Annotated in this window: 100 protein-coding genes, 4 tRNA genes and 1 pseudogene (2 of these 105 running past the window's edge); 47 read left to right on the forward strand and 58 right to left on the reverse strand. The window is 66.1% G+C overall.

Annotated features, from left to right (window positions below; all coding sequences use genetic code 11):
* Together PA01_02385 and PA01_02390 are read right to left on the reverse strand one after the other, a co-directional pair.
* A protein-coding gene (locus tag PA01_02385) for a hypothetical protein (protein ID KON80642.1) crosses the window boundary here: on the reverse strand, positions 1–250 show its 5' portion. 989 nt of this gene lie to the left of the window's left edge; only the first 250 of its 1,239 coding nucleotides appear in the window; it begins with the start codon at positions 248–250; the stop codon falls past the left edge of the window.
* The gene (locus PA01_02390) at positions 247–948 is read right to left on the reverse strand and encodes an SOS response-associated peptidase (GenBank protein KON80643.1); all 702 of its coding nucleotides are present in this window, start codon (positions 946–948) and stop codon (positions 247–249) included. The genes PA01_02385 and PA01_02390 overlap by 4 nt, the downstream gene beginning before the upstream one ends.
* 254 nt (positions 949–1,202) lie before the next feature.
* On the opposite strand from PA01_02390, the gene PA01_02395 reads away from it, so the two are divergent.
* Positions 1,203–1,697 (forward strand): isoprenylcysteine carboxylmethyltransferase family protein, encoded by a 495-nt coding sequence (locus tag PA01_02395; protein KON80644.1) that lies wholly within the window; start codon positions 1,203–1,205, stop codon positions 1,695–1,697.
* Here the strand turns inward: PA01_02395 and PA01_02400 are convergent.
* On the reverse strand, positions 1,691–2,221 hold the full coding sequence (locus tag PA01_02400) for an O-acetyl-ADP-ribose deacetylase (protein KON82253.1): 531 nt from the start codon (positions 2,219–2,221) through the stop codon (positions 1,691–1,693). The genes PA01_02395 and PA01_02400 overlap by 7 nt on opposite strands.
* Before the next feature lie 214 nt (positions 2,222–2,435).
* Here PA01_02400 and PA01_02405 point away from each other — a divergent pair, with 214 nt between their 5' ends.
* The 3 genes from PA01_02405 to PA01_02415 all read left to right on the forward strand — a co-directional run bounded on the left by PA01_02405 (position 2,436) and on the right by PA01_02415 (position 7,565).
* Positions 2,436–2,774, forward strand: a complete 339-nt coding sequence (locus PA01_02405) for a 4a-hydroxytetrahydrobiopterin dehydratase (protein KON80645.1) — start codon at positions 2,436–2,438, stop codon at positions 2,772–2,774.
* Positions 2,775–3,163: 389 nt separating this feature from the next.
* Positions 3,164–4,960 carry a thiamine pyrophosphate-requiring protein gene (locus PA01_02410; GenBank protein ID KON80646.1) on the forward strand — a complete coding sequence of 599 codons (1,797 nt, stop codon included), beginning with the start codon at positions 3,164–3,166 and terminating at the stop codon, positions 4,958–4,960.
* A 64-nt stretch (positions 4,961–5,024) separates the two neighbouring features.
* Positions 5,025–7,565: an NAD-dependent epimerase/dehydratase family protein gene (locus tag PA01_02415; GenBank protein ID KON80647.1), complete on the forward strand. Its 2,541-nt coding sequence runs from the start codon at positions 5,025–5,027 to the stop codon at positions 7,563–7,565.
* 38 nt (positions 7,566–7,603) lie between these two features.
* Here PA01_02415 and PA01_02420 read toward each other — a convergent pair whose 3' ends face one another.
* The 4 genes from PA01_02420 to coxB are packed head-to-tail and all read right to left on the reverse strand — an operon-like array spanning position 7,604 to position 12,022.
* On the reverse strand, positions 7,604–8,413 hold the full coding sequence (locus PA01_02420; protein KON80648.1) for a cytochrome c oxidase assembly protein: 810 nt from the start codon (positions 8,411–8,413) through the stop codon (positions 7,604–7,606).
* Positions 8,404–8,751, reverse strand: a complete 348-nt coding sequence (locus tag PA01_02425) for a hypothetical protein (protein ID KON80649.1) — start codon at positions 8,749–8,751, stop codon at positions 8,404–8,406. The genes PA01_02420 and PA01_02425 overlap by 10 nt, the downstream gene beginning before the upstream one ends.
* Complete coding sequence (gene ctaD, locus PA01_02430; protein ID KON80650.1) at positions 8,751–11,258, reverse strand: cytochrome c oxidase subunit I; 2,508 nt, start codon at positions 11,256–11,258, stop codon at positions 8,751–8,753. The genes PA01_02425 and ctaD overlap by 1 nt, the downstream gene beginning before the upstream one ends.
* Positions 11,255–12,022, reverse strand: coding sequence for a cytochrome c oxidase subunit II (gene coxB / locus PA01_02435; protein KON82254.1), 768 nt, complete (start codon positions 12,020–12,022; stop codon positions 11,255–11,257). The genes ctaD and coxB overlap by 4 nt, the downstream gene beginning before the upstream one ends.
* 75 nt (positions 12,023–12,097) lie before the next feature.
* Between coxB and PA01_02440 the strand changes: the two genes are divergently transcribed.
* Entirely contained in the window at positions 12,098–12,601 is a 504-nt protein-coding gene (locus PA01_02440; protein KON80651.1) for a DUF2231 domain-containing protein, read from the forward strand.
* On the opposite strand, the gene PA01_02445 is transcribed toward PA01_02440, so the two are convergent.
* The gene (locus PA01_02445; GenBank protein ID KON80652.1) at positions 12,596–13,009 is read right to left on the reverse strand and encodes a CopD family protein; all 414 of its coding nucleotides are present in this window, start codon (positions 13,007–13,009) and stop codon (positions 12,596–12,598) included. The genes PA01_02440 and PA01_02445 overlap by 6 nt on opposite strands.
* 458 nt (positions 13,010–13,467) lie before the next feature.
* Here PA01_02445 and PA01_18465 point away from each other — a divergent pair, with 458 nt between their 5' ends.
* Together PA01_18465 and PA01_02455 are read left to right on the forward strand one after the other, a co-directional pair.
* Positions 13,468–17,445 carry an EAL domain-containing protein gene (locus tag PA01_18465; protein KAI5913010.1) on the forward strand — a complete coding sequence of 1,326 codons (3,978 nt, stop codon included), beginning with the start codon at positions 13,468–13,470 and terminating at the stop codon, positions 17,443–17,445.
* Between the two features lie 82 nt (positions 17,446–17,527).
* Positions 17,528–18,940 (forward strand): PLP-dependent aminotransferase family protein, encoded by a 1,413-nt coding sequence (locus tag PA01_02455; protein KON80653.1) that lies wholly within the window; start codon positions 17,528–17,530, stop codon positions 18,938–18,940.
* Here the strand turns inward: PA01_02455 and PA01_02460 are convergent.
* From PA01_02460 to acs, 6 genes are all read right to left on the reverse strand, one after another.
* On the reverse strand, positions 18,931–21,012 hold the full coding sequence (locus PA01_02460) for a cation acetate symporter (protein ID KON80654.1): 2,082 nt from the start codon (positions 21,010–21,012) through the stop codon (positions 18,931–18,933). The genes PA01_02455 and PA01_02460 overlap by 10 nt on opposite strands.
* A 61-nt stretch (positions 21,013–21,073) precedes the next feature.
* Positions 21,074–23,242, reverse strand: a complete 2,169-nt coding sequence (locus PA01_02465; protein KON80655.1) for an exonuclease domain-containing protein — start codon at positions 23,240–23,242, stop codon at positions 21,074–21,076.
* A 3-nt stretch (positions 23,243–23,245) separates the two neighbouring features.
* Positions 23,246–23,617: a response regulator gene (locus PA01_02470; GenBank protein KON80656.1), complete on the reverse strand. Its 372-nt coding sequence runs from the start codon at positions 23,615–23,617 to the stop codon at positions 23,246–23,248.
* 29 nt (positions 23,618–23,646) lie between these two features.
* Positions 23,647–26,403 (reverse strand): sensor histidine kinase, encoded by a 2,757-nt coding sequence (locus PA01_02475; GenBank protein KON80657.1) that lies wholly within the window; start codon positions 26,401–26,403, stop codon positions 23,647–23,649.
* A 12-nt stretch (positions 26,404–26,415) separates the two neighbouring features.
* Complete coding sequence (locus PA01_02480) at positions 26,416–26,613, reverse strand: hypothetical protein (GenBank protein KON80658.1); 198 nt, start codon at positions 26,611–26,613, stop codon at positions 26,416–26,418.
* Between the two features lie 197 nt (positions 26,614–26,810).
* Complete coding sequence (acs, locus tag PA01_02485) at positions 26,811–28,790, reverse strand: acetate--CoA ligase (GenBank protein KON80659.1); 1,980 nt, start codon at positions 28,788–28,790, stop codon at positions 26,811–26,813.
* Between the two features lie 248 nt (positions 28,791–29,038).
* Between acs and PA01_02490 the strand changes: the two genes are divergently transcribed.
* From PA01_02490 to PA01_02565, 16 genes are all read left to right on the forward strand, one after another.
* Positions 29,039–30,571: a fumarate hydratase gene (locus PA01_02490; GenBank protein KON80660.1), complete on the forward strand. Its 1,533-nt coding sequence runs from the start codon at positions 29,039–29,041 to the stop codon at positions 30,569–30,571.
* Between the two features lie 216 nt (positions 30,572–30,787).
* On the forward strand, positions 30,788–31,873 hold the full coding sequence (locus PA01_02495) for a hypothetical protein (protein ID KON80661.1): 1,086 nt from the start codon (positions 30,788–30,790) through the stop codon (positions 31,871–31,873).
* 98 nt (positions 31,874–31,971) lie between these two features.
* The gene (locus PA01_02500) at positions 31,972–32,823 is read left to right on the forward strand and encodes a DUF6502 family protein (protein ID KON80662.1); all 852 of its coding nucleotides are present in this window, start codon (positions 31,972–31,974) and stop codon (positions 32,821–32,823) included.
* A complete protein-coding gene (locus PA01_02505; GenBank protein KON82255.2) occupies positions 32,820–34,451 on the forward strand; it encodes a DUF5666 domain-containing protein in 1,632 nt (543 codons plus the stop codon). Before PA01_02500 ends, PA01_02505 begins: the two co-directional genes overlap by 4 nt.
* Entirely contained in the window at positions 34,448–35,200 is a 753-nt protein-coding gene (locus tag PA01_02510) for a hypothetical protein (protein KON80663.1), read from the forward strand. Before PA01_02505 ends, PA01_02510 begins: the two co-directional genes overlap by 4 nt.
* Before the next feature lie 290 nt (positions 35,201–35,490).
* On the forward strand, positions 35,491–35,916 hold the full coding sequence (locus PA01_02515; protein ID KON80664.1) for a cytochrome c: 426 nt from the start codon (positions 35,491–35,493) through the stop codon (positions 35,914–35,916).
* Between the two features lie 37 nt (positions 35,917–35,953).
* Positions 35,954–37,336 (forward strand): cbb3-type cytochrome c oxidase subunit I, encoded by a 1,383-nt coding sequence (locus PA01_02520; GenBank protein KON80665.1) that lies wholly within the window; start codon positions 35,954–35,956, stop codon positions 37,334–37,336.
* Between the two features lie 189 nt (positions 37,337–37,525).
* A complete protein-coding gene (locus tag PA01_02525; GenBank protein KON80666.2) occupies positions 37,526–38,122 on the forward strand; it encodes a cytochrome c oxidase subunit 3 family protein in 597 nt (198 codons plus the stop codon).
* Between the two features lie 13 nt (positions 38,123–38,135).
* A complete protein-coding gene (locus PA01_02530) occupies positions 38,136–38,441 on the forward strand; it encodes a cytochrome C oxidase subunit IV family protein (protein KON80667.1) in 306 nt (101 codons plus the stop codon).
* Complete coding sequence (locus PA01_02535) at positions 38,438–39,238, forward strand: CbbQ/NirQ/NorQ/GpvN family protein (protein ID KON80668.1); 801 nt, start codon at positions 38,438–38,440, stop codon at positions 39,236–39,238. The genes PA01_02530 and PA01_02535 overlap by 4 nt, the downstream gene beginning before the upstream one ends.
* A gap of 41 nt (positions 39,239–39,279) precedes the next feature.
* Entirely contained in the window at positions 39,280–39,687 is a 408-nt protein-coding gene (locus PA01_02540; protein ID KON80669.1) for a hypothetical protein, read from the forward strand.
* Between the two features lie 3 nt (positions 39,688–39,690).
* The gene (locus PA01_02545; protein KON82256.2) at positions 39,691–40,761 is read left to right on the forward strand and encodes a 4Fe-4S binding protein; all 1,071 of its coding nucleotides are present in this window, start codon (positions 39,691–39,693) and stop codon (positions 40,759–40,761) included.
* A gap of 1 nt (position 40,762) precedes the next feature.
* On the forward strand, positions 40,763–42,628 hold the full coding sequence (locus PA01_02550; protein ID KON80670.1) for a VWA domain-containing protein: 1,866 nt from the start codon (positions 40,763–40,765) through the stop codon (positions 42,626–42,628).
* Positions 42,629–42,630: 2 nt separating this feature from the next.
* Positions 42,631–43,410 carry a Crp/Fnr family transcriptional regulator gene (locus PA01_02555; GenBank protein ID KON80671.1) on the forward strand — a complete coding sequence of 260 codons (780 nt, stop codon included), beginning with the start codon at positions 42,631–42,633 and terminating at the stop codon, positions 43,408–43,410.
* A gap of 72 nt (positions 43,411–43,482) precedes the next feature.
* Positions 43,483–44,640, forward strand: coding sequence for an HD domain-containing protein (locus tag PA01_02560; protein KON80672.1), 1,158 nt, complete (start codon positions 43,483–43,485; stop codon positions 44,638–44,640).
* A 94-nt stretch (positions 44,641–44,734) separates the two neighbouring features.
* Positions 44,735–44,810: transfer RNA gene (locus PA01_02565), tRNA-Thr, on the forward strand.
* Between the two features lie 294 nt (positions 44,811–45,104).
* Here PA01_02565 and PA01_02570 read toward each other — a convergent pair.
* The gene (locus PA01_02570; GenBank protein KON80673.1) at positions 45,105–45,989 is read right to left on the reverse strand and encodes a universal stress protein; all 885 of its coding nucleotides are present in this window, start codon (positions 45,987–45,989) and stop codon (positions 45,105–45,107) included.
* Positions 45,990–46,280: 291 nt separating this feature from the next.
* On the opposite strand from PA01_02570, the gene PA01_02575 reads away from it, so the two are divergent.
* Positions 46,281–46,823, forward strand: a complete 543-nt coding sequence (locus PA01_02575) for a hypothetical protein (GenBank protein KON80674.1) — start codon at positions 46,281–46,283, stop codon at positions 46,821–46,823.
* A gap of 40 nt (positions 46,824–46,863) precedes the next feature.
* On the opposite strand, the gene PA01_02580 is transcribed toward PA01_02575, so the two are convergent.
* Both PA01_02580 and PA01_02585 read right to left on the reverse strand, forming a co-directional pair.
* A complete protein-coding gene (locus PA01_02580; protein ID KON80675.2) occupies positions 46,864–47,664 on the reverse strand; it encodes an alpha/beta hydrolase in 801 nt (266 codons plus the stop codon).
* A 52-nt stretch (positions 47,665–47,716) separates the two neighbouring features.
* Positions 47,717–48,079, reverse strand: coding sequence for a YajD family HNH nuclease (locus PA01_02585; GenBank protein ID KON80676.1), 363 nt, complete (start codon positions 48,077–48,079; stop codon positions 47,717–47,719).
* A 219-nt stretch (positions 48,080–48,298) separates the two neighbouring features.
* Here PA01_02585 and PA01_02590 point away from each other — a divergent pair, with 219 nt between their 5' ends.
* A complete protein-coding gene (locus PA01_02590; GenBank protein ID KON80677.1) occupies positions 48,299–49,195 on the forward strand; it encodes a 2-dehydropantoate 2-reductase in 897 nt (298 codons plus the stop codon).
* Between the two features lie 63 nt (positions 49,196–49,258).
* Here the strand turns inward: PA01_02590 and aroD are convergent, their stop codons facing one another.
* Positions 49,259–50,041 (reverse strand): type I 3-dehydroquinate dehydratase, encoded by a 783-nt coding sequence (gene aroD, locus PA01_02595; protein KON80678.1) that lies wholly within the window; start codon positions 50,039–50,041, stop codon positions 49,259–49,261.
* Positions 50,042–50,271: 230 nt separating this feature from the next.
* Between aroD and PA01_02600 the strand changes: the two genes are divergently transcribed.
* A tRNA-Met gene (locus tag PA01_02600) sits at positions 50,272–50,348 on the forward strand.
* Between the two features lie 169 nt (positions 50,349–50,517).
* Here the strand turns inward: PA01_02600 and PA01_02605 are convergent.
* Positions 50,518–51,618, reverse strand: a complete 1,101-nt coding sequence (locus PA01_02605; GenBank protein KON80679.1) for a DUF3616 domain-containing protein — start codon at positions 51,616–51,618, stop codon at positions 50,518–50,520.
* A gap of 86 nt (positions 51,619–51,704) precedes the next feature.
* Here PA01_02605 and PA01_02610 point away from each other — a divergent pair, with 86 nt between their 5' ends.
* Positions 51,705–52,541 carry a dioxygenase gene (locus PA01_02610; protein ID KON80680.1) on the forward strand — a complete coding sequence of 279 codons (837 nt, stop codon included), beginning with the start codon at positions 51,705–51,707 and terminating at the stop codon, positions 52,539–52,541.
* A gap of 46 nt (positions 52,542–52,587) precedes the next feature.
* Here the strand turns inward: PA01_02610 and PA01_02615 are convergent, their stop codons facing one another.
* Both PA01_02615 and norV read right to left on the reverse strand, forming a co-directional pair.
* Complete coding sequence (locus PA01_02615) at positions 52,588–53,055, reverse strand: Rrf2 family transcriptional regulator (GenBank protein ID KON80681.1); 468 nt, start codon at positions 53,053–53,055, stop codon at positions 52,588–52,590.
* Between the two features lie 231 nt (positions 53,056–53,286).
* Positions 53,287–55,935, reverse strand: a complete 2,649-nt coding sequence (gene norV / locus PA01_18470) for an anaerobic nitric oxide reductase flavorubredoxin (protein ID KAI5913011.1) — start codon at positions 55,933–55,935, stop codon at positions 53,287–53,289.
* 636 nt (positions 55,936–56,571) lie between these two features.
* Here norV and PA01_02625 point away from each other — a divergent pair.
* From PA01_02625 to PA01_02640, 5 genes are all read left to right on the forward strand, one after another.
* Positions 56,572–56,901 (forward strand): hypothetical protein, encoded by a 330-nt coding sequence (locus tag PA01_02625; protein KON80682.2) that lies wholly within the window; start codon positions 56,572–56,574, stop codon positions 56,899–56,901.
* 457 nt (positions 56,902–57,358) lie between these two features.
* Positions 57,359–58,021, forward strand: a complete 663-nt coding sequence (locus PA01_02630) for a Crp/Fnr family transcriptional regulator (protein ID KON80683.2) — start codon at positions 57,359–57,361, stop codon at positions 58,019–58,021.
* A 188-nt stretch (positions 58,022–58,209) separates the two neighbouring features.
* A complete protein-coding gene (locus tag PA01_18475; GenBank protein KAI5913012.1) occupies positions 58,210–58,359 on the forward strand; it encodes a lmo0937 family membrane protein in 150 nt (49 codons plus the stop codon).
* Positions 58,360–58,483: 124 nt separating this feature from the next.
* A complete protein-coding gene (locus PA01_18480; GenBank protein KAI5913013.1) occupies positions 58,484–59,818 on the forward strand; it encodes a helix-turn-helix domain-containing protein in 1,335 nt (444 codons plus the stop codon).
* Between the two features lie 53 nt (positions 59,819–59,871).
* The gene (locus PA01_02640) at positions 59,872–60,573 is read left to right on the forward strand and encodes a VIT family protein (GenBank protein ID KON80684.1); all 702 of its coding nucleotides are present in this window, start codon (positions 59,872–59,874) and stop codon (positions 60,571–60,573) included.
* A gap of 25 nt (positions 60,574–60,598) precedes the next feature.
* On the opposite strand, the gene PA01_02645 is transcribed toward PA01_02640, so the two are convergent.
* Positions 60,599–61,327, reverse strand: a complete 729-nt coding sequence (locus PA01_02645) for an alpha/beta hydrolase (GenBank protein ID KON80685.1) — start codon at positions 61,325–61,327, stop codon at positions 60,599–60,601.
* 245 nt (positions 61,328–61,572) lie between these two features.
* On the opposite strand from PA01_02645, the gene PA01_18485 reads away from it, so the two are divergent.
* The 3 genes from PA01_18485 to PA01_02655 all read left to right on the forward strand — a co-directional run bounded on the left by PA01_18485 (position 61,573) and on the right by PA01_02655 (position 71,229).
* Entirely contained in the window at positions 61,573–61,746 is a 174-nt protein-coding gene (locus tag PA01_18485) for a CsbD family protein (GenBank protein KAI5913014.1), read from the forward strand.
* A gap of 214 nt (positions 61,747–61,960) precedes the next feature.
* Positions 61,961–62,275 carry a BON domain-containing protein gene (locus tag PA01_02650; GenBank protein KON80686.1) on the forward strand — a complete coding sequence of 105 codons (315 nt, stop codon included), beginning with the start codon at positions 61,961–61,963 and terminating at the stop codon, positions 62,273–62,275.
* Between the two features lie 80 nt (positions 62,276–62,355).
* Positions 62,356–71,229 carry a cyclic beta 1-2 glucan synthetase gene (locus PA01_02655; GenBank protein KON82257.2) on the forward strand — a complete coding sequence of 2,958 codons (8,874 nt, stop codon included), beginning with the start codon at positions 62,356–62,358 and terminating at the stop codon, positions 71,227–71,229.
* 102 nt (positions 71,230–71,331) lie between these two features.
* Here the strand turns inward: PA01_02655 and PA01_02660 are convergent, their stop codons facing one another.
* The gene (locus PA01_02660; protein KON80687.1) at positions 71,332–72,597 is read right to left on the reverse strand and encodes a cardiolipin synthase B; all 1,266 of its coding nucleotides are present in this window, start codon (positions 72,595–72,597) and stop codon (positions 71,332–71,334) included.
* Between the two features lie 396 nt (positions 72,598–72,993).
* On the opposite strand from PA01_02660, the pseudogene putA reads away from it, so the two are divergent.
* A pseudogene (gene putA, locus PA01_02665) lies at positions 72,994–76,670 on the forward strand (trifunctional transcriptional regulator/proline dehydrogenase/L-glutamate gamma-semialdehyde dehydrogenase).
* 17 nt (positions 76,671–76,687) lie between these two features.
* Here the strand turns inward: putA and PA01_02670 are convergent.
* The 11 genes from PA01_02670 to PA01_02715 all read right to left on the reverse strand — a co-directional run bounded on the left by PA01_02670 (position 76,688) and on the right by PA01_02715 (position 86,450).
* Positions 76,688–77,251 (reverse strand): DUF2889 domain-containing protein, encoded by a 564-nt coding sequence (locus PA01_02670; protein KON80688.1) that lies wholly within the window; start codon positions 77,249–77,251, stop codon positions 76,688–76,690.
* A gap of 93 nt (positions 77,252–77,344) precedes the next feature.
* Positions 77,345–77,647 carry a monovalent cation/H(+) antiporter subunit G gene (mnhG, locus tag PA01_02675; protein KON82258.1) on the reverse strand — a complete coding sequence of 101 codons (303 nt, stop codon included), beginning with the start codon at positions 77,645–77,647 and terminating at the stop codon, positions 77,345–77,347.
* 5 nt (positions 77,648–77,652) lie between these two features.
* Positions 77,653–77,934, reverse strand: coding sequence for a K+/H+ antiporter subunit F (locus tag PA01_02680; protein KON80689.1), 282 nt, complete (start codon positions 77,932–77,934; stop codon positions 77,653–77,655).
* The gene (locus tag PA01_02685; protein ID KON80690.2) at positions 77,931–78,401 is read right to left on the reverse strand and encodes a Na+/H+ antiporter subunit E; all 471 of its coding nucleotides are present in this window, start codon (positions 78,399–78,401) and stop codon (positions 77,931–77,933) included. Before PA01_02685 ends, PA01_02680 begins: the two co-directional genes overlap by 4 nt.
* A gap of 8 nt (positions 78,402–78,409) precedes the next feature.
* The gene (locus PA01_02690) at positions 78,410–80,032 is read right to left on the reverse strand and encodes a monovalent cation/H+ antiporter subunit D (GenBank protein KON80691.1); all 1,623 of its coding nucleotides are present in this window, start codon (positions 80,030–80,032) and stop codon (positions 78,410–78,412) included.
* A 64-nt stretch (positions 80,033–80,096) separates the two neighbouring features.
* Complete coding sequence (locus tag PA01_02695) at positions 80,097–80,444, reverse strand: Na+/H+ antiporter subunit C (protein KON80692.1); 348 nt, start codon at positions 80,442–80,444, stop codon at positions 80,097–80,099.
* The gene (locus tag PA01_18490; protein ID KAI5913015.1) at positions 80,444–81,610 is read right to left on the reverse strand and encodes a DUF4040 domain-containing protein; all 1,167 of its coding nucleotides are present in this window, start codon (positions 81,608–81,610) and stop codon (positions 80,444–80,446) included. The genes PA01_02695 and PA01_18490 overlap by 1 nt, the downstream gene beginning before the upstream one ends.
* A complete protein-coding gene (locus tag PA01_18495; GenBank protein ID KAI5913016.1) occupies positions 81,586–83,343 on the reverse strand; it encodes a hypothetical protein in 1,758 nt (585 codons plus the stop codon). The genes PA01_18490 and PA01_18495 overlap by 25 nt, the downstream gene beginning before the upstream one ends.
* Before the next feature lie 125 nt (positions 83,344–83,468).
* A tRNA-Arg gene (locus tag PA01_02705) sits at positions 83,469–83,545 on the reverse strand.
* 210 nt (positions 83,546–83,755) lie between these two features.
* Positions 83,756–84,643, reverse strand: coding sequence for a cache domain-containing protein (locus tag PA01_02710; protein KON82259.2), 888 nt, complete (start codon positions 84,641–84,643; stop codon positions 83,756–83,758).
* Positions 84,644–84,761: 118 nt separating this feature from the next.
* On the reverse strand, positions 84,762–86,450 hold the full coding sequence (locus PA01_02715) for an alpha-glucosidase (GenBank protein ID KON80693.1): 1,689 nt from the start codon (positions 86,448–86,450) through the stop codon (positions 84,762–84,764).
* Between the two features lie 153 nt (positions 86,451–86,603).
* Here PA01_02715 and PA01_02720 point away from each other — a divergent pair, with 153 nt between their 5' ends.
* Complete coding sequence (locus PA01_02720) at positions 86,604–87,599, forward strand: glucokinase (protein ID KON80694.1); 996 nt, start codon at positions 86,604–86,606, stop codon at positions 87,597–87,599.
* A 32-nt stretch (positions 87,600–87,631) separates the two neighbouring features.
* Here PA01_02720 and PA01_02725 read toward each other — a convergent pair whose 3' ends face one another.
* The 3 genes from PA01_02725 to PA01_02735 all read right to left on the reverse strand — a co-directional run bounded on the left by PA01_02725 (position 87,632) and on the right by PA01_02735 (position 90,120).
* Complete coding sequence (locus PA01_02725) at positions 87,632–88,486, reverse strand: metallophosphoesterase (GenBank protein KAI5913017.1); 855 nt, start codon at positions 88,484–88,486, stop codon at positions 87,632–87,634.
* The gene (locus tag PA01_02730) at positions 88,486–89,469 is read right to left on the reverse strand and encodes a diacylglycerol kinase (GenBank protein KON82260.2); all 984 of its coding nucleotides are present in this window, start codon (positions 89,467–89,469) and stop codon (positions 88,486–88,488) included. The genes PA01_02725 and PA01_02730 overlap by 1 nt, the downstream gene beginning before the upstream one ends.
* A gap of 147 nt (positions 89,470–89,616) precedes the next feature.
* Positions 89,617–90,120 (reverse strand): inorganic diphosphatase, encoded by a 504-nt coding sequence (locus PA01_02735; GenBank protein KON80695.1) that lies wholly within the window; start codon positions 90,118–90,120, stop codon positions 89,617–89,619.
* 165 nt (positions 90,121–90,285) lie between these two features.
* Here PA01_02735 and trmA point away from each other — a divergent pair, with 165 nt between their 5' ends.
* From trmA to PA01_18500, 5 genes are all read left to right on the forward strand, one after another.
* Complete coding sequence (trmA, locus tag PA01_02740; GenBank protein KON80696.1) at positions 90,286–91,386, forward strand: tRNA (uridine(54)-C5)-methyltransferase TrmA; 1,101 nt, start codon at positions 90,286–90,288, stop codon at positions 91,384–91,386.
* Between the two features lie 229 nt (positions 91,387–91,615).
* Complete coding sequence (locus tag PA01_02745) at positions 91,616–92,434, forward strand: hypothetical protein (protein KAI5913018.1); 819 nt, start codon at positions 91,616–91,618, stop codon at positions 92,432–92,434.
* Positions 92,435–92,501: 67 nt separating this feature from the next.
* Complete coding sequence (locus PA01_02750; protein ID KON80697.1) at positions 92,502–93,716, forward strand: aspartate/tyrosine/aromatic aminotransferase; 1,215 nt, start codon at positions 92,502–92,504, stop codon at positions 93,714–93,716.
* A gap of 99 nt (positions 93,717–93,815) precedes the next feature.
* Entirely contained in the window at positions 93,816–94,184 is a 369-nt protein-coding gene (locus PA01_02755; GenBank protein ID KON80698.1) for an alcohol dehydrogenase catalytic domain-containing protein, read from the forward strand.
* Positions 94,172–94,336, forward strand: a complete 165-nt coding sequence (locus PA01_18500) for a hypothetical protein (GenBank protein KAI5913019.1) — start codon at positions 94,172–94,174, stop codon at positions 94,334–94,336. The genes PA01_02755 and PA01_18500 overlap by 13 nt, the downstream gene beginning before the upstream one ends.
* 20 nt (positions 94,337–94,356) lie before the next feature.
* On the opposite strand, the gene PA01_02760 is transcribed toward PA01_18500, so the two are convergent.
* Entirely contained in the window at positions 94,357–94,554 is a 198-nt protein-coding gene (locus PA01_02760; protein ID KON80699.1) for a hypothetical protein, read from the reverse strand.
* Positions 94,555–94,828: 274 nt separating this feature from the next.
* Here PA01_02760 and PA01_02765 point away from each other — a divergent pair, with 274 nt between their 5' ends.
* Positions 94,829–96,277 (forward strand): tryptophanase, encoded by a 1,449-nt coding sequence (locus PA01_02765; GenBank protein KON80700.1) that lies wholly within the window; start codon positions 94,829–94,831, stop codon positions 96,275–96,277.
* A 220-nt stretch (positions 96,278–96,497) separates the two neighbouring features.
* On the opposite strand, the gene PA01_02770 is transcribed toward PA01_02765, so the two are convergent.
* The 11 genes from PA01_02770 to PA01_02820 form a co-directional block, all read right to left on the reverse strand.
* Positions 96,498–96,863 (reverse strand): diacylglycerol kinase, encoded by a 366-nt coding sequence (locus tag PA01_02770; GenBank protein ID KON80701.1) that lies wholly within the window; start codon positions 96,861–96,863, stop codon positions 96,498–96,500.
* Positions 96,860–97,543, reverse strand: coding sequence for a phosphatase PAP2 family protein (locus PA01_02775; protein KON80702.1), 684 nt, complete (start codon positions 97,541–97,543; stop codon positions 96,860–96,862). Before PA01_02775 ends, PA01_02770 begins: the two co-directional genes overlap by 4 nt.
* A 72-nt stretch (positions 97,544–97,615) precedes the next feature.
* Positions 97,616–99,703 (reverse strand): heavy metal translocating P-type ATPase, encoded by a 2,088-nt coding sequence (locus PA01_02780; protein ID KON80703.1) that lies wholly within the window; start codon positions 99,701–99,703, stop codon positions 97,616–97,618.
* Entirely contained in the window at positions 99,700–100,083 is a 384-nt protein-coding gene (locus PA01_18505) for a YtxH domain-containing protein (GenBank protein ID KAI5913020.1), read from the reverse strand. Before PA01_18505 ends, PA01_02780 begins: the two co-directional genes overlap by 4 nt.
* Positions 100,064–100,417: a hypothetical protein gene (locus tag PA01_02790; GenBank protein ID KON80704.2), complete on the reverse strand. Its 354-nt coding sequence runs from the start codon at positions 100,415–100,417 to the stop codon at positions 100,064–100,066. Before PA01_02790 ends, PA01_18505 begins: the two co-directional genes overlap by 20 nt.
* Positions 100,414–100,776, reverse strand: coding sequence for a hypothetical protein (locus PA01_02795; GenBank protein ID KON80705.1), 363 nt, complete (start codon positions 100,774–100,776; stop codon positions 100,414–100,416). Before PA01_02795 ends, PA01_02790 begins: the two co-directional genes overlap by 4 nt.
* Position 100,777: 1 nt before the next feature.
* Entirely contained in the window at positions 100,778–101,479 is a 702-nt protein-coding gene (locus PA01_02800; protein ID KON80706.1) for a ferritin, read from the reverse strand.
* On the reverse strand, positions 101,472–101,807 hold the full coding sequence (locus PA01_02805; GenBank protein KON80707.1) for a heavy-metal-associated domain-containing protein: 336 nt from the start codon (positions 101,805–101,807) through the stop codon (positions 101,472–101,474). Before PA01_02805 ends, PA01_02800 begins: the two co-directional genes overlap by 8 nt.
* 26 nt (positions 101,808–101,833) lie before the next feature.
* Positions 101,834–102,319 (reverse strand): hypothetical protein, encoded by a 486-nt coding sequence (locus tag PA01_02810; protein KON82261.1) that lies wholly within the window; start codon positions 102,317–102,319, stop codon positions 101,834–101,836.
* A 190-nt stretch (positions 102,320–102,509) separates the two neighbouring features.
* On the reverse strand, positions 102,510–103,436 hold the full coding sequence (locus tag PA01_02815; protein KON80708.1) for a c-type cytochrome: 927 nt from the start codon (positions 103,434–103,436) through the stop codon (positions 102,510–102,512).
* Between the two features lie 10 nt (positions 103,437–103,446).
* A complete protein-coding gene (locus PA01_02820; protein KON80709.1) occupies positions 103,447–104,073 on the reverse strand; it encodes a c-type cytochrome in 627 nt (208 codons plus the stop codon).
* Positions 104,074–104,143: 70 nt separating this feature from the next.
* On the opposite strand from PA01_02820, the gene PA01_18510 reads away from it, so the two are divergent.
* Positions 104,144–105,040 (forward strand): mechanosensitive ion channel family protein, encoded by an 897-nt coding sequence (locus PA01_18510; protein ID KON82262.2) that lies wholly within the window; start codon positions 104,144–104,146, stop codon positions 105,038–105,040.
* Between the two features lie 170 nt (positions 105,041–105,210).
* Here the strand turns inward: PA01_18510 and PA01_02830 are convergent.
* Positions 105,211–105,304 (reverse strand) — tRNA-Ser (locus PA01_02830).
* Positions 105,305–105,364: 60 nt separating this feature from the next.
* Positions 105,365–106,588, reverse strand: coding sequence for an aspartate kinase (locus PA01_02835; protein KON80710.1), 1,224 nt, complete (start codon positions 106,586–106,588; stop codon positions 105,365–105,367).
* A gap of 255 nt (positions 106,589–106,843) precedes the next feature.
* Between PA01_02835 and PA01_02840 the strand changes: the two genes are divergently transcribed.
* A complete protein-coding gene (locus PA01_02840) occupies positions 106,844–107,146 on the forward strand; it encodes a helix-turn-helix domain-containing protein (protein KON80711.1) in 303 nt (100 codons plus the stop codon).
* Between the two features lie 25 nt (positions 107,147–107,171).
* Here the strand turns inward: PA01_02840 and PA01_02845 are convergent, their stop codons facing one another.
* Positions 107,172–108,026, reverse strand: coding sequence for a radical SAM protein (locus tag PA01_02845; protein ID KON80712.1), 855 nt, complete (start codon positions 108,024–108,026; stop codon positions 107,172–107,174).
* A 96-nt stretch (positions 108,027–108,122) separates the two neighbouring features.
* Between PA01_02845 and queD the strand changes: the two genes are divergently transcribed.
* Complete coding sequence (gene queD / locus PA01_02850; GenBank protein ID KON80713.1) at positions 108,123–108,572, forward strand: 6-carboxytetrahydropterin synthase QueD; 450 nt, start codon at positions 108,123–108,125, stop codon at positions 108,570–108,572.
* Positions 108,573–108,625: 53 nt separating this feature from the next.
* Here the strand turns inward: queD and PA01_02855 are convergent, their stop codons facing one another.
* The 6 genes from PA01_02855 to purN all read right to left on the reverse strand — a co-directional run bounded on the left by PA01_02855 (position 108,626) and on the right by purN (position 114,729).
* Entirely contained in the window at positions 108,626–109,795 is a 1,170-nt protein-coding gene (locus PA01_02855) for a fatty acid desaturase (GenBank protein ID KON80714.1), read from the reverse strand.
* Between the two features lie 17 nt (positions 109,796–109,812).
* Complete coding sequence (locus PA01_02860; protein ID KON82263.2) at positions 109,813–111,225, reverse strand: mechanosensitive ion channel; 1,413 nt, start codon at positions 111,223–111,225, stop codon at positions 109,813–109,815.
* 2 nt (positions 111,226–111,227) lie between these two features.
* Positions 111,228–111,803, reverse strand: a complete 576-nt coding sequence (locus PA01_02865) for a phospholipase D family protein (protein ID KON82264.2) — start codon at positions 111,801–111,803, stop codon at positions 111,228–111,230.
* Complete coding sequence (locus PA01_02870) at positions 111,796–113,016, reverse strand: RsmB/NOP family class I SAM-dependent RNA methyltransferase (GenBank protein ID KON80715.2); 1,221 nt, start codon at positions 113,014–113,016, stop codon at positions 111,796–111,798. The genes PA01_02865 and PA01_02870 overlap by 8 nt, the downstream gene beginning before the upstream one ends.
* A gap of 76 nt (positions 113,017–113,092) precedes the next feature.
* Positions 113,093–114,064 carry a DUF3108 domain-containing protein gene (locus PA01_02875; protein KON82265.2) on the reverse strand — a complete coding sequence of 324 codons (972 nt, stop codon included), beginning with the start codon at positions 114,062–114,064 and terminating at the stop codon, positions 113,093–113,095.
* Complete coding sequence (gene purN, locus PA01_02880; protein KON80716.1) at positions 114,046–114,729, reverse strand: phosphoribosylglycinamide formyltransferase; 684 nt, start codon at positions 114,727–114,729, stop codon at positions 114,046–114,048. The genes PA01_02875 and purN overlap by 19 nt, the downstream gene beginning before the upstream one ends.
* A 241-nt stretch (positions 114,730–114,970) precedes the next feature.
* On the opposite strand from purN, the gene mutL reads away from it, so the two are divergent.
* A protein-coding gene (gene mutL / locus PA01_02885) for a DNA mismatch repair endonuclease MutL (protein ID KON80717.1) crosses the window boundary here: on the forward strand, positions 114,971–115,343 show its 5' portion. The gene runs 1,532 nt beyond the window's last position; only the first 373 of its 1,905 coding nucleotides appear in the window; the start codon lies at positions 114,971–114,973; the stop codon falls past the right edge of the window.

Consider the following 115,343-nt stretch of genomic DNA (forward strand, 5'->3'; position numbering starts at 1 on the left):
CTTTCAGCCCGAGGCGCTCGGCCTCGTCGAGCACCCACGCGTCCGCCTCGCTGTACACCCGCACGACGCGAGCACCCGCATCGGCGAGCTTCTTCAACCCCGTCCGGTCGCTGCTGAAGGCCGCCCCCTGCCACCGCGACTGCCCGGCGGGGAGCTCTGCCGACGATGCGGACAGCGCCAGCGCAGACAGGAGCGCGGCCGCCAGCGCAACCCCGAGACAACGGATGGCAGCAGTCTTTCTTATCGTCATACCGTTGAACGTCCTTCGTTGTGGGCTTCGAGCGGGGCGACGAGTTCCGGGCCTTCGTTACGCACGTTGCCAACGCGCTTCGTCACAGGGTGCATCTGCATCAGCGCCGAGTCGTACGGCACGAGCAGCCGGCGAACCAGCTCCGGATGCGTGTCTTTGCTCAGCCACAGGTCGTAATCTTCCTCGGGGACGATGACGGGCATGCGCTCGTGCACCTCGCCCATCGCGTCGTTCGCGTCCGTCGTGATGATCACGTAAGTGTCGAGCGTCTCGCCGTCGGGCTTGCGCCAGCGCTCCCATAGCCCTGCGAAAGCGAACAGTCGGTCATTCGCCGGACGAATGAAATACGGCTGTTTTCCGCCTGCGACCTTCTGCCATTCGTAAAATCCCGAGGCCGGCACGAGGCAGCGGCGGCTCTTGAACGCGTTGCGAAAGCTCGCCTTCTCGGCGAGCGTCTCGCCGCGGGCGTTTATCAGGCGCGTGCCGATCGTCTCGTCCTTCGCCCAGGACGGGATCAGGCCCCAGCGCAGCAGATGCGCCACCCGCTCACCGGATGCCAGCTGCCGGATGACGGGCAGTCTCTGCGTCGGCGCGGCGTTGTAGCGCGGAGGAAAGTCGCGAACCAGCGGGTCGATACCGCAGCCGAACTGCTCGTGCAGCCGCGAGATCGCATCATAGAGGGCGTAGCGACCGCACATGCCGCGACTCCTTTGCCGAACGGGGTGTCAGCGGCAATAGTAGTTCGTTTGCCGGCCGGCGGATAATCCCTTCCGGGCGCCAGACGGAAAGGTCGGCGTTGTGTCATCGTGCCGCAGAAGTCTGACGGGCGGTCCCGGAACGGGGCGGGGATCCTGCACTGCCCTCGAGCTCGCGGGTGCCTCCCCCGGCCTTCGAGTTCGACAAGGGCGACTTCGACACGCACTCGCCGGGTGGACGGACAGGAGAAGGAAACATGCATTCTTCGAAACAAGCTTGGTGGAGAGGCCGTCGCGGCGAATGGTTCGTCGTCGTGCAGGCAATCCTCTTCGCCCTCATCCTGTTCGGACCCAGAACCGCCCCGGGCCTGCCACGCTGGCCGGAAACCGCCGCGGCCGTCATGTCAGTCGTTGGCGTCTTGCTGATCGCGGCAGGACTGGCAATGTCAGTCGCTGCGGCATTGCACCTCGGCGCCAACCTCACGCCGCTGCCCCGCCCCAGGGAACACGCCACGCTGGTGGTGACCGGCCCGTATCGATGGGTGCGGCATCCGATCTACTGCGGATTGATACTGATGGCGGTCGGTTGGGCGTTGTTTATCCACGGATGGCTTACCGTGATCTACGCAGCCGTGCTGGGGCTGTTCTTCGACATCAAGTCGAGACGCGAGGAACGCTGGCTGGTCGAGCGCTTCCCCCACTACACCGGGTACCAGCAGCGGGTGCGCAAGCTGATTCCGTTCATTTACTGAACTCGGTCCGGATCGCTCGACAGCAACGCGTCGTAGAGCGCGAGGTCCGCAGAATTGAAGCAACAGAAAACCACTTCCTGGAGCGAGCCAGGCTGCTTCAGCGCCGTTCGCACCGTCTCCACGGCGATTTCTGCGGCAAGATCAGCCGGATAGCCATAGACGCCGGTGCTGATGCACGGAAACGCGATCCGCTCGACGCGATGCTGCCCGGCCAGCCGGAGCGACTGCGCGTAGCAGGCAGCGAGCAATCGGTCTTCGCCATCGTCGCCCCCGTGCCACACCGGTCCGACGGTGTGAATCACGTAACGCGCCGGCAAGTCGTACCCGCCCGTGATCTTCGCCTCGCCTGTCCTGCAGCCCCCGAGGGTTCTGCATTCGGCGAGCAAGCCCGGACCCGCTGCCCGGTGAATGGCCCCATCCACGCCTCCGCCGCCCAACAACGACGCGTTCGCGGCATTGACGATCGCGTCCACAGCCAACGTGGTGATATCGGCCTTGACGGCGCGAAGCATCGCTTCCGACATGTCCTCGTCCTCCAATAGGCTCAAACGCCAAGTTTCACATCTGCTCCGCGGTCATTGTAGGCCCACGCTCAAAGCCGCTTCCACCCTCGTCATTCCTGCTTTCGGCGGCTGCGGCATTTGAACCTTGCTCCGGGGCGATCTACATTGGATCGTTCGTCGGGAGCGCAGCGTCTGTGTTCGCCCGGATCGGACCCGCCTCTGGAGGAACCCCGACATGAGCGACGAGCTACAGTCCAGGACATGCACGCCGTGCCGTGGCGACGTGCCGCCGATGACGAAAGCGCAGGCGCAACGCCAGCTGGCGCAGACGCCGGCGTGGAGCCTTGCGGAGGACGGGCTCCACATCGAGCGCAGCTTCACTTTCGGCAACTTCAAGGACGCGATGAGCTTCGTCGCGAAGCTCGGCGAGCTGGCGGAAACCGAAGGCCATCATCCGGACATCTGCTTCGGCTGGGGTTGGGCACGTGTGACGTGGCAGACGAAAAAGATCAACGGCCTCCACGACAACGATTTCATCATGGCGGCCAAGACCGACGGGCTCGCCCGAGGGTGACGCGCGGAAAGCCCTTTCCATCCGCCCCTCGCGTTAGCCGTTCGTGAAAGCCTTGCCGCAAGCGCGCGCAACGCTGCCGCGGCGACCGGGAAATTGTTTCAACGCGCTGTAGTTTTTTCAGCCTTGTAACGAGTCTCGCGCATTGAAAACCTCAAGGGCGGAGTTCGCGGGAGTGTTCGACGAGACCCCGCTGGAGCATTGCGTTGTCGCGCGGCAAGCCTTTTCCGACGAAGGCCGGCAGTCGCGACGGCGCGCGGCGGCCCGACCTCGGCAGCAGTCCGTTTTCCGCTCAAGCGCGCGCCCACCGACTCGTCCCGACGGGGCGAATCTTCTTCCTGGCATCTGCCTTGCAGCGTTTGGCATTCCGAAAGCCGGGACGGAGAACGATCATGAGCGACACAGTCGGCGACTTCCTGCTCCAGCGCCTGTCGGCGTGGGGCGTGCAGCGGGTGTTCGGCTATCCGGGCGACGGCATCAACGGCATCATGGGCGCGTTCGGGCGCTACGGCGAAGGGCTGCGCTTCGTGCAGGCGCGCCACGAGGAGCTCGCCGCGTTCATGGCGTGCGCGCACGCGAAATTCACCGGCGAAGTCGGCGTGTGTCTCGCCACCTCGGGCCCCGGCGCGATCCATCTGCTGAACGGCCTGTACGACGCGAAGCTCGACCACCAGCCGGTCGTCGCGATCGTCGGCCAGCAAAGCCGCGCCGCGCTCGGCGGCGACTACCAGCAGGAAGTCGACCTGCTGTCGCTGTTCAAGGACGTCGCGCACGAGTTCGTGCACATGGTGACGGTGCCCGAGCAGGTGCGCCACGTCGTCGATCGGGCGATGCGCATCGCGCGCGACCGGCGCACCGTCACGTGCATCGTCTTCCCCAACGACGTCCAGGACCTGCCGTATCAGGCGCCGCCGCGCGAGCACGGCACGATCCATTCGGGGATCGGCTACACCGGGATTCGCATCGTGCCGCGCGAGGTGGATCTCGTGCGCGCAGCCGACATCCTCAACGCCGGGCAGAAAGTGGCGATGCTCGTCGGCGCCGGGGCGCTCGACGCGACCGACGAGATCATCGAAGTCGCCGAGCGGCTCGGCGCCGGCGTGGCCAAAGCGCTGCTCGGCAAAGCGGCCGTGCCCGACGACTTGCCGTTCGTCACCGGCGCGATCGGGCTCCTCGGCACGAAGCCGAGCTGGGACCTGATGAACGACTGCGACACGCTGCTGATGGTGGGCTCGGGTTTTCCGTATTCGGAGTTCCTGCCGAAGGAAGGCCAGGCGCGCGGCGTGCAGATCGACCTCGAGCCGCGCATGCTCAATCTGCGCTACCCGATGGAAGTGGCGCTGCTCGGCGATGCCAAGGAGACGCTGCAGGGGCTGCTGCCGCACCTGGTGGCGAAACCGGACCGCGCGTGGCGCGCGACGATCGAGCACGGCGTCGAGCGCTGGTGGCGCGTGCTCGAAGGCCGGGCGCTCAACAGCGCTCACCCGATCAACCCGCAGCGCGTGTTCTGGGAATTGTCGCCGCGCCTGCCCGAGCGCTGCATCCTCACCTGCGACTCGGGCTCGGCGGCGAACTGGTACGCGCGCGACCTGAAGATCCGCCGCGGCATGCTGGCCTCGCTCTCGGGGGGCCTGGCGACGATGGGCCCGGCCGTGCCGTACGCGATCGCGGCCAAGTACGCGCACCCCGAGCGCGCGGTGATCGCGCTCGTGGGCGACGGGGCGATGCAGATGAACGGCATCAACGGGCTCGTGACGATCGCCAAAGTGTGGCGCGAGTGGGCTGACCCGCGCCTCGTGGTGCTGGTGCTCAACAACGGCGACCTCAACCAGGTCACCTGGGAGCAGCGCGCCCTGGAAGGCGACCCGAAGTTCGTCGATGCGCAGGCGGTGCCCGATTTCCCGTATGCCGAATACGCGCGGCTGCTGGGCCTGGGCGGCATTCGCGTCGACGACCCGGAAGAGGTCGGCGCGGCGTGGGACGCCGCGCTCAGGGCCGATCGGCCGACGCTCCTCGAGATGGTCACCGACCCGGACGTGCCGCCGCTGCCCCCGCACATCAGCGCCAAGCAGGCCAAAGCCTACCTGTCGGCGCTGCTGCACGGCGACCCCGACTCGCGCGGCATCGTCATCGCGAGCTTCAAGGAAAGCTGGGACAGCCTGTTCCCGCCGGGGTCGATTCCTGGCTGAGCACGCAGCCGTTCTTTTTTCCGCAACCCGGCCGCTTGAGTATGCCGACCGCGAGGAGGGTCTGATGGCGTCAACGAAACCGCTGGTACTCATCACCGGTTCGGCAGGCCGGCTCGGCAGCGCGATCGGTGCGGCGCTCGGCGAGCGCTTCACCGTCGTCGGGTTCGAGCGCGACTGCCGGCAGGCGCCCGACTGCATCGACGTCGACATCACTTCGCCTGAGGCGCTCGCGGCGGCCTGTCGCACTCTTCGCGAACGCCATGGTGCCCATATCGCGTCGGTCATTCACCTCGCCGCCTATTACGATTTTTCCGGCGAGCCGGATCCGAAATACGACGAAGTGAATGTGCAGGGCACGCGCCGCCTGCTCGAGGCGTTGCAGGATTTCGACGTCGATCAGTTCGTCTATGCGAGCACGATGCTGGTCCACGCGCCGACCGAACCGGGTGCGCCGATCGACGAGAACAGCGAACTCGCGCCAAAGTGGCCGTACCCGCAATCGAAGCTCGAAGCCGAAGAGGCGGTGCTCGCCACGCGCGGGCGGATTCCGGCCGTGATCCTGCGCATTGCCGGCGTCTATACGGACGACTGCGAAGTCCCGTCGCTCGCCTACCAGATCGAGCGCATCTACGAGCGCCAGATGCTCGGCCACGTCTTCCCCGGCGATCCGGCCCACGGCCAGGCTTTCGTGCATCTGGACGACGTCGCGCAGGCGTTTCGGCTCGTCGTCGAGAAACGCCATGCGCTGGAGGACGAAACCACGCTGCTCATCGGCGAGCCGGTGACCGAAAGCTACGAGTCGCTGCAGAACCTGATCGGGCAGCTCATCCACGGCGAGCCGTGGGGAACGCGGCGGATACCGAAACCCGTCGCAGCGACGGGCGCGTGGGCGCAGGATGTCGTTGAAAAAGTCACTCCGGACGCGATCGACCGCGGCATCGAGCCGTTCATCCAGCCGTTCATGGTGTGGCTCGCGGACGACCACTACGAACTCGACATCTCGCGCGCGACCGCGCTCCTCGGCTGGCGACCGCAGCACAGCCTGCGCCGCGTCCTGCCGAAAATGATCGGCCGGCTCCGGCAAAGCCCGGCTGCGTGGTACAAGGCGAACCACATTCCGCTGCCGCTGTGGCTCGAGGATCTGGCCGCGCAGCCGCAGCCCGAAGCACAGCTCCTCGCCGAATACGACGCGCTCGATCGGCGCGAACACCGGCAGACGATCTGGTGCCATTTCGCGAACGCCGCGCTCGGGCTGTGGCTCGTCTCGTGCCCGTTCATCTTCGGGCTCGCCGATCGGTGGATGGAGCCCGGCGCACTCGTCGCGCCCAACGCGCGCGGCCTCGTCCTGTCCGACACCTGGATGACCGCCAGCGACATCGTCAGCGGGCTGCTGATCACCGCGTTCGCGCTCGCCTCGCTGTCGCGGCATATCGCGTGGGCGCGCTGGGCAACTGCCGCGGTCGGCACCTGGCTGCTGTTCGCGCCGCTGGTGTTCTGGAGCCCGAGCGCCGTTGCCTATGCCAACGACACGCTCGTCGGCGCGCTGGTGATCCTGTTCGCGGTCGGCGTGCCCTCGACACCGGGCGTCGGCCCGATCGCGCGCCTGGCCGGGCCGGACACGCCTCCCGGCTGGGACTACAGCCCGTCGTCGTGGAATCAGCGCATTCCGATCATCGCGCTGGCGATGGTCGGCCTGTTCATCTCGCGCTATCTGGCCGCGTTCCAGCTCGGCCATATCCCCGCAGCGTGGGATCCGTTCTTCGGCGACGGCACCGAACGCATCATCACCTCTTCGGTTTCGGAAGCCTGGCCGATTTCCGACGCAGGACTCGGCGGTGCCGTCTATGTGCTCGAGATCGTCACCGGCATCATCGGCGACAAGCGACGCTGGCGCACGCTGCCGTGGCTGGTGCTGCTGTTCGGCGTGCTGATCGTCCCGCTCGGCGCCGTGAGCATTTTCTTCATCATCATCCAGCCGGTCGTGATCGGCACGTGGTGCACGCTGTGCCTCGTCGCCGCCGCCGCGATGCTGCTGCAGATCCCGTACTCCTTCGACGAGATCCTCGCGACCCTGCAGTTTCTCAAGGAGCGCCGCCGGCAAGGGAAGTGGCTGTGGCACGTGCTGCTGCACGGCGACACCATCGAAGGCGGCAGCGCGGACTATTCGGACAATTTCGAGGAACGCGCGCCGGTCGTGCTGCGCGAAATGCTCAAGGGCGGCGTGACCGTGCCGTGGACGCTGTCGCTCAGCATCGTCCTCGGCGCGGTCCTGATGCTCAGCCGGCTGCTGTTCGACGCGACCGGTATAGCGGCCGACAACGATCACGTCGTCGGCGCCCTCGTGATCACTTTTTCGATCATGGCGCTCGCCGAAGTCGCGCGGCCGCTGCGCTTCATCAACGCCGCTTTCGGTGCATGGCTGCTGCTCGCGCCGTGGCTGCTGGACGGCTATACCGGCCTCGGGACCGCGACGGTTTCGATCATCGGTCTGTTGCTGGTCGCGCTGGCGTTGCCGCGCGGCGCCGTCGAAAGTCACTACGGCGCGTGGGACCGCTACGCGAAAGCGGGAGAGCGCTGGTCGAGGCTGGCGACGCCCGGTGGCTGACGCGGCCGGGTCGCGACAGCTGGCGACGCCCTCCCCCTTCAATCCCGCGCCGGCACTGCGGCAGGCACTGCTTCTTCGCCGAGCCGGCGCCATACGATCCAGCCGGCCGCGGCGAGATACGCGAAGCCGCCCGGCACCCACATGATGAGCCCGGCGAGCTGCTGGTCCTCGAGCGCGCGTGCGTCGCCGTAGAACGATACCCGGCCGAAAGTCAGCAACGCGCCCAGCAGCCCGGTGTGGATCAGCGTCAGCAGGATCGCGAGCAGCGCCGGCGCGAGCCGGCGGCCGCACAGCACGGACCACCAGAAGAGCCAGCCGCTTGCGACAAACGACACGTGCTCGATCAGGTGCCACCACGGATCGTCGAGCGCCAGCCGGTACATGCGCGGGGCATGCCAGATCCAGATCAGCACGCCGTGCACCATCGCCGCCGCGAGCGGATGACGGCCGCAACGCAGGATCGTCGCCCACAGCGGGCGCAACAGCGCCCCGGTCGCGGCGCTCCACTGCGGCAAAGGACTGGCCAGCGCACCGAGCGGCGCGACCACGACGATGAGGAGCATGTGCTGCACCATGTGCACCGCCGTGCTGTCCTGCGCCCAGCGGTCCAGCGGGCCGACCACCGCCAGCGCGCCGATCGCCATCGCCGCGCAAAACCACGTCGCCTGCGCCCGGCCCGGGAGCACCCGTCGCGCCCCGACGGCATAAAGCCCGCACGCCGCGCCCAGCAGCCCCGCAGTCAGGAGCAGCGCAAAGCCAGCGGGCAGCGACCCGGAAAGCGCGTGCGCCGCGGCCGGGGGCGCCGTGACGAGCAGCATCACCAGAACCGAGGCAGCGGTCAGACGCATGGCGGCAGGCCCACGATCGGCAGCGCGATGAACAGCGTCGCCAGCGCCGCGACCAGATGCACGCTCGCACCGACGCGCGCGATGAAGCGCTTCGCCCGCTCGTCCTTGCCGACCCGGCGCGACGCGCGCCAGCACAGCGCCGACAATCCGAGCAGCAGCGCCACCGTCGCGAGCGATGCGCGGCCCAACACGGCGTTGAGCCAGTTCCACGGCCCTGCTGCCGCGTCCGGCGGTGCAACGGCGCACCCGACCGACAGGCCACTGTACAGCGCGATGAACCACACGCCCCACACGATCAGGCCGAGCGGAATCTGGAGCGGGTGGTAAAGCCACAGCATCAACCGCCTCCCCACGTCGAAGGAAACAGCACCAGCGCAAAGTAGGCGCTCCACACCACGCCGAGGTTGTAATACCACAGCTGCCCGAGCACGATCGGCTCGTACGGCGCCGCACGGTCGACATGGCCGCAATGGACTCGCCATGCCTGCAGCGCGGTCACGATCCCCGCCAGGACGCAGTGGAAAAGGGCATAGCCGAGGACGATCGCAATCACCGCGTCGTGGGCCGTCGCTTTCACCGCGAGGTCCGACGCATGCATCAGCCACAGCAAGTGGGCCGACTGCAGCAGCCCGAGCGCCGCGATCGCCGCGAGTTGTCCGCGCAGCCTCCTGTCGGAGCCGCGTCGCAGCGCCGCGACAACCCGCCGCAGCCACAGCGTTGCGACGGTCAGCAGCACGCCGTTCGCGAGCAGGGCGGGACCATCGAGCGGTGACTGCGCCGGCACCTGCCACTGCGGCGCGACGGTCCACAGGTAGAACCAGCCGAAGAGAAGCGCCGCATACAGCGCGCCGTCCGCGAGCAGCGTCACGCTCATGCCCCATCGCCCGGGGCCGTCATGGGTGCGCCAGTGCAGCGGCGGGTCGCCGGCAGAACCCGGAACGGCCGTGCCCCCCGCTGCGCGGGCGCCGTTCTCCCACGACCAGCGCAGCACGAGGATCGCCGCGACGAAGCTCGCGAAGCCGGCCACGGCGTACGCCTTCACGAGCAGGCCGATACACACCGCCGACAGCACCAGCGCGATCGCGAACGGCAGCCAGGTGTTGCCGGGCAAGTGGATGATTTCCCGCACTTCGCCGGTCACGGCATCGGTGCCCCAGGTTTCGCGGCGCCCGTGCGCGATCGCCGCGAGACCCTCCTCGCCGCGCGCCATTTTTTTCGCCAGCTCCGGGCGGTCCCACAGCGGGTAGCGGCTGTCGACAGTCGGCAGGCTGATGAAATTGTAGGCGGCCGGCGGCAGCCGGGTGGCCCATTCGAGCGTATCGGCATGCCACGGATTCGGCGCGGCCCGCACGCCGAAGCGAAAGTGCAGCAGCACGTCGACGAGCACGGCCGCGATGCCGATCGCCATGACGAAGCTGCCGATCGAGGACACCAGGTTCGGAACGTCCCAGCCGAGCCCGGGCGCATACGTATAGGCGCGCCGCGGCATCCCGAGCAGCCCGGTCCAGTGCATCACGAGGAACGTGACGTTGAAGCCGACGAAGACCAGCCAGAAACCCCAGCGTCCGAGGTTCGCCGACGGCATGCGTCCGGAAAAATGCGGCAACCAGTAATAAACCGCTGCGACCAGCGGAAAGAACATGCCGCCGACCAGCACGTAGTGGAGGTGCGCGACGACGAACTGGGTGTCGTGCACCTGCCAGTTGAACGGCACCAGCGCCAGCATCACGCCGGTCAGCCCGCCGGCGACGAAGATCACGAGGAAACCGAAGAGCCACAGCATCGGCACGTGATACACGGGCCGGCCCAGCCACAGCGTGGCGAGCCACGAGAAGACCTGCACGCCGGTCGGGATCGCGACCAGCATGCTCGCGGCCGAAAAGAACGCCTGCGCGAGATGCGGGATGCCGACGGTGAACATGTGGTGCACCCACAGCGCGAAGCTGATGAAGCCGGTCGTCAGCACCGCGACGACGACCCAGCGGTAGCCGACGATCGGACGCCGGGCGAACACCGGCAGCATCGTCGAGACGAGGCCCGCCGCGGGCAGGAAGATGATGTACACCTCCGGATGGCCGAAAAGCCAGAACAGGTGCTGCCACAGGATCGGATCGCCGCCGCGGGCGACGTCGAAAAACGCCATTCCCGCGGCACGCTCGAGCTCCAGCAGGATGCTGCCGAGGATCAGCGGCGGAAAACCCAGCACGATCATCATCGCCATCGTCAGGATGTACCACGCATACAGCGGCATGCGCTGCAGCGTCATGCCGGGGGCGCGGGCGCGCAGGATCGCCACGACCAGCTCGACCGCTGCGGTGACGGCGGAAATCTCGACGAACGTGATCCCCAGCAGCCAGAAATCCGAATTCACGCCCGGGCTGTACGGCAGGCTCGACAGCGGCGTGTACATGAACCAGCCGGCATCGGGAGCGAGCTCCAGGAACAGGCTCGCGGCGAGGATCAGCCCGCCGAAGAGGTAGCACCAGTAACCCAGCGCCGAGAGCCGGGGAAACACCAGATCCCGCGCGCCGAGCATTTTCGGGATCAGGTACACCGCCAGGCCTTCCATCATCGGCACGGCGAACAGGAACATCATCACCGTGCCGTGCATCGTGAACACCTGGTTATAGATGTCCGCGTCCATGAAAGCCTGGTCCGGCAGCGCGAGCTGGGCGCGGATGAGCATCGCCAGCAGGCCGCCGAAAATGAAGAAACCGAGGCCTGTCAGCAGGAACAGCAGGCCGATGCGCGTGTGGTTCACGATCGTCGCCGCTCGCCAGCCGCGGGGGTTGCCCCACACCTCATCGAACTGCTGGTGGAGCTCGTCGGGGCGACCGTCGATCATGGCGGAAAGGCGGCGCCGGAGACGAGTCGGGGGGGCGGGGTCGGCGCACCGCGCGGAGCCGCAGCCGGCGGATCATTCCCGCCCGGGGGTGCGGCTGCAGCGCGCTCCGTGAGCCACGCCGAAAAACCCGCCTCGGTATGCACCCGCACTTTCAGCACCATGTGCGCGTGCCCCGTGCCGCAAAACTCCGAGCACTGGCCGCGCAACGCTCCCGCCTCGTCGGCCTGCAGGCGCAGAACGTTGGTACGCCCGGGCACCGCGTCGATCTTCGGTCCGAGCCGCGGCACCCAGAACGAATGGATGACGTCGGCGCTGGTGACGTGGATATGCACCGGGCGGCCCGCCGGCAAGTGCAGCTCATCGACGAGCATCGTGCTGCTGCCCGGATACGCGACGTCCCACTGCCATTGCCGGGCCGTCACGTCGATGCGCAGCGGCGCGTCGTCACGCAGCGGCAGCAGGCGGTCGCCCGCGGGAACCCCGAACCCGAGCAGCAGCACGATGCTCGCCGTCGGCAGCAGGATTCCACCGCTGACGACCCACCGCCGGCTGATCCGTTTCGCCTCCTCGGGGCTGAAGTCGCGCGGCCTGCGCAGCATCGCGACGACCCACGCGGCCGTGACCCCGACGAGCACGACGCTGGCAACGATCAACATCGGCCACCACAGCAGCGTCACGTCGCGCGCGGCCGGGCCGGCCGGGTCGAGTATCGACTGCGGACCTTCGCACGCGGCGAGCCACGGCACGGCGAGCGCCGGGAGCATCGATTGCACCGACAGGGCAGGGGCCGGCGCCGATGGCCTCGGCGCGGCTGCGTTCCGTCCACTCGCGAGGTCAAGATGCCCGTACCCGCCGACTCCGGCGCCGAATCGATCGTCAGCCGCGCCGCGCTGCGCGGCCACCCGCTTCACCCGATGCTGATCCACTTTCCGGTCGCGGCGCTCATCGGGCTCGTCGCGACCGATATCGCGTGGCTCGTCAGCGGCGACCCGTTCTGGGCGCGCGCCGGGCTGTGGCTGGCAGGCGTCGGCGCGGGCGGCGGCTGGGTCGCGAGCCTCCTTGGGGTCGCCGACTTGCTGCTGGTCGAGCGCATCCGCGAAAAGATCACCGCGTGGTGCCATGCCGTCATCGCCGTGATGATGCTTTCGCTGGCTTCGCTGAACTGGGCGATGCGCTACCGTGAAGGGGCCGAACAGCTCGCGGCATGGGAACTGTATCTGTCGCTCCTGACAGCCGGCACGATCGGCCTCGCGGCTTATCTTGGGGGGCGCTTGGTTTATGAACACGCGGTCGGCGTCGAACTCGGTCATAAGGCGGCCATCGAGGACTCGACCACGCTATAGCGGCTTGGCCAGCACCAGCCACAGCGTGACGCCGAGCAGGACAGTCAGCACGCTGCCGAGGATCGCGCAATGACGGCGAATCCTCCCCTCCGGGCGGCGCTCGATTTTCAGGATCAGGACGCCGCACAACGCATGCCCGATCACGAGCAGGCAGACAACCGAAAGCTTCAGGATCAGCCACGGTTCGAGCGCCGCGGCGCCGGGAAACAGCAAGGTGCCGGAAATGATCGCAAGGAGCGCCGCCGGCGACGAAACCAGCGTGAACATCAGCCTCATCAGATGAGTGTGGTCGCGGTAGAACATCGGCCGGGTGTGATGGGTGCCTGCGGCGATCATCGCGGGCATGTACAGCAACGTGCCGCACCAGGCCAGCAGCGCCGCGAAGTGAAGCAGCTTGAGCAAGTGCATTCCCGGCCTCCGTTCGACAGCGTCGCCACGGCTCGTGTGACTGCGTCCCGGGCACGGAAGCAAAACGGGGGCCTGTGGCGGCGCCAGTGGCAGAAGGTCTCGAGCAGCGTCCTCGGACGGCAACCGAGCGGTCGCTGTAAAAATTCCATCCGGAGCGGCGGAGAAATATCGGAGTGGACAAAAAGCCGGATTACGCGTCCCGATGCCAAATCCTGAACGTTGCCTGGGCAAAAAATACTGCACACTAGTGCCGATTCCGACTGTGGTGTTCGGCGTGGAAACGATTCAATGCACTTTATTACCGCCCTCAGGCCCTTCTGCATAATAGTTCATCGTCATGACATTGACCGCTTCTGCGGGTACCAGGCCCGACCGCCGGACCCGGTCCCTGCGCTGCCCCGCCCCGCCGCACGGGCCTGCCATCCGTCAGGCCGGATGAGCAACCGCGGAGCAAGAGCGTGAGCGAAGCGGAAAATGCCGAGGACCGGCGCATGGAGGGCATCGACGTACGGCCCTGCGCCGAAACCCAGTGGGAAGACGCCCCGCGCGACCCGTTGCTTCCGGACATGGCCGCACTGATCGACGTGCTGCGGCGGCACTGTGCGGTGGATTTTTCGGATTACAAGATCGGCACGCTTTCGCGCCGCGTTCGACGGCGCATGACGCTGACGGGTTGCGGCACGGTATCCGCATATCACGAGAAAATCGTCCGGGACGACGCCGAACGCATCGCGCTGTGCGACGATCTGCTGATCAACGTCACCGAGTTCTTCCGCGATCCGTCCGCGTTCTCGCTGCTCGCCGATGAAGTCCTCCCCGACATGTTGCGCGGGCGCAATCCGTCCGACCCGTTGCGGCTGTGGTCAGCCGGATGCGCGAGCGGCGAAGAAGCGTACACGCTGGCCGTGTTGGCGCTCGACGCGGCGGGCCGCTTCGGATTCACCGGCGACGTCAAGGTCTTCGCGACCGACATCCATTCGGGAGTGCTGAGCGACGCCTCGCAGGGAATTTTCCGCGACGACGCAGTGCACGCAATCCCCGAAGCGCTGCTGCGCCGCTATTTCCAGCGCACGCACGATGGCTGGCGCGTCGACGGCACCTTGCGGCGCCATGTCGTCTTTGCCCGCCACAACCTGCTGACCGATCCGCCTTTTACGCGCATCGACCTCGCGCTGTGCCGCAATCTGCTGATCTACTTGCAGAACGCAGCGCAGCTGAAGGCGCTGGCGCAGCTTCACTTCGCCCTCAAGCCGCAGGGCCTGCTGATGCTCGGCGCGAGCGAAACCGTTGGCGAACACGCGGCGCGCGCCTTCATGACTGTCGACCGCTCGAGCAAGCTTTACCGCAAGCAGCCAGTCGCGCTGCCACGCGCGTGCAGCGTTCGCGTTCCCCCGCTGTCGACGCTGCCCGACGCGCTTCCCGCGAACGGCGCAGCCACGCCGGAGGAGCTCGAAGCGGAGCTGCTCGCGACGCGCGAACGGCTGCACGAGATGATCGTCGAGCTCAAGAGCAGCCATGAGCACATCGATCTGGCGAACGAGGAACTGACTGCGTCGAACGAGGAGCTGCAGAGCACCAACGAGGAATTGAAGTCGGTCAACGAAGACCTCTACATCCTCAACCGCGAACTCGAAGACCGCAACGCGGCGCTGGCACACCTGAACCGCGACTACGACCACCTGCTCGCAAGCACGAAGATCGGCACCGTGTTTCTCGATGGCGGCCTGCGCGTGCGCCGCTTCAGCGCAGCGGTCGAAGACGTTCTCGCGCTGCGCGCCTCGGACGCAGGCCGTCCGCTCGCGGAAATCGCCTACCACGCCGGCGACGCATCCCGCTTCCTGGTCGATCTTCAGCACGTCGCCGCGACCGGCGAAAGCCTCGAGCGCGAGGTGGACGTCAGCGGCCGCTGGTACCTCGAACGCATGCTGCCGTTTTACGGCGAAGGTGGCATGCGCGACGGCGTCGTGCTCACCTATACGGATATCAGCCGCGTCAAGACCGCGCAGGCTGAAGTTGCCGTGCTCGCGGCCGAGCGCACGCGCCTGCAAGGCATTCTCGACGCGCTGCCTGACGGCGCGTACATCGTCGGCGCCGATCACGTCGTCGAGTATTTCAACCCGGCGCTCGAACGCCAGTTCGGCGCGCCGGCCGGACGCAAGTGCTTCGAATACCTCCACGGCCGCAGCGAAGCCTGTACGTGGTGCAACAACGACGCGGTGTTCGCGGGGGCATCGGTGCAGGCGGAATGGACGGCGCCCAGCGGGCGCAGCTACGACCTGTTCGAGATGCCGTTCCGCAATCCCGACGGCACGCTCAGCAAGTTCGAGATTTTTCATGACATCACGCCGGTCAAGGAGAGCCGCCGCCAGCTCGCCGAGGCGACGATGCTGGCGCACGTCGGGTACTGGGAATGGCAGCTTCCCGCCGGCGTCCTTCACTGGGGGGAGCAAACCGACCGCCTCCTCGGCCACGCGCCGGGCGACGTCACTCCCAGCGGCGCGACCTTCCTCGCTCACGTTCACCCCGACGACCGCAAGCGGGTCGCCGACGACCTCGCGGGCGCAGTACGCAACAATCGCTCCTACGTCAGCGAGTTCCGCCTCGTCCGCGCCGACGGCGCGCTGCGCATCGCGCGCGCCAACGGTCACCTCCAGTACGACCGGGAAGGCCGCGCGGTGCGCGTGTGCGGCGCGATCCAGGACATTACCGAGCTGCGCACCACCGAAACCGCGTTGCGAAACAGCGAAGAACGATTTTCCATCGCGATGACGGCAGCACCGTTCGCAGTCGCGATCACGCGCGTCGAGGACGGTCGATTCGTCGAGGTGAACGACAAGTACGAACTCCATTTCGGCTGGAAACGTGAAGACCTCATCGGCAAGACTTCGGTCGAGGCCAACCTGTGGCCCGATCCCGAGAGCCGCCAGCGCTGGCTCGAAATGCTCCGGCAGCACGGTTCGGTGCTCGATTTCGAGACTGTCGGGTGCGACCGCAGCGGCGCGGTGCGTCAGGTCAGCCTGTCGTCCAGATACATCGACATCGACGGCGAGAAACACGTGCTCACGTTCGTGCACGACATCACCGACCGCAAGGAAGCTCAGGCGCGCATCGAATATCTCGCCCATCACGATGCGCTCACCGGATTGCCGAACCGCGTGCTGTTCCGCGACCGCTTCGCGCTGGCGACCGCGTGGGCAGAGCGCGCACACGCGAAAGTCGCGCTGCTGTTCGTCGATCTCGATCATTTCAAGACCATCAACGACACCCTCGGCCACCCTGCCGGCGACGGGCTGCTGCAAGGAGTCGCGCTGCGGCTGCGCGAATGCCTGCGCGAGACCGACACGGTCAGCCGCCTCGGCGGCGACGAGTTCCTGATCGCGCTCACCGATGTCCGCCATCCGCAGGCGATCAACAGCGCGACGGCGAAGATTTTCGACGCGCTGACCCGCCCGTTCGAACTCGAAGGTCATGAGCTGACGAACACGATGTCGATCGGCATCGCGATCTGGCCCGACGACGGCAAGGATTTCGACACGCTGCTGAAGAACGCCGACACCGCGATGTACCAGGCCAAGCGCGCCGGCCGCAACACCTGGCGCTTCTACACCGAGCAGATGAACGCCGACGCCGTCGAACAGCTGCAGATCCGCACGGCATTGCACCGCGCGCTCGAAAACGACGAGTTCCTGCTGCATTACCAGCCGCAGATCAACCTCGCCAGCGGCCGTGTCGTCGGGGTCGAAGCCTTGCTGCGCTGGCACTGCGACAAACGCGAACTGGTCGCGCCGGGCCGCTTCATCCCGGCGGCGGAAGACAGCGGCCTGATCGTCCCGATCGGCGACTGGGTGCTGCGCGAAGCGTGCACGCAGGCCGTGCGCTGGACGCGACAGGGCCTGCCGGAGCTGACCATCGCGGTCAACCTGTCGGCGGTGCAGTTCCAGCGCGGGGACCTCGAACGCAGCGTCGTCGAGGCGCTGTCGCTGTCGGGCCTCGATCCGGCGCGGCTCGAACTCGAACTGACCGAGTCGTTGCTGCTCGTCGACACCGAATCCGTCATCGAGACGCTGCGACGGCTCAAATCGCTCGGCGTGCGCCTGTCGATCGACGACTTCGGCACCGGCTATTCGAGCCTCGCGTACCTGAAGCGCTTCGCCGTCGACAAGCTCAAGATCGACCAGTCATTCGTCCGCGACATCGCCACCGATCCGGACGATGCGGCGATCGTGCGCGCGATCGTCAGCATGGCCCGCACCCTCAAGCTGCAGGTCATCGCCGAAGGCGTCGAAAGCGAGGACATCGGTCGCTTCCTGTGCATCTTCAACTGCGACGAGGCGCAGGGCTACCACTACGCGCGGCCGATGCCGGGCGAGGCGCTGGCCGAATGGCTGGCCGAATGGCGGGCTGCCAGCAGTCGCGGCCCGGCGGGACCGCGATAAAAAAACGTTCGCGATCGCCGACCGGAAAATAGCGATTCGATGGGGAGCCGCCCGCGAAGACACCGCGAGCATGAGGAAACGGATGAATCTTTATGACCGCCTGACGCTGGACATCGAACAGCGCATCCGCGACGGCGTGCTGCGTGCCGGCGAGCGGCTGCCCTCAGTGCGCCAGGCGTGCCGGTCGCAACACCTGAGCGCTTCGACGGTGCTGAAAGCGTATTACCAGCTCGAGAGCCGCGGGCTGATCGAGGCGCGGCCGAAGTCGGGTTATTACGTGCGGCCGCGCCTGCGCCAGCCGCTGCCCGAGCCGCAGCTCACGCGCCCGCTCGGCCACTCCACCGAGCTGAACGTCAGCGACTTCATTTTCGAGATCCTCGAGTCAGTGAAGGACCCGACAGTCGTGCCGTTCGGCTCGAGCTTCGCGAGCCCTCACCTGTACCCGCTGGCGAAGCTCGGGCGCTATCTCGCCGCTGCCGCGCGCCACATGGACCCGCTGTCGACGGTCACCGACCTGCCGCCCGGCAACGAGGAACTGCTGCGCCAGATCTCGCTGCGCTACCTGACCGGCGGCGTCGCCGTGCCGCCGGGCGAGATCGTCGTCACTTCGGGCGCGATGGAGGCGCTGAACCTGTGCCTGCAGGCGGTGACGCGGCCGGGCGATCTCATCGCGGTCGAGTCGCCGACGTTCTATGCCGGCCTGCAGGCGATCGAGCGGCTCGGCCTGCGCGTCGTCGAGATCCCGACCCATCCGCGCGAAGGCGTGAGCCTCGCCGGGCTCAGCGATGCGCTGCGCCAGCACCCGGTCAAAGCCTGCCTGCTGATGCTGAACTTCCAGAATCCGCTGGGCGCGCTGGTGCCCGACGACAACCGCCGTGCGCTGGTCGAACTGCTGCGCCGGCACGACGTGCCGCTGATCGAGGACGACACGTACGCGGAACTGTACTTCGGCAAGCAGGCGCCGCTCGCGGCGAAATCGCTCGATACGAGCGGACTCGTGCTGCACGTGTCGAGTTTCTCGAAATGCCTCGCGCCCGGCTACCGCGTCGGCTGGGTCGCCGCCGGCCGGTTCGCGCAGAAGATCCAGCGACTGAAAATCTCGACGAGTCTCGCGACGACGATTCCGGTCCAGATCGCGCTCGCGGATTTCCTGCGCCACGGCGCGTTCGACACTCACCTGCGCCGGCTGCGCGCGGTGCTCGAACTGCATGAGCCGATGATGGCCGCCGCGATCGAGCGGCATTTTCCGGACGGCACACGCTTTGCGCGGCCGCATGGCGGCTATCTGGTGTGGGTCGAACTGCCACCCCGGCTCGATGCGCTCGCGCTGCACCGGACCGCGCTTGCCCACGGCATCAGCATCGCGCCTGGGCCGATCTTCTCGGCCAAGCGCGAGTATCGCAACTGCATCCGCCTGAACTTCGGCCATCCGTGGTCCGCCCGCTTCGACAGCGCGATGGCGACGCTCGGCGGAATGATCGCCGATCAGCTCTGACTCCGGCGCCGCACTGCGACCGAGTCCGGCTGCGCCTCGCTGTCCTCCGCCGGAAGCCGCGGATAGCGCACGTAATCGACGAGATCCTGGATTTCCGGGGACGGCGGTCGGGTCAGCAGGCTTACCAGCACGATCGTCGCGAAGCCGAGCGGCACACCGAACACGCCGGCGGAGATCGAGTTGATGTCGAACCACGCCTGCGCCATCGAACCGCCGAAGAACGGATGGGTGCGCACCGCGTAGTACAGCGTGACGACGAGCCCGGCGAGCATGCCGGCGACCGCTCCGGCGCGGTTCGCGCGCTTCCAGAAGATTCCCAGCACCAGCGCGGGAAAGAACGCGGCGGCGGCAATCGAGAACGCAAGGCCGACCATGAACAGGATGTTGTCGGGGCGCAACGACGCAACCCACGCCGCGATCACCGCGACGACGAGCAGCTGGGATTTCGCGATCACGAGCCGGCGCTGTGTCGAGGCACGCGGATTGACGACCTTGTAATAGAAGTCGTGCGACAACGCGTTCGAGATCGTCAGCAGCAGCCCGTCCGCAGTTGACAGCGCGGCCGCGAGTCCGCCCGCCGCGACCAACCCCGACACGACGTACGGCAGGCCGGCAATCTCCGGCGTCGCGAGCAGGATCACGTCGGTGTTGAGCCGCAGTTCGGCCAGTTGCAGGATGCCGTCGCCATTGATGTCCTCGATCGCGACCATCCCGACTTTGCCCCACGACGCGACCCAATTCGGCAGCAGCGAAAGACTCGATCCGATGATGTTGTTGTACACCTCCCACTTCGCGAACACCGCATAGGCCGGCGCCGTGACGTACAGCAGGAAGATGAAGAACAGCGACCAGAACACCGAGCGCCGCGCCTCCACGACCCCCGGCGTGGTGTAGTAGCGCACGAGCACGTGAGGGAGGGCGGCAGTGCCGATCATCAGCACGAACACCAGCGCGAGGAAGTTGTTGCGCGCGACGCGCTTTTGCTCCGGCGTGTCGCCGGGGTGGGCTTCGGCGTGGCGGGGCGGCGGCCGCGACCGCCCGGCGGCCTCGACGCGCGCCTGCTCCCACGTCGCCCGCGCCTGGTCGGGTGTTTTCGGCAGGTCGCGCAGCGCCCGTTCGGTGTGCGCGATTTCGCGCGCCGCAGCGTTGTCGATGCGCAGCCGGTTCAGGCGTTCGATCAGCGAACGCCGTTCTTCCTCGAGCGAATCCGGCAGCGCGGCGATTTTCGCCGCGTAATCGGCCGCACGCTGGCCGAAGCGCTCGCGCACCTCGATTTCGCGCGGCTCGACGAACAGCTCGGTCTCCTTCGCGGAAAGGCGGTCGAGCACGCTGCCATACGCTGCCGGGGGAACCGGCACGCCAGTGACCTTGTACGACAGGATCACCACCGGCACGAGGTAAGCGACGATGAGGATCACGTACTGGGCGACCTGCGTCCACGTCACCGCCCGCATGCCGCCGAGGAACGAACAGACGAGAATGCCCGCGAGGCCGACGAACAGGCCGATCTCGAACTCGACGCTGACGAAACGGCTCGTGATCAGACCCACGCCGTAGATCTGCGCGACGAGATAGACGAAGCTCGCCAGCACCGTTGCGACGAGCCCGACGATGCGTGCGACATTGCCTTCGTAGCGCGCGCCGAGAAAGTCGGGAATCGTGTACTGGCCGAACTTGCGCAGGTAAGGCGCGAGCAGCAGCGCGACAAGAACGAAGCCGCCCGTCCAGCCGGTGACGAAGGCGAGGCCTTCGAAGCCGGAAAAGTACAGCGTGCCGGCCAGGCCGATGTAGGAGGCCGCGCTCATCCAGTCGGCCGCGGTCGCCATGCCGTTGAAGACCGCCGGAACGCGACGGCCGGCGACGTAATATTCCGACACGTCCGAAGTGCGGCTCATCACGCCGATGCCGGCATAGATCGCGATCGTCGCGAACAGGAACACGTGTCCGATGACGCCCGGCGACATGCCGAACTGTTCGCCGATCGCGAGCAGCCCGACGAACGCGAGGAAACTGCCGGTGTACCAGCCGTAATAGCGCCGCAGGCGGCGGCCGAACGCGGACTGCGTGGTCAAGAGCGCACCGCTTCAGTCCATTGACCGCCCTGCCACCCGCACACCGTGACCCGTCCGGGGTTCAATATTTGACCCTCGCGTAATACGATTTTTCGGCCGCCCGGCGCGCCTCGCCGAGCGTGTGGATGCCTTTTTCCGCGAGCAGCGGGATCAGCTTCAGCAGCACTTCGGCCGTCACGATCGCATCGCCGAGCGCGGTATGCCGGCCGACAATCGTCAGATTGAGGCGCTCGGCGATCGCTTCGAGGCGGTGCGACTCCTGGTTCGGATGGACCACTGCCGACAGCAGCAGCGTGTCGAGCACCGGCTGGTCGAAGCGCAGGCCGGTCAGCTTCTCCTTGAGCTGCAGGAAACGCATGTCGAACGCCGCATTGTGTGCGATCAGCACCGTGTCCTGCGCGAACGCGTGGAATGCCGGCAAAACCTTGGCGATCCTCGGCTGCCCGGCGAGCATGTCGGGCGTGATGCCGTGGATCCTGACCGACTCCGGCGACAGCCCGCGCCCCGGGTCGATCAGCTGCTCGAAGGATTCCTGGCGCAGCAGCTTGCCGTTGACGATGCGCGTCGCGCCGATCTGGATGATCTCGTCGCCTTTCGACGGGTCGAGCCCGGTCGTTTCGGTGTCGAAGACGGTGTAGGTCAGTTCGCTGAGCAGGCGATCCTCGAGCGCGTGCGATTTTTCCGACCATTTGAAGAGGTCGAAATCGTAGTATTCGGGCCGCGCCTCGCCGTGCAGAAACGCCGCCGGATCGAGCTCCTCCTGCGGCAGCGCGGCCGGCAGCACAATGCGGAAGAACGCGCGGTGGCGCACTTTCTCGCGCTCCAGCCACATCTCGCCGTCATTGCGCTCGATGACGTCGCGCACAGTGAGCGGGCTGTTTTCGTCGGCGAAGCGCATCGGTTCGAGCTCCCAGCTCATCACCGTCTCGGTACTCATCGCCTGCCCCGACCAGATCAGGTCGAGGTGCACCAGGCGCTCCGCCCCGCTCAGCCGGAAACGCACTTCGCGTATCTCGAACTCGTCCGACAGCCGGCTCGCGAGGTAAGTGAGCGCCTGCAGCAGCGAGAAGCTGTCGACTTTCACCCACAGCGACTCGTCGACCTCCTCGAGCTTGGCCGGCACCTTCAGCACCTTGACGATGCGCCGCTGCGCCGCGGCGACGAGGTCCGCGCCGAGCATCTCCTCGAGCGGCCAGCGCGCCTTCAGCGCATCGGCGAACTCGTTCGCGGTCTCGTCGAGACGCCGGCTCATCGCCCGGACCTCGTCGCGAATGACTTTGCGAAACCGCTCCTGCAGCTCGTTCTGCAGATCGGGGTAGTCGAGCATTTCCGCCGCTGCGCGCACGTTCGCGAGCGCCGCCCGGTTGCCTTCGGTCAGCGTGTGCAGCATCTGGTCGCGACGCGATTCGTTCTCGAAATTGCGCGTGATGTCGTCGAGCATCAGGATGAACCCGGTCATGCTGCGCTCGGCGACGCCCTCTTGCGCGACCGACAGTACCGGCGCCATCTGCGCCCGCAGCAGGTGGCCCGCGCGCGTCGTCGTGACGAACTTCGCCACCGGCTGCACGTTGCTGCGCTGCAACCGATGCTGGATGCTCTCGAGCGCGTGGGTGATCAGGTTGCGGTCGAACACGCCGTAGATCGAACGGCCGAGCCCGATCAGCTCGCCGCCGTTCGCTACTGCCGGGGCCTGCGACAGCGAGCGGAACTGCGTGCGCGCGCGGTTGTTGTAGAGCAGGATGCGTCCATCGAGGTTGCAGACGAGCACGCTTTGCGTCAGCTCGGACATCAGCGCGGCGAGGCGGTTCTTCTCTTCCTCGAGCGACTCCTTTGCGCGCGCGATCTGCGCCTCGACGTCCTGCAGCAGCGCGTCGCGCTGTTCGGCAAGGGCGTTGACGTAGCGCGCCAGCGCCCTCACTTCCGGCGGCCCGTCCTCCTTGACGCGGAACTCGCGATTCGCGCCGAGCATCAGGTTGAGGTTCTCCCCCATCGTCAGAAGGCCCTGCACGTAGCGGCGAAAAAGGTTGCGCAGCACCGCGATGCCCATGACGAAACCCATCAGCGTCATCAGCGCCCCGAGCGGCAGGTGCGGCGCGATCACGTCGATCAGCAGTTCCCTGCTGCCTTCCCTCGTCTCCAGCCAGACCAGCAGTGCGGTGACGACGAACGGACCGGTCATCAGCAACGCCAGAACGATCACCGCCAGCAGGAAACGCCTGCGTGCCGTCATCCGTCAGCCCGCCGCGAGCATGCTGCGCACGCGTTCCACCAACTCCTTCGTCGAGAACGGCTTGGTCATGTAGGCATCGGCCCCCAGCGCCAGCCCCTTCGCGACCTCGGCGTCGCGCCCTTTTGCCGTCAGCATCAGGATCCGCACCGACTGCAGCGCGGGATCGGCCTTGATTTCCTGGCACACCTCGAACCCGCTTTTCTTCGGCATCATCACGTCGAGCAGCACCAGGTCGGGCAACTCGGCGCGAATCCGCGCGACCGCCTCCTCGCCATCGGTGGCGATCGAAACCTCATATCCTTCGCGCTTCATCAGGAATTCGAGCGAAATGACGATGTTCTGCTCATCGTCGGCGATCAGTATCTTTTTGGCCATGCTTCTCCCTCTCTCCCGGATATTCTATGTCATTGCACGAGAGCCACCGTGTCGGGATGCGGAGCGTGCAGCGGCAGCACGAACGTAAATACCGTGCCCCGCTCCGGCGACGATTCCACCCACAGCCGCCCGCCGAAATGCTCGACGATCTGACGGCTGATCGGCAGCCCGAGGCCGGTGCCCTGCGGCCGCGAACGCTCGTCTCCACCCTGCCGGAACTTCTCGAATATCACGCCGTGCAGCTCGGGCGGGATGCCCGGCCCGTTGTCCGACACCGCGACACGCACCTGCCCGGCTTCGGAGGTCAGCGCGACGCGGATGCGGCCCGCCCCCTGCGGCACGAACTTCGCGGCGTTCGACAGCAGGTTCAGCATCACCTGCACCAGCCGGTCATGGTCCGCCTTCAGGTGCGGCGCTTCGTCCGGCAGCACCAGCTCGACCGTCGCGCCGCGGTCGCGGAACAGCTGGGCCGTGGTGTCGACCGCGTGCTCGACGAGCGCGCGCATGTCGATGTCGCTGTTGTGCCACTCCGCGTGGCCGGACTCGATTTTCGCCAGATCGAGCACCTGGTTCACGAGACGTGTGAGACGCTCGGTTTCGGACACGATGATGCCGAGAAACCGCATCCGATCCGGGAGGGCGATGTCGGGATCGTCGAGCAGCATTTCGGAGAAGGCGCGGATCGACGTCAGCGGCGTGCGCAGTTCATGCGACACCGACGACATGAAGTCGTCCTTGAGCCGGTCGAGTTCCTGCAGCCGCTCGTTGGCCGCCCGCAGTTCGGCAGTCGCCGCTTCGAGCGCCCGTGACTTCTCCTCGAGTTCGTGCGAATACGCGCGCACCTGCGACGCCTCGTCGAGGATATCCATGACTTCGTCGAGCCCCAGCGGCTCCTCCTGCACGACCGACCCGACCATGACGCGCGCGGAGGCGCTGCCGATCGCCCCGGCGAGCTGCGTCTCGGCGAACTGCACGAGTCCCGCATCCGGCTCGATCTGTGCGATGCCGGCGAGCCCGCGCTGGCGGGCGTAGTCGGTGAAAGCGCGCTCCGCGCGGGCGGTGCCGAGAAAGCGCGCCACCAGCGGCAGCAAGTCCCGCACATGGGCGCTGCCGCGCCAGAACGTGGCCGGGGAGGTCCGGTCGCGCCGGAAGACATCGACGAAAAGGGTCGCCTGGCCCGCCTCCTGCCCGGTCGGCGCGCGCAGCAGCGAGACGAAAAGATAGCAGGCGATGTTCGCCGCGAGACTCCAGAACAGCGCATGGCTGATGTTGTCGAGCCCCTGCAGTCCGAACAGCTGCTCGGGCCGCAGCAGCGCGATGCCGAACAGGCCTTGCTCGAGGAATGCCGGATCGAGCCAGCCCGATTTCGCCACCGACGGCAGCATCAGCGTATAGGCCCAGACGACGAAACCGGCGAGCAGTCCGGCCAGTGCCCCTTCGCGCGTGCCGCCGCGCCAGTACATTCCGCCGAGCATCACGGGCGCGAACTGCGCAACCGCGGCGAAGCTGATCAGGCCGATGCTGACCAGCGCATAGGCTTCGCCGGCGAGGCGGAAATACAGATAACCGAGCAGCAGCACCACCAGGATCGCGCCGCGCCGGATCCCCAGCAGCAGGCCGGTGAGATCGCCGTGGGCCGCCCGCCGGTTGAAGCTGCGGCTGCGCAGCACCAGCGGCATCACGAGATCGTTGCACACCATCGTCGACACCGCGATCGTCTCGACGATGACCATTCCGGTCGCCGCCGACAGGCCGCCGACAAACGCGAGCAGCGCCAGCGCACTGTGGCCGTGGGCGAGCGGCAGCGACAGCACGAAGGTGTCCGGGTCGACCGTGCCGCGACCGAAAAACAGCAGCCCGCCGAGCGCGATCGGCAGCACGAAGATGTTGATCAGGAACAGATACGTCGGGAACAGCCAGGTCGCGCGGCGCAGGTGCTGTTCGTTCACGTTCTCGACGACCATGACCTGGAACTGCCGCGGCAGGAAGATCACCGACAGCATCGCCAGCAGTGTCAGCGTGAACCATCCGCCATAGCCGGCGCCGCTGGCGCTCTCGACGGTGAGGAGCCCGGCGAGCTCGGGGTCGGCGAACGCGCGCGTGAAGAGGTCGCCGAAACCGTCGTACATGCCGTAGGTGACGAACACGCCGATGACCAGAAACGCGAGCAGCTTGACGACCGATTCGAACGCGATCGCCGCGACCATGCCTTCGTGCCGCTCGGTCGCATCGAGGTGGCGCGCGCCGAACAGCACCGTGAACACCGCCAGCGTCAGGGCGACGTACAGCGTGCTGTCGCCGACCCAGCTGCCGCCGGCGAGCGCAAAGAACTGCCCGTCGCGCTCGCCGGTGAGCACTGCGTAGCCGCTCGAAATCGCCTTCAGCTGCAGCGCGATGTACGGGATCATCCCGACCACCGCGATGATCGTGACCAGCCCGCCGAGCAGATGGCTCTTGCCGTAGCGGCTGGCGATGAAGTCGGCGATCGACGTGATGCGATAGGTCTTGGCGATGCGGATCATCTTCAGCATCACGATCCACGACAGCGTCATCGCCAGCGTCGGGCCCAGATAGATCGGCAGGAACCACACGCCGCCCGAGGCCGCGCGACCGACGCTGCCGAAATAGGTCCACGCGGTGCAATACACGCCGAGCGACAGCGCGTAGGTCCACGGATTCGAGATCACCGAGCGCCGCTGCTCCGCGCGGCGATCGGCGAAATAGGCGACGGCGAAAAGGAGCAGCAGGTAGGCGAACGAAACAGCGACGACAGTGCCGGTGAGCATGCGGCCGATCCTTCAGCGTGCGCCACGCTCGACGATCCACGCGACTGCGACCAGCAGCAGCGCCCAGATGCCGAACAGGAAAACCCACAGCATCGGCAGGCCGAGAAAAGGCTCCGGCCGGTCGAACAGTGAAAGCACCGGATAGTTGAACAGCAGCACGCCGGTCAGGAAAACCGCCACCAGCCGCTGTCCGGCAAGACCCTTGCGCATCAGGGACTCCTCATGATGACGACGGCCCCCGGATTATAGCGACACGCGGAATTCGCCCTTCGCCGCCAGCGCCGGCAGGCTGCAAAAAAAAAGCGCGCTTTCGCGCGCCTTCTCCTCCTCCCCCCGGTCAGCCAGAGTGACTGCCTCATTGTTCTGGCCGGAGCCGGGCCTCTGCGGGCCCGTGCCCCGCAAGGGGTTCAGCTCAGCGGCTGGCCCAGCTGATCCAGGATCGCCGGATTCTCGAGGGTCGACGTGTCCTGGGTGATCTCCTCCCCCTTCGCCAGCTGACGCAGCAGCCGGCGCATGATCTTGCCCGAACGGGTCTTCGGCAGGTTCTCGCCGAAACGGATGTCCTTGGGCTTGGCGATCGGCCCGATCTCGTGGCCGACCCAGTTCTGCAGTTCCTTGATGATCGCCTTCGCCTCTTCGCCGCTCGGGCGCGCGCCCTTCAGCACGACGAACGCGACGATCGCCTCGCCGGTGACGTCGTCCGGACGGCCGACGACCGCGGCTTCCGCGACTTTCTCGTGTGCGACGAGCGCCGACTCGATCTCCATCGTGCCCATGCGGTGACCGGAGACGTTCAGCACGTCGTCGATGCGGCCGGTGATCGTGAAGTAGCCGGTGTCCTTGTCGCGGATCGCGCCGTCACCGGCGAGATACAGCTTGCCCTTGAAGTCGTCCGGGTAGTACGACTTCTTGAAGCGCTCCGGGTCACCCCAGATCGTGCGGATCATCGACGGCCAGGGACGCTTGACGACGAGGATGCCGCCCTGCCCGTTCGGCACTTCGGTGCCGGTCTCGTCGACGACCGCGCACTGGATGCCCGGGAACGGCAGCGTGCACGAACCCGGCACCAGCGGCGTCGCGCCCGGCATCGGCGTGATCATGTGCGCGCCGGTCTCGGTCTGCCAGAACGTATCGACGATCGGGCAGCGTCCGCCGCCGACGTTCTCGTAGTACCACTCCCACGCAGCCGGGTTGATCGGTTCGCCGACCGAGCCGAGGATGCGCAGGCTCGACAGGTCGTATTTCTTCGGGTGCACCGCAGGATTGTTGTCCGCGGCCTTGATCAGCGAACGGATCGCGGTCGGCGCGGTGTAGAACACCGTGACCTTGTGATCCTGGATCATCTTCCAGAAACGCCCGGCGTCCGGGTAGGTCGGCACGCCTTCGAACACGATCTCGGTCGTGCCGCACGCAAGCGGGCCGTAAGTGATGAAAGTGTGGCCGGTGACCCAGCCGATGTCGGCGGTGCACCAGAAGACGTCGTCCGGCTTGATGTCGAAGGTGTACTTCATCGACATGATCGCGTGCAGCAGGTAGCCGCCGGTCGAGTGCTGGACGCCTTTCGGCTTGCCGGTCGAGCCCGACGTGTAGAGCAGGAACAGCGGATGCTCGGCCTCGACCCATTCGGGCTCGCAGGTGTCCGGCTGGTTCGCGCAGACGTCGTCGAACCACTGATCGCGGCCGGCTTCCATCGCGGTTTGCGCGCCGGTGCGCTTGACGACGACGACGTTCCGGATCGATTCGCAGCCGCCGAGCGCGAGCGCTTCGTCGGCGATCGGCTTGAGCGGCAGCGCCTTGCCGCCGCGGTGCTGGCCGTCGGACGTGATCAGCGCGACGGCGCCGGCATCGTTGATGCGGTCACGCAGCGCCTGCGCGGAGAAGCCGCCGAACACGATCGAGTGGGTCGCGCCGATGCGCGCGCAGGCCTGCATCGCGACGACGCCTTCGATCGACATCGGCAGGTAGATGACGATGCGGTCGCCCTTCTTGACGCCCATCTCGCGCAGCGCGTTCGCGAACTTGCACACGCGCGACAGCAGATCCTTGTACGTGACGCGGGTGACGTCGCCGTTGTCGGCTTCGAAAATCAGCGCGACCTTGTCGCCGAGACCGTTATTGACGTTGCGGTCGAGGCAGTTGTAGGAGACGTTGAGCTGGCCGTCGGCGAACCACTTGAAGAACGGCGCGTTGCTCTCGTCGAGGACCTGGGTGAAAGGCTTCTTCCACTCGATCAGTTCGCGCGCGTTGCGTGCCCAGAATCCTTCGTAGTCGTTTTCCGCTTCCTTGCACAACGCAAAATAAGCTTCCATGCCGGAAACCGCGGCGTTCTTGACGATCTCTTCGGAAGGCTGGTAGATGCGGCTCTGGGTCTGCTGCTCATTCGACATATTCACCTCTCCTCAACTGTTCTGAATGGTTGAAGCTGCCCTGTTGCGGGGCGGCCGGTGGGTTCCAGCCTGTATTGTCGTTCGCGAAAGGCTCCGCGATCTGATGCGCATTTAAGAGCAGCTATCTTACACAGGACTTACACGCCGTGCGGATGCCGTAAATCGGGTCTCTTCCTGCACCGCAGCACGCAGCCGGCGCCGGGCTGATAGAATTGCGGCCCCTTGCCCCGCCACCTTGGAGACGCATCATGACCGTGATTCGCGAAGAAGACCTCATTCAGTCCGTCGCGGATGCCTTTCAGTTCATCAGCTATTACCACCCGCTCGACTTCATCGAAGCGCTCGGCGAGGCCTGGAAGCGCGAGGAGAACCCCGCGGCGAAAGACGCCATCGCGCAGATCCTGACGAACTCGCGCATGTGCGCCGAAGGCCACCGCCCGATCTGCCAGGACACGGGCATCGCGGTCGTGTTCCTCAAAGTGGGCATGAACGTGCAGTGGGACGCGACGATGAGCGTCCAGGAGATGGTCAACGAAGGGGTGCGCCGCGCGTACACCAACACCGACAACAAGCTGCGCGCCTCGGTGCTGCTCGACCCGGCCGGCGCACGGCAGAACAGCAAGGACAACACCCCGGCAGTCGTGCATTACGAGATCGTGCCGGGCGACCACGTGGAAGTCACCTGTGCGGCGAAGGGCGGCGGCTCCGAGAACAAGACCAAGTTCTACGCGCTGAACCCGTCGGACTCGATCGTCGACTGGGTGCTCAAGACCGTGCCGACGATGGGCGCGGGCTGGTGTCCGCCGGGCATCCTCGGCATCGGCATCGGCGGCACGCCCGAAAAAGCGATGCTGCTCGCGAAGGAATCGCTGATGGCCCCGATCGACATCCACGAACTGAAGGCCAAGGCGGCGTCCGGCGCGCAGCTCACGCGCGTCGAGGAGCTGCGCCTCGAGCTGATGGACAAGGTCAATGCGCTGGGCATCGGCGCGCAGGGTCTCGGCGGCCTCACGACCGTGCTCGACGTCAAGATCCTCGACTACCCGACGCACGCGGCGAGCCTGCCGGTCGCGATGATCCCGAACTGCGCGGCGACCCGTCACGTGCATTTCGAACTCGACGGCTCCGGCCCGGCGAAGCTCGAGGCGCCGAAGCTGGAAGATTGGCCGGACGTCACGTGGCAGGCCGACACGAAGGTCGCGACGCGCGTGAATCTCGACACACTGACGAAGGAAGAAGTCGCGTCGTGGCAGCCGGGTCAGGTGCTGCTCCTGAACGGCAAGATGCTGACCGGCCGCGACGCCGCGCACAAGCGCATCGCCGACATGCTCGCGAAAGGCGAGAAGCTGCCGGTCGACTTCACGAACCGCGTCATCTACTACGTCGGCCCGGTCGACCCGGTGCGCGACGAAGTCGTCGGCCCGGCCGGCCCGACGACCGCGACCCGCATGGACAAGTTCACGCGCATGATGCTCGAGCAGACCGGCCTGATCTCGATGGTCGGCAAGGCCGAGCGTGGCCCGGCGGCGATCGACGCGATCCGCGACAACAAGTCCGCCTACCTGATGGCGGTCGGCGGCGCAGCCTACCTCGTCGCCAAAGCGATCAAGACCGCCAGGGTCGTCGGCTTCGCCGATCTGGGCATGGAAGCGATCTACGAGTTCGACGTGCAGGACATGCCGGTGACCGTCGCGGTCGATTCGAACGGCACCAGCGTGCATGAGACCGGCCCGAAGACATGGCAGGCGAAAATCGGCAAGATCCCGGTCGCGACCGCCTGATCGTCTGATCGCCGCTGCGGCGCGTCGCGTCGCATCCTGAGAGGCCCGCCGGGGAAATCCGGAGGGCCTTTTTCATCATGCCTGCGGATTTCCTGGGCATTCCAACATGCTGAAACAAACCGGGAGGCCGGAGCGCTTGACCGTGTTATCGCGAAGTCATTACGCTTCGTCTGCGTGGGAATTTTTCCCACTTGTTATCTCAACCCGGAGGTCAGGATGAAATACAAATGGCTCGCCGCGCCGCTGTGTGCGACCTCGGCGCTTTTCCTCGCGCTCAACAGCCCCTCGGTCATCGCCGCCGTCACAGAAGTGACCACTGCGATCTCGGCTCCCGCCGCCGACGTCCCGTCCGGCGACGCGCCCGATGATCTCGACACCCTCGCAGGCGAGGTGGCCGGCGCCCCGGATGACGTGGCCGATGTACCCGACGGCGTGACGGATGCACCTGACGACATGACCGACGCCCCGGATGACGTGACCGACGCACCCGACGACGTGATCGACACCCCGGATGACGTTGCCGATCTGCCGGACGACGAGCTCGAGGATGTTCCAGCCGAAGACGGCACGATGAGCCGCGGCGCCGCGCCCGTGCAGACGACCGAGACCACGACGAACGCTGACGGTACGACGACGGTGACGCGGACGCGCACCCTCGACGCCACCGGCAATGCCCCGGCCCGCGTGCGCACGAGCACGATGACGTTCTCGGCAGAAGGCAAGCTCCTCGAGCAGAGCCGCAGCGACGTTCGCACCAGCGCCGACGGCGTCGCCGTGCGCGAGAAGACCTCGAGCCTGGAATTCGTAGACGGCCAACCGGTGCGCACGCGCAGCGACATCAAGCGCGATGCCGCGGGCGAGATCCTGCGCAGCCGCGAGCGCGTCGACCCGATCGAACGCCCGGCCAAGCCGGAGCGCGCCGAGAAGATCGAACGCCTCGAGAAAGTCGAGCGTCCCGAGAAAGTCGAGCGTCCCGAGAAAGTCGAACGTCCCGAGAAGGTCGAACGTCCCGAGAAGGTCGAACGTCCCGAGAAAGTCGAACGTCCCGAGAAGGTCGAACGTCCCGAGAAAGTCGAACGTCCCGAGAAAGTCAAGCGTCCCGAGAAAGTCGAGCGTCCCGAGAAAGTCGAGCGTCCCGAGAAAGTCGAGCGTCCCGAAAAGATCGAGCGCCCGGAGAAAGTCGAGCGTCCGGAGAAGGTCGAGCGTCCCGAGAAGGTCGAGCGTCCCGAAAAAGTCGAACGTCCCGAGAAAGTCGAACGTCCCGAGAAAGTCGAGCGTCCCGAGCGCAGCGGGCGAGGCTGACGCATCCCGCAACAACTTCGGCAGATCGCAGCCGCCTCGCCGTGGAACTCCACGCGGGGCGGCGATAGTATGATGGACTGCTGGAGAGAATCTGCCGAATGCATCCGCCCACCCCACCTGCGTCCCTGCTGCATGCGCTGCGTCGCGTGATGCGCCCGCTGGTGCGCCTGATGCTCAGGAAGGGCGTGACCTACACCTATTTCTCCGACATGCTCAAAGGCATCTTCGTCGAAATCGCCGCGGCCGAATTCCGGCTCGACGACAAGGCACCGAGCGACAGCCGGATCAGCCTGATCACCGGTGTGCATCGCAAGGACGTGCGGCGGCTGCGCGAGGCCGCCCCCGAATCGGACGCCCACCTGCCCGAAGCGCTGTCGCTCGGCGCGCATCTGGTCAGCATCTGGATGAGCCAGCCGCCGTTCTGCGAACACCCCGGCCGCCCGCTGCCACTGCCGCGGCTCGCGAGCGCGGGCGGCGAGTGCTCGTTCGACGCGCTGGTCGCGCACGCGAGCAAGGACATCCGCGCGCGCGTCGTGCTCGACGAGTGGCTGCGCCTGGGCATCGCGCGCATCGACGAACAGGACCGCGTCCATCTTCAGACGACCGCTTTCGTCCCGCAAAAGGGCTTCGACGAGAAAGCCGCGTATTTCAGCCACAACGTCCATGACCACGCCTGCGCCGCAGTCCATAACCTGACGACCGACGCCCGGCCGTTCTTCGAACGCAGCGTGCATTACGACGCGCTCTCGGCGGCGAGCGTCGAGACGTTGCGCGACGCGGTCTCAGCCGAAGGCATGCAGGCACTGATGCACTTCAACGCGCTCGCCGCACAACTCGAAGCCGGCGACGCGGCAGCCACGGTCGACTCCCCGCAGCGGATCACGATCGGCCTGTATTTCTATACCGAGCCGGGCACTGAACCGGCGCAAGCAGAGAGGGAACCCAAGTGAGGCGGGGCCTCCCGCGCTTGGCTGCGCTGTCCGCACTGGCCCTGCGATGCGTGCTCGGGCTCGGCCTCGGCTTATGCACACCGCTGGCGCTGGCGCTCACGGCGGCGCAGATATGCGTCGACCCCGGGGGCACGGGCGGAACCGGCGACACGCTTCGCGACCATGGCATCGGCGGCACCGGCGCCCCGACGCAACGCGATCCGGGCGGGGTCGGCGGTACGGGCGCGGTCGCGAATGAAGGCGGGGCTGGCGGGACCGGCATTGTCGGCACGATCACCGGCTTCGCGTCGGTGTGCGTCAACGGCGTCGAGGTGCATTATGACAACGACCTCGAGATCGCCGAGAACGGCACGCGGGCCGATATCGAACGCCTGGCGATCGGCCAGGTCGTCGCGATCGAGGCGGGCCTGTCGTCGCGCGGGCTCGAGGCACGCAGCCTCGCGATTCTGCACGCCTACGAGGGCCCGCTGACCGCTCTCGCCGCCGGTGCGTCGCCGCTGCGCGTCATGGACCAGGCCGTGCTGATCGCGCCCGGCGCCCAGGTCGCCGAAGGACTGCAGCCGGGCGAGCCGGTTCGCGTCAGCGGACTGCGCAACGCCCGTGGCGACGTCCTCGCGACCCGCATCGAGCGCGCCCCTGCCCTGACGACGGCAAGCGCGATCGGGACGCTCGTGCGCGGTTCTCTGCAAGGCCTGCCGCTCGTCGGCATCCACCCGGCGCTGCCAGCTTCGCCGCCAAACGTCCTCCTCGTGCGCGGCCGCTGGAGCACAGCCGGCTTCGATGTCATCAGCGTACGGGCCGATCCCGACATTCCGTTCGCCGGGCGCGTGCGCAACGCGCTCGTCGAGGGCCTCGTTCAGGCTCGCGACGGCAAACGCGTCGCGCTGGGAGGATTCTCGGTAACACTGGATGAGGATACGCAGTTCGACGGTGGCGCCCCGGCTGAAATCGGAAGCGACCGCCGCGTTCGCGTCAGCGGCACGTTCAGCGGCGCCCGCGAGGTGAAGGCGGGACGCATCGAGTTCGTGCTGGAACGTCCGGACGGCCGACGGGACGGCACTGGCGCGTCGAGCGGCGGCGGCGCGGATGATGCGTCTGGACAGGGCGGCGAAAAGCGCCAGCAGAACGAATCCGGCAGCGGGAAGACCGACAGCGGCCTCGACGCGATAGCGCAGCCGCGCAAAGCGAATGAAAGCCGTCCGCAAGAACGGAGGGTGCGTCCCGACCGCAACGAAAAGGCAGACCAACCCGAGCGCGTGGACCGCCCGGAAAAGCTGGAGCGTCCGGAGAAGCTTGAGCGACCCGAGAAAGTCGAAAAACCGGACCGCATTGAACGTATCGAGCGTCCGGAAAAAATCGAGCGCCCCGAAAAAGTCGAACGCCCCGAGAAAGTCGAACGCCCGGAAAAAGTCGAACGTCCCGAAAAAGTCGAACGCCCGGAAAAGGTCGAACGCCCCGAGAAAGTTGAACGCCCGGAAAAGGTCGAACGTCCCGAAAAAATCGAACGTCCGGAAAAAGTCGAACGTCCGGAAAAAGTCGAACGTCCCGAAAAAGTCGAGCGCCCCAAGCGCGGCGACCTCGACGACCAGAACGATTTCGCATCCAAACAGGCCCGGAGAATTTCATGAAAATTGCTCGAATGCTGCCGATGACGCTGCTGGCGGCCTTCGCCCTGCCGGTCTGTGCCGGCGAACTGACGACCTCGATAGGACTGGATTATTCGAGCGGCGACTACGGCACCGACAGTACAAGCGAAACCTGGTACGTCCCCGTGGTCGGCAAGTACGAGAGCGGACCGCTTGCGCTGAAACTGACGATCCCGTACCTGCGCATTACCGACCCCGCAGTCGGCCCGGAGGGCGAGCCGCTGCCGGGAGGTTGCCGCGAGACCGAGAGCGGGCTCGGCGACATCGTCGGCAGCGCCGGCTACGCGCTGCTCGACGGCAGCCAGGAGCACGGGGTGCTGCTCGACGTCATCGGCAAGGTGAAGCTGCCGACCGCGGATGAAGACAAATGCCTGGGCACCGGCGAGACCGACTACTCGTTCCAGCTCGACGCGGCGAAATCCTTCGGCGCCGTGACCGGCTTCGGCACGCTCGGCTGGAAGAAATTCGGCGATCCGTCGGGCACCAGCTTTCGCGACCCGATCTTCGCCTCGCTCGGCGTTGCGACGAAGCTTGCGCCCGCCACGACGATCGGCGCGGTATATGACTGGCGCGAGAAGGTCACGTCGAATGGCGACGAGATCAGCGAAGTCGCGCTGTTCGCGACCCAGAAGCTCGACGAGGCCTGGAAACTCCAGCTGTATGCGGTCAAAGGGTTCTCGGACGCGAGCCCCGACTGGGGTGGCGGCCTCTTCGTCAGCCACACCTACTGAGCGACTTTCCCCTGGCATCGATCACCGCGCCCGGAATTGCTGGAAGGGGAACTTTCAGCAATTCCGGGCGCATGGCAGTTGACAGCGGCGAAAAACTTCCTGCTGTTTCGCGGCTTTTCACCTAAAACCATTGAATCGACAAGGAAATACCCACCGGCTTCCGGCGACGCCAGTTTGTTGTAACTTGATTCAAATCATGGAGCCCCCTTCCCCCTCTGCTCAGAATGCGGCTAACCTTCGGGTTATCCATCAACCAAACGGACGCATGACAAAACAATGAGGGGAAAACCATGAGCGGCACCTTCACAAAGGCGATGGCTCGCAACATCTTCTACGGCGGGACAGTGTTCTTCTTCCTGCTTCTGGTGGCGTTGACCGTCGACACGACGACCAACCTGCACAAGTCGGACAACAGCGCGAACCTGACGCCCCAGGTGGTGGCGGGCAAACACATCTGGGAAACGCGCAACTGCATCGGCTGCCACACCCTGCTCGGTGAAGGTGCCTACTTCGCACCGGAGCTCGCGAACGTCTACCCGCGTCGCGGGCCGGAGTTCATCAAGGCATGGATCCAGTCGCAGCCGACCGGCGCGCCGGGCCGCCGGCAGATGCCGCAGTTCCATCTCACCGATCAGGAACTGGACGATCTGGTTGCCTTCCTGAAGTACACCTCCGAAATCGACGCCCAGAAATGGCCTCCCAACATCGAGGGCTGAGCGCAGCGAATCGAAAACCTCAAGGGGATAACAAACCATGAAATACACCTCGCAATCGGTCGCGCTGCCATACTTCATAGCGGCGATCGGTCTTTTCGTCGGCCAGATCGTGTTCGGCCTGGCCATGGGCCTGCAGTACGTCGTCGGGGATTTCCTGTTCCCGGAAATTCCGTTCAACGTCGCCCGGATGGTCCACACCAACCTGCTGATCGTCTGGCTGCTGTTCGGCTTCATGGGCGCGGCCTACTACCTGATCCCGGAAGAAACCGAAACCGAGCTCTATAGTCCGAAGCTCGCGCTGCTGATGTTCTGGATCTTCCTGATCGCAGGCGCCGCGACGATCCTCGGCTACCTGCTCGTCGACTACAACACCCTCGCGGAGATGACCGGCAACAACATCCTCGCGACGATGGGACGTGAGTTCCTCGAGCAGCCGCTGCTGACGAAGATCGGCATCGTCATCGTCGCGCTGGCCTTCCTGTTCAACATCAGCATGACGATGTTGAAGGGCCGCAAGACGGTGATCAGCATCGTCATGCTGCTCGGCCTGTGGGGTCTGGCGATCTTCTTCCTGTTCTCGTTCTACAACCCGGGCAACCTGGTCAAGGACAAGTTCTACTGGTGGTGGGTCGTGCACCTGTGGGTCGAAGGCGTGTGGGAACTGATCATGGCCGCGATGCTCGCGTTCGTGCTGATCAAGGTCACCGGCGTCGACCGTGAAGTCATCGAGAAGTGGCTGTACGTGATCATCACGCTGGCGCTCGTCACCGGCCTGATCGGCACCGGTCACCACTACTTCTGGATCGGCACGCCGGGTTACTGGCAGTGGTGGGGTTCGATCTTCTCGGCGCTGGAACCGATCCCGTTCTTCGCGATGACCGTCTTCGCGTTCAACATGGTCAACCGTCGCCGTCGCGAGCATCCGAACAAGGCTGCCGTGCTGTGGGCGCTGGGTACCGGCGTGATGGCCTTCCTCGGCGCAGGCGTGTGGGGCTTCCTGCATACGCTGGCTCCGGTGAACTTCTACACGCACGGTTCGCAGATCACCGCGGCCCACGGCCACATGGCGTTCTACGGCGCCTACGTGCTGGTCGTGCTGACGATGATCAGCTACGCGATGCCGTTGCTGCGCGGTCGTGCGGCGAACAGCCAGCGTGCCCAGGTGGTTGAAATGTGGAGCTTCTGGCTGATGACGATCTCGATGGTCTTCATCACGCTGTTCCTCACTGCCGCCGGCATCCTGCAGGTCTGGCTGCAGCGCGTCTCCGACACGCCGATGCCGTTCATGCAGGTGCAGGACCAGATCGCGCTGTTCTACTGGATGCGCCTGTGGGCGGGTGTGGTGTTCGCGGTCGGCCTGGTCACGTACCTCGCGAGCTTCTTCGTCAAAGGTGAAAGCAAGCCGCTGATCACTCCCTGAACAGGCTCAACAGTGGTCCTTCAACGGCGTTGAAGGACAGCATCATGGGGCGGCGCAAGCCGCCCCATTTTTTTCCTGCTCACGCAAATCGTTCTCGTTACATCTGCGGGGAATGAATTAACCAGAATCAAGGTCCGGAAGGGGTACGCTCCCTAGACTCGACCCATGAATACAAGCAGCCAAACCCTGATGACGCCCCTCTCCGCCTCCAGCTCCGCGTCGGAGACCACGGCGCGACGCCTTCCCGGTGACCTCGCGATATGGTTCTTCATCCTCGCCGAGTTGCTGGCGTTTGGCGTGTTCTTCGTCGTATACGCCTTCACGCGTGCCAATCACGTGGAACTCTTCAACGCCGAACAGCTCACGCTCGACCGCACCTCCGGTGCGATCAATACCGTGCTGCTGCTGACGTCGAGCTTCTTCGTCGTGCGCGCCGTGCAGGTCGCGGAAGCCGGATTCAGTCGCCGCGCCGCACCGTGGCTCGCCGCAGCGTTCGCGTGCGGGGCAGGTTTCGTCATCGTGAAGATCTTCGAGTACGCGGAAAAAATCGGTGCCGGTGTCAGCCTGTCGTCGAGCACGTTCTACATGTTCTACCTGTCGTTGACGTTCTTCCACTTCATGCACGTGATCCTCGGCCTGGTGATCATCGCGGCGATGTGGAACGGCGCGCGAACCGGCCGCTACGGCCCCGGCAACATGAACGGGATCGAGACCGGCGCGGCGTACTGGCATATGGTCGATCTGGTGTGGCTGATCCTGTTCCCGCTGATCTACGTGATGCGCTGAGAGGTCCAAGACAATGCAATCCTCGCTTTCCTCCCCCCCGCACGCCTCGTCCCACGGCACGCCGAATCGCGCCGCGATCATCTGGGCAGCACTGATCTTCGCCACGATGCTGACGTGGCTCGTCGGCGAACGCGGCGACGCCGGCCCTGCGATCACCGCACTCCTGATGACGATCGCGTTCGCCAAGGGCACCCTGATCATTCTCGATTACATGGCGCTGCGCCGCGCGCCGCTGATGTGGCCGCTGATCGCGCTCGGCTGGATGCTCCTGGTCTGCTCGATGATCGGTCTGGCCTACTGGAAAGGACTTGCAGCATGAAGATGGAAGCGCCCCTCATGGAAATTCCGTTTTACGAGCCGGCCGGCGATGAAATCAGCGTATTCGAGCACGCGTGGAAAAACCGCCTACCGCTGCTGATCAAGGGTCCGACCGGCTGTGGCAAGACGCGCTTCGTCGCGCACATGGCCGCCAAGCTCGGGCTGCCGCTCTACACGGTAGCCTGTCACGACGACCTGACGGCCGCCGATCTCGTCGGCCGCCACCTGATCGGCGACGGCCAGACCGTGTGGTGCGACGGCCCGCTGACGCGCGCGGTGCGCGAAGGCGGCATCTGCTACCTCGACGAAGTCGTCGAGGCGCGCAAGGACACCACGGTGGTGTTGCACCCGCTGGCCGACGACCGCCGCATCCTGCCGATCGACCGCACCGGCGAGTTGCTGTCCGCGCCGCCGTCGTTCATGCTCGTCGTCTCCTACAACCCGGGCTACCAGAACCTGCTGAAAGGCATGAAGCCGTCGACGCGGCAACGTTTCGTCAGCCTGCGTTTCGATTTCCCTGCCAGCGCCCGCGAGGAAGCCATCCTGCTCGGTGAAGCCGGCTGCGTGCCGGACCTCGCGCGGCGACTGGTGTCGATCGCGCATGCGTTGCGCACGCTGAAAGACCAGGATCTCGAGGAAGCGGCGAGCACGCGACTGCTCGTCTATGCGGCGCTGCTGGTGCGCGACGGCATGGACCCGGTCACCGCGTGCCGCGCGGCGATCGTCGAGAGCCTGACCGACGACCCGGAAGTCGCCGAAGCACTGATGGAAGTCGTGGCGGCGACCTTCGGGCGCTGAAACCGGGCCGGCAGCCGGTCCGACCGCAAGGAATCGACGCGATGCCAGAGCCGGAACACGATCTGCTGAAGGAAGACATGCCCGGTCCGCCGCTCGCGGTGGCGGCCGAGTCGCTGTTCCTCGTGAATCTGATGATCGCCCCCGGCCTCGCATTCATCATCCTCGTCGTGCTGTGGTGGCGGCATCGGCTCAGCGCACCGGCGCTCGCGCGCAATCACCTCAAGCAGACCGTCGTCGCCAGCCTGTGGGGCGGCGGCATGCTGGTGGGAGTCAGTGTGGCGGTGTTTCTGCTCGGTGGCTTCACGAACCCGTGGTCGTGGGTCGTCGGGGTGCTGTACTTCGTCTGCTTTCATGCAATGCTGATCCTGTTCGGCGTGATCGGCCTGAACCGCGCGATGCTCGCCCGCCCCTACCGTTTTCCCCTCATCGGCCCGAAGCTCGTCGAGTAGATCATGAACGCCCCGCAGTTCTCGCCCCTTTCACCGCAGACGTCGCCCGACCCGGTTCACGCCGGCAGGCCGGACGCCGCGCGCCAGCCGTCCCGCCGGGTCATCCCGATCGCCGCGGCGAAGCCGGCCGGACACAACCGCACGCAGAAGAAGCGCATCGCGTTCCAGATCGGCTTTTTCACGCTGTTCATTCTCGCGCCGGTGCTCGACCTGTTCCGCTACGACCTCGACGCCGGCCATGCGTGGCTGCTCGGCATGGAATGGCGGCTCGGACTCGACGACTTCATCGCCGGACGCATTGGCGCGCTCGAAGCCGGTTGGAACGTGATGTTCCGCCTCTTCGTGCCGATCTTCGTCGGCGCGGGCGTGTTCCTGTGGGTGTCGTGGAAGTGGGGGCGCCTCTACTGCGGCTGGCTATGCCCGCATTTCTCGGTCGTCGAGACGATCAACAAGCTGATGCAGAAGGCGTCGGGCAAGCCCAGCGTGTGGGTCAAGGAGCCGTTGCCGCCATGGAAGGCCGACGGCACGCCGTGGCGTCCGGACGCGCGGTGGTGGGCCGTCGTCGTTCCCGCCGCGGGGTTCTTCGCGTTCCTGTGGGCGGTGGTGTTCCTGAGCTACCTGCTGCCGCCCGCCGAAGTCTACGGCAACCTCTTCGGCGGCGAATTCACGCGCAACCAGACGATTTTCCTCTCCGCAGCGACCGTCGTGCTGACGATGGAATTCCTTTTCGCCCGTCACCTCTTCTGCCGTTATGCCTGCGCAGTCGGCCTGTTCCAGAGCCTCGCGTGGATGAGCAACCGCGACGCGATGGTGGTCGGTTTCCAGCGCAAGCGCGCCGTCGACTGCGCCAGCTGCCTGCCCGACCGGCAGTCCGCCTGTGACGCGGTGTGTCCGATGCGGCTGACTCCGCGCAACATCAAGCGCCTGATGTTCACCTGCACGCAGTGCGCGCAGTGCGTCGAAGCCTGCGAGCAGAGCCAGCGCGACAACCCTCAGGGGCCGCTGCTCGCGTGGGTGAGCAGCAAAGCCGCCCGCCAGAATGAAGCCGGGTTCCGCTCCGGCAAGGAACGCTAGGATGGAAGAAGTCGTTGGCAAACTCTGGCACCGCTGGGTTACCCGCACGGCGCTGGGCAATCACCCCGAAGCGGTCGTCAAGCTGAAGGAGATCGAGCGCACCGCCGGCGTGTTCTTCCGCGCGCTCGGCGGGGATCCCGGCCTGCGCGTCGCCGCCGCCACAGAGGACGAACACGGCGCGCGCCGCAGTCTGCTGAAACGCATCGCGGGCGCCGGCGAGCGGGCCGCCCGTGCGCGCATGGACGCCTCGACACTGCGGCTGCCGCCGGAGATCGACGCCTTTCCCGAACGCTCGCTGAACCGCGACCTCTACTTGTGGCTCGCCACGCTCGCCGCCGCGCACGACGGCATCGAAGGGGGCGGGCCGGACGAGGCCGACAATGACTTCCGCTGCAACCAGTTCGCGACGTGCGCAGCGCTGCACAGGTGGCCAGGAATCGAGCCGCGCTACCGGCGCCTCGTCGCCGCGTATCTGCCGACGCGTCCCCGTCCCGACAAGCTCCCTGCGGCCGAAGCCGAACGCGAGCGTGCGATTCGCCAGGCGCTCGAAGCGCCGGGCAGCGTCCGTGCGCTGCCGCCGGTCCCGCCGGGAACCCCTCCTGCTCAGCCGGTATTGCTGTGGCTCACCGGTGCCCTGTCCGGCACCGCCGCGAGCCGGCGCAACACCGGCGCCGACCCCGAGCAAACCGCCGACGGCGGACCGCCGTCGTTCGACGAAAGCGAGCGCCATGCCCACCGTGCCGAGCAGGTCGACATGCCGCAGGAAAAGAACGGCCTGCTGATCTTCTTCCGCGCCGAAAGCCTGCTTGCGGTCGCCGAGTTCCTGCGTATCAACCGCCCCACCGATGACGAGCCGGACCCGAACGCCGCCAGCGCCGCCCGCGACCTCGATCACTTGTCGCTCGCGCAGGACACCGACCGCGTCGCCTCGAAAGTGCGCTTCGACCTCGACCTCCCTTCGGCAGCCGAGGACGACATCGTGCTCGGCGCCGGCATCCCGCTGCCGGAATGGGACTACCGCAAAGGCGTGCTGCTGCAGGATCACGTACGTCTGGCCGAGCTTGCCGCGCGCGACGCCCCGCCCTGCCCGCTGCCCGAACCGCTGCGGCGCACTGCGCGGCGGCTGCACCAGCAGTTCGCTGCACTGCAGCCGGGCCGGCGCTGGCTGAAAGCGCGCCCCGACGGCACCGAGCTCGACCTCGACGCGGTGGTCCGCGCGCAGACCGACCGCTCAGTCGGACGCAATCCGTCCGACCAACTGTATCTGTCGCTTGAAAAGCGCGAACGCGATCTGGCCTGCATGGTGCTCGCCGATCTGTCGCTGTCGACCGACAGCTGGGTGTCGAGCGAAGCACGCGTCATCGACGTCATCCGCGACGCGCTGCTGCTGTTCGGCGAAGCACTCGGCGCGACGGGCGATCGCTTCGCGATGGCCGGGTTCTCGTCGGTCAAGCGCAGCCAGGTCCGTTTCCATCGGCTGAAAGACTTCAACGACCGCTTCGACGATCGCATCCGCGGGCGCATCAGCGCGATCAAGCCGGGCTACTACACGCGCCTCGGTGCGGCGATCCGGCGCGCAAGCGAGTTGCTCGCAGCCGAACAGGCCGCCCGGCGCATCCTGCTGATCCTGTCCGACGGCAAGCCGAACGATCTCGACCTGTACGAAGGACGTTACGGCATCGAAGATACACGCGTCGCCGTCGGCGAAGCGCGCAAACATGGACTCGTCCCGTTCTGTGTCACAATCGATCGCGAAGGCGCAGGCTATCTGCCGCACCTCTTCGGGCCGGCCGGTTATGCGGTGATTCGCAAGCCCGAGGAACTGCCGGCGCGACTTCCGCTGTTCTACGCTCAACTGACCCGGTAATCATGCCGCGTACTGCCTGTTCGCCCGGAACCCGAAGCGAATTCCTCTCTTCCGCGGCCTGTCCCGCGATCCACGCCGAGCACGCCGAAACCGACCGCCTGTGCAGGCTGCTGGTGCACGTGCCGCTCCTCAGCGGCTTCAGTCCCGCCGAGATCGCCCGCTTCGCCCACGGCGTGCGCGAGCAGAACGTGGACAGGGGCTGCGTGGTGTTCCACAAGGGCGATCCCTGTCACGGCTTCCACCTGGTGCTGGCCGGCCAGGTCAAGCTCGCTTTCACTTCCGCCGAAGGGCACGAGAAAGTCATCGAGATCATCCTTCCGGGCCAGACGTTCGGCGAGGCGGTGATGTTCATGGACAAGCCCTACGTCGTGATGGCGCAGGCCCTGACCGACTGCAAGCTGCTGCACATCTCGAAGAGCGTCGTGTTCGACGAGATGGACCACGATCCGGTGTTCTGCCGCAAGATCATCGCCGGCCTGTCGCACCGCCTGCACCACCTGATCGCCGACGTCGAGACCTACTCGCTGCGCTCCGGGCGCGAGCGCATCGTCGGCTACCTCCTGCGCCAGGAAGAAATCGACGGCGAGCCGAGGACGAGCGGTTACGTGTCGGTGCGGCTGCCGACCAGCAAAGGCACGATCGCGTCGCGCCTGAACCTCACCCAGGAACATTTCTCCCGCATCCTGCACGAACTCATTGAAGCCGGGTTAATCTGTGTCGAGGGACGCACGATTCACATCCCGGATATCGAAAAGCTGCGCACGACGCAGGGGCAATTCTAGCTCCTGTCGATCTCGGCACTGCGTTTGGCGCAGCCAAGCAGCTATTTCCGAAATGGGTCGCGAGGTCAAAGTATGGATAGCCCGGTAAGCTGGCAGGAATTCGCCGCCTCGGCAGCTCGCCAGGCGAGCAACCTGCATTTCTCCTCGGTAACGGCAAAAATGCGCGGCGTGCATGAGCGTATCCACGAACGGCATCCGGTCATCGAACGCCTCGCGGTCGCGCTCTACGACCCCGACCTGAAACGGCTACGCACGTTCGTCGACAGCACCGACAGCGGCACCTCGCTGCGGGCGTACGAGTGCCCGATCGCCGACGTGCCTTCGCTTCTGGCGATCGCCCGCAGCGGCAAGGCACGCGTCCTCAACGATCTGAGCGCTGCGATCAGCCCCGACTCCCCGCATTCCCGCTGGTTGCTGCACGAAGGCTACCGGTCGAGCCTGACTGTTCCGATCCTGCAGAACGAGCAGCTGCTCGGTTTTCTGTTCTTCGATTCGCGTACGCGCGATGCTTTCCCCGACGACGTGGTCGCCGATCTGCTTCTTTCCGGCCATCTCATCGGAATGATCGTCACGCAGGAACTCTCGACAGTTCAGACGCTCATCGGCGGCCTGCGGCTCGCAAGCCAGTTCGCCCATGTGCGCGATCTCGAGACCGGCGCCCACCTCGACCGCATGGCGCGCTACGCGCGCCTGATCGCGCGCGAGCTCGCGCCGACGCACGGCCTGTCCGACGATTACATCGAACATGTTTTCCTGTTCGCCGCGCTTCACGACATCGGCAAGATAGGAGTCCCGGACAGCATCCTGCTCAAGCCCGGACGGCTCGACGACGCCGAGCGGGAAACGATGCGCGAGCACGTCGCGATGGGCGTGCAAATGGCCGAACGGCTGATCAACGATTTCAGTCTCACCGGGTTCGAAAACATCGCGATGCTGCGCAACATCGTCAGCGCCCATCACGAACGCATGGACGGCAGCGGCTACCCGAGCGGACTGGCGGGCGAGGCGATCCCGCTCGAAGCCCGCATCGTTGCAACCGCCGACGTCTTCGACGCCCTCGCCTGCGCCCGCAGCTACAAGCCCGCCTGGACGCTCGACAACGCGTTCGACGAAATCGCCCGGATGGGCGGCGCCAAGCTCTACGCCCCGACCGTCGCAGCCCTGCTCGAGCGCCGCGAGGAAGTCGAAGAGATCTACCGCCGCTTCCAGGACGACAGCCGGGCTCACTAGCTCCCGCCGGGGCGTCCCGAAGACAACGAAGCGCGCGGCACCGGTACAATCGTGGGGCCGGTCTCCACCGCAGTTGCGCTATAATCTGCCCCGCGCCGGCATAGCTCAGTTGGTAGAGCAACCGCCTTGTAAGCGGTAGGTCATCTGTTCGAGTCAGATTGTCGGCACCAGTAGAATCAAATTCTTATGGCAACTCAGCAGGGTTGCCATTTTCATTTTGTGGGCCAAGACCCAACATCAATTCGGAATGGGGTAGGAACAAAATCCAAATGGCGCGCCGCGGCCCGCGCTCAGCACGCTTCGCCCCGTTTCGACTGATCGCGGCGGCCCTACCAGAATTCGGAGCGCTACGCGCCAATCAGATATTGCGCTTCGGCAAGGGCGCATGGCGCATGTGCAGCGACAAGCCAAGAGCGGCCATGTGGTTCGCATTACGCCCCAGCGCGGTCCCAGGAAGCCGCGGTTCAGACGGACACCAGCACATCGCCCTGGGACTCGGCCAGCACGTGCTTGGTGACGCTTCCGAGCAGCAGGTCCTCCAGCATGCTTTCGCCGTGCTTCCCCATCACGATCAGGTCGCAATCCTGCTCCTGCTCCTGTTCGACGATGTTCCGCGACGCGTCGCCGTGGACGACGATCAGGCGCGTACGCTCCAGCGACAACCCCGCTTCGTCGCGCAGCTCGCGCAGTTTCGCCAGCGCCTCCTGCCGGGCGGCGATGCGATAGCGGGCAAGCAGTTCATCCTCGATCCCCGCGAAGCGCAGCTTGCTCTCGAAAGGCACTTCGAACGCGTGCAGCAACACGATGTCGGCCCGGGGGGCGATGGCTTGCGCATTGCGCAGCGCCCGCAACGAAAACGGCGAAAAGTCGACCGGCACGAGCAGGGTCCGGTAAGCCTCGTGGGGCGGCTGCTTGACGATGAGCATCGGCCAGCGCGTCTTGCGCACCATTCGTTCGGCAGTGGAGCCGATCAACAGGTGTCGCATGAAACTGCTGCCGCGCGCGCCGAGCACGAGGAGATCGGCGGATATCGCGTCCGCCTGCCCGATGATTTCCGGCAGCAGCGGACCCGACGCGACCTGGACCCCCGCTGAGACACCGTGATGTTTCAGCAGATATGCCGCCAGCTCGCGCACTTCTTCCCGTGCGCTATCGAGCACCCGCTGTCCGGTTTCGGGCGGGACGTCGGCAATGAGGAGGCGGAGCTTTTCCACCGCCATGACATTCACGACATGGAACAGATCAAGGCTCGCGCCCACTTCGCCGGCGACGAGCGCGCCGCGGTCGGCGGCGTGTCGCGCCGGAGCCGAAAGATCGGTCGCGACTAGCAGGCGCTTGACGGGATTCATCGCTGCGGCCCTCCATTCGGCAAGAGATGCAGCACGGTGAGCATAACTGTCTTTGCGTTCGACATGGCCTGTGCTCGCTGCTGTGCGTCGATACCTGTCCACGATATTACCCTACGTCGGCATGAGGGAGTTCCGGCGACCAGGATTCGTGCTGCTCGTGACGGTGACGGATCGCGGAATTGGAGAAACCGATGATGCACTCGGCACCGCTGGCTGCGGCCGAAGGACCGGCGGGGGCCAGTCGGCGGCGGGAACCGCGCACGCAGGCGCCGCAGGACGTAAAATCGGCCGATGACATCGAATGCACTCAACGACGACGCCGAGGATGACTCGCCCCCTGCAGTGAAGGAAGCGCGGCTGTGGCGTGACGACGGATGGACTGCCCGCGTCATCAAGAACGAAGACGACGAAGGTTGGGCGGTCGAGATGATCCTGGACGGCGAACCGGAGCCCGCCCTGGTCGGACCGTGGACGATGGGGCGCGACAAGAAGAACCCGAAGCCGCTCGACGTCAACGCGTTCAACACGCTCGTCAAGACCGCCTCGGAGGTGCTGCGCCGCCACGAGCAGCAACGGCACGCGATGTTCCACAAAACAGTAACCGTGAACACGCCCTCCGGACGGATCAGCGTCACGCTCGACATCGTCCCGGACGAATTCGATCCACATGCGTTGCTCGCGGCGTTCGATGCCACCGGCGACGAACTGGCCGCGCTGCGCGTGGACGCCGGGTTCAAGCTGACGACGACGAGCGCGAACGCGTGGCTCGAAACGCTGTTGCCGGACTCAAGTGGCGCGGATCCGGATTCCGCTCACCGCGATAGCCGGGATTGACCCGAAGCGAGCCACGCCCGCCCGGCATCTCCGGAGGCGCTCACCGCGATTGGGGTTCATCGAGCAGGAACGAGATCGCATCGCGCCACCAGCGCTCATCGACGTGATCGACCCAGTCGTTGTGGTCCGCGCCCTCCACCACCGCGAGCCGCTTGGGTTCTCCGAGCGCTTCATAAAGGGCGGCGCCGAAGCGGGCGGGAACGATGCTGTCCCGCTCCGCGACCACCACCAGCACCGGGCGGCCGGCCGACGCCAGATGGGCGGCACTGTCGTACCGGTCGTGTAGCAGCCAGTGCACCGGCAGCCACGGATAGTGGAAGGTCGCGACGTTCTCGAGGCGATCCCAGGGCGTGATGAGCAGCAGCCCGGCAGTCCTGTCGCGCCGGCTCGCGCTCGCCGCCGCCGCGACGCCGGCGCCAAGGGAGTCGCCGATGAGCAGCAGCGGTCCGCCGTACAGGCGATGGGCGAGCGCGACGGTATGTTCGGCATCGACGACGAGGTTCTGTTCGCCTACCGCCCCGCCGCGCGGACCGTAGCCCGCATACTCCGCCAGGATCACGCGCAGTCCCAGCCTCGTGAGGCGCGCCGCGTAGAAATCCCGGTGCCCGGCATGGCCGGCGTTGCCGTGAAAGACAATTGCCGTGGCCCGCGCGGAGCCCTCCGGCTCGGCGATGAGACCGCGAAAGTCCTCGGGCCTCGGCCACGCGGCGAGCCGCTCGGACACGACCTCGTCGAGCGTGGCCGTGTCGGGGAAATAAAGCCAACGGTCCTGGAACATGGTGACCCCGGCGATCATGATCAGAGAGGCAATGGCGAGCCGCAGCATCGTTCGGGAGAGCACTTTCGCCTCGTGCGAGCGCGGCCTGCGCCAGCCGATACGCCGCGTGACTGCGTTACGTGCGCCTTTTCAGCTGCGACTTCAGCTCCGCGAACGGCTGGTGCGTGGCCGGGGAAAGCGCCTCGCCCCGGACGCTGCGCCCGGCGTTATCGAGGATTTGCGAATGCTCGGCGTCATGGCAATAAACGCAGAGCAATTCCCAGTTGCTGCCATCGGGCCGGTTATTGTCGTGGTTGTGGTCGCGGTGATGCACAGTGAGCTGGTATACGTTCTCACGCGTGAATTCGCGTGCGCAGCGGCCGCAGATCCACGGATAGATCTTCAGCGCCCGCTCCCGATACCCCTGCTCGCGCTGCTCCCGGGCGCGTCGCGCTTCGGCGACGAGCCGGTCGAGCCGCTCGTGATCCGGTTTGCTCATCTCGACTGCTCCCGCGAAAGCCTGATGCCGACACACATTGTCGCGCGGCAAGCGAGACGATTCAAATACCCCGCGCACCTCGGCGATCGACTCCGTTGTCCGAAAAGATGCTCGCCCGCCCCAATCTGCCCTTGCGCGCGATCGCGTTACCATGAGCGGCCACGACAACCATGATGAGACGCGCCTCGCGAATCGAGGCGGCACTTTGGAGCAAGCAGGATGGATATTGCAGTGATGGGTGCCGGCGCAGTCGGCTGCTACTACGGTGGCATGCTCGCCCGCGCCGGCCACGACGTGGTGCTGATCGGCCGGGCCGCGCATGTCGAGGCAGTGCAGCGCGACGGACTGTTCCTCGATACGCAGACTTTCCAGGCGCACGTGCCGATGCGCGCGAGCACCGACGCCGCGGCCGTACGGGGAGCGCAACTCGTGCTGTGCTGCGTGAAGTCGACCGATACTGCCGATGCAGCGGCGCAAATGGCGCCGCATCTAGCACCGGACGCAATCCTGCTGAGCCTGCAAAACGGCGTCGACAACGCGTCGCGGCTGCAGGCGCTGCTCGGACGCGAAGTGGCGCCGGCGGTCGTCTATGTCGCGACCGAAATGGTCGCTCCGGGCCACGTCAGGCACCATGGACGCGGCGAACTCGTGATCGGCCCGTCGGCCGCGAGCGAGGCACTAGCGAAGCTGTTCGCCGAGGCCGGCGTGCCGGTGCAGATCTCGGACAACGTCATGGGCGCGTTGTGGGCCAAGCTGATCCTCAACTGTGCGTACAACGCACTGTCCGCGATCACCCAGCTGCCCTACGGTCGCCTCGTGCACGGCGTAGGAGTCGAAGACGTGATGCGCGATGTCGTGCGGGAGTGCCTCGCCGTCGCGCACGCCGAAGGCGTGAAACCGCCCGGGGATCCCTGGGACGCCGTGCAGCAGATCGCGCGCACGATGCCGACGCAGTTCTCCTCGACTGCACAGGACCTCGCGCGCGGCAAACGCAGCGAGATCGACCATCTCAACGGTTACGTGCTGCGCAAGGGCGAAGCCTGCGGCATTGCGACGCCGGTCAATCGCGTCCTGCACAGCCTGGTCAAGCTGCTCGAAACGCGGCAGGCCGGCTGAAAATCCGGCAAGCCGTCGCCATGCCGACCGGTACGGGCGGCAAGCTGTTCCGCGCCGTCGGGCCTACTCGCCGTTGAGCGAGCGCTGCAGCACTTCGAGCACCGCCCTCAGGTCTTCGATCGGCACCTGTCCCGGCGCGGACGCCTGCTGGCCGACGGCGAAGCTCACCGACGAGCCGAACACCCAACCGAACAGGCGGCTCAGCGAACCATAGGCGCCCATCGACATGCTGATCAGCGGAAGCCGGATCATCTTCTGCGCTTCCAAAGTGGCCTGCAGCAGCGTCAGCACGTCCTCGAGCCCGTGCGGCATCACCGCGACCTTCGCAATGTCGGCGCCCGCTTCCTCCATCGCGACGAGCTTCGCGACGATCCGGGCGGCCGGGGGTGTCTTCGCAAAATCGTGGAACGACGCGATGAGCTTCGTGCCGGTCTCGCGGGCGAGCGCGACCGCCTGCTCGAAATGCGCCGGCTCGCTGCTCAACTCGTAGTCGAGGAAATCGACCGCGCCCGAACGGACAACTGCTCGGTACATCGACAGCACCTCGTCCTCCGACAGACCGATCGGCTCGCCGCCTTCACGGGTCGAGCGGCGGGTGAAGATGAGCGGAATGCCGGCTGAACGCGCGCGGATCTCCTTCGCGAGCTTGACGACACGGTCGACGTCGGAAATGCCGGAATAGAAGTCTACCCGCCACTCGAGAAGATCCGGCCGCTTCGCGACGATCACCTCCAGCTCGTGCAGCACCGCCGCCTCGTCCCGCCCGACGAGCGGCGCGCAGATCAACGGCTCCTTGCCACCGGCGACCAGTTGGCCTTTCACTTCGAGCGATCGCGTCATTGCCATCAATTGATTCCTTGAAATCTCGAACACGTCCGGGTGCGGGCAGCCGCCGAGCCTGGGACCGAGGAATGCCGGGATTGCCGAAAACACTGTTCCCGCACGCCAAACCCGTCCGGCCGACAGCATAGCGTCGCCCGCCCGTTCCTTGTAGCCGGCGCATCGCCTGCCTCGGCATTTTTCGGCAATATTTCTTGACGGCATACACGAGGTCGACTATAGTTCTGTTTCTCCGACGCGGGGTGGAGCAGTCTGGCAGCTCGTCGGGCTCATAACCCGAAGGTCGCAGGTTCAAATCCTGCCCCCGCAACCAATAAAGTACAGAAAACCCAATCACTTCACGGTGGCTGGGTTTTTTGCTTTTGGGGGGTGCCGGACGCGCCGCCCAGACTCGCTCGCTGCTCACCGTGCTGCGGGACCGTTACCCTCCGTTTCGCATGAACGCGGCCATGATTCCCGATTACCGCTCGACGCGGGCCGGCTCACCGTCGTGCTGCCCGCCGCAGCAACAGGTCGCCGAACACGGTGCATTCGTCCTCCTTGCGCGCGGGGCCCGGCGAATCGTAGAGGACGAGCCATGCGGGCGTGGGCAGGCCGAGCTCACGCGGCACTTCGCAAATCGCCTCCGCCCGGTTGATGCCGCGTCCGTGCGGCAGGGACAGCCGCTGCGGCAACGCGGCCTCGAAACGCACCGGCTCCCGGTTCCCCGCCAGCACCGTACGGGCGTTTGCCCACCTGAACACGCGGATGTCGCCGTCGAGCACCATCGTCGGCCCGGCGAGGAGGTGCAGATCGTCGCCGGAAAAGTGCAGGTCGCGGATGCCGAGGCCTTCGAGTTGCAGGAAATGCTTGCGGACGAGCGTGTCGCCGTCGTCGAGCGGAGCCAGCCGCAAGTCTTCGCCGTGCGCTTGGACGGCGATCTCGAGCAAAGCGGCCCAGCCTCGCAGCACGGGCCCCCGCAGCCCCAGCAGCAGCCGCTTCCCGTCGACCGCGAGCCCCTCGATGTCGAAGCCGTTGTCCTTGCCGGGAAGGGTCAGGTACGGCCCGAAGTGAGGGTCGTCGTCGAGCAGCGCAGTCAGTTCGTTCGCGCGGGCGTCCCCGGCGAGCCTCTGCGCGCGGCGGCCGTCCCTGGCTTCGCGCACGAGACACGGCACGCCGTCCCGGTCCGCCTCGATCGGAACACGCGCGAGCACCCTGCGGTTCGCGTCGAGCGTCACTTTCGCGAGACGCTTCGCGTTATCGGCATGCGATCGACGGGTCTTCGCGTTCTTGCGCTTGAGCCCGTGCGAGCCGACCACCCACAGGTAGCCGTCGACGACCGCCATCCCCTCCAGGTCGGCCTCTTCATCGGGCTCGCCGGGCAGATCCAGCAGGTCGGCAAGGGGCACGTTGTAGGGATCCCCGTACCGCAACGCTTCGCTGCCGACCGGTTCGAGACGCCGCAGCCGATCGATGCCGCAGGCTTCGTCACCGGCGACCCACAACCAGTCTCCTGAAAAAGCGGCTCCCGAGAGGTTGGTGTGGACGAGCGAGTCCGGCGAGAACTCCAGACGTACCGCGTTGCCGATGCGTGAATTGGGCATGAGTTTCACCTCAGCAGGATTCAACCGGGCAGCGCCGCAAGTGGTACTTTTGCAGCGTTTGCGTTTCCCCCAGGAGAGTGGCGCATATGTCAGCAACTACGCAAGCCGTTCCGGCGCGCATCGATTCCCGGATGCCGACGCTGTTCATTCCCCACGGTGCCGGCCCGTGCTTCTTCATGGACTGGAACCCGCCCACGGCGTGGGATGCGATGGCGGACTTCCTCAGGAATGTGGCCGGTACCCTGCCGCAACGCCCGCAAGCCGTGGTCGTCGTTTCAGCGCACTGGCTCGAGCCGGTGTTCAGCGTCACCAGTGGCGCACGGCCGGAGCTGATCTACGATTACCACGGTTTCCCGCCCCACACGTACGAACTGCGCTATGAGGCGCCGGGCGAGCCCCGCCTCGCGGAGCGGATTGCCGCGCTGCTCGGCCAGGCGCAGCTGCCGGCCAAAACGGATGCCCACCGCGGCTTCGATCACGGCATGTTCATTCCGCTGAAGCTGATGTTCCCGGCGGCCGATATCCCGGTGGTGCAACTGTCGCTGCGTCGCGATCTCGATCCGCTCGCGCATGTGCAGGCCGGCCAAGCGTTGGCGGCGCTGCGTGATGAAGGGGTGTTGATCGTCGGCAGCGGCATGAGCTTTCACAACATGCGCGGTTACGGTGACCCCAGTTTCGGGCCCGTGTCCGACGAGTTCGACCGCTGGCTCACCGCGGCAGTCGAGGCGCCGCCGCAGTCCCGTCATCAGGCGCTGGTCGATTGGGCGCACGCACCTTCGGCCCGTCTTTCGCACCCGCTGCAGGCCGAAGAGCATCTGCTGCCGCTGATGGTGGTCGCCGGGGCCGCCGGCGAGGACCGAGGTCAGCGGGTCTTTGCGGATCGCGTGCTCGAAACCACGCTTTCGGCTTTCCGGTTCGGCTGAAGCAACGACACGACGGCTGCCCGCGGGAGTAGCTTCGCGGCGCGGTTCAGGAGTGCGCCACGTGCGCACTCCGTTCGTGTGCAGGAGGAAACCACCTGAGCAATTTCTCGAGACGTTGCGGCTCTTGCTGAAGATCGCTCAGGTGGTATTTCCCGAGCACCGCCAGGAACGCTTCCTGCGCCTCGTCCATGATGCCCACCAGCCGGCATGACGGCAGGATCCTGCAGGTCGGCTCGTGGCAGTTTATCGGCGTCAGCGTCTCCTCCACGGCCTCGACCACCGTGCGCAAGTTGATTTTCGTCGCGGGACGATTCAGGCGAATGCCGCCGCCTTTCCCTCTGAGCGCTTCGATGTACCCCAGCTTGGCGAGGTGGTTCACGATCTTGACGAGATGATTGCGGGGAATGTCGAAATGCTCCGACACGATCGAGATCGTTACCAGTTCGGCGGGTTTTTGCAGTCCGAGGAAAATCAGCGTACGGAACGCGTAATCGGTATATCGGGTCAGTTGCATCGCGGGCTCTTCGCATGTCCCGGCACTTCTGCCCCCTTCCCACTGGAGCACAGATCCAGACAGGACGGACCGGGCAATCGGCCGTACACGTCAGATTACCACGCGGTCACGCGATAGGTGTATCTGTGATGCAGCTTATGATGAAGCGAGCGACCCTTCCGGGCCGCCCGCATCCCGTTTCCGCTCGTCGGCGAAAGCGACGCCGCGCTCGTCGAAGAGCGCGGACAGGCCTCAGAGCAGTGCGGGCAGCTGTTGCAGCAGCGCCATGCCGTTGCCCAGATGCTTGCCGGTCACGACATAGCCCACCAGTTCGCCCTCGTCATTGACCGCCTTGCCCGTCAGGCCGGTTTCATCGGTTTCCACCGTCCATTGAAGGCCGTCGGCGACCGTCACCCCGCCGACCTGGATCGGCATTGCGGGCGTTTTCACCATCGTCGGCATCGCCGGCAGGCGCAGCCCGGTCCGTTCACCGGCGAGCGTTTTCGCCAGCGCCTGGGCCGCCAGCGACAGCGGATGCATGAACGGCAGCACCCGCCCTTCGATCTCCGCGCAGTCGCCCAGCGCATAGATATGCGCGCTGCTGCTCTGCAACTGCGGATCGACCCGGATTCCGCGATCGACCTCGAGGCCGGCCGCCTTCGCGAGTTCGACGCGCGGCCGCACGCCCGCCGCCGCCAACACCGTGTCCACTTCAAACGTTTCCCCGTCCGAAAGCCGCACGGTGACCCCTCCAGCGCTCGAGTCGATCGACACGATGTTTTGCCCCAGATGCAGCCGGCACCCCTTCTGCACCAGCCGGGTTTCCAGCTCCTGGCTGACGAATTCGGGCAACACTCTGGCAAGCGTACGGGGCGCGACATCGGTCAGCCACACTTGCTGCCCGCCTTCGGCCAGATCGAGCGCGACCTCGGTGCCGGTCAGGCCCGCTCCGATCACCAGCACCCGCTTTCCCTGCGAGAGCTGGTGCAGATAGGTTTCGTAGTCCGAGAGATTGTTCAGCGTGATCACCCGATCGACAGCGTTTCCTTCGAGCGGAGGGATCCACGGAGTCGCCCCGAGCGCGAGGACGAGATCCCTGTAAGGCTGGATTTCACCGCCGAAACTGATCGTCTTCGCCTCGGCGTCGATCGAATCCACCCGCGTATGCGTCCTGATCGTGACGTTGAACTCGCGGGCAAGCTCTTCCGGCGAACGCTGCACCAGATCCGACGGCCCGAGCTTGCGGCTGAAGCCATGGACCAGCTGGGGCTTCGGGTAGTCCGCGCCCGCGTCGGCGGTGATCACCAGCACCGGCGTGTCCTGATCCCGGGCGCGGAAAGCACGGACCAGCTGATAAGTGGCACTGCCGCCGCCGATGATCACGACCGGCGCGGGCTGAAGCCCGTCGCCGCGGGAAGCGTCCGCCGCGCCGTCCCGATGCGGATGCAGAGGCTCGAACTCGGTTTTGCCGAGAAGGCATTCGGGGCACAGGAACGTTTCCGGCACCGCGGACCACGGCGTGCCGGCCTGGACGCCCTGCCCCGATTCTCCCTTCGTCGGGTCATAAACCCAGCCGCAGGTCCGGCACCTCATCGACCCGCCGTCAGCCGCCGCGACGCTCTGGGTCGCCTCCGCTGCAACGGAAGTCGCGGCCGGGCGGGCCGGTTGCCGGGCGAACGCGGACGCAGGCGCACTTTTCCCGATCTCGTCGGGGGTGTGATCGCCACGCCATTGCTGCGCGATATGCCGGCCGAACGCGAGGCATTCGTCGAGCGCGCCGTCAGTCGGCTTCCAGACCGCTTCGATCCCGCCGCTGACCTTGAAGCCTGCCTCCTCGAGCCGCTGGGCGATGCGGTCGACCGCGCCGCCGCTCCAGCCGTGGCTGCCGAACGACGCCGCGTGCTTGCCGCGGAAACGCAAGCCGCGCATTTCTTCGAGCAGCGCGGCGACATGGGGCAGCATGCCGTTATTGACGGTCGGAGAACCGACCAGAATGCCTTTCGACTTGAACACCTGGGTCAGCACGTCGTTCTTGTCGGAGATCGCCAGGTTGAACATCTTGACTTCGACCGACGGATCAGCCGAACGGATCCCCTTGGTGATCGCCTCCGCCATTTGCCGCGTGCCGTTCCACATCGTGTCGTAGATCAGCGTGATCTGGTTTTCCTGGTAATCGTCGGCCCACGCGAGGTATTGCTCGACGATCTGCGCCGGATTGTCGCGCCAGATGATGCCGTGCGACGTGCAGATCATTTCCAGCGGCAGCTTGAACGACAGCACTTCGTGGATCTTCGCGGTAACCCGCGCACTGAACGGCGTGAGGATGTTCGCGTAGTACTTGAGACACTCGGCGCGCAGTTCCTCCTGGTCAACGAGGTCGTTGAACATCTGCTCGCTGGCGTAGTGCTGGCCGAAGGCGTCGTTGCTGAACAGCACCGCATCCCCGGCGAGGTAGGTCATCATGCTGTCCGGCCAGTGCAGCATCGGCGCTTCGACGAAGACGAACTGCTTGCCGTTGCCCAGATCCAGCGTATCCCCGGTCTTGACGACTTTGAAATTCCAGTCCTTGTGAAAGTGTCCTTTCAGGGACTTCACACCGTTTTCGGTGCAGTAAATCGGCGTATTCGGAATCCTCGCCAATAAGGCCGGCAATGCGCCGCTGTGATCGATTTCAGCGTGGTTCGCGATGATGTAGTCGATCTTGTCTAGATCGATTTCCTTTTCCAGATTGTCGACGAACTCCTGCGCGTACGGACTCCAGACCGTATCGATCAACGCCACTTTTTCCTCGCGCACGAGATAGCTGTTATAGCTCGACCCTTTGTGCGTCGAGTATTCCGCACCATGGAACTCCCGCAGCTCCCAATCCTGCTTTCCGACCCACGTGATATTACTTTTCACCGCAAACGACATTGCACGCTCCTGTTTCGATAAAGGTATCAGCCCCTGAAGTACCGGACGTAAATTATGAATGTTTAATAAACACGTTACATGCTTCTTATCTTTTTCAACTCCACCCCGGACGTGGCACGGAGACGGGAACATGCATCCGTTATTCCGTTCATCTACCGCTCAACAACCCTATTCTTCCGCCGCCACGAGCGGTACCGGAAGCCTGCCACTTCGCCGAAAGCAAGGACTGCAGGCTATCAGAAGATGTATCTTTATTGCAACTTCAAATCAATTTATTTCACAGAATCGCTCCATACGCGAAACTTGCAGGAATTTGGATTGATCTTCATCAATTCCGGCGCCGGCTCCGCTCCCGGCATTATCCAGATATCATCAATACCATTGCGGCATCGTCGTTTTTTCCCCACAAAACAGAAATGGATATTCCTGGATTTTATCGCCGGCACGGCTCCGCATTCGAGGCAGTCGAATTTCCATGAAGCGATAACGGTTTAATCATGATTTTTAAAAAATAATCTAAATCAAAGTGCGCGATCGCGACGGCGCTTATTCTGAATCACGACGCAACTGAATTGCGCCGCCATTTCAATCAAATTAATCGTCACATTATCTTTGGGGTTAAAAATGCAGAAATATCTGAAAAGCACAGGCCTCGCTCTTGTCGCCGCATTGGGCGCCTCCGTCGCGATCGCCGATTCTTCATCGGCACCCGTGCGCATCGGCGCGGACGCCGCGTCGCACAATCACGTCATGCGCGCGACCGCCGGATTGCACAACGAGCCGGTGGTGAATGGGTGGCGCCGCATCGGAGGAGAAGCCGTGTGGGTGCTCGACATGAAGACGACAGCGGGCTCGGAAGGAAAAACGCGCGCCCAGGTCCATCAGGAGCTGATCGCGTTCCGGAACGACCCGGAAGCGCTCCGGCGGCACGACAGCTTCTATCAGTGGCCGTGATACCAAGGAGCGGTGCTCCTCATAGGCAAAACCGGCACACAGCCGGGTTTTGCCTCTTTCCCGCGACTTGGAAATGACGCCATCTCGCTGCCGATCTTCAAGTCCGGTCGATCTTCAAGTCCGGCCGATCGGACGAGAGCGGCGCCGCGCGAATGGGCGCAGGCGGCAAGCGCCGGAAATCCTGGGGAGCGAAGTACTACAGGCGAGGATCAACACGTAGCGGCCCGAGTTTCGCAGTCCCGTCTGTGTCGTGCCGCCCGACGGCGGAGCCGGCGTTGCGCCTATACTATGGACGCCGGCAGGATTCATTCAGCCACGAAGTGGAGGCGTATTGACAATGCCTGACGAGCGGAGATCGATCATGCCCTGCACTCACGACCCCCGCCGGAATCGCCTTCTCGCTGCCCTGCCCGCGCGGGAGTACGCCCGCCTCCTACCCAGCCTGGAATGGGTCCCGATGCCCCTGGGCAAAGTGCTTTACGAGTCGGGTGCCCAGATGCGCCACGTCTATTTCCCTACCGACGCGATCGTGTCACTGCTCTATGTCATGCAGGACGGCGCGTCGGCCGAGATCGCCGTGGTCGGCAACGAGGGCATTGTCGGCATCTCCCTCTTCATGGGCGGCGAGACCACGCCGAGCCGTGCCGTCGTGCAAAGCGCCGGCCACGCGTTCCAGCTGAAAGGGCAGCTGCTGAAGGATGAATTCGAACGTACCGGAGGGCGTCGCTCGGGCGCCTTTCATGATTTGCTGCTTCGTTACACCCAGGCGCTGCTGACCCAGATGGCGCAGACAGCGGTCTGCAACCGGCACCATTCTCTCGACCAGCAGCTGTGTCGCTGGTTGCTGCTGAGTCTCGATCGCCTCCCGTCGAATGAGCTGCTCATGACTCAGGAACTGATCGCCAACATGCTCGGTGTGCGCCGCGAGGGCGTCTCGGAAGCTGCCGGAAACCTGCACAAGGCGGGGTTGATCACGTACCACCGCGGCCACATCACGGTGCTGGACCGACCGGGCCTCGAAGCACGCGCCTGCGAATGCTACGCAGTGGTCAGGGCGGAATGCGATCGCCTGCTTCCGTCACCGCATGATCGCCAAGGCGGAGACGTCTCCGCAAGGTAGATCCCCGGCAAGCATCGCAGTTGTGTGCGATGGCAGACAGACGCTCGCGATCGAATCGACTATTGGTATCCGTACGGCCGGCGGCACTTCCGGCATCCACGTCGATCGCCAACGCTCCCCCCCACGCTCACGAATGCCGTGCCGCCATCCGGATCGTGGCTCTCAACCTGACGGACAAGGAGAATCTCATGCTCTATACCATTGCAGTCGTACTGCTGATCCTGTGGCTACTCGGGCTGGTCACCTCCACCACCATCGGGGGATTCATCCACATCCTGCTGGTGGTCGCGATCGTGATCGTGCTGCTCAGAATCATCAGCGGGCGCAAAGTGTTGTAACGGTGCTTCGGCCCGCAACCGGATTCATCACGTATCCGATGTCAGGACGGTCGCCGCACCGGCAAAGACAAGGGCCGGGTCGCAAGCCGGTGAACCGGCGGGTTGACGACATGAGGAGGGCGCAATGCCCGAGACGCTGACCGACAATCCGAGGCAGAACCGGGTTCTGGCCACGCTTCCCGTGACGGAGTATGCCCGGCTGGTGGACGATCTGGAACTCGTGACCTTTCCAACCGGGGCAGTCCTGTATGAATCGGGTGACAGCCTGGAATTCGTCTTTTTCCCGACGACGTCCATCGCCTCGCTGATCTTGTCGACTGAGAACGGCGCGTCGACCGAGCTGGCGATGACCGGCAACGACGGCCTGGTGGGCATCCCGCTCGTGCTCGGCGGCGACACCACGACCCATGCGGTCGTGGTTCAGAGCGAGGGGGGTGCGTACCGCCTGCGCGCCGAAGTCATGCGCTGGGAACTCGACCAGGGAGGAAGCCTGCAGCGCCTGTCCCTGTGGTACGCGCAGGCGCTGATGACGCAGATGGCGCAAAGTGTCGTCTGCAATCGACATCACACCGTGGACCAGCAACTGTGCCGCTGGCTCCTCCTCAGTCTCGACCTGCTGTCGGGGAACCAGCTCGATGTCACCCACGAAATGATTGCGCGGATGCTGGGCGTGCGTCGCGAAGCCGTTACCGAGGCCGCCGGAAAACTGCAGGCGGCCGGATTGATTCAATACCGCCGCGGGCATGTCACGGTGACCGATCGCCCGGGCCTGGAAGCGCGCGCCTGCGAGTGCTACGGCGCCGTCAAGTCGGAATCCGACCGTCTGTTTCAATTGCTGCCGGCCAACCGGTCGAAGTATCGCGCACGGCCGAATCCTGCCACGCTGCGCAAGCGTGCCGAGGCCCGGTTGAAGCAAGCCCAGCCGATCCTGCCGGGCGCGCCGTGGGATACCGAGCGCCTGCTGCACGAACTGCAGGTGCACCAGATCGAGCTGGAGTTACATAACCACGAACTTCGCCAGGCGTACGACGAAGCAGATTCGCTGCGAAAGCAGTGCGCCGACATGTACGACTTCGCACCGGTGGGCTACTTCACGCTGGATGCGCTCGGAGTCATCATCAATGTCAATCTCGCCGGGGCGATCCTGCTCGGCATCAAGCGCTCCGAGCACGGGCGCCATCGTTTCGCCGCTTCCGTCAAGCCGGAGTTCCTGTCGGAGTTCAACCGCTTCGTCAGGGACGTGCTGGATGCTAAATGCAAGAAGAAATGCGAGATCGTCCTGGCGGCCGGCAGCCAACGGCCGGAAGCGATCGTCCGGATCGAGGCGGTCCCGGATGAAACCGGGCGCGAATGCCGCATGGTGGTGAGCGACATCACTGCCGAAAGGCTCGCCGAAAAGGCCTTGCAGGAACGGGAACGCCTGCGGCGCGCGCGGTTCGAAAATTCACCGCGTGCTTGACGGCACGTCTGTAGCAGCCATGCTGTACGGATCGCGCCCACGGAGTGCCGATCATGAAGTCCGCGCGCCACCACACTGAACGTCACCGCACCGATCGGATCGGCTGGATGCGCGCCGCCGTCCTCGGCGCCAACGACGGTATCGTTTCGACGGCCAGCCTCGTCGTCGGGGTCGCGGCGGCGAGCCCGGATCGGGGCGCTGTGCTGGTGGCCGGCGTTGCCGGACTGGTGGCCGGAGCGATGTCGATGGCCGCAGGCGAATACGTATCGGTCCATTCGCAGGCCGATGCGGAAAATGCCGACCTGTCGCGCGAGCGCACCGAACTCGAGAGGCAGCCCATCGCGGAACACCGCGAGCTGGCCGCCATTTACATCGCGCGCGGCCTCGAGCCGGACCTCGCGCATCAGGTCGCCGACCAGCTCATGGCACACGACGCGCTCGGCGCCCACGCGCGCGACGAACTCGGAATATCCGAAACGCTCAGCGCACGGCCGGTGCAGGCCGCGCTGTCGTCGGCCGCGAGCTTCGCGGTCGGGGCAGCGCTGCCGCTCGCGGTGACGGCACTGGCCCCTGCGCCGGGCCTGATGGCGTGGGTTTCAGGGACGTCGCTCGCATTCCTCGCGCTGCTCGGCGCCGTTGCCGCCCGCGTCGGCGGCGCCCCCGTACCGATAGCGGGCTGGCGCGTCACGTTCTGGGGCGCGCTCGCGATGGCGATCACTGCCGGCGTCGGGGCGCTGTTCGGGGCAGTCGTTTGATTCGGGGACGACGGCCCGGGCCTGGTCAGGTTCCCGGCGTCTTCGGCGGGCTCGCGAGCGCTGCCAGCCAGTCGCGCAGCAGCCCGGTGACCTGTTCGGGCTGCTCGAGTGGCACGAGATGACCGCATTCCTCGATGACATGGAGCCGCGCCCCGGAAATCCCCGCCGCCAGCTCACGGTGCACGGCCGGCGGCGTGATGAGGTCCTCCTGGCCGCACAGGACGAGCGTCGGACATTCGATCTCCGCGAGCGTGGGCCGGCTGTCCGCGCGCCCGATGATCGCGCGCTGCTGGCGCACGAACACTTCGTACCCGAGCCCGGTCGCCATCGACTGGAAAACGCCGCCCACCTCGGGGGTGTTCGCATGCTCGGGGTGCGACATGCGCGCCAGCAGTTTTTCGATGACTGCGGGAAAATCGGTGGCACCAAGTTCGATGAGCTCCTCACGCGCCGCCGTGGCTTCGGGAGTGTCGGGACGCGCACTCGTGCTGAGCAGTGCCAAGGCACGCACGCGGTGGGGTGCCCGGCGCAGGATCTCGAAGGCGACATAGCCGCCCATCGACATCCCGGCGAGCACGAACGGCCCCTCGGGCGCTTGCGCCAGCGCATCCTCCGCGAGGCCGGCCATCGAATCCGAACCGGTCAGATCGGCGATCGTGATGCCGACCACGTCCGCCAGCCCATCCGCCTGGTGCTCGAACAGGCTCGCCCCGTTCAGCAGCCCCGGCAACAAAAGCAGGTTCATCTTTTCCATGTCGATCCCTCTCCTCGATCTGTCGCTGAAGCCGACGCGCTCGCGTCTTGAATAATTTTAGCCACCCGGACGGGCCGCATCAGTGCGGCATCACACACAGCGTCTCCCGCCGCGAATGACAACACGCCCAATGTGCGCTGTCGTACAGACCGCAAATTGCCTTGCACGCATCCTTGTCGCGCCGGGTGTCGCAGCTGCGACACGGCGCCCTGGGCAATGTTCAACCTGAATTACGGGAGAAAGACATGAACAAGGATCAGGTCAAAGGCCGACTGAAGGCAGTGAAAGGTACCGTCAAGGAAGTGACCGGCAAGATCGTCGGCAACAAGAGCCTCGAAGAAAAAGGCAAGGTCGAAAAAGGTGTCGGCAAGGTCCAGTCCGGGTACGGCGATATCAAGGAAGACATCAAGAACATCTGATGATCGCTGCCCTGAGGAGCAGATCCGTTTCGCGCGAAGGCGACGAGGCAGCGGCAAATCCTGCCCGCGACGGTCGCCCCGCCCCTTCACTCACGCCGGGAGATGCAGCGGTGCCAACCGACCGCCACGAAATGCGCTGTCGATAGGGAGCCGGAGTCAAGAAGCAATAAACAAGAAGCAAGAACCTCTTTCATGCACCTCTGGAGAAGCACTCATGACACAGCTTGGCAAGTATTTTTCGGCGTTTTTCCTCGCCATCGCACTGGTAACCGCAGTGGGTTGTTCATCCACGTCGAAGCAGGAAGGCACAGGCGAATACATCGACGACACCGTCATCACGACCAAGGTGAAGGCGGAGATCCTCAATGAGCCCACACTGAAAGTCGCGGAGATCAACGTCGAGACCTTCAAGGGCGTCGTGCAACTGAGCGGGTTCGTCACCTCGCAGGCGGACATCAACAAGGCAGTCGAGATCGCACGGGGCGTAAGCGGCGTGAAATCGGTCAAGAACGACATGCGGGTCAAGTGAGGAAGGCGGGTCGCGGCCTACGAGATGACATCACGGTCGGGAGCGGTCGCGGCGGTCCGCTGCCATTCGTTCGAAAATCCATGGCGGCACCGGTGCAGGCACGGCATGACGATCTCGTCGCGACGCTGCGACAGTTGAAGGTACGGCTTCACGGCAGCGGCCGGCCGCGGGTCCCGCTGGACGAGGAGCCGCCGCTGAGATCGGAGTTGTTCAGCGCCGATCAGATGGAGCAGCACGGCAAGGCGCTCGGTGCGTCGCATCGTCTGGCTTCGGGAGGCGCGCCGGATCAGCTCCTGGATCGGTTGGCGGCGAACGAAAATGCCCTGGTCGACGTATGCCGGCTGCTGACCGCGGCGGCTACCGAGAACCAGCGGAGTACGCCGGCCGCCGAATGGCTGCTCGACAACTTCTATCTCATCGAAGAGCAGATCCACACCGCCAAGCGGCACCTGCCGAAAGATTACAGCCGGGAGCTGCCCCGCCTCGATGACGCGCGAGCGGGGCGGTCGGCCGGACGACCCCGTGTCTATGACATCGCCCTGGAGACGGTGGCGCACGGCGACGGTCGCGTGGATACCGAAAGTCTCAGCCGTTTCGTCGCAGCCTACCAGACCGTCTCGCCGCTCAGGCTCGGCGAGCTGTGGGCGATTCCGATCATGCTGCGGCTGGCATTGATCGAGAACCTCCGTCGCGTCGGCACGCGGATCGCAGCCGCGTGGGAAGAGCGCGACCTCGCCGGGTCGTGGGCAGACCGGATGACTGAGACGGCGGAGAAGGATCCGAAGAGCCTGATCCTGGTGATCGCGGACATGGCGCGCTCGAACCCGCCGATGGGCAGCGCGTTTGTCGCCGAGCTGGCGCGCCGCCTGCAGGGGCGCGGCCCCGCCCTGGCCCTGCCCCTGACGTGGATCGAGCAGCGACTCGCCGAATCGGGGCTGACGATCGAACAGTCGGTGCAGTCGGAAAACCAGCAGCAGGCCGCCGACCAGGTGTCGATCAGCAACAGCATCGGCAGCCTCCGCGTCCTGGGGGCGATCGACTGGCGCGAGTTCGTCGAGAGCCTGAGCGTCGTCGAGCAGACACTGCTGGAGGACCCGGCCGGCGTCTATGGGCGGATGGATTTCGCGACCCGCGATCGCTACCGCCACGCAACCGAAGCGATCGCGCGCAAGGGCCGCCTGGCTGAAGGCGAGGTCGCCCGCAAGGCGGTCGAACTGGCGCGGGCCGGCGCGGCGAGGGCTGTCGACAGCGGGAGCACCGATCGGGCAGCCCATGTCGGTTTCTATCTCATCGACAAGGGTCTCGCGGAGCTCGAGCGGGCAGCCGACGTTCCGCTACCCGCCTTTGAGGCGTGGCAGCGAATTGCAAAGCGCATGCCGTTGATTCCGTATCTGGGCACCATCGCGTTGATCACGCTGCTCGTGACCGGATGGCTGCTGTCGCAGGCGTCGGGGTCCGGACTATCCGTCTGGATGCTGCTCGCGGTCGGTTTCGTTTCGCTGCTCGCCGTGAGCCAGTTGGCGGTCGCGCTGGTGAACTGGCTCGCGACGCTGCTGGCTGCGCCGCATCCGCTGCCCAGGATGGACTTCTCCAAAGGGATCCCGCCGCACTCACGCACGCTCGTCGTGGTGCCGACGATGCTCACGAGTGCCTCGAACATCGAGGATCTCGTCGAGGCGCTCGAAGTCAGGTTTCTGGCGAACCGCGATTCCAGCCTGCACTTCGGCCTGTTGACGGACTTTCTCGACGCGGACCAGGAATCGCTCCCGGAGGATGGTCCGCTGATGCAACTGGCCGGGACCCGGATCGACGAGCTGAACGAGAAATACGGCCGAGACGAAGGCCCCCCCCGCGACGACATTTTCTTCCTCTTCCATCGCCCGCGGCGATGGAACCCGCAGGAACGCGTCTGGATGGGGCATGAGCGCAAGCGCGGCAAGCTCGCAGAGTTGAACGCGCTGTTGCGGGCACACGAGCGCGGCGCCGCGGAACCCGGCTTCGCGCTCGTCGTCGGCGGCATCGCAGTGCTGTCGGGCGTGAAGTATGTCATCACGCTCGACACCGATACGCAGTTGCCACGCGACACGGCGCGGCAACTGGTCAGCGCCCTGGCGCACCCGCTGAATCGTGCCCGCTATGACACGGCCAAGCGTCGGGTGTGCGAAGGCTACGCGATCCTGCAACCGCGCGTGTCGGTCAGCCTGCCGGGGACGAACCGCTCGCGCTATGCGCGTCTGTATGGCGGGGAGCCGGGCATCGATCCGTACACCCGCGCCGTGTCGGATGTTTATCAGGACGTGTTCGGCGAAGGTTCGTTCATTGGCAAGGGCATCTACGACGTCGATGCGTTCGAGCAGGCGCTCGACGGCTGCTTTCCCGAAAATCGCATCCTCAGCCACGATCTTCTCGAAGGCTGCTACGCGCGCGCCGGTCTGCTGAGCGATGTGCAGGTGTACGAGGACTATCCGGCCCGTTACGGCGCGGACGTGAGCCGCCGTCACCGCTGGATTCGCGGGGACTGGCAGCTGGCAGGGTGGTTGCTGCGGAGGGTGCCGGGTGAAGGTGCGCGCCGCCTGACGAACCCCCTGACGATGCTGTCGCAGTGGAAACTGGCCGACAATCTGCGGCGCAGCCTCGTCCCGGCCGCACTGACGCTGCTGTTGCTGTCCGGATGGGCACTGCTGTCATCCCCCGGGCTATGGACGATGGCCGTTATCGGCATCCTGCTGATTCCGTCGCTGTGCGCCGTGGTCCTCGACCTGTTCCGCAAGCCGGCCGAGGTGCTGATGCGCCAGCACCTCGCAGCCGTCGCACGCTCGGCGGCGCGGCGCTTCATGCAGGTCGGCTTCGAGCTGGCCTGTCTTCCGTATGAGGCGTTCTTCAGCCTCGACGCGATCGCGCGCACCGCCTGGCGGATGACCGTCACGCAGCGGAAGCTGCTGGAATGGAAACCGTCGGGCGAAGTCGATCGCGAATCGGCCGGCCAGGACCGCGGCGCTCTCGCCGCCGCAATCCGCACGATGTGGGTGGGACCTGCGATCGCCGCGATGATGGCGATCCACTTGGCGCTGTCGCGCCCGGAAGTGCTGGCGGTGGCAGCACCGGTCCTGCTGCTGTGGTTTGCGTCGCCTGCCCTCGCGTGGTGGATCAGTCGCCCGCTCGCTCGCCGCAAGCCGAGCCTGACGGCCGGACAAACCCTCTTCCTGCGCGCGCTGTCGCGTCGCACCTGGGCGTTCTTCGACACCTTCGTCGGTGAGGACGATCACTGGCTGCCGCCCGACAATTTCCAGGAGTATCGCGTTGCCGCGATCGCACATCGCACTTCGCCGACCAACATCGGCCTGGCGCTGCTGGCGAACCTGTCCGCGTACGATTTCGGCTACCTCCCGGGAGGGCGACTTGTCGAACGCACGGCGAACACGCTGCGCACGATGCACGACCTCGAGCGCCACCGCGGCCATTTCTACAACTGGTACGACACGCAGACGCTGCAGCCACTGCTGCCGCTGTACATTTCGACCGTGGACAGCGGGAATCTCGCCGGCCATCTGCTGACCTTGCGAGCGGGCCTGCTCAGCCTTGCCGATGATCCAATAGTGCCGGCACGGCTGTTCGACGGCCTGGCCGACACGTTCGAGATTCTTGCGCAAACTTTGGAAGGGACGGACGGCAGGCTCCCGGACCAGGTTGCGACGTGCCGGAACGAACTGGCCTCCCCAATGGCCGGGCAGCCGCTCACGCTCGCGGCGGCGCACGCAACGCTGCTGCGCCTCGCCGCGTGCGCCGCCGCGCTCGCGACGGCCGTGGTCGCCCCCGCCGGCGGCGACCCCACCGTGCCCGAGAGCGAATCACACGGATGGGCGCGGGCACTCGTCCGGCAATGCAATGACGCGCTCGACGAGCTCGACCACCTTGCGCCGTGGCTGTCGCAGCCGGGGCCGCCACCGGGCCTGGAGGCTCATTCTGCCTCTGCTGCGCTCGTCGCCCTCCCCGGCCTCCTGGCGCTGCGGCAACTTGCAAGGCTCGACACCGAGCTGGGGCCGGGCCTCGCGGCCCGGCTTCATGCTCAGCCGAAGTCGGCGGAACACGCCTGGCTCGGCGATCTGCAGCGGTCCGTCGCCGAGGCGAGCGCTCGCGCCCGTGACAGGATCGCGGCGATCGACCGCTTGGCGGTGCAGTGCGGCGAGTTCGCGCAGATGGATTATGACTTTCTGTTCGACAAAACCCGTCACCTGCTGGTCATTGGTTATAACGTCGCGGAATGCCGGGCGGACGTGAGCTACTACGATCTGCTCGCCTCCGAAGCACGATTATCCAGTTTCGTCGCGATCGCGCAGGGACAGCTGCCGCAGGAGAGCTGGTTCGCGCTCGGACGCCTGCTCATCGGCGCCGGCGGAGAGCCGGTTCTGCTGTCATGGAGCGGTTCGATGTTCGAGTACCTGATGCCACTGCTCGTGATGCCGATGTACGACAACACACTGCTCGACCAGACATGCAAGGCGGCGGTGGCGCGACAGATCGAGTACGGGATCCAGCGCGGGGTGCCGTGGGGCATGTCGGAATCCTGCTACAACACCGTCGACCTGCATCTCAACTACCAGTACCGCGCCTTCGGCGTGCCGGGTCTGGGACTCAAGCGCGGGCTGGCCGACGATCTCGTCATCGCGCCCTACGCATCGGTGCTCGCGCTGATGGTGGCGCCCGAGCAGGCCTGTGCGAATCTGCAGCGACTCTCCGCCGAGGGGTTTCTCGGGAAGTTCGGCTTTTACGAAGCGATCGACTACACGCCGGCGCGGCAGCGACGCGGCCAGTCACACGTCGTCGTGCGCGCCTTCATGGCCCATCACCAGGGCATGAGCCTGCTGGCGCTCGCCTATCTGGTACTTGATCGCCCGATGCAGCGCCGGTTCGAGTCGGACCGGCTGTTCCAGGCGGTCATGCTGCTGCTGCAGGAACGGATCCCCAAGGCGACGGCCCTGTTCTCACACACCGCGCAGTTGTCCGACGTGCGCGCGACATCGGTCGCCGCGGAAATGCAGATTCGCGTGTTCACCAGCCCCGACACGCCGATACCCGAAGTGCAGCTGTTGTCGAACGGCCGCTACCACGTGATGGTCACGAACGCGGGGGGCGGCTACAGCCGGTGGAAGGATCTCGCCGTCACGCGCTGGCGCGAAGACGGCACCTGCGACAACCGCGGCACGTTCTGCTACCTCCGCGACCTCACGAACGGGCCGGGCGGCGAGTTCTGGTCGACGGGCCATCAGCCGACGCTCAGGCAAGCGCACAGCTACGAGGCGATCTTCTCCGAAGGGCGCGCCGAGTTTCGCCGCCGCGATGCGGTCGGCGGCGGCGATTTCGAGACCTACACCGAGATCGTCGTGTCGCCCGAGGACGATATCGAGCTGCGCCGGGTTCGTATCACCAATCGATCGGGACTGCGCCGCGAGATCGAGGTCACGAGCTACGCCGAAGTGGTGATCGCGCCCCCGGACGCGGACGCGCTTCATCCGGCCTTCAGCAATCTTTTCGTGCAGACCGAGATCCTGCGCGAGCGGCGCGCGATCCTGTGCACCCGCCGGCCCCGCTCCGCCGGCGAACACGTACCGTGGATGCTGCACCTGATGGCGGTGCACGGCGCGGACGTCGGCGAGGTGTCCTACGAGACGGACCGCCTGCGCTTCATCGGCCGTACGCGAAGCACCGCCGATCCGCTCGCGATGAGCGACACGGGCGCGCTGTCGGGCACCGATGGCTCGGTGCTGGATCCGATCGTCGCAATCCGTCGTTGGCTCGTCCTCGATCCGGAACAGTCGGCGACGATCGATATCGTGTCGGGCATCGGCGAGAGCCGCGACATCGCGGTGGGCCTCATCGACAAATACCAGGACCGGCACCTCGCCGACCGCGTCTTCGACCTGACGTGGACCCACAGCCAGGTGGTGCTGCGCCAGCTCAACGCGAGCGAAGCCGACTCGCAACTTCACGCCCGGCTGGCCAGTTCCGTGATCCATGCCAACGCCTCCCTGCGCCCCGAGGCGGCCGTGCTGGTCAAGAACCGCCGCGGGCAGTCCGGGTTGTGGGGCTACGCGATCTCCGGCGACCTGCCGATCGTACTGCTGCAGATCGCGGACGCGGCCAACATCGAGCTCGTGCGTCAACTCGTCCAGGCCCACGCCTACTGGCGCCTGAAAGGGCTGGCGGTGGATCTCGTGATCTGGAACGAGGACCACGCCGGTTACCGACAACGGCTGCAGGAACAGATCATGGGGCTGATCGCCTCGGGCACCGAAGCGAGCGTCATCGACCGACCGGGGGGCATCTTCGTGCGACCGGCCGAGCAGATCTCGAGCGACGACCGCATCCTGTTCCAGTCGGTCGCGCGCGTCGTTCTGAGCGACCGCCACGGCACGCTCGCCGAACAACTCGACCGTCGCGGGCCCGTCGACTCCCGCCCGCCACCGTTCGTGCCGAGCCGCGTCTCCCGGGCCGGGGCCAGCGCCGACGCCGCAGCCGCCGATGAAGGGCTACCCCGCGAGCTGATCCTGTTCAACGGCGTGGGCGGATTCACCCCTGACGGGGAGGAATACGTCATTGCGCTTGCGCCCGGGCGGGTGACGCCGGCGCCGTGGGTGAACGTCCTCGCGAACCCCGGGTTCGGGACGGTCGTCTCGGAGAGCGGGGTCGCGTGCACCTGGAGCGAGAACGCGCACGAATTCCGCCTCACACCGTGGCACAACGACCCGGTGAGCGATTCGGGCGGCGAAGCGCTGTATCTGCGCGACGAAGAGACCGGCCAGTTCTGGTCGCCGACGCCGCTGCCTGCCCGCGCAGGGACGTCCTACGTCGTCCGCCACGGATTCGGTTACAGCGTTTTCGAGACCTGCGCCGAAGGCATCCGCTCCGAACTGTGGGTGTATGTGGCCCGGGATGCGGCCGTCAAATTCTCGGTGCTGAAACTCCGAAACGAATCGGGCCGGCCGCGCCGGCTGTCGGCGACCGGCTACGTCGAGTGGGTGCTCGGGGACTTGCGCGCGAAATCCTCGATGCACGTCAGCACCGAAATCGATCCGCGCAGCGGTGCACTGTATGCGCGAAACCCATACAGCACCGAGTTCGGTGAGCGGGTCGCGTTCTTCGACGTGGATGACCCGACGCGCAACCTGAGCGGCGACCGCACGGAATTCCTCGGGCGCAACGGCACGCTGGAAAATCCTGCCGCGCTGAGTCGCTCGCGCCTTTCCGGCAAGTTCGGCGCTGCGCTGGATCCGTGCGGCGCAATCCAGGTGAGCATCGATCTGGCCGACGGGCACGAGCACGAGATCGTGTTCCGGCTCGGGGTCGGGCAAAACCTGGACGACGCCAGCGAGCTCGTGCAGCGCTTCCGCGGCACCCTTGCCGCACGCAACGCCCTGGAAGCGGTGCATCGATACTGGCGCCATACGCTCGGCGCAGTGCAGATCGAAACACCCGATCCGTCGCTCGATGTGCTGGCGAACGGCTGGCTCGTGTACCAGACGCTCGCGTGCCGCATGTGGGCCCGCAGCGGCTACTACCAGTCGGGTGGCGCTTTCGGTTTCCGCGACCAGCTGCAGGACAGCATGGCGCTGGTGCACGCGGAACCCGGGCTCGTGCGTGCGCACCTGCTGCTGTGCGCAAGTCGGCAGTACGCGGAAGGCGACGTGCAGCACTGGTGGCACCCGCCGTCGGGGCGGGGCGTGCGTACGCGGTGTTCGGACGACTACCTGTGGCTGCCGCTGGCGGTGTGCCGCTATGTGACGAGCACCGGCGACAGCGCGGTGCTGGACGAAGCCATGCATTTCCTCGAAGGCCGTCCGGTGAACCCCGAGGACGACTCCTACTACGATCTGCCCGGCCGCTCCGTCGAGGTGGCGAGCCTGTACGAGCACTGCGTGCGCGCGATCCGGCACGCCCTGCGTTTCGGCCAGCACGGCCTGCCGCTGATCGGCTCGGGCGACTGGAACGACGGCATGAACCGCGTCGGAATCCAGGGCAAGGGCGAGAGCGTCTGGCTCGGTTTCTTCCTGTGCACCGTGCTCGCGCAGTTCGCCCCGCTCGCTCGCGCCCATGGCGACCCCTCCTTCGCTGAACTGTGCCTCGCGGAAGGCGAGCAGCTGCGTGAAGGCATCGAGCAGCACGCGTGGGATGGCGAGTGGTATCGGCGCGCGTGGTTCGACGACGGCACGCCGCTGGGCTCCGCGGGCAATGCGGAGTGCCGCATCGATTCGATCTCGCAGAGCTGGTCCGTGCTGTCCGGGGCCGGCGACGCGATGCGTTCGCACAGGGCGATGAAAGCGGTCGACGAGCGGCTCGTGCGCCGCGACTGCGCGCTCATGCAGCTTCTCGATCCACCTTTCGACAAGTCGCCCCTCGATCCCGGCTACATCCGCGGCTATGTGCCGGGCGTGCGCGAGAACGGCGGGCAGTACACCCACGCTGCGATCTGGGCGGCGATGGCCTGGGCCGCATTGGGCGAGTGCGAGCGCGCGTGGGAGTTGCTGACGATGATCAACCCCGTCAACCACACGCTATCCGCGGAGGGAATCGCGACCTACAAAGCGGAACCCTATGTCGTCGCCGCCGACGTCTACGCGGTCGCGCCGCACGTCGGCCGCGGGGGCTGGAGCTGGTACACGGGCTCGGCCGGCTGGATGTACCAGTTGGTCGTCGAATCGCTGCTGGGCCTGCGCCTCGCCGGCGCCACCCTGCATCTGGCGCCCTGCCTGCCCGCCGACTGGCCCGGGTACACGATCCGCTATCGGTATCGGGAAACCGTTTATCACATCGCCGTGTCGCAAACGCATGGCGGCGGCGATGCACAGAGCGGGGTGACGTCCGTTACGGTGGATGGCGTCGAACGACCCGACAGGACGCTCCCCCTCATCGATGACCGGCAGGAGCACCGGGTCGAAGTCGACGTCAGCGCGAGGTAAGTCCGCACCTTCCCCCTTGCCGCCGGACGGCGCGCCGCGCGCCACCTGGACTGCGAGGCTCGCGGCCGCTTCATTGGCTCGATTCGTCGCCTCTCGGCCCCGTCACAGCTGCGACTTCAGCGGCAGCACGAATTTCTCGATCAGCTTGTCCTTCATCGGCCGCTGCTGCCACATTTCATAGGTGTAGCGCTGCGCCTGCGCGAGGTCGGACTCGAAGACCGCGATCATTTTCTCGGCGAACGGCGGGTCGTAGAGATTGAGACTCGCCTCGTCGTTGAGGCGGAACGAACGGATGTCGAAATTCGTGGACCCGACCGACACCACCTCGCGGTCGACCACCAGCAGCTTCGTATGCAGCATCGTCGGCTGGTATTCGTGGATCTCGATGCCGGCCTGCAGCAGCGGACCCCATCCGGCTTTCGACGCGAACCGCACTGCGTCCGAGTCGATGTACGGGCCGGGCAGCAGGACGCGGACGCGCACGCCGCGTTCGCGCGCGGCAATCAGCGCCTTGACGATCAGCTCGTCCGGCACGAAGTACGACGCCGCGAGGTCGATTGATTGTTTAGCGGCGCTCACCGCCATCATGTACATCAGGTGCATGCTCTCGCTGCCGCCCGACGGCGACGCGAGGAAAAGGTGCGCGGCGACGTCGCCGACCGGGGACAGCTCCGGGAAATAGGCCGGACCGCTGAGCACTTCGCCGGTCGTCTTGATCCAGTTGTCGTTGAACGCCGCCTGCATCTGCGCGACGGCCGGACCCTCGATGCGGTAATGGGAATCGCGCCAGTGCTCGGGATCCTGGGCGTGTCCGAGCCACTGGTCCGCGATGCCGACCCCGCCGGTGAAGCCGATGCGCCCGTCGACAACCAGCAACTTGCGGTGCGTGCGGTTGTTGAGCCGATCGAGCGAGTACCAGTGCAACGGCCGGTAGCGATGCACCCGCACCCCGGCCTGCTCCATTTTCCGCAGCAGGCGCTCGTCCATCTTGATGCTGCCGGCCCAGTCGATCGTGACATTGACCGGGATGCCGGCTTGCGCACGCTCGGCGAGCGCGTCGGAGAACTCCCTGCCGATTTCGCCGGACCAGTAGATGTACGTCTCGAACGTGATCGAAGCGCGGGCTCCACGAATGGCCTGCAGCATCGCCGGGAATATCTCGTCACCATTCTGCAGCGCAGTGACGCGATTGCCTCCGATGATCGGCGGTCCCAGCAGCACCGACATCTCGCGCCGGAACTGCGGCGTGGCGACTGCGAAGCGGTGCGCGAGCACCTGTTCGAGCTTTTTTTCCGGGGTGGAGAAGTTCATCCCTACCAACGCCACGACTCCGGTGCCCACCGCCGTGATCGCGGCAGTCCAGAGCATGCGTTTAGACATCCATTTGCGTGGCATGGAAAAGCCCTTTCGGCGAGATGCAGGCAGTCCGGCGCGGCAGCTTCGCGTACGGCCCGCGACGTGGGAAATTGAAACACAGAAGCGCATGAGGAGGGGAGCCCTGCTTACCCGAAGTGATCTGTGCGGCCCGCTGCGACGCGCCTCGACCCTGTTTCTGCACCGGCCGGTCGTCAAAACGCTCTCATGGCGCACAGCGGCGGGGTTCGGCATTGAAGGGGCGGTGCGTAAGGCCGTCCAATCGTGCAAGAATCCCGTCCACCCGTCGCTGTCCGCCCGGCCCGATCACCGACGCGGGCCGGCGGGCCGATGCGTGTACGCGAGCGGTGGCCGCAGCACCCGATCGCGCTTTCAGGAGGCCTCCTCGCGATGAAGCCCGAAATCCCTGATCCCGCCACCGCCGCGCTCCCCGCCACCGCCCGCTCCGAACTGCGCCGCCACATCGATGCCGCGTGGCGCACGCCCGAACCCGAGTGCGTGCCGGCGTTGATCCGCGCCGCGCGGCTCGATGCGGAAATGCAGGCGCACATCGCCACGCAGGCGCGCGAGCTGGTCGCAGGACTGCGCGCGACGCGCACCCGCTCGAGCGGCGTCGACGCGCTGATGAAGGAGTTTTCGCTGTCGAGCCAGGAAGGCGTCGCGCTGATGTGCCTCGCCGAAGCGCTGCTGCGCGTGCCGGACTCCGCGACTGCCGACCGGCTGATCCGCGACAAGCTCGCCCACCGCGACTGGCATGCGCACCTCGGCCACAGCCCGTCGCTGTTCGTCAACGCCGCGACGTGGGGGCTGCTCGTAACCGGAAGGCTCGTGACGACGAGCAGCGCGCACGGGCTTTCGAGCGCGCTCTCGCGGATGCTCGCGCGCGGCGGCGAACCGCTGATCCGCCGCGGCATGGACCTGGCGATGCGCCTGCTCGGCGAGCAGTTCGTCACCGGCCGCAGCATCGCCGAAGCGCTCGAGCGCAGCGCCACGGCGCGGCGGCGCGGCTACCGCTACTCGTTCGACATGCTCGGGGAGGCGGCGATGACGGCGGCCGACGCGCGGCGCTACCTGGCGGGCTACGAGCAGGCGATCCACGCCATCGGCAAAGCGTCGGCCGGCCGTGGCGTGGTCGACGGCGACGGCATTTCGGTCAAGCTGTCGGCGCTGCATCCGCGCTACGTGTGGTCGCAGCGCGAGCGCGTGATCATTGAGCTGCTGCGGCGGCTGAAATCGCTATGCGTGCTGGCGAGGCACTACGACCTCGGCCTGAACATCGACGCCGAGGAAGCCGACCGTCTGGACCTGTCGCTCGACCTGCTCGAAGCGCTCGCGCTCGACGACGAGCTCGCCGGGTGGCAAGGTTTGGGTTTCGTCGTGCAGGCGTACCAAAAGCGCGCTCCGCAGGTCGTCGACTGGCTCATCGAACTGGCGCGGCGCAGCGGCCGGCGCCTGATGGTGCGGCTCGTCAAGGGCGCGTACTGGGACGCGGAAATCAAGCGCGCCCAGGTCGAGGGCCTCGCCGGTTACCCCGTGTTCACGCGCAAGCTCTACACCGATGTCGCCTACCTCGCGTGCGCCAAACAGCTGCTCGCGGCGCGCGACGTCCTCTATCCGCAGTTCGCGACGCACAACGCCCACACGCTCTCGGCGGTGTTCCAGCTTGCCGGCGACGACTACGCAGCCGGCGACTACGAGTTCCAGTGCCTGCACGGCATGGGCGAGCCGCTCTACGACCAGGTCGTCGGCGACGCCCCCCCGCGGCGCAGAGTGCGCATCTACGCGCCGGTCGGCAGCCACGAGACGCTGCTCGCCTACCTCGTGCGGCGCCTGCTCGAAAACGGCGCGAACTCGAGCTTCGTCAATCGCATCGTCGATGAAAACGTGAGCATCGACGCACTGGTCGCCGACCCGGTCGAGGAGGCGCTACCGCTCGCCGGCGCACCTCACCCGGGGATTCCGCTGCCGGCCGACCTGTACGGCAGCGAGCGGCGCAATTCGGCGGGCCACGACCTTGCGAGCGAGCCGGTCCGCGACCGTATCGGTGCCGCATTGCAGCGCAGCTGCAGCGTCGTGCGCCGCGCCGGGCCGCTGCTCGCGAACGGTGCAGCGTCGCCCGCGTCGCGCGGCAACATGCACGCGGTGCGCAATCCGGCGGACCACTCGGACGTCGTCGGGATGGTCGTTCATGCCGACGAGGCCGACGTCGAACGGGCGCTCGCCGCGGCGTCGGGGGCTGCCCCGGCGTGGGCGATGCGGGCGGCGGCGGCGCGCGCCGCGTGCCTCGAGCGCGCCGCCGAACTGATCGAGCGCGACACCGACGAGCTCGTCGCGCTGGCGGTGCGCGAAGCCGGCAAGTCATGGGCCAATGCTCTTGGGGAAGTGCGCGAGGCGGTCGATTTCTGCCGCTACTACGCTGCCCAAGTGCGCGACTTCGACAACGCGACCCATGTCGCCCTCGGACCGGTGCTGTGCATCAGCCCGTGGAATTTCCCGCTGGCGATTTTCACCGGACAGATCGCGGCGGCGCTCGCCGCAGGCAACCCGGTGCTCGCCAAACCGGCCGAACCGACGCCGCTGATCGCCGCCGCGGCAGTGGCCCTGTTCCGCGAAGCCGGCGTGCCGGCAGCCGTCCTGCAGTTGCTGCCCGGCGGCGGCGAGACCGTCGGCGCAGCGCTGGTCGCCGACCCGCGCGTGCGCGGCGTGCTGTTCACCGGCTCGGTCGAAGTCGCGACGCAGATCCATCGCGCGCTCGCAAAACGCGGCGGCGACGTGCCGCTGATCGCCGAAACCGGCGGGCAGAACGCGATGATCGTCGATTCGACGGCGCTCGCCGAGCAGGTGGTCGTCGACGCGATCGCGTCGGCGTTCGACTCCGCCGGCCAGCGCTGCTCGGCGCTGCGCGTGCTGTGCCTGCAGCACGACATCGCCGACGCCGTGCTCGCGATGCTGCGCGGCGCGCTCGACGAAATGCGGCTCGGCGACCCGTCGGACGTGCGCAACGACATCGGCCCGGTCATCGACGCGGACGCCCAGGCGGCGCTCGAGCGCCACGTCGCCGCAATGTACGCACACGGCGCGAAAATCACTCGCCTCGCGTTGCCGCAGCGCTGCACCCGAGGCACTTTCGTCGCGCCGACGATCATCGAGGTCGGCGACATCCGCGACATCGGCGGCGAGCACTTCGGTCCGATCCTGCACGTGCTGCGCTACCGCGCTGGCGAACTCGACCGCCTCATCGACGCGCTCAACGCGACCGGCTACGGCCTGACGATGGGCGTGCATTCGCGCATCGACGAGACGATCGACGCCGTGATCGCGCGCGCCCGCGTCGGCAACCTCTACGTCAACCGCAACATGATCGGCGCCGTCGTCGGTGTTCAGCCTTTTGGCGGCGAAGGGCTGTCCGGCACCGGTCCGAAAGCCGGGGCCCGCTGTATGTGCATCGCCTGCTGCGCCGCAGCCCGGGGCCGGCGCTGCAGGGGCGCGACCGGCTCCGGGACGACGAAGCGTTCGGCTGCCTCGTCGCCTGGCTCGACGACGCAGGACGGGTGTTGATCGACGCCGCCGGCCACGCCTTCCTGCTCGAGCGGATCGCCGCTTGCCGCGCGAGGCGCCTCGCCGGCCTGCGGCTCGCCCTGCCCGCCCCGACCGGCGAAGACAACAGCCTGCGTTTCGTCCCGCGCGGCCTCGTCGCCGGCGTCGCCGCGACTACCGTCGGGCGTCTGCACCAGCTCGTCGCCGCGCTCGCGAGCGGCAACTGCATCGTATTTGCGGACGATGCCGCGCATCGCGCGCTGTTCGACGCGCTGCCGGGCCCAGTGCGAAAAGCGGTGACGCTGGACAGCGACTGGGAAGGCCTTCCGTTTGGCGCGCTGCTGTTCGACGGCACTGTGGCAGAGGCCGACGCGTGGCGCGTGCGCCTCGCCGCACGCGATGGCCCGATCGTGCCGCTGCTGCAACCCGGACCCGAATACGATCCGGCGCGGCTCGTCCATGAGCGCACCGTCAGCATCAACACCGCTGCCGCTGGAGGCAATGCCAGCCTGATGGCGCTCGGCGCCTGACAGCAGTCAGTCCGGCGTCACTCGTCGGCGAGTTCCGGATATTCGCCGCGCAGCGTCTCCCCGTCGCGCCGCCAGGCGAGGCATTCGCCGACGAACGCGACGGCGCGAGAATCCGGCCAGCGCCGCGGGTCGGGGTCGATGGCGATCTGACGCGCGACGCGATCCGGCCAGGAAGCCTGCGTGTAGGTGTTGCCGACCTGAGTGATGAGGTCGGTCAGATGCGCGCAGCCTTCCGTGCCGCCGACGCGCTCACGAACCTGCCGGCCAAACCCGGGCCCGATGTGGAGCCCGATGAGGCGCCGATAAGCCGCAGCGGCATCCGGACACACTGCCGGCCATGGCGCCGCCATCATCCGCGCTTCCACATCGAGGATCGTGAACTCCTGGTCGATCAGGAACGTGATCGACATGTGATGGATCAGTTCGCCGGGACGGATCGGCTCGCGCGAGCGGAAAATCATCTCCTGCGTTTTCTCGTCCGCGACCGTCGCTTCGACTTCATACAGGCCGTCCTTGCGGCGATAGGCCCGACAGGTGATCTGCCGCGTATGCACGAGTTCGCGCTCGCATTCCCCAAACATTCCAGCTTCCTCCGAAGCGGTGGCCGTGTTCGCCACCGCAATAGCAAAAATCAATGATAACGGTCGCCGGCGAGGATCGACAGCTGGGGCTGTTCAACCGCGCGGCCGGTAGAGCGAAGCGCGCATCAGCAGCATCGCGGTCACCGGCGAAGTCAGGACGACGAACACCGCGATCAGCAGTTCATGCACCACCGGCCGCTGCGCGAGCGCCGACGAAACCAGGATCGAGGCGAGCAGGATGCAGCCCGCGCCGAGCGTGCTTCCCATCGTCGGGGCGTGGATGCGGGCGTGAAAATCGTGCAGCCGCAGCAGTCCGAGCGAACCGACGAGCGTCAACAGACCGCCGACGACGAGCAGCGCGGCGGCAGGGAGCGCGGCCCACAACGGCACGTTCATCGCGTTCACGGCTCGATGACCTCGCCGCGCAGCAGGAACTTGGCCATCGCGGTGGCGCCGACGAAGCCGAACAGCGCGATCAGCAGCGCGATGTCGAAATAGATCCCCGAGCCGAAGCCGACTCCCAGCGTGAGCACGACGAGCATGCCGCTGATGTACAGCGTGTCGAGGGCGAGCACCCGGTCCTGCGCCTGCGGGCCACGCAGCAGGCGGAGCGCGGCGCACCCCATCGCGACCGAAACGCACATCAGGGCGAAGTACACCGCCCACGGAAGGACATTGCTCATTCGAAGATCTCCATCAGCGGCCGTTCGTAGCGCTGCTTGACCGTTCGGATCCACTCCGCTTCGTCGTGCAGGTCGAGGATATGCAGCGTCAACACCCCGCTCTCGCGGTCGTGCCCGGCCCAGACCGAGCCGGGGCACGCGGTGACGATCATCGCCAGCACGGCAAGTCCGTGCGGAGCGCGCAGTTCGAGCGGAATCTTGACGAAACCGACGTACGGCTGCCGCCTCGACGCGCCGAGGATGACGCGGCCGACCGCGATGTTGGAGCGGATGACATCGACGAGGACGACGAAGAACAGACGAACCGCGACGTCGAAGCGCCGCGGCCACGCGGATACCGGGCGCAGCGCGGCGACCGCGAGCGTGATCAGGCCGGCGAACACCACGCCGAGCGCGATCTGCCCCGGCGCGAAGCTGCCGTTGAGGGCCAGCCACATCACCAGGAGGAAGACCGGCAGGACTGGCACCCTGCGTCTCATCGCGCGAAGCCTTCCGTCACCGTCATCCCCGGCAGCACCGCCTCGACGTAGCCGCGGCCCTCGAGGTATTGCGCGGTCGTGTTGAAATACGTCATCGCCGGCCCCGCACCGCCGGCGAGCGCGACGCACAGCAGCAGCAGCGCGGTGACGGGGACGGCTTCGGTCCATTGCAGCCGCGGCACGCTGCGCTCGGTGCTCCAGAAGATGCGCGTCCCGATGCGCGACAACGCGACCACGCCGGCGAAGCCGGAGAGCAGCAGCGCGGCGATGAACAGCCCGGGGTGCGGGGCGTTGGAGCCGGGCCCCGGCTCGAATGCGATCGCCGCGACCAGCAGCGTGAACTTCCCGACGAACCCCGACAGCGGCGGCAGCCCGGTCACCAGCACCGCACACAGGATGAACGCCAGGCCGAGGAAAGCCATTGCGGCCGGGATCGGAAAGCCGACGACGCTCTCGATTTGCCTGGGGTCCTGGGGATCCTGGAGCCCGAAAGCTTCGAAGCTGACCGCGAGGAGGTCGGCCGCGATCGCCCGGCCGCGTTCGGCCATTTCTATGACCATGAAGAACGCGGCGCTCGCGAGCACCGAGCTGACAAGATAGAACAGGCCCGGCCCCGTCAGCGCGTAGCCGTCGAAACCGAACGCCGTCAGCAGCGTTCCCGACGAGACGATCACCGTGCAGCCGGCGAGGCGATCCAGCTGCTGCGCGGCGAGCATTCCGAGCGTTCCCGTCGCGATCGTCGCGAGGCCGCTGTAGAACATCCATTCGCCGCCGAACGGGGCCGGCGCAGCGTCGCCGAGCAGCGTTTCGAAGCGCACCAGCGCATAGATGCCGACTTTCGTCAGGATCGCGAACACGCCCGCCACGGGCGCAGCTGCCGCACCGTAGGCCGGAACCAGCCAGAAGTTGAGGGGCCAGGCGCCCGCCTTGACGAGGAACACGACGCCGAGCAGCGCCGCGGCCGCGTCGACGAGCGCTCGTTCGTCCCCGATGAGGAGCGGGATGCGCAACGCCAGTTCGGCCATGTTGAGCGTGCCGGTGACGCCGTAAATGAGGGCCGCCGCAATCAGGAAAAGCAGCGACGCAACGAGATTGACGACGATGTAATGCAGTCCCGCCCTGACCCGTGTCGCGCCCGAGCCGTGCAGGACGAGCCCGTACGACGCGGCGAGCAGCACTTCGAAAAAGACGAACAGGTTGAAGAGATCGCCGGTCAGGAAGGCGCCGCTGATCCCCATCAGCAGGAACTGCGAAAGCGGCAGGAAATGCGCGCCGGCGCGCTCCCACCGCGCGAGCGAATACACGAGCGTCGCGAGTCCCAGCGTCGCGCCCAGCGTGAGCATGATCGCCGACAGGCGGTCGACGACCAGCACGATGCCGAACGGCGCAGCCCAATCGCCGAGCGCATAAACGCCGACGTCGCTCGCCCATGGCGCACTGATTAGTTCGCCGCTCATTCCCAGCAGCGTGAGCGCGACGACCAGCTGCGCGATCGTCGAGGTCAGCGCGAGAATCGTGCGCGCCCGCCGCCGGGTTTCGCCGAACAGCAGCATCGCCGCTCCCGCGAACAGCGGCAGCACGACCGGCAGAATCGGCAGATGCTGCAGCCAGCCGCTCATGCCAGGGCTCCACAGAAGGGGCCGTCGACCGGGCGAGGTACCGCGACAGAACGCATCCGCTTCGTCATTCCTGCTCCGGCTCCCGCCCGTCGACGTGGTCGGTGCCCGTCAGTCCGCGCGATGCGAGCAGCACGACGAGGAACAGCGCGGTCGTCGCGAAACCGATGACGATCGCCGTCAGCACCAGCGCCTGCGGCAGCGGATCGGCGTAAAACGCGGGGTTGCTGCCGTGGGACGGCACGATCACCGGCGCACGGCCGAGATTGAGCCGCCCCATGCTGAAAATGAACAGGTTCACCGCGTACGCCAGCAGCGACAGGCCGATGATGACCTGGAAGGTGCGGGGGCGCAGCAGCAGGTACACGCCTGAGCCGCCCATGATCCCGATCGCCAGTGCGAGGATGATTTCCATCAGACGAATCCTCCGCGATCGAGCATCGCCTTGCGGTGGTGGCTGCGCAGCGACTGGTGCGCGAGCGCGACGAGCATCAGCACCGTCGCTCCGACGACGAGCATGTAGACCCCGAGATCGAACAGCAGCACCGTCGACAGATGGATTTCACCGAGCAGCGGCAGCTCGCCGTGCCAGGACAAGTTCGACAGGAACGGCTCGGTCGCAAGCCACGCCCCGGCTCCGGCCGTTCCCGCCGCGAGCAGCCCGGTCGCGATCCAGTATTGGGGATGGATGCGCAGCCGCGACTCCACCCACACCGTGCCGCCGACGATGTACTGCAGGATCACCGCGGTCGCGAGCACGAGCCCGCCGACGAAGCCGCCGCCCGGCGCATTGTGCCCACGGAGCAGGAAGAACAGCGACACCAGCGTCGCCAGCGGCAGGAGCAGTCGCACGATCACCGCCGGCAGCATCAGGTAACCGTCCGGCAAGGGCGCGGCAGGATCGGGCAGCCGCTCTTCACTGCCGCCGTCCGCTCCGTCCTGCTCGCTTTGCTGGCGTGGCAGCGCGACGCTCTCGGGCGCCGGGCGGAAGCGGCGCAGGAGCGCATACACCGTCAGCGCGACGATCCCGAGCACGGTGATTTCGCCGAAGGTGTCGAACCCCCGGAAGTCGACGAGGATGACGTTAACAACGTTCAGGCCGCCGCCCTCCGACAACGCCCGTTCGACGAAGAACGGCGAGATGCCGTCGGTCGGAGGACGAGTCAGGATGGCATAGGCGAGACCGGCGAGCCCGAGTCCCGCCACGGTGGCGATGAGGGTGTCGCGGCCGCGGCGCACGCGCGTGGTCATCGGCACGCGTTCGCCCAGGCGGAAGCGCTCGTCACGCCGCGGCAGCCAGCGCAGCCCGAGCAGGATCAGCACCGCAGTGACGACCTCGACGGTGAGTTGCGTGAGCGCGAGATCGGGCGCCGAGAACCAGACGAAGGTCAGGCTCGTCGCCAGCCCCGCGCCCCCGGACAGGATCAGCGCCGCGAAGCGGTGATGCTTGGCTTGCCAGGCGGCGGTGACCGCGCACGCCGCGCCGATGACCCACATCAGCACGAAGGCCGGATGAGGAGGAAGAATCGGGCGCGTGCCCCACGACCAGCCTGCGGTCAGCGCCGGATAAAGCGCGCCCACGACCGCCACCGCGACCACCAGTAGCAGTTGCGTTTGCAGGCGGCGCGAGGACAGCGCACGCAGCGCACGCTCGGCACCCGACATGATCGCGGTCTGTGCCAGATCGAACGCCCGCTTGCCGTCGAAGCGGCCGAGCAGCGGCGCACGGACCGCCGGATAGCGCCACAGCAGCGCGTACAGCAGGATCCCCCGGCGAGCGCGGCGAAGCTCATCAGCACCGGCAAGTTGAACCCGTGCCACACCGCGAGACTGTAGGCGGGCGCATCGGCGCCGAGAATCGCCGTCGTCGCCGTCTTCAGGAACGGGCCGACGGTGTGCGCCGGAAAAACTCCGACCAGCAGGCACATCAGCACCAGCAGCGCGCTCGGCAGCAGCATCCAGCGCGTCGGTTCGTGCGGCGCGCGCGGCAGGTCGGTCGCTTTCGGCCCGAGGAATACTTCGGCGATGAAGCGCAGCGAATAGGCGACGCTGAACATCCCCGCGACCGTCGCCGCGAGCGGCAGCCCGATCCGCTGCACGTCGGGGCGCTGCAGGAAAACGGTTTCGGAGAAGAACATCTCCTTCGACAGAAACCCGTTGAGCAGCGGCACGCCGGCCATCGACGCAGCGGCGACGAACGCGAGCGTCGCGGTGAGCGGCATCGCACGGTAAAGACCGGACAGGCGCTTCAGGTTGCGCGTGCCGGTCTCGTGGTCGACGATGCCGGCGGCCATGAACAGCGTCGCCTTGAAAGCCGCATGATTGACGATGTGGAACACCGCAGCGACCAGCGCCAGTTGCGTGTTCATCCCGAGGAGCAGCGTGATGAGGCCGAGATGGCTGATCGTCGAATACGCGAGCACGCCTTTCATGTCTTCCTGGAACATCGCCAGGTACGCGCCGATCGCCAGCGAGCACAAGCCGGCGCCGCCAATGATCCAGAACCACGCGTCGGTCCCGGACAACACCGGCCACAGCCGCGCCAGCAGGAACACTCCGGCCTTGACCATCGTCGCCGAGTGCAGATAGGCCGAAACCGGCGTCGGCGCCGCCATCGCGTGCGGCAGCCAGAAATGGAACGGGAACTGCGCGCTTTTTGTCAGCGCACCGAACGCGATCAGCGCGAGCACTGCCGGATACCAGGGATGCGACCGCAGCACCGCAGCCGAGGCGAGCACGACGTCCAGGTCGTAGCTTCCGGCCATGTGGCCGAGCAGGAGCACGCCGCCGAGCAGCGAAAGTCCGCCCGCTGCCGTGACGGTGAGCGCCATGCGCGCTCCCCGACGCGCGTCCACGCGGTGATGCCAGTACGCGATGAGCATGAACGAGGCGAGGCTCGTCAGCTCCCAGAACATCGTCATCTGGATCAGGTTGCCCGACAGCACCACGCCGAGCATCGCACCCATGAACGCGAGAAAGAAGGCGAAGAACCGCGGCACCGGGTCGGCCGGCGACATGTAATAGCGCGCATACACGACGACGAGCGTCCCCATCGCGACGACCAGCATCGCGAACAGCCACGCGAAACCGTCGAGCCGCAGCGAGAAGTTCAGCCCGAGTTCCGGCGCCCACGGCAGCGACGCGCGGACGACGCCGCCGTCGACGACCTGCGGATACAGGCTCGCCGTCAGGAGGGTCGCCGCGAGCGCAACCAACCCGGCGAGCCATGCTTCGGCATTTCGGGCGTTCGACGGGAGGAAGGCGGCGCACAGGCTGCCGGCGAACGGCAGCAGGATGATCAGGAGCAAAGTCATTTTGCTCCAATGCTAACCCGTAATGACGGATCCCTGCGAACCATGCCGTAACGCTAAAAGGCGTTATCGCGGAAACATTCAAGCAAAAAGGCCAGTCTTTCGACTGGCCTTTTTGCTTGAATCCGTGGCGCGCCCGGAGAGATTCGAACTCCCTACCCCTTGGTTCGTAGCCAAGTACTCTATCCAGATGAGCTACGGGCGCTTTGTGAAGAAGCGAGATTCTAACAGGTCTCGCTGCCGCGTCAACCACCTCACGGTATTTTTTCGGAATCACCGTAATTTCATCGAAAATCCTGTCGAATCATCGATTTGGTGAAGTTTTCCCGCTCTTGCGAGCTACCGCGAGACGCCGCAGGCCGGCATTATGGACACGCCCGCCGCGCCGCGCAAGCATTTTTGCTGGCGGCCGGGTTCACCGCGTGTAATAGCCCACGCCGACGATCTTGTCGCCGACCTTGCGGAAAAAGCTGTGTTTCGACTCGAGCTTTTCGGTCAGCGGATTGCGCCACGCGTAATCGAGTTCCCCTTCGCCCTTGCGCCCGACGATGTTCAGCATGTCGGTGACGACGGCCTTGCCTTTCGGGTCGCGCAACGCGCTGCCGTCGGTGCCGACCATCGCCGGAGAACCCCCGTGGGCTACGAAGCGCCGGGTCGGGATATCGATGACGAAGACGTAGAGATCATCCTGGATAAAACCGCCGTCGATCGCATTGAAAGCGTTCAGCGCGGCGTCGCCCTTTTCGTTCAGCGCGGTGACGGCACGCTCGAGCAGGCCTTTCGCCTGCTCGGCAGTGGCGCGCGGCGTGTAGTACCCCACCGCGATGATGCGGTCGTTCACCCGCTCGAACAGCGTGACTTTCGGTTCGACGCGGTTATCGACGCGGTTGAGCCAGCGGTACTCGATACGGCCGTGGCCCGTTTTCGCCGCGGTGTCGAGCATGTCGCGGAAAAACTCCTTGCCCGTTACATCCTTCATCGTCGCGACGTTGCGTCCGACCAGCGCGACGGATGGCCCGCCGCTCGCGAGCATTTCGCCGTCGAGGGTCATTACATAGACGTAAAGCTCCTTGTCGCTGAACGCCGGCGACTGATTGAAATCGGCCAGCGCGGCTTCGCCCTTGTCGCGATAGTGGGCGACGGCCTTCTCGAGCAGGCGGCGGCTGCGGTTCTCGTCGGCGCGCTGGACGAGGTCGGCCTGTGCGGTCGGAGCGGTTGCGGCGGATGCGGTGGCTGCCGCGTGGGCCGCCGGAAACGCGAAGCTGCACAGGCACAGGGAGGCGATGCGAAGAGTGGTTTTCATGGAATGGAATTAGTTTCAGTAATGATTGGATGCACAAAAATTATCGGATATGACGATGATTGTCGAGACATGCCTGTTACGCGATCTCCGGCGCCGTGCATAGCGGCAGCTGGTCCGGTCAGCCAAGGCGGTAAACGCGCGCTTCATACGGCCGGAGCAGCAGCCTGTCAGTCGGGGGATGCGACTCGACCGGATGGTTCGCGAGCAGCAACCCGCTGCCCTCCAGCAGCAGGCCAGGCTCGTGGTATCGAGCTTCGTCGCGCGTCAGGTTCGTGATGATCAGGTAGCGCCGCGCACCCTGCGTGCGGCTGTAGGCGTAGATCTGCGCATCGTCCTCCATCAGCAGCTCGTAGTGGCCATAGACGAGCCCTGGCTCGCGTTTGCGTAGCGCGATCAGGCAACGGTAATGGTTCAGCACCGACGCGGGGTCGGGCTCCTGCAACTCGGCGTTGATCTCGTTGAAGTTCGGATTGACCCGCAGCCACGGGGTGCCGGTGCTGAACCCGGCGTTCGCCGACCCGTTCCACGGCATGGGCGTGCGGGCGTTGTCGCGCGAGACGATCGACAACAGGTCGATGATGTCACGCTCGCCGAGTCCTTCGCGCTTCATCAACGCGAAGCGGTTCTTCGTCAGGACGTCGTTGAAATCGTCGAGCGCCGCAAAGCGGCTGTTCGTCATGCCGAGCTCCTGCCCCTGGTAGATGAACGGCGTGCCCTGCATCAGGAAATACATCGTCGCCAGCGCGGTCGCGCTCTCGCGCCAGTAGCGGCCGGTATCGCCCCAGCGCGATACGACCCGTGGCAGGTCGTGGTTTTCGAGGAACAGCGCATTCCAGCCGATGCCTTCGAGGCTCTTCTGCCATTTCGTCAGCACCGCTTTCAGCGCCGGAAGGTCGAGTCCGTTGCGCGGCGCCTTCTTCCACAGCGCGGAATGCTCGAACTGGAAAATCATGTTGAGTCGCCGGTGCTCCTCGCCGACCCAGGCTCTGGCCTGCTGCGGCGACACGCCGTTGGCTTCGCCGACGGTCATCACGTCGTAGTGATCGAACGTGTGGCGGCACAACTCGTCGAGGTAGTCGAGCACGCCATCGACGTTCATGTGCTTCTCGAACGACGGCACGTAATCGAGGCCGTGCGGATTGGGCATGTCGGGCAGGCCCGGCTCCTTTTTCTTGTGGCTGACGGCATCGAGCCGGAAGCCGTCGACGCCTTTGTCGAGCCACCAGCGCACCATTTCGTAGATCGCGGTCCGCACTTCCGGGTTGTCCCAGTTCAGGTCCGGCTGGCGCTCGGAGAACAGGTGCAGGAAATACTGACCGGTCGCGGCGTCGTGTTTCCATGCCGAGCCTTTGAAAATGCTCTCCCAGTTGTTCGGCTCGCGCCCGTCCTTGCCGTCGCGCCACAGGTACCAGTCGCGCTTGGGGTTGTTCAGCGATGCGCGCGATTCGAGAAACCACGGGTGCAGGTCGCTGGTGTGGTTCGCGACGAGATCGAGGATCAGCCGCATGCCACGGCGGTGGACTTCGGCGAGCAGGCGGTCGAAATCCGCCATCGTGCCGAAGTCGTCCATGATCGCCTGGTAATCGCTGATGTCGTACCCGTTGTCGTCGTTCGGCGAACCGAACACCGGGCAGAGCCAGATCACGTCGACGCCGAGCGACTTCACGTAGTCGAGCCGCGCAGTGATGCCGTTCAGGTCGCCGATCCCGTCGCCGTTCGAATCCATGAAGCTGCGCGGATAGATCTGATACACGACGGCTTCCTTCCACCATGCCCTGCCCGCCGCGTCGTCGCCTGCCGTCCTCATCCGTGCCTCTCCTCGCTGTTCAGTCGAATCATCGATTGTCGCAGTTCCGGCCCGTCTCGCGGCGAACTGCGTGGCGGCCGGAGCAGGCACGGTGGACACTTTTGCGCGCGGCGGGCACTCTCCCGTTTCTGTCCATCCGCTTCGATCGTCCCGATGCCCACTGGCTGTTCCGACACCTACCCCCGGCTGATCGGCGACATCGGCGGCACGCACGCCCGCTTCGCCGTCATCGATTCGCCGGGCAGCCCGCCGACGCGCTTTCGCACGCTGTGTTGCGACGATCACCCCGGACTCCTGGACGCCGTCCAGGCTTACCTGCTGCTGGAACAGGGGCTTGCCGCGCCGCGTGTGGCCGCGTTCGGCATCGCCAATCCGATTGAAGGCGATCGGGTGCAGATGACGAATCACGACTGGTCGTTTTCGATCGAGCAGCTGCGCCTGGACCTCGGACTCGCGCGGCTCGTGGTCCTCAACGACTTCACCGCGCTCGCGCTGTCGCTGCCCGGCCTGCAGGCCGGTGAACGGCGTCAGATCGGCGGCGGCCACGAGCGCGCCGGGCGGCCGGTCGCGCTAATCGGACCGGGTACGGGCCTCGGCGTGTCGGGACTGGTGCGCTGCGGCAACGGATACGCGCCGCTCGAAGGCGAAGGCGGCCACGTCACGCTGGCGGCGTCCACGCCACGCGAAGCGGCGCTCCTCGCAGTGCTCGCCGCTCGCTTCGGCCACGTGTCGGCCGAGCGCGCGTTATCGGGACCGGGGCTCGTCGCCCTGCACGACGCGATCCGGCAGCTCGCGGGCGCCCCGCCGCTGGCCCTCGAAGCGGACGAGATCAGCGCCCGGGCGATCGCCGCGAGCTGCCCGTGGTGCGCCGAGGCGCTGCAAGTCTTCTGCGCGATGCTCGGTACCGTCGCCGGCGACCTTGCGCTGACGCTCGGCGCATTCGGCGGCGTGTATATCGGCGGAGGAATCGTGCCGAAGCTCGGCGACTTCTTCGATCGATCGGATTTCCGTCCGCGCTTCGAACAGAAAGGACGGTTCTCGGACTACCTCGCGCGCATCCCCTGCTACGTCATCCTCGCCGAATACCCGGCGCTGCTCGGCGCCGCGACGGCGCTCGACAACGCGCTCGCCGGCGAAAGGAGCACCTGACGGCGGAAAATCGCCCCGACGAGCCGTCCTCATCAAGCCGGCAGCGGTACGGCGCCCTGCGACCGCAGGCTCCAGCCCGAGCCGGTGCACACCGCTTCGCGACACGTCGCGACCATGAAGCGCCCGATGCGCGCGTCGTGGTCCCGTTCCTCGATTTCGATGCGCCGCCGACCGACCTCGGCATCCTGCCGCTCGATCGGCGCGAAACGCACCAGATTGTATGAATTCGGCCGGCCGTTGCGCCGCCGCGTCGACATCGACGTGCCGGCCTGCAGCACCAGAGCATCGCGTGAGCCGTCTCCGGTCGTCACACAGTACGGCAAATGGATGTGACCGCCGAGAAACAGGTCGGCGCCTGCCGCGATCCACGCGGCGAGCGCCGCGTCGGCCCCGCGCACGCGGTTGCGCCGGTCCGAAGGCTCGATGATCTCGAGCGGGTGGTGCAGCGCGACGACCTTGAAAGCCTCGCCGAGGGCCGCAAGCTGGCGCGCAACTTCCTCGACGAGCGGCGCCGGCAGTTCGCCATGCTTGTGTCGCAGCATGCGTGTCGAATTGACGCCGACGACGGCGACGCGGCGTCCCCGCCACAGCGGGGAAAGCGACGCGCAAATATGGCGCCGGTAGAAGCGGTAAGGCTGGGTGAAGCGCGTGAAGAGATCGAACAGCGGCAGATCATGATTGCCGGGCAGCGCCAGCACCGGAAGCGGCGCCAGGCTGTCGAGGAAGGCTCGTGCAGCGCGGAACTGCGCCTGCCGGGCGCGCTGCGTGATGTCGCCGGTCAGCACGACGAGGTCCGGCGCTTCGCGCAGCAGGTCCTCACGCAGCGCATCGCGCACCGGCGCGTCCTCGGTGCCGAAATGCGGGTCTGAAATATGGGCCAGCCGCATCACGCGCGCACCTCGGGCACTGCCGGCACGAGAACCTGCAACGCTTCCGGCACCGATCTCACGACGAGCGGCAGCTCGCAGTCGATCAGTTCGCCGTCGAGCGCGACGCGGATATGCCGCGTGCGCTCGTCGAGCCGCTCGATCTGCACCGTCAGCGCACAATACTGGCGCAGGTTTTCCGCGGTCTCGAGGCGGGCCAAGGCGCCGCGCAGCACCAGCGCGAGCAGGTCGTGTCGGCCGACCTCGCGCAGCGCGAGCACCGCCAGTTCGCCGCGCGCGACGCACACCGCCTCGTCGAGGCCGAGCTGCTCCATCTGCAACGCGTTGCGGCCGAAGAACACCGTCAGCGTCGACAAGGTCAGCGGTTGGCCGTCGATCTGCAGCGCGAGACGGTACGGACGGTGCTCGCGCATCAGCGTGACGAGCCCGGAGACGAACGCGACGAAGCGGTTGCGCCCGAAGCGCCGCTTGTGCACTTCCCGCCATTCGAGCAGGCGCCGGTACAGACCGATGCTCGCGTTGTTGAGGAACAGCCTGCCATTGACTTCGCCGACCGCGACCCGGCGGATCGACCCGTCCACGACCACTTGCGCCGCGGCGGCCGGATCGAGCGGAATGCCGAGTTCTCGCGCGAAGTAGTTGAAAGTTCCGAGCGGGATCACTGCGAACGGCAGGCTGCGCTGGTACGCGACCGAAGCGACCGCGTTCAGCGTGCCGTCGCCGCCGGCCGCCGCGAGGATGCCCGGGCGCCGGTCGGCCGCCGCGCGAACGAGCGCCGCCAGTTCGCGCGGTCGCTTCGCGACCAGCAGCTCGACGTCGCGACCGCTCGCTCGCAGCACTTTTTCGATCGCCGCGCGGGAGTCTGACTTGTCCTCGCGGCCGGAGCCGGCGTTCATCACGACGGTGATCGGCAGCTGCCGCAGATCGGCAGCCGGCTGCGGCGCCGGAGGCAGCGGGTGAAGGGACAGGGTCTCGCGACTCAACGTTTTCTCCAGTGCAACCCGATGGTCGGGCAGTTCGGTTCGACGTAATGACGACGCGCTGCGCCGGCAGTTCCGGAAAGAGCTCCGGACGCGGCGAGTGACGAATGAGGCGGCCGTCCCGGTAGCATTCGCTGCCCTCCGCTCCGATCAGAACCCGATTACCGGTCCGCTCCACGTCGCGTCTCTCGGTCGCGCGCGAGCCATCGCTTCGGCGGCGTCGCACCAACCTTCGCAAGCGTTGCGCCCCGGCCGGCCACGCCACAGGTTCAGCAGCCCCTTGCACCGCGCGTAAAGATGAAAGAAACGCAGCACCGCGCGGCACTCGGCCGAACTCGGGCGATGCGCGGCGCACACCAGCTTGTCGTCGGTCATGCCGCGGTCCCTCAGGATCACCGCGCCCCAAGCTCTCGTCACGACCCGGCTGCCGAGCGGCAGGCGCGGCCCGAGCACGAGCGCGTCGAGCAGATCGCCTTCGTAACCGATATAGGCCGGCACCGAGCCGTAATTGAACGGGCACGGCAGCGGCGAGATGAAATCGACGTGACCAGTCGAGCCGCGTTTTACGAAGCTTCCTTTCGGGATCTCGATCAGGACTTCGAACTCGGGCGGCTCCCGATCGAGTAAAGACGGACTCGAAGTTGCGTCGTTCATTGCGCAAGCCTACGCCGTTCCGACGTGACGGCACGGACAAGGTATATTTCGTCCTCGGCCGGCGGACCGGAGCGCCGCACGTCGCGGCTTTTCCCGGTTTCACGCGCTTTGCCGGAAACGGCCCCGATAGACACCGTAATACCTTCGGCAATACCCACGGATTTCATGCCCTTACCCGCCATCGTTCCCGCCGAGTACGCGTCGCAGCTCGCGGACAAAGTGACGCAGTTCAAACACGCTTTCGCCCCTTTCGCCGTCCCCGACCCGGCGATCTTCCCCTCCGCGCCGCTGCACTACCGGCTGCGTGCCGAGTTCCGCATGTGGCACGACGGCGAGCGCGTCGATTATGCAATGTTCGACCCTGCCGAGCCAAAGCAGCCGATTGCGATCGAGCACTTCGACATCGCCGCCGCGCCGATCTGCGCGGCGATGCCGCGGCTGCGCGAACGGCTGCAGGCGAGCGAAATCCTGAAACGCCGCCTGTTCCAGGTCGAGTTTCTCGCCACGCTCAGCGGCGAACTGATGATCAGCCTGGTTTATCACCGTCCGCTCGACGCAAGCTGGGAAGCGGCAGCACGCGAACTGGCGGCCGAGCTCGGCGTTCAGCTGATCGGGCGCAGCCGCAAGCAGAAGATCGTGCTGGACCGCGACTGGCTGCTGGAACGGTTCGCCCTCGACGGCCGCCCGCTGCAGTACAAGCAGATCGAAGGCAGCTTCACGCAGCCCAACGGCGGCGTAAACCGGCAGATGCTCAGCTGGGCCTGCGAACAGGCGCGCGGCTCCGGCGGCGACCTGCTGGAGTTGTATTGCGGCAACGGCAACTTCACTGTCGCGCTGGCGCCGTTGTTCGAGCGGGTGCTCGCCACCGAAGTCAGCAAGACGTCGGTCGAGGCTGCGCACTACAACCTCGCTGCGAACGACATCGGCAATGTCGCGATGGTGCGCATGTCGAGCGACGAGATCAGCGCTGCGCTCGCCCGCACGCGCGAATTCCGGCGCATGAAGGGCGTAGACCTCGACCGCTACCGGTTCTCGACGCTGTTCGTCGATCCGCCGCGCAGCGGACTGGACGCAGCGACGATCGAACTCGCGCGCGGTTTCGACCGCATCCTGTACATCTCCTGCAACCCGCAGACGCTGCAGGAAAACGTCGCCGCGCTGCAGGCGACGCACCGCATCACGGCCGCCGCGGTGTTCGACCAGTTTCCGTACACCCGCCACCTGGAGTGCGGATTGCTGTTGACGCGGCGCGCAGGCGGCGGATGAAGCGGGCCGCAGGCGGCACGATCCGGCAATAGGGAACGATCCCGATCGTGACCGAACGCTACGCGCTGATGGCCGCCTGTGCCCTTGCGGCAGCCTCTCTTTTCCTGGTGCTGCGCCTGGACCTGTTGCCGGCGCTGCTGACCGGGCTGCTGGTTCACGAGCTGGTCCATCTGCTCGCCCCGCGCCTGCCGAAGCAGCTCTCGGGCGGCGCGGCAAACCGGCTGCGCTGGTGCTGGTCGTCGGAGTGGCCACGATCCTGGTGGTGGCGATGGTCCTCGGCGCGGTCGCTTTTTTCCGCAGCGACGCGGGCGATCTCGCGAACCTGCTCACCCGCATGGCGGCGATCATCGAAGGGCTGCGCGAATCGGTGCCGCCGTGGGTGGTCGACCACTTTCCGAACGGCGTCGATCCGATCAAGGAAGCGATATCGCGCTGGCTGCGCGAACATGCGATCGAAGTCGGAGGGGTCGGCAAGGACGCGGGCATCGTCATGGCCCACATCGTCGTCGGCCTGATCATCGGCGCGATGGTGTCGCTGCACGAGCTGCAGGCCGGCCAGGAATACGCGCCGCTCGCCCGCGCGCTGAGCGAGCGGGCCGGGCGGCTCGCCGACGCGTTCCGCCGCATCGTCTTCGCGCAGGTGAAGATCTCGGCGATCAATGCGATCTTCACCGCGCTGTACCTGGTGGCCGTGCTGCCGCTGCTCGGCGTCCAACTGCCGTTGGTCAAGACGATGATCGCGGTGACGTTCATCGCCGGCCTGCTGCCGATCCTCGGCAACCTGATCTCGAACACCGTCATCATCGTCGTCAGCTTCGCCCATTCGCCGCAGGTCGCGCTCGGTTCGCTGGCGTTCCTGGTCAGCGTGCACAAGGCGGAATATTTCCTCAATGCCCGGATCGTCGGCGGCGAGATCCGCGCCAAGGCGTGGGAGCTGCTGCTGGCGATGCTCGTGATGGAGGCCGCTTTCGGCCTGCCGGGCGTCGTCGCGGCGCCGATCTTCTACGCCTACCTCAAGGACGAACTGCGCGCACGCGGGCTCGTTTGACTTGCGCGCGGCACCTGTCACGATAAGCCCTGCGTCCCACCCACCACTGCAAAGGATTTGCTTTCCCATGTTCGAGCACGTCGACGCCTATCCCGGCGACCCCATCCTCTCCCTCGTCGAAACTTTCCACCGCGACCCGCGCCCGCAGAAAGTGAACCTCGGCATCGGGCTGTACTACGACGAAGACGGCCGCATCCCGCTGCTCGGTTCGGTCGAGAAGGCCGAAGCGGCGCTGGCTGCAAATCCCGGCCCGCGCCCCTACCTGCCGATGGAAGGGGCAAGCGACTATCGCGCCGCCGTGCAGAAACTCCTGTTCGGCGCGGACAGCGCGGCGTTGCGCGCCGGACGCATCGCGACGATCCAGACCATCGGCGGCTCGGGTGCATTGAAAGTCGGCGCCGATCTCCTGAAGCGCTATTTTCCGGCGAGCGAAGTGTGGGTCAGCAATCCGACCTGGGACAACCATCGTTCGATCTTCGAGGGCGCCGGCATCGAAGTGCACGACTACCCGTACTACGACGCCGCGAGCGGCGGCGTGCGTTTTGACGAGATGCTCGCGACGCTGCAGTCGCTGCCCGCGCAGAGCATCGTGCTGCTGCATCCGTGCTGCCATAACCCGACCGGGGTCGACCTGTCCAAAGCACAGTGGCAGGAAGTGATCGCGGTGGCGGCGTCGCGCCGGCTGATCCCGTTCCTCGACATCGCCTACCAGGGCTTCGGCGACAACCTCGACGATGACGCGTACGCGATCCGCGCGATGGCCGATGCCGGCGTGAGTTTCTTCGTCAGCAACTCGTTCTCGAAGAACCTGTCGTTCTACGGCGAGCGCTGCGGCGGCCTGTCGGTCGTGTGCAAGGATGCCGACGAAGCCGAACGCGTGCTTGGCCAGCTGAAATTCACCGTGCGCCGCAACTACTCGAGCCCGCCGGTGCACGGGGGCCGGGTTGCTGCCGCGGTCATGAACGATGCCGGACTGCACGAGGAATGGGTCGGCGAAGTGCGTGAAATGCGCGAACGCATCAAGGCGATGCGCCAGAAGCTCTACGAAGTGCTGAGCAGCAGGTTGCCGGGGCGGGATTTCAGCTACTTCGTCAAGCAGCGCGGCATGTTCAGCTACACCGGACTGACGCCCGCGCAGGTCGATCGCCTGCGCGAGGAGTTTGCCGTGTACGTCGTGCAGTCCGGTCGCATGTGCGTCGCCGGCCTCAATCGCGGCAACGTCGATTACGTCGCGGGGGCGATGGCGGCGGTGCTGCGCGAGCCCGATACTGCCGCTGCCTGACCCTTTCGCGCACCGCTTGCGGACGCGACGGCGCTCGTCGTCGCGCCGCGCGCTATGATTCCAGTCGGGCCGATCAACCTGTCCCGGGAGGAATCCGACATGCGCGCGATGGTTCTCGACGCTCCTGGCACGCCTTTGCGGCTGGCCGAGCTTCCGGTGCCGCAGCCCGGCGCCGGGGAAATTCTGCTGCGGGTCGAAGCGTGCGGGGTCTGCCGCACCGACCTGCATCTCGTCGACGGCGAACTCCCCGAGCCGCGGCTGCCGATCATCCCCGGCCACGAGATCGTCGGGCGGGTCGTCGCGCTGGGCACCGGGGCGAGCGGTTTCGCGCCCGGCCAGCGCGTCGGCGTACCGTGGCTCGGCCCGACCTGCGGCCATTGCGGATACTGCGCCGAAGGCCGCGAAAATCTCTGCGATGACGCCCGCTGCTGTGGGGCGAACGCGGCATCCGCTCGGTGGCGAACCTGACGCGGGAAGACGGCCGGCGTTTCCTCGAGATCGCCGCCGCAGCGCCGATCCATACCCATATCGAGCGCTTTCCGCTCGAACGCGCGAACGACGCGCTGCTCGCGCTGCGGCGCGGGCAGATACAGGGCGCAGCCGTCCTCGTGCCCGCCTGATTCCCGCCGCGATGGTGAAGTTACGTGTTGCCGGACTCTTTTTCGCCGTTCGAGAACGGATGCGGCGCGCCGGCGTCGTCAGCCGCAGGCGCTCCGTCGGCCGGAACATCGCGAGCGCCGCTCTTGGCAGCGAGTTTCTGCCGGCGTTTTTCTTCCTGCCGGCTTTTCTTCGCCAGATCCCGCTGGCGCTTTTCGAACTGGTAATTTGGTTTTGCCAAGAGATTCCCTTTGGTTCGGCCGAGCCGATTGAAACACGGTGGACACGGGCCCGCGAGCGAGTTCGCACACCGACTATGCCACAACCGCCCCGCCCGCGCTCGGCCGTACAGGTTTCATACCGTCTCTTCTGGCGTTCCCATGAAGTGACGAAACGGCAAAGATCGTCCCACGTTTGTTCCAGCGTAACAGGCAGGGGATAATCGCCGCCGGCAATTCTTCCCTCGAGAATCGATTGCTTCACCCCGAAATTCGACAGCATCCGGAGGCAACAACATGGCACAGGTGAAGTTTTTCAGCGGAGAACAGGTTCCGCTGGAAATGCACAAGGTACGCATCGTACAGAAGCTGAACCTTCCGCCGGTGGAACACCGGCTCAAGGCGATCACCGAAGCAGGCAACAACACGTTCCTGCTCCAGAACAAGGACGTCTTCATGGACATGCTCACCGACAGCGGTGTCAATGCCATGAGCGACCAACAACAGGCCGCAATGCTGATCGCGGACGACAGCTACGCCGGCAGCGCGACCTACACCCGGCTCGAAAACAAGCTGCAGGAAATCTTCGGCCTGCCCTATTTCCTGCCCGCCCACCAGGGGCGCGCGTGCGAGAACATCCTGTCGCAGGTGCTCGTCTCGCCGGGATCCATCGTGCCGATGAACTACCACTTCACGACCACGAAGGCGCACATCACGCTGAACGGCGGCGTCGTCGAAGAGCTGATCTCGGATGCCGGCCTCGAAGTCGTCAGCGTGCATCCGTTCAAGGGCAACATGGACATCGCCAAGCTGTCGGCGATCATCGAAGAGCACGGCCGCAACAAGATCGCGTTCGTGCGCATGGAAGCGGGCACGAACCTCATCGGCGGCCAGCCGTTCTCGCTCGAGAACCTCGCCGACGTCCGCCGCGTGTGCGACAAGCACGACGTCCTGCTCGTGCTCGACGCGAGCCTGCTCGCCGACAACCTGCACTTCATCAAGAACCGCGAGGAAAGCTGCAAGGATCTGAGCATTCGCGAGATCACGCGCAAAATGGCGGACCTGTGCGACGTCATCTACTTCTCGGCTCGCAAGCTCGGCTGCGCACGTGGCGGCGGCATCTGCATCAGGACCGAGGAGCTGTACCGCAGGATGCGCGGGTTGGTGCCGCTGTACGAAGGCTTCCTCACGTACGGCGGCATGTCCGTGCGCGAGATGGAAGCGCTGACGGTCGGCCTCGACGAGACGATGGACGAGGACGTGATCAACCAGGGGCCGCAGTTCATCAGCTTCATGGTCGACGAGCTGCAGAAACGCGGCGTCCCGGTCATCACGCCGGCCGGCGGCCTCGGCTGCCACATCAACGTCATGCAGTTCCTCGAGCACGTTCCGCAGGCGCAATATCCTGCCGGCGCGCTCGCCTCGGCGCTGTATATCGCCAGCGGCATTCGCGGCATGGAGCGCGGCACGCTCTCCGAGCAGCGCGACCCCGATGGCAACGAAGTCTTCGCCAACATGGAACTGGTCCGGCTGGCGTTGCCGCGCCGGGTATTCACGCTCTCGCAGGTCAAATACGCGATCGACCGGATCTCGTGGGTGTACGAAAACCGCCACCTCATCGGCGGCCTCACGTTCACCGAAGAACCTGAAATCCTGCGTTTCTTCTATGGCCGGCTGAAGCCCGTTTCGGACTGGCAGCAAAAGCTGTTCGAGAAATTCCGCGAGGATTTCGGCGACAGCCTGTAGGACTGCGCGCGCCAACCGGCGGCCGTGCGAAAAAGGTGGCGGTGGCCGAATCTGCCCCGCCCGCCGAACGTCGCCGCTCGGCCGGCCGATTCAGCCTATCAAGGCGGCGATCAAATCCAAGCGTTCGCCCTGAACTTGTCGAAGGGCGCTGCGAAGGCTTCGACAGGTCTGTCCTGCGCGACGCTGAACGGCCCAGCCCGAACGGGATCGGGTTGCCGGGTTAATCGGACCAGCCGCGGAACCACTGCGCGGCGAAAACCATCCCGACGACGAGCGCGGTCGCCGCGGCCACGAGCACTGCGCCTGCGGCGATGTCCTTGCATGCGCCGATCTCCGGATGCCGTTCGGGATGAAGGTGATCGGCCAGCGTCTCGAGCGCGGTATTGACGAGTTCGGTCACCATGACGAAACCGGCCGTCAGCGCGAGCACCGTCCACCAGACGAGCGGCGGACGCGCCACCAGCAACACGCACAGCACCGCCCCGCCCGCCAGGACGTGCGCGCGAAAGCTCTTCTCGCGACTGATCGCCAACTGCAGGCCGTGCAGTGCAAAACCGAGGCGTGCGCGCAAGCACCGGCCTTTCATGCGCGCTCTCCGTTGCGGATTTTCACGAACTCCGCCGCCCCCCACCATCCCAGGGCCCACGCGGCCCCCGCTGCCCACCCGGCGAGAACGTCGGTCGGCCAATGAACGCCCAGATAGATCCGGCTCAGGCCGACGATCACGGTCAGCGCCAGCGCGATCGACATTACATAGAGCCTGAGCCGGCGCCGCGGCACCAGCCGCGCCAGCAAGGCTCCGAGCGTCAGATACACGACCGCCGAGAGCATCGCATGCCCGCTCGGAAAGCTTGCCGAGATGACGAAGTCGCCGTGCGGAAAAATATCCGGACGAGGGCGGGAGAAAGCCCCTTTCAGCAACATCGAAGCCAGCATCCCGCTGCTGGTACCGAGCAGCACGAACATCGCCGTGCGGTGCCGCCTGGCCAGGAGGAGAAAGACCGTCACCGCCGCAACCACCAGCCCCAGCACGGTGAAGCTGCCCAGCGCCGTGATATCCCTCGCGGCCGCCTCGATCCACGGCGGACCCAACGGGGCCTCCGCGTCGCCGGGCGACCGCAACGCCATCAGGATCGCGTTGTCGAGCGCATGCGTCTCACCTTCGACAACGTCTTCCGCGACCTCGATGAAGATCCACAGCGCAGAGGCCACGGCAGCGACTATGCCGAGTATCCGCGGCTCCAGCCAGTTCCGAAGAAAACGCACGATGCTGCCTCCGACGAACTCCCTGCCGTTCCTGGCGGTTCGGCGCGTTCTCGATTTGCGCTGCCGTGGCGTTCAGACGCTGCTGCGGCGCAAGGCGTTGAGCAGGATCGCGATCGTGCTGCCGTTGTGCAGCATCGCAGTGGTGATCGGTGACAGCAGCCCGGCCGCCGCGGCGGCGAGAATGCCCGTGTTGAGTCCCACGGTCAGGCGATAGTTGGAACCGATCAGCGCCATCGTGCCGTTCGCCAGGGCCTTCGCGTCGGCCACGCACGCGATGTCGTCCTCGAGCAGTGCCACGTCCGCGGTGAGACGGGCAATATCCGCACCTTTTTGCATCGCGATGCCGACATGCGCACCGGCGAGCGCCGGCGCGTCGTTGATGCCGTCGCCGATAAAGGCGATGCGCGCGCCTTGCTGGGAAAGTTCTTCGACGATCCGCGCCTTGTCCTGCGGCAGCAGCTCGGCGTGGCAGCCATCGAGCCCGAGGAGCTCCGCAAGTTCTTCGGCCCGCTCGCGGTGGTCCCCGGTGAGCATCAGGATGCGCTTGGCGCCCAGTTCGCGCAGCCGGAGAACGGTTGCCGCGCTGTTGGCGCGCACTTCGTCCTTCAGCGCCAGCACGCCGAGGAACCTGCCGCCGAAACCGATATAGAGCAGGGTCTTGCCTTCCTCGTAAAGCCGGTCGACGGTCTCGAGCTGTGCCGAAATGTCGATCCCTTCGTCATCGGCGACGAAATGCCGCGAGCCGATGACGATGCGCTGGCCGTCGATGACGCTCGCGACGCCGTGGGCGACGATGAACTGCACTTCCTGGTGATCGAAATGCTGCCCCTGGATCGCGCGCGCTGCGGTGACGACCGCGTGCGCCAGCGGATGGACATAGTGCTCCTCGACCGAAGCCGCGAGGCACAGCAGGTCTTCCGCGGTATAGGTGCTGTCGAACGCGATCGAGTCGGTCACGGCGAGCGTGCCTGCGGTCAGCGTGCCGGTCTTGTCGAAGATGAAGGTATCGGCGTCGGCGAGACGTTCGAGGGCGCTGCCTCCCTTGACGAGAATTCCGGCCCGCCCCGCCCCGTACATCGCCGACTTGAAAGCGACCGGCGTCGCGAGCTTGAGCGCGCAGGAATAGTCCGCCTGCAGCACCGACGCGGCGCGACGCCAGTCGCCCGAAATAAAATAGGTGGCCCCGGCCAGCCCCAGCACGATCGGCACGAGCCGGTCGGCAAGGCGCGCAGCGTCGAGTTGTGCGGCGCTTTTCGCCGTCAGCGACTGTTCGACGTAGTCGGCAATGCGCGCCGCAGCCGTGCGGCTGCCGACCTGTTCGGCGTACACCCTCAGGCGGCCTTCTTCGACGAGCGTTCCGGAAAGAACTGCGTCGCCCCGCCCTTTGGCTACCGCGGCACTCTCGCCCGTCATCGTCGCTTCATTGACGGTGGCTTCGCCTCCCAGCACTGTGCCGTCCACGGGAACGACAGCGCCGTCGGCGACGATCACCGTATCGCCGACGACGACGTCACCGGCCGCGACCAGCACTTCCTGCCCGCCGCGCTCGATCCAGATCTCGTCGCTTGCCGGGCGCAAAAGGTGTTTGAGCAGCTCGTCCGAACGGCGGGCGATGGAAATCTCGAGGTACTCCCCCAACGCGAGCATGAAAGTCGTCGTATTGGCGGCCGTATAGTCACCGCGCGCGAGCGAGATCGATACCGCCATCGCCTCCAGCACATGCGACGAAATGCCGTTGGCGACGAGGTCCTCCAGCGCATGCCTGAGCAGCGGCGCAGCCGCCCCGAGCGTCACCGGAAGCTGCAGCGGCTGCGGCAGAAAACGCGTGACGGCCAGTGTTGCCAGACTCGCGACCATCGCTGCCGGTCCGCCCTGTTCCACCACGGCCGGTCCCCGTGCGGCGGCCGGAAGCGGGGCAGACAAGGCCGTGAGCGCTGCGCGCAAGGTGTCGAATTCGACCTCCTTGTCGTCGAAATGCAGCACCAGCGAACGGGCCGCGCGGTTGACTCGCGCTTCGAGCACGCCGGGGATGTTTTCGGCTGCCCGCTCGATCGTCCGGGCATCGGTCGGCGTGCCCGTCCGGCAACGGTAGCGAAAGCGCGCGCGCCCACGCGTGCGGTGGGCCAGTTCCAGCGTGCCGAACCACGAACCCGAAATCATGCCTCGTCGCGGCGCTCCGCTTCTGCTTCCGCCTTGAGGTCGGCCATCTGCTCCTTCATCTCCTCGAAGCCTCCGACCACGTTCGAATAGAGCTTGATACCGGTTTTCACCAGCTTGGCACGCAGTTCTTCGTCACTGAGCACGTACGCGGCTGCGGCTCCGATCACTGCCCCCATCACGAACTGTTCGTATTGGCCCGACTTGAAGCGCCCGGGAAGCCCGCGCAGGAAATCCTCGTCGACCAGTCCTGCGCCGAAGCCGCCCAGGTGATGGCCCGGTGCGCCGAAACCGCTGTAATGCGGGTGTTCACCCCAGGATCCGCCGGCGTAAGCGGCGGCCTTGTCGCGGTGCTTCGCCTTCTTATGCTTTTTCTTGCCCAAGAGTCTTCTCCTCGTTGTCTTTGCTGTCTTTTGGCACAGGTTTGCGCAACAGGTAATCGACGGCGATTACCGCGGCTGCGCCGCCGCCGACCGCCACGATCGCCGTCCTGTAATCGCGACGCTGCATCGCGCCCGCTGCCGTCCCGCCTGCCGCGAGGGCGATGCCGCCTTGCAGGGCCTGACGCAGGATCGCCTTGCCGGCATTCGGCGCCATGGCGCTTGCCGCTGCGCTCGGCAGCGCTGCGAGGAGGCCGGTGGCGACGAATCCGCGGACAAAATTCGTCGAGGCGCGCTCGGCGACCGGGCCCGGATAGGCGCGCAGCCGCCGCTTCACGATTGCTCCTCGTCGGGTTTATCGGCTCGCGCGCGCTGTCCGTCCGATTCAGCCGGCCGGGAAGCGGGCTTGCGCCGGCGGCGCGGAGCAGCCTTCGATTGCGGCGCCCCCTTGGACTCCGCCTGGTTCGGCGCCGCTTGCCCCTGCGGGGCCGTTTCGGGCGGCAGTTCGGCATCAGTCGCGAGCTTGGCGCGCAAGTGGGCCGACGAATGTTCAATCGCGTTAAGACTCGACACGGTCGCCTCCCGCAGGCGCTCCTGGGCTTTGTCGAGCGTAGCGCGGGTCTTGCCCGCCTTGAGCAGCCGGATGCCCAACGCACCGGTCACGAGGCCGACGGCGAATGGAAGCAAAGGGTACATGTCATCCCTCCTTTTCTTGTTGGTTGCGTTTGCGCTTGTCCTTCACGAACAGAACGCCTGCCCCGCCCGCCACGAGCCCGGCGATCATCGCGGGGCGAGTGTTGCGCAGAAGCGGGCCGACGACGCCGATGGCGTGGTGCTGGCTCCCGAGCACGGCGAAAGTTTTCTCGAGAAAATCGGCGAACAGACCATGCTGGATATACGCCTGTTCGGGTGCCACGCCGTGCCGCGCATGAAGCGCTTCCTGCCGCAGCGCATCGGCCACGGCGCGTTGCAGCATCGGCAGATGACGTTCGAGCGCGTTCGCCTGCATACGCTGGAACGTCCGGCGGACTTGCGGCTCGGCGATTCCCGTCAGGAGCGATTCGTAAAGGCGCGCCCGCCCGATCTCGCCCACCACTGCCCGCTCGCAGTTGGCGCGCCAGTCGGGCGCCAACGCGGTTTCGAGCGGAAATGGATCGAGCGGGAGCGGCACGCCGAAGCGCCGTGCGAGCGCGGAAAGGGTCGCGGCATGCTTCTCTTCCGCTTTGGTGAGATCGGCGAACGGAGCACGCGACCCGAACGCCTCGACCATCTTGGTGTAAAAGGCCCGCGCCGCGTAAGTGTCGTAGAGCGCAATGCGCAGCCCCTGCTGCAGCGGCGCAAACGGCGCAACGGGGTCGATGCGCCGGCTGCGCAGGATCGCTTCGTCGTAGTTACGCACCAAGCAGCTCCCGATGCTTGGTCACGAGTATGTCCAGCAGTGTTTCCGCCGCGGTCGAGCGCACGCCGCCCAACAGATCGGGCCAGGCGGCGGCCGGGATCGTGCTGGTGTCATATTCGATCGTACAGGAGCGGGCCAGAATATTGAGCTTGACCGAATGCACGCCGGAGATGCTGTCGAGCGCACGCCCGAAGCGTTTTGCGTCGCCGATTGCCGCGAGCCGAGCCGAGTCCAGATCGCCCTCGAGCTTGAGCCGTATACGCCCGGGGATGTGGTGCGCGATACGCAGGTAGCCGGTGAAGCGTTGCAGTTGATCGAATTCGTCCATGGTGGATTCCAACCCGGTATTTCGAGCTATTTCAACAAGTGACGCCGGTGCACGGCCATGTGAATCGCCAGCAGCGCGGTGAACAAGCCTCCGGTGGCGGCGTGCAGGTGCTTGTTCCCGGCCGCGGCCAGCGCAAGCGACGCCCCGAGGCTACCGAGCATGCCGATCTTCGAGTAGGTATTGAGGCGCCGCGCGATTGCACGCCTCGAACCGAGCTTCCAGCGCCCGGGGGAAGCCGGCTGCTCCGCGTTCGGCGCATCCCGCACGGTTTCAGGGACTCCTCCCAGCACCTTCCCGGTCGCGGTCGTCACCCGCGCTTCCATCGTCGCCCTGTCGATCCGCGCGGCATCGTAGCGCATCAACAGGCTGCCGGCGTTGATGCTGCCGTCGACTGCCAGAGTCCCGTCCAGATCCTGCAGCAGGCCTTGCAGGCGAGCATGCCGATCGGGGTCACGCAGAGCCCGGTTACGGAGCCGCAGCCGGCCCGGTATCGAGGAAACGATCCAATTCATGCGAGTCAACTGTGTCGATATTTCGAACATTATGCTCGACTTTACCGCTCGGTGCTTGCGGCTAAAGCGTTCCGGGGAAGGACAAACCGGGTCTGCCCGGGTGACGCCGCGGCGACCATCACCGGGCAGTTGGCGCTTCGAGCGTTGTCCGGTACCGATTCGCGCCGCTGGCCCCAGAAAGCGCGGAGCATCATTCCACGCCCTGGCCGAGCATCCTGCCGTTGACGACCGTGCCGTACAGGTTCACGCCGTCGTTCGCGTGGTACTTGTCGCGCGTCTTTTCTACCGACCCGTCGATCAGCCGGGGATCCTGCGGCCGCTCGTGGCTGTTCATGAAGGCCGCGACGTGCCAGGCGTCGTCGTCCGACAGCGTGCCTCCTTTGCCGAGCGGCATGTTCTCCTTGATGAACGCCGCGGCAGTGTTGACCCGGTGCATCCCGGCCCCCCAGTTGAACGAGTCGGGTCCCCACAGCGGCGGGAATACGTAGTCTTCGCCCGCTTTTTGCCCCTCGCCATTGGCGCCGTGACATAGCGCGCACTGGTCGGCGTAGACTTCTCTGCCCTTCACGAGATCGAAGCCGCCTGCCGGCGGCGGCACTTCCGGATAGGCACGGCCGGGCAGCTCCTGTCCGGTCGGCGCCCCCGTTGCGAGCCAGTAAGAATATGCAGTGAGCGCAGCGATGACGCGGCTTTCGGCTTCGGGCGCCTTGCCGTTCATGCTGAACTGGAAACAGCCTTGCAGGCGCTCGGTGTAGCTGTTGACCTTGTCGTTTTTCTTGCGATAAGCCGGGTACATCGTGTAGGCGGCCCACAGCGGCGCGGAGTTCGCCTTTCGCCCCTGTTGGAGGTGGCAGTTGCCGCAGCTGAGCCCGTTGCCGACGTACTCCGGCGCGCGGTTCTTCGTATCGACGAAGATCGCGCGCCCTTCCTGCACCAGTTTGCCAAAAGCGTTGTCCGGGATTTCCCTTTCCAACGGCGGCCTGAAATAGCGCCCGCTCGCCGGCGAGCCCGGGCCCGTGAGAATCTGCGACTGGTCTTCCGCGATTTCGGCGCCGTGCGCCGCGAAGGAGGCAAAGCCGAAAGCGCTGAGCAGCGCCGCCGTGCACGATATTTTCATGTCTGCGCTCCTATTTCTTCAGGCCCGCGAAGTATTTCGACACGGCGTCGATCTCGTCTGCCGTCAGGCTGCGCCCGATATGACCCATGAGATCGTTCGGATCGTTCTTGCGCGTGCCCTGTTGCCAGGCTGTCAGCTGAGCGGCGAGGTACTGCGCGGGCTGGCCGGCGAGCGGCGGAAACGCTTCGCCGACCCCTCGTCCGCCGGACGCGTGGCAGGCCACGCATTCGGGAATATTGCGATCCCACGCGCCGCGCAGCGCCAGCGTTTCTCCCGGCTCCTGCACCTCGCCCGCCTTGCCGATCGACGGCACCTCCGGATAAGCCTGGGTGCCGAGCATCGCGGCGAGCGCATCGATCTCTTCGCGTGTCAGCGCCGCAGCAATCGGCTGCATGATCGGATTCGCGCGAGCGCCGGAAGCAAAGTCGGCGAGCTGTTTCCTGACATATTCGGTGCGCAGGCCCGCGAGCCGCGGGAAGCCGCCGGCTTCCATACCCTCCCCCTCCGCGCCGTGGCAGCTCGCACATGCCAGGGCGGCGGGATTCGCGCCGCCGCGGCTGTAGACGTCGGCTGGAGCCTGCGCGTGCACCGCGCAAGCGAGAAAAAGCCCGGCGACAGGCCCGTATCTGAGAGTCATGAACGCCTCCGCGCGGTTCTGATCGAGCCATGACGGCCGTCACTTCACCGACAACCGCGATGACCAAAAAGTGCCCTCGCGCCCCCTGCATCGCCCCTGCATGCGGACTCTCCGAGGGAGAAAAAGCTGGTCGGGACGAATAGGTACGCCGCGGCGCCCACCATTATTCGTATTCCCGGTCGCTGCGGAACCATGCTGGGGGTCGCGCTGCATCGAGCAGCATCCGCTCGACCAGGATGACGAGCTCCTTGCGCGGCGCGGTCAGGCCGAACATGAGCTTGCCGTTGCGAGCGCAGTGGTTTCAATCCTGTTGCCCGTCCCGCGGCTACCTGCCGAGCCGGTCGACTACAATCTGCGCCTCACGCGGCGGGGGATCCTGCCGCACGCTCAGATCCTTTCGACGCCGATGACACAGATTCTTCCCGAATGGGCCCTTCCATGGCTCGCCACGATCACCCTCGGCCTGCAGATCGTTCTGATCTTCGTCGGCGCGGGCGTGCTGCGCATGCTGGTGAAACGCCTGATCCGGCGGATCGGTGAGCGCTACAGCCTGCCGGCGGAAATGGTCATCGGCGCACGCAGGGGGAGCACCTTCCTCATCTACTCCGGCGCGATGCTGCTGATCCTCGACCGCCTCGGCGTATCGGCCACCGTCCTGTGGACCGCCCTGACCGGCTTCGCCGCCGTCGCAGCGGTGGCGTTCTTCGCCGCGTGGAGTGTGCTGTCGAACATCTTCTGCACGCTGCTGATTCTCACCGTCCGGCCGTTTCGCCTCTTCGATGAAGTCGAGCTGCTGGAAAACGGCGAAAAACCGGGACTCAAAGGCCGCGTCATCGATATCAACCTGATCTACACGACATTGCAAGAAACCTCCGCCGAGCAGGCCGAAACGGTGCTGCGAGTGCCCAACAGCCTTTTCTTCCAGCGCACGATCCGCTGCTGGGGGCGGGGACCGGGAGCGGGATGACGATGTTATGCGTCACGGGAAGGCCCTGGCCGCTGCTTTTCTTTCTTCTGCGGGCAGCGCGTCGACCGTCGAGCGGTGCCCTGATGCAGCGTTCTTTCTTGTGGCTTTGTCGGGGTGGATGCGGGGTGCAAGAAAAAAGCGCCCCGAAAGGCGCTTGATTCCTGGTGCACTGGCGGAGAGTGAGGGATTCGAACCCTCGATGCGAGTTTTAGCCCGCATGCTCCCTTAGCAGGGGAGTGCCTTCGACCTCTCGGCCAACTCTCCAACCTTTAGAGGTCGCGATCATAACGATTCTGCGGCCTTCGGTCAAACTTCGGCAGCAATTCAGGCGGATTCGAGACCGAAAGCCTTGTGCAGCACGCGCACGGCGAGTTCGAGATACTTTTCCTCGATGACCACCGAGATCTTGATCTCGGACGTCGAGATCATCTGGATGTTGATGCCCTCTTCGGCGAGGGTGCGGAACATTTTCGACGCGACCCCCGGATGCGAGCGCATGCCGACGCCGACGACCGACACCTTGGCCATCGTCTTGTCGGCCTCGATCGCCCGCGCGCCGATGTGTGACCTGACGGCTTCGAGGACCTTGACCGTCTTGTCGAGCTCGCCGCGCGGGATCGTGAACGAGAAGTCCGTCGTGCCGTCATGGCCGATGTTCTGGATGATCATGTCGACGTCGATGTTGGCGTCGGCGACCGGCCCGAGGATCTGGTACGCGATGCCGGGCTTGTCGGGCACGCCGAGCACCGTGAGCTTGGCCTCGTCGCGCGTGAAGGCGATGCCGGAGATGACGGGTTGTTCCATGTTCTGATCTTCCTCAACTGTGATGAGCGTGCCCTCGCCTTCCTCCTGGAAGCTCGACAGGACGCGCAACTTGACCTTGTACTTGCCGGCGAATTCGACCGAACGGATCTGCAGCACTTTCGAGCCGAGGCTCGCGAGTTCGAGCATTTCCTCGAAGGTGATCGTGTCGAGCTTGCGGGCTTCCGGGACGACGCGCGGGTCGGTCGTATAGACACCGTCGACGTCGGTGTAGATCTGGCACTCGTCGGCCTTCAGCGCGGCAGCGAGCGCCACGCCGGTGGTATCCGAACCGCCGCGGCCGAGCGTCGTGATGTTGCCGTGCTCGTCCACGCCCTGGAAGCCGGCGACGACGACGATATTGCCTTCGTCGAGGTCCTTCTTGATCGGGGCTTCGTCGATATTGAGGATCCGCGCCTTGGTGTGGGCGCTGTCGGTCAGGATACGGACCTGCCCGCCGGTATAGCTCTTCGCCTTGACGCCGATGTCGTGCAGGGCCATGCACAGCAGGCCGATCGTGACCTGCTCGCCGGTCGATACGACGACGTCGAGTTCGCGGGCCTCCGGGTGCGTCGCGACCTCCTTGGTCAGCGCGATCAGACGGTTCGTCTCGCCGCTCATCGCCGACACCACCACCACGACCTTGTGCCCCTGCGCCTGGAACCTCGCCACTTTGCGGGCGACGTTCTTGATGCGCTCGGGGTTACCCACGGAAGTGCCGCCGTATTTCTGAACTATCAGTGCCATCGTCGTATCCAAGTGCCTGTGGATAAAGGGAGGAATTCTATCGAATGCGGCGAAAATTTGCAGGCCGGCGTCGTGCCCCCTCCCGATCGCACGATTTATTGATTTTGACTAAGTTAGGATGCGCCGGCTTTTTTCATTGTATGTGGAAAGAATAGTGATCTATACTTCGGCAATCCTACAACTTAAGTCGTAGGAACTCGGCTACGTACCGCGTTGTCTTATAGGCGGGCTGGATACCCTACAGAGGATGTGAGCATGAAAAACACCGACACCATCGACGTTCGCGAGATCCGGCGCAAGCTGGGTCTGAACCAATCGCAGTTCTGGTCGAAAATCGGGGTCACGCAGAGCGGCGGGTCGCGCTACGAGAGCGGGCGCAACATTCCGCGCCCCGTGCAGGCGCTGCTGCGTCTCGTGCATATCGAGCAGATCGACATCAACAAGGTCAAGAAGGAAGACGTGGAAGTCGCGGAATTCCTGAAGACGTCGAACCCGGAGCTGTACAAGTCGCTAAAGAAGGAAGCGCGTGCCAAGCGCAAGGAACGCACGACGCGTTGACCGCGTCGTCACTTCCCGCCGCGGATCAGGGGCTGATGCGAACCATCAGCCCTTTTTTTCGCACTTTCACCGCAATCGCCTCGAGCTCGGCTTCATCGAGCGGCGCCAGATGCACGGCCTCCGGCTGCATCGACGCCCGCGCGATGCCGTACAGCAGCACGCCGGCAAGACGTTCCGGCCCGGCGCGCATAAGCAACTTGATATAAGCATCGATATCGTCGTCGGACGGTGGGACGCCATCCCAGCGGAACATGCAGGTCTGGACCCACGTCGTGCATAGCCCGGCGCTCGTCGCCAAATCGCGGGCGACGACGTCGGGATCGAGCGACACGCCGTTGATGCGTTCGAGCGACGCTCGCGTCCCCGCATCGACCTTGAACCAGACTTCTCCGCCGGCCTCGCCGAGACGCCTTAGCCCTTCTCGCACCCTCGCCTGCCCGACCAGGCTGCCGTTCGTGATCAGGCGCAGCGCCACCTCGCGCCCGAGGCCGACAGCGTCGCGCAACCGCACGACGAGCGACACCGCTTCCGCGAACGCGGTCGCGCTGGTCGGCTCGCCGTTGCCGGAGAACGCAATGTCGCGCACGACGCGCAAGCCTTCCGGGACATGGCGTTCTAGGTAATCGCCTTCGACCAGCGCATGGAGGAAGCCCGACAGTTCGGCTTCGAGCAGCGACAGGTCGATCTCGGGCGCCCGCCCCCGCACGAGACCGGGCACTTGGCAATACGCGCAATGCCAGTTGCAGGCGTTGTTCGGATTGAGATTGATGCCGACCGAAACGCCGCCGGCGCGCCGCGACAGCACCGGGTAAACATAAGTCAGCCCGGCCAGGTCGCGGTCGTGGTTGCGTATGGAAAGAGTCTGGTCGCGTGCAGTCATGATTTGAAGCCAGTGAATGAAAGATGCCGGAAGGGCGCGCCGGGACGAGCGTCGGGAAGCAGCTATAATTCGGGCCTGTTTTCCCCGGGATCAATCATGCGCATCACCCGCCGCCTGGAATTCGACGCCGGCCACCGGATTCCCGATCATGCCAGCCAGTGCCGCCACTTGCACGGCCATCGCTACGCGATCGAGATCACGCTGTGGGGCGATATCATTGACGCCGCCGGCGAGGCCGTCAACGGCATGGTGATGGATTTTGGCGACGTCAAGCGGATTGCCAGGACGCACGTCGTCGACCGCTGGGATCACGCATTCCTCGTATACCGCGGCGACAGCGCCGTCGTCGATTTCCTCGCGACGATGCCGGCCCACAAGACGGTCGTGCTCGACAGCGTGCCGACCGCCGAGAACCTCGCCAGCGAAGCGTTCCGCATCCTCGACTCGTGCTATCGCGACCTCTACGGCAATCACCTGCGACTCGAACGCGTCCGCCTTTACGAAACCCCCAACTGCTGGGCCGACGCGCTGCGCCCCGGCGAATGACCTCTTTGCGGCTCCCGCGATGTCTGCCCGGCCGGCATGCCCGCGATCGGAAATCAGGCGGCGTACTGGCGCAAGCGGAACGCAAACTCCTGCAATTGCGTGATGCCGCTCTGCTCGGCGCGCGCGATCCAGTCGTGCAACTGCTTGAGCAACTGCTCGCGAGAAGCCGTCGAGCGCGCCCAGATCGCAACGAGGTCGCGGCGCATCGACGCGATCGTCGATAACGCGGCGCTGTCGACGAGCACGAGCTCGAGCGCGCGCCGGGCGTCCGGCGCGAGATTCCTGTCCTCCCCCGACAGCACCCAGCGGCGCAGCGCGCGCGGATTGAAGCTCCTGCCGTGAGTCGCGGCGAGCCGCTCGATCTCGTCGCCGCACAGGCGCTTGAGCGACGCGACATAGCGCGTCATGACGTCGTAGCGATGGGTGATGATCGCCTGCAGCGTGTCGAGGTCGGGAACATTCTTCGCCTCGCCGAATTTCGGCGACGGAATGACTTTCCGCACTTTCGCGAGCCCAAGCAGCGCGAGCACGCGGATATACATCCAGCCGATGTCGAATTCGTACCACTTCGCCGAAAGCTTGGCCGAAGTCGCGAAGCTGTGATGATTGTTGTGCAGTTCCTCGCCGCCGATGAGGATGCCCCACGGCACGAGATTCGTCGCCGCATCGCTGCAATCGAAATTGCGATAGCCGACGTAATGTCCCAGTCCATTGACGACGCCGGCCGCCCAGATCGGGATCCACATCATCTGCACTGCCCAGATCGTCAGCCCGAGCGGGCCGAACAGCACGAGGTCAGTGATCAGCATGACCGAGATGCCGACGATCGAATGCCGGTAGACGTGGCGTTCGAGCCAGTCGTCCGGCGTGCCGTGGCCGTAGCGTGCGAGCGTTTCCCTGTTGCGCGCTTCGGCACGGTAGAGTTCCGCGCCCTCGAACAGGACCTTGCGAATTCCGAGCACCTGCGGGCTGTGCGGGTCGTCGGCGGTTTCGCATTTGGCATGGTGCTTGCGGTGTACCGCAGCCCACTCCTTCGTCACCATGCCCGTCGTGAGCCACAGCCAGGCACGAAAGAAATGACTCGCGATCGGCTGCAGTTCGAGCGCGCGGTGCGCCTGATGGCGGTGCAGGAAAATCGTCACCGAAGCAATGGTCACGTGAGTGAGTGCCAGCGCGACGAGAATGTACCCCCACCACGGAAGATCGATCAGTCCTGCAAGCATGGGCAACCCGTTCCTTCTTAGATGTTGATGTCCTCCGAATCATCGCGGAGGAGCGCTGCACGCGATCTTGCCGCCCTGTCTGCGCGGCTCGGGTCGTCGATCACATGGTTTGCACCCGAACCCTGGCCCGTTTCCGAAAATACGACTGGCGGCAACGGCGACAGCAGCCGCACTTCGCGTTGCGGGAACGGAAACTCGATCCCTTCGGCGCGGAAGCGCTGCCATACCGCGAGGTTGATGTCCGAACTCACGCCGAGCGTGCCTTCCTGCGGGTCAGCAATCCATAGCCCCAGACGCAGGTTGATTCCGCTGTCGGCAAATCCCATCAGGAAAGCGTTCGGAGCGGGTTGGTCGAGCACGCGGGGCTGAGCCTGGGCAACTTCCACGAGGATTGCCATTGCACGCTCGACGTCAGAACCGTAACTCACCTGAAAGTTCAGCGGCACCGCGACGCGGGTGTCGGTGTACGTTTCGTTCTGCACCACCGAACCGACGAGCACCTCGTTCGGCACCAGCGATTCGACGCCGCTCGGCGCGCGGATGACGGTGTAGCGGGTGTTGATCTGCGTGACGATGCCGCGCTCGGCGCCGACGCTGATCATGTTGCCGATGCGCAGCGAGCGGTCGAGCAGGATGATGAAGCCGGAAACATAGTTCGCGGCGATCTTCTGCAGGCCGAAGCCGAGACCGACGCCGAGCGCGCCGCCGAACACCGACAGCGTCGTCAGGTCGATGCCGACCATCGGCAGCGCGACGAGCACCGCGACCAGCACCAGCGCCGCCTTCGCGACGCGCAGCATCACGATGCGCACGTTGTCGTCGAGCCCGGCCGTCGTCGCCAGCCGTCGCTCCAGCAGCCCGGCCGCCCACAGCGCGACGAGCAGCGTCAACAGCACCATCGCGATGCCCTGCAGCAGGGTCCATAGCGAAAGCCGCTGGCTGCCGAGCGTGAACGAAACGGAGTCGAGCCCGCCAATGACCTGCGGCAGCCAGCCGACGATGTGCAGCGCGACGACCGACCACGCGACCGCGGCGAAGATCCGCTCGAAACTCGCAATCCAGCTCGACCGGCCGACGGCCTGCCGGACCGCGAACATGACGAGGCGGATCAGCGCGAGCGAGATCAGCAACGGCACCGCGACATTGAGCAGGCTCACGTTGTGAAACTCGTCCAGCACGGCACGCGCGCCGATGATCAGCACCAGCGCCGCAAGCGGAAACAGCACGCGGCGTAACCCGCTGCGCCCCCAGCGGTAAGCGGCGGTGTCGGCGTGATTGCCGGCCGCGACCCGCAGCAGCGCCGAGCGCGTGAACAGCCATGCCAGCAGCAGGCAGCCGGCGAGCGCCGCGAGCTGCCACAGCACGGCGGAGCTTTGCAGATCACCCCAGGTTTCGGTCAGCAGCAGTGCAAACCGCGAGTCATCACGCACGTTCAGGGCTTCCAGGGCAGACGGGTGATCGGCGTCGCCTCCTCGCGGTGGCGCCGCCAGTTGTCGAGATAGGCGGCGGCGAGCGGACAGTTGTCACGCAGCACGAGCAGGTTTTCGGCATTACGCTTGTTCGCCGACCACGTGAAATTGTACGAACCGGTCGCGACCACGCACGCTGGCCCGCCGCCGTCGGCGATCAGCACCTTGTTGTGGGCCGCAGCGTAACGCGTCTCCAGCGCTACCGGCACGCCAGCTTCCAGGAGCCTGGGCAGCGCGTTGCCTTTGCCGCGCCGGTTCATCTGGGCATCGGCGAGCACCTGGACCTGCACGCCGCGCCGATGAGCCCTGACAAGCGCCTCGGCGATCGGACGGCTGGTGAATACGTAGGCCTGCACGTGCAGCGTTTCGCGCGCCGCGCCGATGACGCGCAGCAGCGCCTCTTCGCCGCTGCCCTCGGGCGAGAACACGACTTCGATCGAGCCGCGCGCCGACAGCGTGTGCCCGCCGCCGGCGAGCGCGAGCGCCGGTGCCGCAAGCGCCACGAGCACCAGCAACGCACCGCGCAGATGCTCACGCATCGGCGGGAATCCGCTCCAGCACGGCGGCGAAGAAGCCGTCGGTATCGTGCTTGCGCGGCGACAGCCGCAGGCGTGTGCCGGTATCGAGCGCGATGCCCTGTTTCTTCAGCACTTCGGTCGCGTCGACCTCACGAAACTCGGGGTGCGCCGCGAGGAATGCGTCGACGATGGCGTCGTTTTCCTCGGCGAGCAGGCTGCAGGTCGCATAGACGAGCCGTCCTGCCGGCTTGACGAGGCGCGCCGCCGATTCGAGGATCGCGCCCTGCTTCGCGACCATTTCGGCGACCGATTCCGGCGTCTGGCGCCATTTCAGGTCCGGGTTGCGGCGCAAGGTACCGAGACCGCTGCATGGCGCATCGACGAATACGCGGTCGGCCTTGCCGACGAGGCGCTTGACTTTCGCGTCGCGTTCGTGAGCGATCAGCACCGGATGCACGTTCGACAGCCCGGCGCGCGCGACGCGCGGCTTGAGCTTGCCGAGCCGCTTCTCGGAGACGTCGAACGCGTACAGCCGGCCGGTCGAGCGCATCAGCGCGCCCAGCTGCAGCGTCTTGCCGCCGGCGCCAGCGCAAAAATCGACGACCAGTTCGCCGCGCTTGGGCTGCACGAGGAAGCCCAGCAGCTGGCTGCCTTCGTCCTGCACTTCGAACGCGCCTTCGAGAAACAGCGGATGCTTCTGCAGCGCAGGCTTGCCCCCAAGGCGGATACCGTGCGGCGACAACGGGCACGGCTTCGCTTCGATACCGGCGAACTTCAGCTTTTCGAGCACGTCGCCGCGGTCGGCTTTCAGCACATTGACGCGCAGGTCGAGCGGCGCCGGCCGGTTCAGGCTGTGCGCGAGCTCGAGCACTTCGGCTTCGCTGTGCGTCGCGAGCAGCCGCTCGGCGAGCCAGTCGGGCAGGTCGGCGCGCTCGGCGAACGACCCTTCGTCGAGTTCGCGGGCCTTGATGCCGGAGATCCAGTCGCGCTCGGTCGCCGATGCGAGCCCTTCGAAATGGCGCATCGGCCAGCCTTCGCCGCGGGCGAGCCACGCGAGCAGCAAGGTGCGGGGCCGCACATCGTCGCCGACCAGGCGGCGCAGCCAGCGCAGGCGGCGGACGATGCCATACACCGCCTCGGCGATGAAGCCGCGGTCGCGGTGCCCGATTTCGCGGTTCTCGCGGAAGTAGCGCGACAGCACTCCGTCAGCCGGGTGTTCGAAAGTCAGCACCATCCCGAGAACGCGGGCGGCATGGATCAGCAGGCTGCGCGAGGCAGCCTCGTCGTGTTTGGACTTTGTCAATCGGTTCTCACTCGTGGTTGGATGCGGCGGCGCGGTCGTTCGCCCGCAATTCGATCTTTTCCTGCTCTGCGGCAAGCGTGCCGACCGGCGCCGGCGAGGCGCCTTGGCCCTTGCCGGACCCGACACGCTTGGCGGTAGCCGTGCCGGCCGGCGCCAAGCGCACTTCCACCGCCTGCTGATCGAGCACGTCGCCTTTGTCGTCGGTGATGCGGATGCGCACCGGCAACGTGCCGTATTCCCGCGCCAGCCACACGTCGATCGACAGTTTCCCGCTCAGCGCGCGGGCGCGCAGGCGTTGCGTGTCGAGGCCGCCGATCGGCAGCACCAGCCGTTCGGGGCCGACCCGCTCGAGCACCGAAGGCGTGGCGGACTTGCCACTGACGACCTTCAGTTCATCGGGCAGGGCGGCGGCGTCGGTCAGCCCGATCTGGTGCCACAGGCTCAACAGGTCCTGGTCGCCGCGCTCGACGGGCGCAAAGCGGGTGCGGCTGCCGCGGCGCATCGTCACCTGCCCGGTGTTCCAGTCGAACTCCGCCGTCTCGGGCTTCTTGCCCGATTGCTCGACGCGGAAATGCTCGGGGACCAGCCCTTTCGGGCCGATCCGGCCCTCGCTGCGCTGCTCGTACTGCAGCGAGCGCAGCAGATCCATGACGCCGGTGGTCTTGACCTTGACCGTCATCCGGTAGCGCTTGTCGTCGTGCGTCCAGTCGTGCAGCGCCTCGCCGACCTCGAAGCCGCCTTCGCCGTACATCACCCGATAGCGGATGCTGCCCTGCGCAGGCCACGCGGCGACGCCCGCTTTGCGCGAATCGGCGTGCGGCACGGCCACGGGCTGACGGGGCGCTGTCGAAGATGCGGCCACCGACGACTGCAGGACGGCGGGCGGTGCCGGTGCGACGACGCGCTCAGCCGCGCCGGCCAGCGCGACATGCGCCGCCACGGATACGCCGATCGCGGCGATCAGGAGCCGGTGGCGCATGCTCCGCTCGCGGTGATCGGCGCCGCTTCGAGCGCCGGAACGGTCCATCCGGCGTCGGGCCGTGCTTCGCCCTGCACCGACACTCTGCCCTCGGCGGAAAGCGCCAGGCGATCTTCGACGAACCAGCGCACCGCCTGCGGATAGATGCGGTGTTCCTGCGCCAGCACCCGCGCGGCAAGCGTTTCCTCGTCGTCGCCGGACAACACCGGTACGGCCGCCTGGATGACCACCGGGCCGCAATCGAGCGCCGCGGTGACGAAATGCACCGTCGCGCCATGGATCCGGATGCCCGCTTCGAGCGCACGGCGATGGGTGTGCAGGCCCGGGAACGCCGGCAGCAGCGACGGATGGATGTTGAGCAGGCGGCCTTCGTAATGCCGCACGAAATCGTCGCTCAGCACGCGCATGAAGCCGGCGAGAACGACCAGAGCCGGGCGGTGCACGTCGATCGCTTCGGCCAGCGCCGCGTCGAACGCTTCGCGGGTCGCGAACGCCTTGTGATCGACGACGGCCGTCGCGATGCCGCGGGACGCGGCGAACTCGAGCCCTTTCGCGTCGGGCCGATTGCTGATCACCGCGCTGATGGTCGCGCCGGCTATGCCGGCGCGCACGATGGCTTCCATGTTGCTGCCGCGGCCGGAAACGAGAATGACGATCGACTTCATAGGAGGATTCTTGAGGTTTGAGTCGGGCGCGCGTTGAACGCGCCGGCGGAAAAAACGGAGGCCGATGCGCTGCCGCGCCGCGAAGCCGGCCGGGATGCTGCGCGCGACGCACCGCCGGCATGATACCGGAAGGCCGCCGAAGCTTCAGGCCGGCGGGGCAAATGGGCGTCCCTCGCGCCAGCGGCCGATGCAGGCGCGCGGACTCGTATAATCGTCGCTCTCCGAGCTTCCCTCCGCCCGAATGTCCCTCCATCGCCCTGCCGCCATCCGACCGCTCGCCGATGTCCTCGTCAACCAGATAGCTGCGGGCGAAGTCGTCGAGCGGCCGGCCTCTGTCCTGAAGGAAGTGCTCGAGAACGCGCTCGACGCCGGCGCCCGTGCGATCGACGTGCAGCTCGAGCAGGGCGGCGTGCGCCGCATCCGCGTCGCCGACGATGGCTGCGGCATCGAACGGGACGATCTCGCGCTGGCGCTCGAACGCCATGCGACGAGCAAGATCGCGACGCTCGACGATCTCGAGCAGGTCGGCACGATGGGCTTTCGCGGCGAAGCGCTCGCAGCGATCGCGGCCGTCGCGCGTTTGACGCTGACGAGCCGCGCCGCAGGCAGCGCGC

This window comes from Azoarcus sp. PA01 (genome assembly GCA_001274695.2).
Classification (GTDB): Bacteria; Pseudomonadota; Gammaproteobacteria; order Burkholderiales; family Rhodocyclaceae; genus Aromatoleum.

Excerpts from the sequence above, each read along its gene's own strand:
- PA01_02680 (KON80689.1), bottom strand. The coding sequence starts at position 77,934 with ATGAGCAATGTCCTTCCGTGGGCGGTGTACTTCGCCCTGATGTGCGTT.
- PA01_02420 (KON80648.1), bottom strand. The coding sequence starts at position 8,413 with ATGCGTCTGACCGCTGCCTCGGTTCTGGTGATGCTGCTCGTCACGGCG.
- PA01_02865 (KON82264.2), bottom strand. The coding sequence starts at position 111,803 with ATGCGTGAGCATCTGCGCGGTGCGTTGCTGGTGCTCGTGGCGCTTGCG.
- PA01_02500 (KON80662.1), top strand. The coding sequence starts at position 31,972 with ATGCATCCGCCCACCCCACCTGCGTCCCTGCTGCATGCGCTGCGTCGC.
- PA01_02510 (KON80663.1), top strand. The coding sequence starts at position 34,448 with ATGAAAATTGCTCGAATGCTGCCGATGACGCTGCTGGCGGCCTTCGCC.
- PA01_18480 (KAI5913013.1), top strand. The coding sequence starts at position 58,484 with ATGCCCGAGACGCTGACCGACAATCCGAGGCAGAACCGGGTTCTGGCC.
- PA01_02650 (KON80686.1), top strand. The coding sequence starts at position 61,961 with ATGACACAGCTTGGCAAGTATTTTTCGGCGTTTTTCCTCGCCATCGCA.
- PA01_02820 (KON80709.1), bottom strand. The coding sequence starts at position 104,073 with ATGACTCTCAGATACGGGCCTGTCGCCGGGCTTTTTCTCGCTTGCGCG.
- ctaD (KON80650.1), bottom strand. The coding sequence starts at position 11,258 with ATGATCGACGGTCGCCCCGACGAGCTCCACCAGCAGTTCGATGAGGTG.
- PA01_02570 (KON80673.1), bottom strand. The coding sequence starts at position 45,989 with ATGAATCCCGTCAAGCGCCTGCTAGTCGCGACCGATCTTTCGGCTCCG.
- trmA (KON80696.1), top strand. The coding sequence starts at position 90,286 with ATGCCCTTACCCGCCATCGTTCCCGCCGAGTACGCGTCGCAGCTCGCG.
- PA01_02490 (KON80660.1), top strand. The coding sequence starts at position 29,039 with ATGACCGTGATTCGCGAAGAAGACCTCATTCAGTCCGTCGCGGATGCC.
- PA01_02470 (KON80656.1), bottom strand. The coding sequence starts at position 23,617 with ATGGCCAAAAAGATACTGATCGCCGACGATGAGCAGAACATCGTCATT.
- PA01_02550 (KON80670.1), top strand. The coding sequence starts at position 40,763 with ATGGAAGAAGTCGTTGGCAAACTCTGGCACCGCTGGGTTACCCGCACG.
- PA01_02535 (KON80668.1), top strand. The coding sequence starts at position 38,438 with ATGAAGATGGAAGCGCCCCTCATGGAAATTCCGTTTTACGAGCCGGCC.
- PA01_02835 (KON80710.1), bottom strand. The coding sequence starts at position 106,588 with ATGGCACTGATAGTTCAGAAATACGGCGGCACTTCCGTGGGTAACCCC.
- PA01_02415 (KON80647.1), top strand. The coding sequence starts at position 5,025 with ATGGCGTCAACGAAACCGCTGGTACTCATCACCGGTTCGGCAGGCCGG.
- PA01_02715 (KON80693.1), bottom strand. The coding sequence starts at position 86,450 with ATGAGGACGGCAGGCGACGACGCGGCGGGCAGGGCATGGTGGAAGGAA.
- PA01_02710 (KON82259.2), bottom strand. The coding sequence starts at position 84,643 with ATGAAAACCACTCTTCGCATCGCCTCCCTGTGCCTGTGCAGCTTCGCG.
- PA01_02795 (KON80705.1), bottom strand. The coding sequence starts at position 100,776 with ATGTACCCTTTGCTTCCATTCGCCGTCGGCCTCGTGACCGGTGCGTTG.
- PA01_02615 (KON80681.1), bottom strand. The coding sequence starts at position 53,055 with ATGCAACTGACCCGATATACCGATTACGCGTTCCGTACGCTGATTTTC.
- PA01_02390 (KON80643.1), bottom strand. The coding sequence starts at position 948 with ATGTGCGGTCGCTACGCCCTCTATGATGCGATCTCGCGGCTGCACGAG.
- PA01_02810 (KON82261.1), bottom strand. The coding sequence starts at position 102,319 with ATGAATTGGATCGTTTCCTCGATACCGGGCCGGCTGCGGCTCCGTAAC.
- PA01_02405 (KON80645.1), top strand. The coding sequence starts at position 2,436 with ATGAGCGACGAGCTACAGTCCAGGACATGCACGCCGTGCCGTGGCGAC.
- PA01_18475 (KAI5913012.1), top strand. The coding sequence starts at position 58,210 with ATGCTCTATACCATTGCAGTCGTACTGCTGATCCTGTGGCTACTCGGG.
- PA01_02575 (KON80674.1), top strand. The coding sequence starts at position 46,281 with ATGACATCGAATGCACTCAACGACGACGCCGAGGATGACTCGCCCCCT.
- PA01_02605 (KON80679.1), bottom strand. The coding sequence starts at position 51,618 with ATGCCCAATTCACGCATCGGCAACGCGGTACGTCTGGAGTTCTCGCCG.
- PA01_02425 (KON80649.1), bottom strand. The coding sequence starts at position 8,751 with ATGCTGTGGCTTTACCACCCGCTCCAGATTCCGCTCGGCCTGATCGTG.
- PA01_02445 (KON80652.1), bottom strand. The coding sequence starts at position 13,009 with ATGCACTTGCTCAAGCTGCTTCACTTCGCGGCGCTGCTGGCCTGGTGC.
- PA01_02765 (KON80700.1), top strand. The coding sequence starts at position 94,829 with ATGGCACAGGTGAAGTTTTTCAGCGGAGAACAGGTTCCGCTGGAAATG.
- PA01_18485 (KAI5913014.1), top strand. The coding sequence starts at position 61,573 with ATGAACAAGGATCAGGTCAAAGGCCGACTGAAGGCAGTGAAAGGTACC.
- PA01_02475 (KON80657.1), bottom strand. The coding sequence starts at position 26,403 with ATGCTCACCGGCACTGTCGTCGCTGTTTCGTTCGCCTACCTGCTGCTC.
- PA01_02495 (KON80661.1), top strand. The coding sequence starts at position 30,788 with ATGAAATACAAATGGCTCGCCGCGCCGCTGTGTGCGACCTCGGCGCTT.
- PA01_02530 (KON80667.1), top strand. The coding sequence starts at position 38,136 with ATGCAATCCTCGCTTTCCTCCCCCCCGCACGCCTCGTCCCACGGCACG.
- PA01_18495 (KAI5913016.1), bottom strand. The coding sequence starts at position 83,343 with ATGACTTTGCTCCTGATCATCCTGCTGCCGTTCGCCGGCAGCCTGTGC.
- acs (KON80659.1), bottom strand. The coding sequence starts at position 28,790 with ATGTCGAATGAGCAGCAGACCCAGAGCCGCATCTACCAGCCTTCCGAA.
- PA01_02640 (KON80684.1), top strand. The coding sequence starts at position 59,872 with ATGAAGTCCGCGCGCCACCACACTGAACGTCACCGCACCGATCGGATC.
- PA01_02465 (KON80655.1), bottom strand. The coding sequence starts at position 23,242 with ATGACGGCACGCAGGCGTTTCCTGCTGGCGGTGATCGTTCTGGCGTTG.
- queD (KON80713.1), top strand. The coding sequence starts at position 108,123 with ATGCGCATCACCCGCCGCCTGGAATTCGACGCCGGCCACCGGATTCCC.
- PA01_02515 (KON80664.1), top strand. The coding sequence starts at position 35,491 with ATGAGCGGCACCTTCACAAAGGCGATGGCTCGCAACATCTTCTACGGC.
- PA01_02545 (KON82256.2), top strand. The coding sequence starts at position 39,691 with ATGAACGCCCCGCAGTTCTCGCCCCTTTCACCGCAGACGTCGCCCGAC.
- PA01_02560 (KON80672.1), top strand. The coding sequence starts at position 43,483 with ATGGATAGCCCGGTAAGCTGGCAGGAATTCGCCGCCTCGGCAGCTCGC.
- PA01_02870 (KON80715.2), bottom strand. The coding sequence starts at position 113,016 with ATGGTGCTGACTTTCGAACACCCGGCTGACGGAGTGCTGTCGCGCTAC.
- PA01_02690 (KON80691.1), bottom strand. The coding sequence starts at position 80,032 with ATGAGCGGCTGGCTGCAGCATCTGCCGATTCTGCCGGTCGTGCTGCCG.
- PA01_02540 (KON80669.1), top strand. The coding sequence starts at position 39,280 with ATGCCAGAGCCGGAACACGATCTGCTGAAGGAAGACATGCCCGGTCCG.
- PA01_02855 (KON80714.1), bottom strand. The coding sequence starts at position 109,795 with ATGCTTGCAGGACTGATCGATCTTCCGTGGTGGGGGTACATTCTCGTC.
- PA01_02400 (KON82253.1), bottom strand. The coding sequence starts at position 2,221 with ATGTCGGAAGCGATGCTTCGCGCCGTCAAGGCCGATATCACCACGTTG.
- PA01_02660 (KON80687.1), bottom strand. The coding sequence starts at position 72,597 with ATGCTCTGGACTGCCGCGATCACGGCGGTGGGCACCGGAGTCGTGGCG.
- mnhG (KON82258.1), bottom strand. The coding sequence starts at position 77,647 with ATGAACGTGCCGTTGTGGGCCGCGCTCCCTGCCGCCGCGCTGCTCGTC.
- PA01_02815 (KON80708.1), bottom strand. The coding sequence starts at position 103,436 with ATGAAAATATCGTGCACGGCGGCGCTGCTCAGCGCTTTCGGCTTTGCC.
- PA01_02720 (KON80694.1), top strand. The coding sequence starts at position 86,604 with ATGCCCACTGGCTGTTCCGACACCTACCCCCGGCTGATCGGCGACATC.
- PA01_02525 (KON80666.2), top strand. The coding sequence starts at position 37,526 with ATGACGCCCCTCTCCGCCTCCAGCTCCGCGTCGGAGACCACGGCGCGA.
- PA01_02750 (KON80697.1), top strand. The coding sequence starts at position 92,502 with ATGTTCGAGCACGTCGACGCCTATCCCGGCGACCCCATCCTCTCCCTC.
- PA01_02610 (KON80680.1), top strand. The coding sequence starts at position 51,705 with ATGTCAGCAACTACGCAAGCCGTTCCGGCGCGCATCGATTCCCGGATG.
- PA01_02625 (KON80682.2), top strand. The coding sequence starts at position 56,572 with ATGCAGAAATATCTGAAAAGCACAGGCCTCGCTCTTGTCGCCGCATTG.
- PA01_02845 (KON80712.1), bottom strand. The coding sequence starts at position 108,026 with ATGACTGCACGCGACCAGACTCTTTCCATACGCAACCACGACCGCGAC.
- PA01_02735 (KON80695.1), bottom strand. The coding sequence starts at position 90,120 with ATGAACGACGCAACTTCGAGTCCGTCTTTACTCGATCGGGAGCCGCCC.
- PA01_02395 (KON80644.1), top strand. The coding sequence starts at position 1,203 with ATGCATTCTTCGAAACAAGCTTGGTGGAGAGGCCGTCGCGGCGAATGG.
- PA01_02455 (KON80653.1), top strand. The coding sequence starts at position 17,528 with ATGAATCTTTATGACCGCCTGACGCTGGACATCGAACAGCGCATCCGC.
- PA01_02780 (KON80703.1), bottom strand. The coding sequence starts at position 99,703 with ATGATTTCGGGTTCGTGGTTCGGCACGCTGGAACTGGCCCACCGCACG.
- PA01_02875 (KON82265.2), bottom strand. The coding sequence starts at position 114,064 with ATGCGCCACCGGCTCCTGATCGCCGCGATCGGCGTATCCGTGGCGGCG.
- purN (KON80716.1), bottom strand. The coding sequence starts at position 114,729 with ATGAAGTCGATCGTCATTCTCGTTTCCGGCCGCGGCAGCAACATGGAA.
- PA01_02555 (KON80671.1), top strand. The coding sequence starts at position 42,631 with ATGCCGCGTACTGCCTGTTCGCCCGGAACCCGAAGCGAATTCCTCTCT.
- coxB (KON82254.1), bottom strand. The coding sequence starts at position 12,022 with ATGCTCCCGGCGCTCGCCGTGCCGTGGCTCGCCGCGTGCGAAGGTCCG.
- PA01_02655 (KON82257.2), top strand. The coding sequence starts at position 62,356 with ATGGCGGCACCGGTGCAGGCACGGCATGACGATCTCGTCGCGACGCTG.
- PA01_02770 (KON80701.1), bottom strand. The coding sequence starts at position 96,863 with ATGAAAGGCCGGTGCTTGCGCGCACGCCTCGGTTTTGCACTGCACGGC.
- PA01_02440 (KON80651.1), top strand. The coding sequence starts at position 12,098 with ATGCCCGTACCCGCCGACTCCGGCGCCGAATCGATCGTCAGCCGCGCC.
- aroD (KON80678.1), bottom strand. The coding sequence starts at position 50,041 with ATGGCAATGACGCGATCGCTCGAAGTGAAAGGCCAACTGGTCGCCGGT.
- PA01_02480 (KON80658.1), bottom strand. The coding sequence starts at position 26,613 with ATGCGCAAGGGTCTTGCCGGACAGCGGCTGGTGGCGGTTTTCCTGACC.
- PA01_02590 (KON80677.1), top strand. The coding sequence starts at position 48,299 with ATGGATATTGCAGTGATGGGTGCCGGCGCAGTCGGCTGCTACTACGGT.
- PA01_02840 (KON80711.1), top strand. The coding sequence starts at position 106,844 with ATGAAAAACACCGACACCATCGACGTTCGCGAGATCCGGCGCAAGCTG.
- PA01_02725 (KAI5913017.1), bottom strand. The coding sequence starts at position 88,486 with ATGCGGCTGGCCCATATTTCAGACCCGCATTTCGGCACCGAGGACGCG.
- PA01_02520 (KON80665.1), top strand. The coding sequence starts at position 35,954 with ATGAAATACACCTCGCAATCGGTCGCGCTGCCATACTTCATAGCGGCG.
- PA01_02585 (KON80676.1), bottom strand. The coding sequence starts at position 48,079 with ATGAGCAAACCGGATCACGAGCGGCTCGACCGGCTCGTCGCCGAAGCG.
- PA01_02670 (KON80688.1), bottom strand. The coding sequence starts at position 77,251 with ATGTTTGGGGAATGCGAGCGCGAACTCGTGCATACGCGGCAGATCACC.
- PA01_02755 (KON80698.1), top strand. The coding sequence starts at position 93,816 with ATGCGCGCGATGGTTCTCGACGCTCCTGGCACGCCTTTGCGGCTGGCC.
- PA01_02410 (KON80646.1), top strand. The coding sequence starts at position 3,164 with ATGAGCGACACAGTCGGCGACTTCCTGCTCCAGCGCCTGTCGGCGTGG.
- PA01_02695 (KON80692.1), bottom strand. The coding sequence starts at position 80,444 with ATGGAAATCATCCTCGCACTGGCGATCGGGATCATGGGCGGCTCAGGC.
- PA01_02630 (KON80683.2), top strand. The coding sequence starts at position 57,359 with ATGCCCCTGGGCAAAGTGCTTTACGAGTCGGGTGCCCAGATGCGCCAC.
- PA01_02805 (KON80707.1), bottom strand. The coding sequence starts at position 101,807 with ATGGACGAATTCGATCAACTGCAACGCTTCACCGGCTACCTGCGTATC.
- PA01_02645 (KON80685.1), bottom strand. The coding sequence starts at position 61,327 with ATGGAAAAGATGAACCTGCTTTTGTTGCCGGGGCTGCTGAACGGGGCG.